The following is a 115,343-nucleotide window of genomic DNA, read 5'->3' on the forward strand; positions in this document are numbered from 1 at the left end:
ACATACACATTTTGAGCATTAGCACTCCGAGACGAAGCCCGAAAGCACAAGCGATAATGATCGCTGGCAGCTCCAGAATTCCGTGCGGCGCGATTGCTTTGAGTACAAATAGCCAGGATTCTTTTTGCGCCGCCACTACGGCCACATAACCGAGAAGCAGCCCGTTCACAACCAAAAAGAATAAAGGGAATACTCCGAAAAATAAGCCCATTGCGATGACCAACAGCGATTTCGACGCATTATTCCAGAAGATAAGCCAAAATAGCGACCACTTCTGATTCGGTTGCTCTGCTATAGTTTCTGTAATCCGCTTCAATGCTTCCAACTGCGTATTAATAAAGGCTTGAAATTGTTCTGAATACAAAGCACCCATTAACATCCCTGCCAAAAACACCAGAGCGGAAGCTATAAAATAATGCTTCATTGATTTTATTTGTTCCACGGCATGTTTCCATTTCATCTGCGATCCCTCCTCCATTTTAAGCATAAGTTAATGGTACGAGCATAGATTGTTACTAAACACTTAATAAACAAGCCTTTCCGATCGAGATGGGCAAAGGAGGCCAAGCATGTGAATTATTTTTATGTCATCAACGGCAAAAAGCTGAAACAGGCGCTCATCATCACCGTAGCTATCCTGTTCGCCGCTGGAATCATTTATTCGGAAAGAGAAAATGTTACCGTGTTTTCACCAGACAAACCATCCGCCGTCTATAGCGTTGCTACTGACAAAAAAATCATTGCGCTCACCTTCGACATCAGTTGGGGGGAGAAACGTACCGAACCCATTCTCAAAGTTCTTGAAGATAAAGGAATCAAGAACGCCACCTTCTTCCTATCTTCTCCTTGGAGCAAGGAGCATCCGGAAATTGTCGATAAAATTGTTAAAGGCGGTTGGGAAATCGGCAGTCACGGCCATAAACACGTGAATTACAGCAGCTTGAATGATGAAGAAATCCGCGTACAAATTCGAACCGCCCACCAAATTTTAAATGAAGTAACCGGTTCCTCGCCGCATTTGATCCGTATGCCCAATGGTGATTTCGATAAACGTGTACTTCGAATTGCAAATGAATTACATTATTCGATTATTCAATGGGATACCGATTCCATGGATTGGAAAAATCCGGGAGTGAATAACATCATCAACCGTGTTGTGACTAAGGCCCATCCGGGTGATATCGTATTGCTCCATGCCAGCGATTCTTCCAAGCAAACCCATGAAGCCCTTCCGGAGATTATCGACAAGCTTCGTGAAAAGGGATACGAATTTGTCTCGGTCAGTCAGCTCATGAAAATAGCTCAAGTCGAGAACAAGCCTCCCGTCGAGGATACCCTTTTGAAACAAATTCAATAAAACATAAGAGCCGTTACAGCGGCTCTTTATTTGTTGTTCCGAGCACTTTGGGTAGAATTAAAATTTGCCAGGTATTGCACGCAAACAGCGGGACCAACATAAATATAGTGGATGCCGGGTTGTCCAAACGAAGCGACGGAATCGCTTCGATCGCTGTGACCGCGATCATAAAAAACAACGTGGGGGTCCATGCGTTCTGATTAGTGAGCTTGACCTTCCACCAAGATACAATGAACGAGGCGATCGTCAAAATGACTGGGAGCACCAAATATCCAGCCCATGCCGTTTGCCCATCGCTTCCCGAATAACGTAAATACACTAAATCGAACAACACAATGACAATAATAATGACTTGAAGCATATCCCAAATCCACTTACGACGAAACATCCCCATAAACAAGAAGCGAAGAATCAGATATGCAAAAAAGCCCATTTGGCTCAGAACGCTGATCGTGGCGCCACCAAGAAGCATGGTTAACATGCTGAACCCGATTTCTTTGCCGCCAAGTGCCACTTGCTGGTCCGAAAACTGCAGAATAAGCCCGGTAACGACCGCAGTTATCGCCCCAATGAACAGTGTGGTCCAAAACAGGTAAAACCATTTTCTTATTGTCACAACCGCTAACCTCCAAATATGTCATTTCAACAGTTAATTGTACCAACCTTCACAATAAAAAGCTAACGACAATTGTGTTAAACCCGTCATTCAATACAAATACTATGCTCAAAATGACATGAAGGGAGCCCTGAATGATGATCACGCTATGGATTCGTTTAGCACCCGTTCTTCTGATCGTCGGCTTCTTAACCGCTTGCGGTTCCGATACTCAAGCTTCATCCGGCAATGGTGGCGGCAACTATAAGGATACCAAATCCATGGTTCTCGACATACTGAAGACGGAAGACGGTCGGAAGGCCATCCAAGAGGCTACAATTCATGAAAACAGCAAGCTTCAATTGCTTTCTGCCGGAGATACGCAGCAGCTGCAATTGGCTGTAAAGGATGTACTTGTCGATACACAGAGCAACCAGTTTCTGCAAAAAATGATTACTGATCCGAAGTTTGCCGGGCAGTTTGCTAAAGCCATCGAAAAAGATACAAAACAATTGCAAAAAGACTTGATGAAGGACCCTGAATACCAAAAACAAATGATGGATGCCATGAAAAGTCCTGATTTTGAAAAAATGCTACTTGAAACGATGAAAGGCACACCCTATCGAGCCCAAATGAAAGCCGTCATTCAAGAATCACTTCAAAGTCCATTATTTCGTCTGGAAATGATGGACTTGATGAAAAAGGTGCTGCAGGAAGAGTCTACTCCTAAGGAACAATCTTCGGGTGGCGGTGGCGGTGGCGGTGGCGGTGGCGGAGGCCAGGGCGGTAGTCAAGGAGGCGGCGGGAATCAACAGGGTGGCCAGTAAGGCGGCTAAAAAGAAAACAAGACAGGTTTTTAAGCCTGTCTTGTTCCCTCTAACTGGAGAATCACTTGCTCCGCCATATCTTTGTATATTTGTCCGGTCTCGGTATCTGCTTTATAGACCGATGGCGAGTAGTCCGGCTCAGCTACATGATTATCCGGTACACCAAGCGGAATTTGGGCCAGAAGGCTTGTATGAAGCTCCTCCGCAAGTTTCCCTCCGCCTCCCCGGCCAAATACGTAGTCCTTGTTTCCACATTTGCCGCAAGTATAATACGACATATTCTCGACAACACCGAGAATTTCGTGATTGGTGTGAATGGCCATGGCTCCTGCTCTGGCTGCTACGAATGCTGCTGTGGCATGCGGTGTGGTAACGATGATTTCTTTGCTTTGGGGAATCATCTGATGAACATCAAGAGCAACGTCTCCCGTGCCTGGCGGCAAGTCAAGAAGAATATAATCCAACTCTCCCCACTCTACTTCGCTGAAAAAGTTCTTAAGCATTTTACCAAGCATCGGTCCTCGCCAAATCACGGGCGTATTCTCTTCTACGAAGAAGCCCATCGAAATGACTTTCACACCAAAACGCTCTACAGGAGCAATACGGTTCTCGGCAGCCTGGGGCCGTTCCTCGATTCCCATCATGTCCGGAATACTAAAGCCATAAATGTCGGCATCCACCAAGCCTACCTTCTTGCCTAGTCTTGCTAACGCAACTGCCAAGTTCACGGTAACCGTTGATTTTCCGACGCCGCCTTTGCCACTAGCAATGGCAATAAATTTAACGCCAGATTGCGGGTCCAATACGTTCAGGGATGCTTTGGCAGCATTCGGAGCCTCAGCTTGCGCCCCAGCGGTACTGCCTGTCTCCTGAACCTTGCGTAACGCTTCGCTGCGGTCATAATCGGATAGAGGTCGCAAACGGAGGTGCACCTGCTCCGCGCCGGCCTTCTTGAACGCTTCCATAATCTCCTGCTGCACGCGTTCCTTATATTCTTCACTCTCTTTGGAAAGCAGGACCGTAGCGGATACATGAGCTTCCTTGATCATCACATCACGAACGAAATTCAATTCGGCTAAACTTATGCCGTATTCAGGATCCCTTAACTGACTTACCGAAGCCAGCAACTGTTCTTTGGTTAACACATCGTCACCTCAGCCGTTAGTTGTTATGTACGCTGGTGCTTATTATACCATAAAATTAACTCGATCCCACCTTTTCCCCCGAATAGTAGCGAAGTATACCCTGATAGATTGAAGTTGCTACTTTTTTCTGATACGACGGATCTCTTAGCAATGCCGCTTCCCCTGGATTAGACAAGAACCCGACCTCCACCAAAGCGCTCGGCATTTTGAGTGTTTTCAACAGATAAATTTCTTTATCCGCTTGCTTGGCCACCCGGTCCGTATTCTTCAAGTTTCTCTTCATTTCGTCTTGAATTAGCGCGGCCAGTGAAACATTGTCCGCATGATTCGGATAATAGAACGTTTGCGCGCCGGACCACTTGGCAGATGGTATGCTATTTAAGTGAATACTTAAAAATAAATCTGTCTTTGATTGTGATATGAATTCTGCCCTTTTCAACAGATCCTCTGTCTTACGGCGGCTGTAGCCTTTGGTCGACGGGTCTGCCAAATCCCTGTCATCCTCACGTGTCATCACCACCAGTGCCCCCGCCTGCTGAAGATAATCCCGCAAATACTTTGTGATGGCCAGATTTACGTCCTTTTCATCCAATCCGTCTTTGCTCCGGGCTCCTCCATCCGGCCCCCCATGACCTGCATCCAAAGCTATGATTTTCCCTGAAAGAGGCATTGTCCAATAGGTCCATGTTTTGGTCGAAGGGAGCTCATAAGTGAGCATGAACAGCATAAGAGCGACCAGCAGGGCGGACATGACAATTTTAATGCCGCTGTGCATCGTCAGCCAGATAACGACCCTCTTTCTTCTTCGGAACATGAAAAATCCACCTCGCATCCCATAGACTCACTTTCATCTTATGGGACGAGGTGGATAATTAGACCAGCTGCTTATACCTGATATTCAGGCTCCTTCATACCTTCTATGAGCACTTCCGCCACTTCCGGACGCGTGAACTGCGGAGGCGGGCATTGACCTTCCCGCAGCAGCGCGCGCACTTTTGTTCCCGATAAGTGAAGGTGATCTTCTTTACCATGAGGGCAAGTTTTGCTTGAAGCCATGTTGCCGCACTTGGTGCAGAAAAAGCTATGTTCAAAAAACAAAGGCGTAATTCCGATCTCTTCAGCCGTAAAGTTACTGAAGATTTCCTGTGCTTCATAAGTACCGTAATAATCCCCTACACCTGCATGATCGCGTCCAACGATGAAATGCGTGCACCCGTAGTTTTTACGCACCATCGCATGGAAAATGGCTTCACGAGGTCCTGCATAACGCATAGCGGCAGGAAACACACCCAAGAACGCACGATCCTTTGGATAATAGTTTTCAAGCAATACGAGGTAGCTGCGCATCCGTACGTCAGCGGAAATATCATCGGATTTGGTTTCCCCAACGAGAGGATTCAAGAACAGTGCATCCACGATTTCCATTGCACTTTTTTGGATATATTCGTGAGCACGGTGAACCGGATTACGTGTTTGAAATCCGACCACCGTCTTCCACCCCTTATCCGAAAAGATTTTACGAGTCTCAGCCGGGTCAAAATAAAACTCCTCGAATTTCTCCGGCTTCGGTCGGTTCAGTACTTGCACTGGGCCGCCGACATACGTTGCAGGCTTCGAATACAGCTTTTGCACACCCGGATGCTCAGTATCATCCGTTTTGAAAACTTTGACGGCCTCATGCTTCTGGTCCACTTTATACATGCTTTCCACTTGGATAATGCCATAAATGACGCCATCCTTCTCACCCACAAGCGCAACCTCTTGTCCTGGCTCCAGATCCTCAGTCACTTCGTCTTGTACACCAAGCGTAATCGGAATGCTCCATACTGTTCCGTCGGCGAGCCGCATCCGTTCCACGACGGATTGATAATCTTGCTCGCCCATAAATCCCGTCAATGGGGAAAAAGCTCCCACGGCGATCAGATCTAAATCTGAAATGGCCCATGCATTGATTCTTAATGGGTACAAGCCTTTGGCATGCTCCAGCAGCCTGTCTCTTTGCTCTCCTTCTACGAGACGGTTAATTAACATACCGCCATGTGGTCGAATGGTTTCTCCCATCACTTACGTTCCTCCTATGATCCGTATGATCTATATTATTTATGCAGACCGCATTCCGTCTTCTCAAAGCCCGCCCAACGACCTGCTCTAGGGTCTTCCCCATTTGCTACCGGACGTGTGCAGTGCTCGCATCCGATACTAGGATAGTTTTGATCATGAAGCGGATTATAAATAATATTGTTATTTCTAATATAATTCCATACATCCTCGGATGTCCAGCTTGCAAGCGGATTGAATTTTACCAAACCGAACTTCACATCATACTCTACTTTTTTAGCGTTGGCACGTGTAGGAGCTTGGTCACGGCGAATCCCCGTAATCCACGCATCATAGTTTTTAAGTATATCGGTGAGTGGATCCACTTTCCGAATATTACAGCATTGGGTCGGTTCACTCTTCCATAGCTCTTCACCGAATTTCTGGGCCTGCTCTTCAAGCGTAAGTTTAGGAAGCACTTGTACGAACTCTACGCCATAATGCTGCTGCAGACGGTCACGGGTTTCATACGTTTCTTTAAAATGTACATTCGTATCGAGATAGAAAATGTCCGTTTTCGGGCTAACCTTCTGGAGCAGGTCGACAAGTACTACATCTTCCGGCCCGAAACTACAGGCAAGCGTAATATTAGGGAATCTTTCTACCGCCCAGGCAATAAGTTCCTCAGGACTTTTATGCTCAAAGTCATCCGCAGCTTGACTAATCAAAGCTTCTTTTTCAAACAAATTCATGATATAAGTGCCTCCTAAAGTTTAATTCCGAGTAAGTTAATGCGTTTTATTGTATTTGTTTTTTATTATAACTCTTCACAACTTTTTGTCAATTTAAATTTTTCTTTTATATGGGCATTTATCATATTTTATTAACGAACAGCCTAATCGGTGAAAAGAAATTTGAGCACCCTCAAAGTTTTAAGTAAAATGAAAAGAGAATTCGATATGGGGAGGTTTGATATGTCTTGGTTCATGCTGAAGGTACGCAAAATCTTAATTTCACGTATATTTATTTTGGCCCGTTTAGAGCCAAGGCAAAGAAACACGCTTGAATCACTGCTGCTATCCTTTACGAGATATGTGTTAGTTATTATCGCATTTCTCATGTGTCTGAGTAATGTAGGGTTAGATGTAGGCCCCATTATTGCTGGCGCAGGGGTCAGCGGATTAGCTGTAGGCTTCGGTGCACAAAAACTTGTGAAGGATTTGATCACCGGATTTTTCATTATTTTCGAGGATCAATTCTCTGTTGGAGATTATGTAACGATTAACAACGGTCAAATCAACGGTACGATTGTAAGTGTTGGGCTAAGAGCCACAAAAATACGTATTTGGGCACAGCATGTGGTTGTCATTCAAAATTCGGAAATACGCATCAGTCAGAATTATAACCGCGAGCGCATGCGGGCCATTGTAAACATCACAGTGCCATATGAGACGGACATAGCGGATATCGAAAAAGGTAGTCCATGCCGTTTCATCACGCCTCATTGCAGCGATGCCACAAATGTTTTTGTTAGACGATAAAGGCCAGGCGGTCGAGCCGCCTCAGTTATATGGCATTACCGATCTAGAGATTAATGCCCTAGGGGCCAAATATACCGTTACCAGCTTGGTTAAGGACGATCATTACTGGACTGGACGGCCTGCAATGAAATTCGCAAGGCTCTTATCAGTGAGTTAAAGATTAGGAATCCATATCTCTTACCCTCGTCACGTGGAACGCAAGGACTGGGATTTTGAGCCTGCACAAACCAGGGCCTCAAGCAATTGACAAGTATTAATATAAAAAAACCTCCCCCGTTTTATCGGAGAGGTTTTTTGATCAAAGCAATAATTAACGTTTCGAGAATTGAGGAGCGCGACGAGCGGCTTTCAAGCCGTATTTCTTACGCTCTTTCATCCGTGGGTCACGAGTAAGGAAACCGGCTTTTTTCAAAGTGCCACGGTATTCCGGGTCAACTTTGAGGAGTGCACGGGAAATACCGTGACGAATGGCTCCGGCTTGTCCGGAAATACCGCCGCCGTGTGCCAAGACCAATACATCATATTTTGACAATGTATCAGTGAGGTTCAATGGTTGTTTGACGATCAACTTCAGCGTTTCTAAACCGAAGTATTCGTCCAACCCACGCTTATTAATAATGATGCGGCCTTCGCCCGGTACCAAGCGAACACGTGCTACCGAATGCTTACGACGACCGGTGCCATAATATTGTACTTGTGCCACAAGACAGTCCTCCCTTTATTAACCGCGAAGTTCCCAAACTTCAGGTTGTTGTGCTTGATGCGGATGCTCCGAACCTGCATATACTTTAAGCTTTAGCTTGATACGATTGCCCAGACGGTTCTTCGGAAGCATACCATGAATGGCCGATTCCAACACACGCTCCGGCTTGTTCTTCAGCATTTCTCCTGCGGAAGTTACTTTCAAACCGCCAGGATGCAAGGAGTGACGATAGTACATTTTGTTCTGCAGCTTCTTACCAGTCAGAACGATTTTCTCAGCATTGATGATTACGACGAAATCGCCGGTATCAACATGCGGAGTGAATTGAGGCTTATGCTTGCCGCGCAGGATACTTGCCGCTTCACTGGCCAGACGTCCAAGCGTCTTGTCAGTAGCGTCGATAATGTACCATTTGCGTTCTACTTCATTTGGCTTCGCCATATATGTGGTACGCATGTAAATGTTCCTCCTAAATCTATCTTCATCACAGTCATTTAACAATCATTCATATGTTCAATAGTCAAATGGTCGTTTGCAAGACCCGGGGCCGTGGGGTAGCCAGTCATGAAACACCACTTAATATAGTACTACATATTCATGCAGTAATCAATAGTGTTTCGGCTTTTCCCCATAAAAAACTTTCCACAGCATCAATCCGTGCGGCATGGCCGTCGGTCCTGCCATAGAACGGTCTTTAGCCTCCAAAATGCTACGCATCTCAGAGCTTTGGCGCTTTCCTTCGCCGATTTGAATCAGGGTGCCTGTTATAATGCGTACCATATTGTATAAAAAACCGTTGCCGGTTATATAAATATGCATAGCGAAAGATTGCAGGTCCTCATCCACCGGTTCACATTCGATCCAAGCGTCATATATGTTCCTGATATGGCTTGGAGCCACTGACCTAGTTGAACAAAAGGATGTGAAATCATGTTCCCCTATCAGCTGATTCAAACCTGCTCGCATCGCTTCTACATTGAGGGACGTCGGGTGGTGAACCTCGAAGTGACGCTTGAACGTATCGATATACCTGCCGCAGCGTATCGTATACCGGTATGTCTTTTGCTTAGCCGATCGCCTGGCATGAAAACCGTCAGCCACCTGCATTGCATCCCAAACAATGATATCTCGAGGGAGCCAGGAATTTATCGCAAGGCACCAGCGTTCTATGGGTATACAGGAACTCGTATAAAAATTAACTACTTGACCCCGTGCATGAACCCCTGCATCCGTCCGGCCTGATGATGTTAGTTTAATTTCTTCCCCGGTCAATTTCAATATGGCATGCTCTAAATGATCCTGAACCGTTTTTTTCTCCGGCTGCGTTTGAAATCCGTTGTATGCAGTACCGTCATAGCTGATCGTTATGCAGATATTTCTCACGGCGCGCCCCCCGTGCGTATGTCCATTCGCGCTTCTTGACTACAAAAAAAAGGGTTTCATCAGAATCCTAAGATCCCGTCCACCCTTTCCCATTCTTTTTCTCTTAAACTCGGTCTACAAGTTCCAAATAAACCATTGGTGCTGCATCGCCGCGGCGAGGACCCAGCTTCAAAATCCGGGTGTATCCGCCTTGACGTTCTGCGTAGCGAGGAGCCAAGTCCGAGAAAAGTTTCTGAATGGCATCTTGATTTTCATTCGCTGCTTCACGGCGAACGAAAGAAGCTACTTGACGACGTGCATGCAGATCTCCGCGTTTAGCCAAAGTGATCAACTTTTCTGCGATTGAACGAAGTTCTTTCGCTTTCGCTTCCGTCGTTTGAATACGTTCATGTATGAATAAATCGGTTACCAGGTCACGAAATAAAGCTTTACGCGAACTGGAATCACGACCCAACTTTTGGTATGCTGCCATGTGTGCAACCTCCTTCTGTTCAATTAATAAACGATACGCATGCTTAAAGTTTAATCTTCCATACGGAGGCCAAGACCCAGCTCTTCCAGCTTCTCTTGGACTTCCTCTAAAGATTTACGACCCAAGTTGCGGACCTTCATCATATCTTCTTCCGTTTTCGTAATCAATTCCTGCACCGTATTGATGCCGGCACGCTTCAGGCAGTTGTAAGAGCGGACGGAGAGATCCAGTTCCTCGATAGTCATCTCGAGAACCTTCTCCTTCTTGTCCTCTTCCTTCTCGACCATAATTTCAGCATCTTTAGCTTCATCAGTTAGACCGACAAACAGCATCAAATGCTCGGTTAAGATTTTAGCACCCAAGCTTACGGCTTCTTCAGGTCGGATACTACCATCGGACCAGACTTCGAGGGTTAGTTTATCATAGTTGGTGACTTGACCGACGCGAGTGTTTTCCACGCTGTAATTGACACGAGTTATCGGAGTGTAGATCGAATCAATCGGAATTACGCCGATCAGTTGGTCTTCGCGCTTGTTTTTGTCCGCCGCTACATATCCTCGGCCGCGGTTCGCATGAATTCTCATATGAAGCCGGGCATCGGAGGACAGCGTAGCAATGTGCAGATCCGGATTCAGGATTTCCACATCGCTATCGCCGCGAATATCGCCAGCCACAACAGCACCTTCACCTTCGGCATCGATCTCAAGAACCTTCTCTTCGTCGGAATGAATCTTCAACGATAGCCCCTTAAGGTTAAGGATAATCTCCGTAACATCTTCCATGACACCCGGAACTGTAGAGAACTCGTGCAGCACCCCGTCGATTTGCACGGACGACACAGAGGCGCCCGGCAAAGACGAAAGCAGGATTCTGCGCAGAGAGTTACCCAGCGTAGTTCCGTATCCTCTTTCCAAAGGCTCTACGACAAACTTGCCGTAGGTGCCGTCTTCGCTCGAATGTACGGTTTCTATTTTCGGCTTTTCGATTTCGATCATTGGTTAACCCTCCTTCAAACGTCGTTTCCCTCTGGATAACTTAAGACGTATAAGACGCGCAGTATGCCTATCCAAATAGTATTCACAACTTTTGGATAAATATACCACCATGACTTAGCGATCCTGAATTAGACACGACGGCGTTTCGGAGGACGGCAACCGTTATGAGGGATCGGAGTAACGTCTTTAATCAGGTTGACTTCGAGCCCAGCGGCTTGAAGCGAACGAATCGCTGCTTCACGACCTGCGCCCGGTCCTTTAACCATAACCTCAACGGCCTTCATCCCATGCTCCATAGCGGCTTTCGCAGCGGACTCAGCAGCCATTTGAGCGGCAAACGGAGTGCTTTTACGAGAACCTTTAAAGCCAAGGTTACCAGCGCTCGCCCAAGAAATTGCGTTTCCGTGCGGATCCGTGATGGTGACGATGGTATTGTTAAACGTGGAGCGGATATGTGCCACTCCGGAGTCGATATTTTTCCGATCACGACGTTTAGTACGAACAACTTTTTTAGGTTTAGCCATTTACGAGTTACCTCCTTTACTATTTTTTCTTATTAGCTACCGTACGACGAGGACCTTTACGCGTACGAGCATTTGTTTTAGTACGTTGACCGCGAACTGGCAAGCCGCGGCGATGACGAACGCCACGATAGCATCCGATCTCGATGAGACGCTTAATGTTCAATGCGATTTCGCGACGCAGGTCGCCTTCCACTTTCAGCGTTTTGTCGATCACTTCACGGATTTTGCTTACTTCATCCTCCGTCAGATCGCGAACGCGAGTGTCTGCATTGATTCCGGTTTGAGCAACAATTTTCTGAGCGGTATTGCTACCGATACCGAAAATGTAAGTCAAAGCGATGATTACCCGTTTGTCACGTGGTAAGTCTACACCAGCAATACGTGCCATTTACACCTGCACCTCCTTAGCCTTGTTTTTGTTTGTGTTTCGGATTTTCACAGATTACCATAACGTTCCCTTTGCGGCGAATGACTTTGCATTTTTCGCAAATCGGCTTGACCGATGGTCTAACCTTCATGGTGGTTACCTCCTAAGAGTTTTTCGTGAGAAAAACTTTCTTCGTAAGCATTACTGATTTTTTCAAGAGAAAAGCTTACTTCATTAGCGTACATTTATTTAAAACGATAGGTTATACGGCCTCTGGTCAAATCATAGGGCGAAAGTTCAACTGTCACTTTATCACCAGGCAGGATCCGGATAAAGTGCATTCTGATTTTTCCCGATACATGAGCAAGTATCTTATGACCGTTCTCCAGTTCCACTTTAAACATTGCATTCGGAAGAGGTTCAATCACTGTACCTTCAACTTCAATCACATCTTCTTTGGCCACAGTCATTCTCCTTTCTCTAGCGCTTGTGCAGATAAATTGTCCACATAGCTGTGGAGTGCAAATCGCAATTTGCCATTCGTAACACGACCGGTCTCCCGCAGACTATCAGCTACTTCAGAACTGACCGCTGGCAAGAGCTCGAGATGAATGATATTTTTCTTTTTGGGTTCATCGAATTTCCGTTTGCCGCCGTCCACAATCCACACGTATCGTTGGTCTACGACGCCGATAATGACGGCATACTTCCCGGAATCTCGTCCCCGATTCACCCTTACGATTTGTCCGATTTCAGGCATATTCGATGTTTCCATCGTGTATCCTACGTACCGGGAAGCGTCAAAATCTCGTAACCGTCCGGCGTAATCGCTATGGTATGCTCAAAGTGAGCGCACAGTTTGCCATCCACTGTGACGACCGTCCAATCGTCTTCCAAGGTCCGAACATATCGTTCCCCTACATTAACCATTGGTTCGATCGCGAGTACCATGCCGGGTTTGAGCCTTGGGCCGTGACCGGCTGGACCGTAATTCGGAATTTGAGGCTCCTCGTGGAGTTCGGTTCCAATTCCATGTCCTACATACTCTCGGACAACCGAAAAACCTTCATTCTCAATACACTTCTGAATGGCGTTAGAAATCGTGTACAGCCGGACATCCGGTTTAGCTTCAGCAATGCCTGCGAACAGCGACCTTTCGGTCACCTCCAAAAGCTTCCTTGCCGTATCAGAAATCGTTCCGACACCGTAAGTCCAAGCGGAATCCCCATGGTATCCCTTATACTGCGCACCGATATCAATACTAATTATGTCGCCATCCTTCAGCTTTCTTTGACCGGGTATGCCGTGAACCAATTCATCGTTGACCGAAGCGCAGATACTTCCAGGAAAACCATTGTACCCTTTAAAAGACGGAATTGCACCCTGACTACGAATATAGTCTTCTGCGATTTGATCGAGCTCTTTGGTTGTAATATCGGGCTGAATGGCTTTTTGAAGCATTCGATGGGTGTCGGCTACAATACGGCCGGCCTCCCGCATCAATTCCAATTCAGCGGCAGACTTACAAATGATCATTACGCTTGCCCTCGCAATAGTGAACTGATTTGTGCAGTAACTGTATTTATCTCTTGCTCACCGTTAACCTCACGCAATATTCCCTTGTTACGATAGTACTCCAAAAGCGGAGTGGTTTTATTGATATATTCGTCCAAACGAGTCCCTACTTTTTCTTCGTTGTCATCCGAACGTTGATACAACTCACCAGAACATTTGTCGCAAGTACTCTCACGCACAGGGGGGTTGAACAAGATATGATACGTAGCACCACAAGATTTACAGATTCTACGTCCCGTTAAACGGGCAAGCAATAAATCTCGATCCACTTTTAGGTTAATCACGTGCTCAATGCTTTTACCCAGCGAAGCAGCTATTCCGTCAAGCGCCTCCGCTTGGGAGATGGTCCGCGGAAAACCGTCAAGCAGAAATCCTTTACTGCAATCCGGCAACCCAAGTCTTTCACGAACAATCCCGATCGTAATCTCATCCGGGACGAGCAATCCTTGATCAACATATTTTTTCGCTTCAACTCCAAGAGGCGTCTCCTGCTTCATCGCCAGCCTGAAAGCATCCCCCGTCGAAATATGCGGGATTTGAAACTCGTCAACGATTCGTTCCGCCTGAGTACCTTTACCTGCACCAGGAGGTCCCATAAAGATGATGTTCATCACGACTTCCTCCCCTACTCGCATCATTCGATGCTAACAGCACAATAGGTGCCGATAGCTAAAGAAGTCAGCTATCAGTACCTATTCACTATTTGTTAATAAAACCTTTGTAGTGGCGTTTGATTAACTGGCTTTCGATTTGCTTCATCGTTTCCAATCCTACACCGATGACGATCAGCAAGGATGTGCCGCCAATCTGTACGGATTGAGGCAAACCAGCCAAAGCACCGAAGATGATTGGAAGAATAGAAATGGCAGCCAGAAATAGCGCGCCGGACAAGGTGATTCTAGTCATTACCCGCGTAAGATAAGTTGAAGTCGTTTTTCCTGGTCGAATTCCCGGAATGTAGCCGCCGTTCTTCTTCATTTGGTCCGCCATTTGCACAGGGTTAATCTGTACAAAGGTGTAGAAGTAGGTGAATCCGATAATTAGCAAAACATACAAGACCATCCCAAGCGGATGTGTATAACTCATATTCGTGATGATCCAATCGGCAACCGCATTGCCTCTCCAGAAGCTCGCGATTGTCGGAGGGAACACCAAGAGCGAAAGTGCGAAGATAACCGGAATGACACCCGCCGCGTTAACCTTGAGCGGAATATGCGTCGATTGACCTCCGAACATTTTGCGGCCGACCACTCGCTTAGCGTATTGAACGGGGATTTTACGAACGCCCTGTTGGACGAAAATCACTCCGGCAATCAACGCGATAATCACGAGCGCAATAATCACGATCTTCACAATGTTAAGGAAGAGCGCGCCGCCAGCATCAGCAAATTGCGTTTGATAAATTTGCTGAATACCTGTCGGAATTGCAGCCACGATGCCTGCGAAGATGATAATGGAAATACCATTTCCAATGCCATTCTCGGTGATTTGTTCCCCTAACCACATCAGAAAAGCAGTGCCCGCCGTGAGAACGATGGCAATCAAAGCATAGGTCGCAAATGTCGGTTCGATAACCAATCCGGTATACAGACGATTAAACCCAATTGCAAGTCCGAATGCTTGAATGATGCCTAGAAAGATTGTCCCGTAACGGGTAATCTGTCCTAACTTCTTTCGGCCTGCTTCTCCTTCTTTCGCCCATTGCGTGAATGTCGGTATAACATCCATGGAGAGCAGCTGCACGATGATCGATGCCGTGATATAAGGCATAATCCCCATCGCAAAGATGGAGAACTGGAACAACGCGCCGCCAGAGAAAGTGTTAAGCAAGCTGAAAACGCCGCCTTGGCTGGCATGATCTTGAAGCTTCAGTATGTCTGTGTTGATGTTAGGTACCGGAATAAAAGCACCAATTCTGTAGACGATCAGCACCAATAAGGTGAAGATAATACGTTTCCGCAGATCCTCTACTTTCATAATATTGGATATGGTACGAAACATTAAATCACCTCGGTTTGACCGCCTGCAGCCTGAATTTTTTCTACCGCAGATTGGGAGAATTTATTGGCCTTAACGTTCAATTTAACCGTGATTTCACCATTACCCAAAATTTTGATGCCGTCTCTTGGGTTTTTCACGATGCCGGACTCCAGTAAAGCTTCCGGTGTAACTTCCGTACCCGCTGCGAACTTGTTCAAATCCTCTACGTTGACAACAGCAAATTCCTTGCGGAATTGGTTGTTAAATCCACGTTTTGGCAAGCGACGATAAAGCGGATTTTGACCGCCTTCAAATCCCGGACGAACACCGCCGCCGGAACGCGCATTTTGACCTTTGTGACCGCGAGTTGATGTTTTCCCCATACCGCTACCCACACCGCGACCTACGCGCTTGCGGGAACTGCGAGAACCGGGAGCAGAAGTAAGCTCATGCAATTTCATCGTTTGCACCTCCTCTAGCTATATGGTAAGCTATTACGCTTCGATTTCTTTAACTTCTACCAAGTGATTTACTTGGTTAACCATACCGCGAATCGCGGCATTGTCTGCTTGTGTTACGGTTTGATGCAGCTTACGGAGTCCAAGAGCCGTAACTGTACGACGTTGTGTCTCAGGACGACCGATCAGACTGCGCTTGAGGGTAATTTGCAATTGCTTAGCCATGGTATCCCCTCCTAACCTAAGAGTTCTTCAACGGTTTTACCGCGAAGCTTAGCCACGTCTTCCGCACGCTTAAGGCGCTCTAAGCCTTCCAGGGTAGCGTTGACCATGTTAATGGAGTTCGAAGATCCGAGGGACTTCGTCAAGATGTCACCTACACCAGCCAATTCGAGTACCGCACGAACTGGGCCGCCCGCGATCACTCCTGTACCTTGGGAAGCAGGCTTAAGCAGAACTCTACCTGCGCCGAAGTGTCCGGTCACCAGATGAGGAATAGTAGTTCCAACGATAGGAACGTGAATCAGGTTTTTCTTAGCATCTTCAATACCTTTGCGAATCGCATCAGGTACCTCGGAAGCTTTACCGATTCCAGCGCCTACCCAACCTTTGCCGTCGCCTACAACCACGAGTGCGCTAAAGCTGAAACGGCGACCGCCCTTTACTACTTTTGCAACACGGTTAATCTGAACGACTTTTTCAGTCAGCTCTAAAGTATTGGGATCAATACGCAAGTCCTTTACCTCCTTATGTGTAAATTTAAATTAGAATTCAAGACCTGCTTCGCGAGCAGCATCTGCGAGTGCTTTGACACGACCATGATACAAGTAACCGCCGCGGTCGAAAACCACTTGTACGACACCAGCTTTCTTGGCGCGTTCCGCGATTAGTGCTCCAACTTTTGTAGCAGCTCCGATGTTGCCACCGTTGCCGATGCCCTCTTTCAGTTCCTTGTCTTGCGTGGAAGCGGAAGCGATCGTTACGCCTTTAACGTCGTCGATCAGTTGGGCATACATATGCTTGGAGGAACGGAAAATGTTGAGACGTGGACGCTCAGTCGTTCCTTGAATTTTCTTACGAACGCGAAGATGTCTTTTCAAACGCGCTTTATTTTTATCGCTTTTGGTAATCATTCTTGAGTCACTCCTTTCGAGTTGGATCAGAAGCCTTAGTTGTCGTGTTTAGTCACGCAACCTTACTTCTTCTTACCGGCTTTACCTTCTTTACGAAGAATACGCTCGCCTTCGTACTTGATACCTTTACCTTTATACGGCTCAGGTTCACGAACGGAACGAACTTTAGCGGCAGTTGCGCCTACCAGCTCTTTATCGATTCCTTTGACGATGATCTTCGTGTTCGAAGGAACTTCGAATTCAATGCCGTTTTCTGGCTCGATTTCTACCGGATGCGAGTAACCAACGTTCAAGACCAGCTTGTTGCCGGACTTGTTCGCACGGTAACCTACGCCAACCAAGTCGAGATTTTTAACAAATCCGTCCGTTACTCCGCTCACCATGTTTTGTACAACACTGCGTGTCGTACCATGAAGAGAACGGTGCAATTTATTATCTGAAGGGCGTTCTACCGTAAGGACATTGTCCTCAACGCTGATCTTCATATCTCTGTGCAGATCACGACTCAAAGTGCCTTTAGGGCCCTTTACCGTAATCAATGTGTTATCAATAGTCACGTTTACTCCGCTTGGGATCGTGATCGGTTTGCGACCAATACGGGACATGTTTTGCACCTCCGTTCATTCAAAATCAATATTACCAAACGTAGCAGATAACTTCTCCGCCAGCTTTGGATTGACGAGCTTCCTTGTCCGTCATCACACCTTTGGATGTGGACAGGATTGCGATTCCCAGACCGCCTAGAACGCGAGGCACCTCTTGGCTTTTCGCGTAAACGCGCAAGCCAGGCTTACTGATTCTTTTCAGACCAGTGATGACGCGCTCGTTGTTAGCGCCGTATTTCAAGAATACGCGGATGATACCTTGCTTGCTGTCTTCGATATATTCAGCGTCACGAATGAAGCCTTCCTTCTTGAGGATCTCAGCGATTTCTCTTTTGACCTTCGAAGCCGGAATTTCCACAGTCTCATGACGAACGACGTTAGCGTTGCGAATACGTGTAAGCATATCTGCAATTGGATCGGACATAACCATGTGTTGTAAACCTCCTTCCCGAAACTATGAGTTTTACCAGCTTGCTTTCTTCACGCCAGGGATCTGGCCTTTGTATGCCAATTCGCGGAAGCAAATTCTGCAAATTTTAAATTTCCGAAGCACGGAATGCGGACGACCGCAGCGTTCACAGCGCGTATAGGCCTGCACCTTAAATTTAGGAGGACGCTGCTGCTTGACCTTCATCGAAGTTTTTGCCACTTCAGTTTACACCTCCTGGGTTTTTCCCATGGGAACCGGCACTTTGGTGCCTGTCCCGATTATTTGGAGAACGGCATGCCTAATTGCGTCAACAATTCACGGGACTCTTCATCCGTTTTCGCTGTTGTTACAATTACGATATCCATACCGCGGACTTTGTCCACTTTATCGTATTCTACTTCTGGGAAAATCAACTGCTCTTTCAAACCAAGCGTATAGTTACCGCGGCCGTCAAATGCTTTGGTAGATACGCCGCGGAAGTCGCGCACGCGCGGAAGAGCAACGTTAAACAATTTGTCCAAGAAGTGATACATACGCTCGCCACGGAGCGTTACTTTTGCACCGATCGGCATATTTTCACGCAGTTTAAAGCCTGCGATCGATTTTTTTGCTTTTGTGATAACCGGTTTTTGACCGGAGATCAATTGAAGATCTTGAACTGCAGTATCGAGCACTTTAGAGTTGGAAACCGCCTCGCCAACGCCCATGTTAATAACTACTTTCTCAATCTTAGGCACCTGCATTACCGTTGTGTAATTGAATTTTTGCATCAAAGCAGGAGTAATTTCGTTAAGAAAACGATCCTTCATTCTTGCAGCCATGAATCCGAGTACCTCCTTTCTTGCCAGATATTAATCGATAATCTCGCCGGATTTTTTCGCAACGCGAACTTTTTTACCGTTATCAAGCACTTTGTAGCCAACACGTGTAGGCTCGCCCGTCTTTGGATCAACCAGCATCACATTGGATACGTGAATCGGAGCTTCCTGATTAAGGATACCTCCTTGCGGGTTTTGTTGCGATGGCTTGGCATGCTTCTTGATCATGTTCACACCTTCGATCAACACGCGATTTTCGCGAGGAAAAGCTGCGATTACGCGACCCGTCTTCCCTTTATCCTTACCGCTAATAACGAATACTTTATCTTCTTTTTTAACGTGAAGTTTATTGTTATGGGACTCGAGTTTCTTCGGTTGTTTTGGCATTGTGTTTCCACCTCCTACAGGTTTCCGTTAGAAAACCACTTCGTAAGCATCCTAATTGAATGTTGAGTAACGAATTAGATAACTTCTGGAGCCAGAGAAACGATCTTCATGAAGTCTCTGTCACGAAGTTCACGAGCTACTGGTCCAAAGATACGAGTACCACGTGGGCTCTTATCTTCTTTTACGACAACCGCTGCATTCTCGTCAAAGCTGATGTAGGATCCGTCCTTACGGCGCGCACCGCGTCTCGTACGTACAACTACAGCTTTAACCACATCACCCTTTTTGACAACGCCACCTGGTGTTGCTTCTTTTACGGAGCATACAATCAGATCACCGATGTTAGCGGTGCGACGACCGGTACCACCCAACACGCGGATACACATTAACGATTTTGCACCAGAGTTGTCAGCTACTTTCAAACGAGTAAATGGTTGAATCATTGTGTATTTCCTCCTTCCGGAATTGATGCCAAATGCTTATATTAAACGATAACCGCTTTTACGACCACTTTGATCAATCTCCAGCGCTTGTCTTTGGAGAGCGGACGGGTTTCCATGATTTCAACAACGTCACCGATTTGAGCTTCATTGTTTTCGTCATGAGCTTTGAACTTCTTAGTGTATTTAATCCGCTTGTGGTAGAGGTTGTGTTTCTTATAAGTTTCAACGGCGACAACGATGGTTTTGTCCATTTTGTCGCTGACGACTTTACCCTGCTGCGTTTTACGCTCGTTGCGTTCAGCCATTTTAAAATCCTCCTCTCTCATTCATTAACTAGTGATTCCCAATTCTCTTTCACGCAAAACCGTCTTTGCCCGGGCAATCTCTTTGCGGACTTTTTGAATTTGTACGGGATTTTCCAGTTGACCTGTAGCTAGTTGAAAACGGAGGTTAAAGAGTTGCTCTTTAAATCCGGAAATTTTTTGTTCGATTTCAGCAGTGGTTAAGTTGCGAAATTCACTAGCTTTCATTTGCTTCACCACCCAGTTCTTCTCTTTTCACAAACTTCGTCTTGATTGGCAGCTTGTGAGAGGCGAGACGCATAGCTTCACGGGCGATTTCTTCGCTTACGCCGGCAAGTTCAAACATAACCTTACCTGGTTTAACGACAGCAACCCATTTTTCTACGTTACCTTTACCGCTACCCATCCGGACTTCAAGCGGCTTTTGCGTAATTGGTTTGGCAGGAAAAATCTTGATCCAAACTTTACCGCCACGCTTAATGTAACGGGTCATGGCAATACGTGCAGCTTCGATTTGACGGTTGGTTACCCAAGCCGGCTCCATCGCCTGCAAACCATATTCACCAAAATGCACTTCATCTCCGCCTTTTGCACGGCCGCGCATGTTGCCGCGGTGCTCTTTGCGGTGTTTTACACGTTTAGGAACTAACATGATTAGTTGCCTCCTTCCGTAGCAGCCTTTTTCTTAGCCGTTGGAAGAACTTCGCCACGATAAACCCATACTTTAACGCCGATTCGACCGTAAGTGGTGTGAGCTTCTGCCGTACCATAATCGATATCCGCACGCAATGTATGAAGAGGAACAGTACCCTCGCTGTACCCTTCCGTTCTGGCGATTTCCGCTCCGCCTAAACGACCGCTAACCGATGTTTTGATTCCTTTTGCTCCGGCTCTCATCGATCTTTGAATCGCTTGTTTCAATGCACGACGAAACGATACACGACGCTCCAGTTGTTGTGCAATGCTTTCAGCTACAAGAATCGCATCCAGATCCGAATTTTTCACTTCGGAGATGTTGATATGAACTTTCTTGCCGTTGGTCAGTTTGGTCAGGTAGCCGCGGATAACCTCGACTTCCGATCCGCCTTTACCGATAACCATACCAGGCTTAGCTGTATGGATGGTTACGTTCACGCGGTTTGCCGCACGCTCGATTTCAATGCGGGATACAGCGGAATCTTTCAGCTTTGTTTTCAAATATTCGCGGATTTTTACGTCCTCCATTAGCAAATCGCCGAAATCTTTACCAGCGTACCACTTGGATTCCCAGTCGCGAATAATACCAATTCTAAGTCCTACCGGGTTTACTTTCTGACCCACACGTTATCCCTCCTTATTTCTCAGATACCACTAATGTAATGTGGCTGGTACGTTTATTGATGCGGCTCGCACGACCCATAGCGCGAGGACGGAATCTCTTCAAAGTTGGCCCCTGATTCACATAAGCTTGCTCAACAACCAGGCTGTTTACATCCAAAGAGTAGTTATGTTCTGCATTGGCAATAGCCGAGTTCAACAGCTTCTCAACGATCGGGGAAGCGGACTTTGGCGTATGACGCAGAATTGCGATCGCTTCGCCTACCTTCTTACCGCGGATCAAATCTACAACTAATTTAACTTTGCGGGGAGCAACACGAACATATTTTGCATTGGCTTTAGCTTGTTGCATGGAAGTACCTCCTTTCATTCACAACTAAATCTAGTTCACGTTCATTTATTAGCGCTTGCCCGTTTTCTTATCGTCACCTGCGTGACCTTTGTAAGTACGGGTTGGAGCAAATTCACCAAGCTTATGTCCGACCATATCTTCAGTTACATATACTGGAACATGCTTTTTGCCGTCATATACAGCAAAGGTGTGGCCGATGAATTGCGGGAAAATTGTGGAACGGCGGGACCAAGTTTTGATTACTTGTCTTTTAACACCCTCACCACTTAAAGCTTCCACTTTCTTCAAAAGATAGCCATCAACAAATGGACCTTTTTTCAAACTGCGACCCATGCTTCATTCCTCCCTTCTTTAACCGAACAGAAAATCGAATTATTTCGTGCGGCGACGAATAATATATTGATTGGAAGCCTTGTTCTTCTTCCGTGTTTTGTATCCAAGTGTAGGCTTGCCCCAAGGAGACATAGGGGATTTGCGGCCAATCGGAGAACGACCTTCACCACCACCGTGCGGGTGATCATTCGGGTTCATAACGGAACCGCGAACTTCTGGTCTTTGACCCAACCAACGGGAACGTCCGGCTTTACCGATTTTCACGAGTTCGTGATCTTCGTTACCAACGGATCCGACAGTTGCGCGGCAAACTTTCAGGATTCTTCTCATTTCGCCCGAGGACAAACGAACGATAACATATTGTTCTTCCTTACCAAGAAGCTGTGCTTCTGTACCTGCTGCACGAACCAATTGGCCACCTTTGCCAGGCTTCAATTCGATGTTGTGAATCACAGTACCTACAGGGATGTTCTCCATCGGTAAAGCATTACCGATTTTGATGTCCGCTGTTGGACCGGATACGATTTGATCGCCTACTTTAAGGCCTTTAGGAGCGAGGATGTAACGCTTCTCGCCATCCACATAATGGATCAACGCAATGTTAGCGGAACGATTTGGATCATACTCGATTGTAGCAACGCTACCTGGTATTCCATCTTTATTCCGTTTGAAATCGATAATCCGGTATTTACGCTTATGTCCGCCACCTTGATGACGAACCGTAATTTTACCTTGATTGTTACGTCCCGCTTTTTTGCTCAAAGGAGCCAAAAGCGATTTCTCCGGAGTCGATGTTGTGATTTCTTCAAACGTAGAAACCGACATCGCACGTCTCGCAGGGGACGTTGGTTTATATTTTTTGATTGGCACGTGGATTCCTCCTTACTTTAAGAATTGATCTTATACCGTTTCGAAGAATTCCAGCTCTTTGCTGTCTGCGCTGAGTGTCACGATCGCTTTTTTCCATTCGGAAGTGTATCCGGAATAGCGGCCGTAGCGTTTTGGCTTCGCTGGCATTCTGAGCGTATTTACATTCGACACTTTCACTTTGAAAATTTGTTCGATCGCTTGCTTGATTTCCGTTTTGTTCGAACGGAGATCTACCTCGAACACGTATTTCTTATCAGCCATCATTTCGCTGGTACGTTCAGTAATGATCGGGCTTTTAATAATATCGCGAGGGTTCTTCATTACGCAAACACCTCCTCTACCTTTTGCACCGCGTCCTTCGTAATGATCAGCTTGTCGTAGACCATAACATCAAGCACGTTGATTCCTTCAGCCGCTACAAATTTAACGCCTGGAATATTACGCGCGGACAATGCTACGTTCTCGTCATAGGAAGCCGTCACAACCAAAGCCTTACGATCTACTTTAAGGTTATTCAAGATTGAAGCAAATTCTTTCGTTTTGGGCTGTGCCAATTGCAATTGATCCAGCACGATAATTTCGCTCGCCTTCACCTTGGAAGACAACGCGGATTTAATCGCCAAACGACGAACTTTCTTAGGCAGCTTGTAAGAATAGCTGCGTGGTGTCGGCCCGAATACGATACCGCCGCCTTTCCATTGTGGAGAGCGGATGCTACCTTGACGCGCACGGCCTGTACCTTTTTGTTTCCACGGCTTACGACCACCGCCGCGAACTTCGGAACGACCTTTAGTTTTATGAGTTCCTGCACGAAGGGATGCACGCTGCATCAATACCGCTTCATTCAATACATGAACGTGCGGCTCGATTCCGAACACACTGTCGGCCAATTCCACTTCGCCCACTTGTGAACCACTAACGTTATACACTGCTACTTTTGGCATTTGTTATCCTCCTTTCCCGCTTTCTTACTTCTTCACCGAAGATTTCACGGTAACGTAGCTGTTTCTAGGACCCGGAATGGAGCCTTTAATCAGAAGAACGTTCCGTTCTAGATCAACCTTAACCACTTCAAGCTTTTGAAGTGTAACCGTCTCTGCACCCATGTGACCCGGAAGCTTCTTACCTTTTGGAACACGGTTAGCTTGGATCGAACCCATGGAACCTGGACCACGATGATAACGCGAACCGTGAGCCATTGGACCTCTGGACTGGTTATGTCTTTTGATAACGCCTTGGAAACCTTTACCCTTGGATGTGCCTGTTACGTCAACGAATTCGCCCTCTGTGAACAAGTCAGCCTTGATCTCTTGGCCAACTTCATACTCAGAAATTTGTACATTGCGAAATTCTTTAACGTAGCGCTTAGGTGTTGCGCCTGCTTTCTTTGCATGGCCCAACTCAGGTTTGTTTGCATTCTTTTCTTTCTTATCGGCAAAACCGATTTGGATAGCTTCGTAGCCGTCATTCTCAGCATCCTTCTTTTGCAACACTGTGCAAGGACCTGCTTCAATTACGGTAACTGGAATAACCAATCCTTCAGGAGTAAATACTTGAGTCATCCCAAGTTTTTTACCTAAGATACCTTTAGTCATCGTTGACACCTCTTTTCCTCTTTAGCCTTTTTGTTTGTTTATCCACATGTGTATATTACAGTTTGATTTCGATATCCACGCCGGACGGCAGATCCAAACGCATCAAAGCATCAACAGTTTGCGGCGTTGGATTCACGATATCGATCAAACGTTTGTGCGTACGCATCTCGAATTGCTCGCGAGAATCTTTGTACTTGTGAACCGCACGAAGAATCGTGATGATTTGCTTCTCTGTCGGAAGCGGAATCGGACCAGACACTCCTGCACCGGAACGCTTTGCGGTATCCACGATTTTCTCGGCGGATTGATCCAGAACTCTGTGATCATAAGCCTTCAAACGAATACGAATCTTTTGCTTTGCCATAGTATTCCCTCCTTCTTTCGCCCAATTTAGTATCGGACATACTCCGTGAAAATCTCCTGACGCCGCCCCTATGGCAAAGGGGCCGGGTGTGTCAGCAACCTCTCACTTCATCGCAACGTCACAGACCAACGTTCACTATTATATTAAATATCTTAATGAAAAGCAAGCAAAAAAAATGGTAAATGCCTAAAAATTTAAAACCCTTCATCCATATAGATGAAGGGCTGTATCGGAACAGTACAAAATGCTTTGGCCTTGCTTCGGAACAGTACGAAAATCTATAGGATTCGGATCACCGAATTACTTGCTGATTGTTGCAACGGCACCAGCACCAACTGTACGGCCGCCTTCACGAATCGCGAAACGAGTTCCTTCTTCGATAGCGATTGGCGAGATCAGTTCTACAGTAACGCTGATGTTGTCACCAGGCATAACCATCTCGGAACCTTCTGGAAGGTTGATGATACCCGTAACGTCCGTTGTACGGAAGTAGAACTGTGGACGGTAACCAGTGAAGAAAGGCTTATGACGTCCGCCCTCTTCTTTAGTCAAAACGTAGATTTGGGCGGTAAAGTTCACGTGAGGCTTAACGGAACCCGGCTTCGCCAAAACTTGTCCACGCTCGATATCTTTACGATCTACACCACGAAGCAGTGCGCCGACGTTGTCACCAGCTTGAGCGGAATCCAGAAGCTTACGGAACATTTCTACGCCCGTAACAACGGATTTGCGAGTTTCTTCAGCCAGACCGATGATTTCGATCTCATCGCCGACTTTAATCACGCCACGCTCTACACGGCCTGTAGCAACGGTACCACGACCAGTGATCGTGAACACGTCCTCTACCGGCATCAAGAAAGGCTTGTCAGTGTCGCGCTCAGGCGTTGGGATGTAAGCGTCGATTTGCTCGAACAACTCAACAATTTTATCAGCCCAAGGACCATCCGGGTTAGCCAAAGCTTCACGAGCTGCGCCGCGGATGATTGGAGTGTCGTCGCCTGGGAATTCATATTCGTTCAACAGGTCACGAACTTCCATTTCAACCAGTTCAAGAAGCTCTTCGTCTTCAACCATGTCGCATTTGTTTAAAAATACAACGATGTAAGGTACGCCTACTTGACGGGACAACAGGATGTGCTCGCGAGTTTGCGGCATAGGACCGTCTGCTGCGGATACAACCAGGATCGCGCCGTCCATTTGTGCAGCACCAGTGATCATGTTTTTAACATAGTCAGCGTGGCCTGGGCAGTCAACGTGTGCGTAGTGACGGTTAGGAGTTTCATATTCAACGTGTGCAGTGGAGATTGTGATACCACGCTCGCGCTCTTCTGGAGCTTTGTCGATTTGGTCGAAAGCTACTGCAGCACCGCCGTATTTTTTGGACAATACTGTAGTGATTGCCGCAGTCAGGGTTGTTTTACCATGGTCAACGTGACCGATTGTACCAATGTTAACGTGCGGTTTATTACGCTCGAATTTTGCTTTTGCCATGAGTGGATAGCCTCCTTAAATAATATAATTATATTAAGCGCCTTTATTCTTTGCAACGATTTCTTCTGCAATCGACTTAGGCACTTCTTCATAGTGCGAGATTTCCATCGAGTACACGCCCCGGCCTTGCGTACGGGAACGAAGTGTCGTGGAATAACCGAACATTTCGGAGAGAGGTACTTTAGCACGGATGATTTGCGCACCGAAGCGAGCATCCATACCTTCGATTCTACCGCGACGGGAGTTCAGGTCGCCCATAACGTCGCCCATGTACTCTTCCGGAACGGTAACTTCTACCTTCATGATCGGCTCAAGCAAAGCCGGGCGGCATTTCTCAGCAGCAGCTTTGAGTGCCATGGAACCAGCAATTTTAAACGCCATCTCACTGGAGTCGACATCGTGGTAAGAACCATCCACTACCGTAGCTTTGATATCCACAAGCGGGTAGCCTGCATATACGCCGTTCTTCATGGACTCTTCGATACCAGCTTGGATCGGAGCGATGTATTCTCTAGGAATAGCACCACCGACGACCTTAGTTTCGAACTGGAATCCCGTTCCCGGCTCCAGTGGTTGGAACTCGACCCAACAATGACCATATTGACCACGGCCACCAGATTGGCGAACAAACTTTCCTTCAACTTTAGCCGCTTGACGGAAAGTTTCACGGTAAGCAACCTGTGGTTTACCCACATTGGTTTCTACCTTGAACTCGCGAACCATACGGTCAACGATGATCTCAAGATGAAGCTCACCCATACCGGAGATGATCGTTTGGCCAGTTTCTTCGTCCGTATGCGCACGGAAAGTCGGATCTTCTTCAGACAATTTGGCCAATGCAATACCCATTTTGTCTTGGTCAGCTTTTGTTTTTGGTTCAACAGCCAACTGAATAACCGGCTCAGGGAAGTTCATGGATTCAAGAACAACCGGATTCTTCTCATCACACAACGTATCACCTGTAATGGTGTCCTTCAAGCCTACGGCAGCTGCAATATCACCAGCATAAACTACGCTGATCTCTTGGCGGGTGTTCGCATGCATTTGAAGAATACGGCCGATCCGCTCACGCTTGCCTTTCGATCCGTTCAATACATACGATCCAGAGTTCAGAACACCGGAGTACACACGGAAGAACGTCAACTTACCTACAAACGGGTCAGTCATGATTTTGAAAGCCAAAGCGGCGAAAGGTTCCTCGTCAGAAGACTTACGAATTACTTCGGATCCATCTTCGAGCGTACCTTTGATGTCCGGTACGTCAATTGGAGACGGCAGGTAGTCAATAACGGCATCCAGCATCAACTGTACACCCTTATTACGGTAAGAAGATCCGCAGATAACCGGGAAGATTTTAACGGCAACAACCCCTTTACGAAGCGCGCCTTTAATTTCTTCAATCGTCAACTCTTCGCCTTCCAGGTATTTCATCATGAGATCTTCGTCAAGTTCCGCAACTTTCTCTACAAGCTCAAGGCGAAGTTCTTCCACCTTGTCCTTGTATTCATCAGGGATTTCAACTTCCTCAGGATCTTTACCCAGATCGTCCTTGTAGATATAAGCTTTACGCTCAACCAGGTCGATCGCGCCTTTGAAATCATTCTCAGCACCAATCGGCAATTGAATAGCAACTGCGTTTGCGCCAAGCTTATCACGCATCGATTGAATAACTTGTAGGAAATCCGCACCGATGATATCCATTTTATTAACATAAGCAATCCGTGGAACGCCATAACGGTCCGCTTGTCTCCAAACCGTTTCTGACTGTGGCTCAACGCCTTCTTTAGCGCTAAATACGCCTACTGCTCCGTCCAATACGCGCAGGGAACGTTCGACTTCTACTGTGAAGTCAACGTGTCCCGGGGTGTCGATAATATTGATGCGGTGACCTTTCCATTGAGCGGTTGTAGCAGCGGAAGTAATTGTGATTCCGCGCTCTTGCTCCTGCTCCATCCAGTCCATCGTAGCAGCACCCTCGTGAACTTCACCGATTTTGTGCACGCGGCCAGTGTAGAACAGGATACGTTCCGTCGTGGTAGTCTTACCGGCATCAATATGCGCCATAATCCCGATGTTACGCGTATCTTTTAAGGAGAACTCTCTAGCCATCAGGTTGTCTCCTTCCTATGAAAAGGAATTTAATTTTACCAACGATAGTGTGCGAACGCTTTGTTGGCTTCTGCCATTTTGTGCGTATCTTCGCGTTTTTTCACGGATGCGCCTGTGTTGTTGCTGGCATCAATGATTTCTTGAGCCAATCTTTCTTCCATCGTTTTCTCACCGCGCAGGCGGGAATAGTTCACGAGCCAACGAAGACCTAAAGTCGTGCGGCGATCAGGTCTAACTTCTATCGGCACTTGATAGTTGGCACCCCCAACACGGCGAGCTTTAACTTCAAGAACTGGCATAATGTTTTTGATCGCTTGTTCGAACACTTCCATAGGTTCCTTACCTGTACGATCTTGAATCAGATTGAAAGCATTATAAAGGATAGTTTGAGCTGTTCCTCTTTTACCATCAATCATGATACGGTTGATCAAACGGGTAACGAGCTTGCTGTTATAAATCGGATCTGGCAATACGTCTCTGCGAGTAACTGGACCTTTACGAGGCATAGTTATCCCCCTTTCTTCTAAAATCATTCAATTTAAAAAGCTATATTACTTTTTCTCTTTCGGGCGTTTTGCGCCGTACTTAGAACGTGCTTGTTTACGGTTAGCTACACCGGAAGTATCAAGTGCACCACGAACGATGTGGTAACGAACCCCTGGAAGGTCTTTAACACGACCACCGCGAATCAGAACTACGCTGTGCTCTTGCAAGTTGTGTCCGATACCTGGGATGTAAGCAGTAACCTCAACACGGTTCGTCAAACGAACACGCGCGTATTTACGAAGAGCTGAGTTCGGTTTCTTCGGAGTCATCGTACCTACACGAGTGCAGACACCACGCTTTTGAGGGGAGCTCAGATCCGTCGCTTCTCTTTTCAAGGCATTGAATCCTCTTTGAAGAGCTGGGGATTTGGATTTTACAACTTTTGCTTCGCGTCCTTTACGAACGAGCTGGTTAATTGTTGGCATATTGGCCACCTCCTTTAATATGAATGGTTCTTACTTTTCAAGCCCACAGATCCAGGCGAATCGTAAATGAACAAAGGAAAAGTTCTTGCCTTAGATTCTCAGACAAAAACGTCACTACATTATTCATTCACCACCGCAGCCACGGCTGCGCCCACTTCGATTCCACACGCTTTACCTAACATGGTCATGGAGTCCACGTATGTCACTTTAACCCCCATTATCTTGCAGAGGTTAACTATTTTTATCGTAATTCGCGGATCTGCATCTCTTGCTACGAAAACTTCGGTGGCAATGCCCGTCTCCACCATCTTCGTCGCTTGCTTCGTACCGATAATTAGCTTTGCTGCCTGTTTCACTTTATCATAAGACATAGATCATATCCTCCAAAAGGACAGGTAACTAGGCTTATAAAATGGCACACTTTGATATATTAGCACTTCGGTTGTGCCATGTCAAGAATGAACGCTTGCCTTCAAAAAGATTTTTCAATCCAATTTTTGAAGACAAGCGCCGTATCTTCTTCGTTACTCTACGGTTACTGCTTCTGCTTCAGTTAATTCTTCATCCAGCGGCTCCGCATTCGGATCTGTAATCCGAATATTGCGGTATCTAGCCATCCCCGTACCGGCAGGAATCAACTTGCCGATGATAACATTTTCCTTCAAGCCGAGCAATTGGTCTACTTTCCCTTTAATCGCCGCATCGGTAAGAACACGAGTCGTTTCTTGGAACGATGCTGCAGATAGGAAGGAATCTGTTTCGAGCGATGCTTTGGTAATACCCAGTAGCACCGGCTTCGCAACGGCAGGTTCTTCGTTCGCGAAAAGCGCCACCTTATTTGCTTCTTCATATTCATGAATGTCGACAAAAGAGCCCGGCAGCAATGTCGTATTTCCGGCATCAATGATACGAATTTTACGCAGCATTTGGCGGATCATGACTTCAACGTGCTTATCGTTGATTTCCACCCCTTGGTTCCGGTATACGCGCTGAACTTCCTGAAGAATATAGTTTTGCACACCGCGGATCCCTTTGATGCGGAGCATTTCCTTCGGATCGATAGATCCGTCCGTCAGCTCATCGCCGGCTTCCACACTCTGATTTACAGTCACACGAATACGTGAACCGTAAGGTACCGAGTACACCTTGGATTCAGCTTCACCTTGAACCTCGATCTCGCGACGGTCTTTGGCTTCACGAATCTCTTTAATCGTACCGTCGATTTCGGATATCATCGCTTGGCCCTTCGGATTACGAGCTTCGAAAAGCTCCTGAATCCGCGGCAAACCTTGCGTGATATCGTCTCCCGCAACGCCCCCGGTATGGAACGTACGCATGGTCAGCTGTGTTCCTGGTTCACCGATGGATTGAGCAGCGATGATACCTACGGCTTCGCCGATTTCTACGTGCTGACCTGTCGCCAGGTTACGGCCATAGCATTTTTTGCAGACGCCGTGTCTGGAGCGGCAGCTGAGAACGGAACGGATTTGTACCTTTTCAATCTCAGCTCCGATAATTTGGTCGGCAATCGTTGCTTCAATCAGCTCGTTGCGGTGGATAATAACTTCACCGGTTTGCGGATGGCGAATCGTTTCGAAGGAGTACCGGCCTTCAATACGGTCGTACAGATCCTCAATGACTTCTTTACCGTCTTGAATTCTGCTGACAAGGAAACCTTTATCCGTACCGCAATCTTCATCACGAACAATGACATCCTGAGCTACGTCTACGAGACGACGGGTCAAGTAACCAGAGTCCGCCGTACGAAGGGCTGTATCCGCCAAACCTTTCCGTGCACCGTGGGTGGAAATAAAATACTCCAATACGGTCAAACCTTCACGGAAATTGGACTTAATCGGAAGCTCGATAATTTTACCGGATGGGTTAGCCATCAGCCCCCGCATACCGCCAAGCTGAGTAATCTGCGATTTGTTACCCCGTGCTTTGGATTCAACCATCATATTGATGGAATTATATTTATCAAGCGACTTCATCAGAATGTCGGTAATTTCATCCTTGGCTTTACTCCAAATTGCGATAACACGGTCGTACCGCTCGTCATCTGTAATCAAGCCGCGGCGATATTGATTTGTAACTACGCGCACTTTTTCATCCGATTCTCTAAGAATTTCATCCTTCTCCAGCGGAACCGTCACGTCTGCTACTGCAATCGTGATACCGGCACGCGTAGAGTAAGTAAATCCAAGCTGCTTGATATTATCAAGCGTGATCGAAGTTTGTGTCGTATGGTAACGACGGAAGCATTCTGCAATGATGGTGCCGAGATAATCTTTTCCGACGGCTTTCGTTTCAGGCAGCTCATCCATCTGCTTGCGGATATCCCCGCCTTTATCAAAGACGAAATAAGCATTTGAAGGTCCGTTCAGCAAATTCGCCTTTGTCGCTTCATTGATATACGGGAAGTCCTTCGGATAGATTTCATTGAAAATAATTTTGCCGACCGTTGTAACCAGCATCGCTTCTTGCTGTTCAGGCGTAAAGCTTGTTTTGTTGAGAGCCTTAGCCGGAATCGCCACGCGCGCATGCAAGGATGCATTACCACGGTGGTAGAGCGATACAGCTTCCGCTACGGAACGAAGAATCGTACCAGAGCCCTTCGACTCCTTGTTCTCCGTTGTCAAATAGAAGCTTCCCAGAACCATATCCTGCGATGGTGTAACAACCGGTTTGCCGTCCTTAGGGTTAAGAATGTTGCCAGAAGCCAACATCAGAACGCGGGCTTCAGCCTGAGCTTCTGCAGATAACGGAACGTGTACGGCCATCTGGTCTCCGTCAAAGTCGGCGTTATATGCCGTACAGACGAGCGGATGCAGTTTGATGGCACGGCCTTCGACCAGAATCGGTTCAAACGCCTGAATACCAAGACGATGAAGCGTGGGGGCACGGTTCAGAAGCACCGGGTGTTCCTTGATGACTTCCTCTAGTACATCCCATACTTCCGGACTAACGCGCTCTACCTTGCGCTTTGCACTCTTGATGTTATGCGCAAGACCTTTATTCACCAGCTCTTTCATAACGAAAGGCTTAAACAATTCTAGTGCCATTTCTTTCGGAAGTCCGCACTGATACATCTTCAGACTCGGCCCTACGACGATAACGGAACGACCAGAGTAGTCCACCCGCTTACCCAGCAGGTTTTGACGGAATCGCCCTTGTTTACCTTTAAGCATATGGCTAAGGGACTTCAGCGGGCGGTTGCCCGGCCCCGTTACGGGACGGCCGCGGCGCCCGTTATCGATCAACGCGTCGACAGCTTCTTGAAGCATACGCTTCTCGTTCTGCACGATAATATCAGGAGCGCCCAAATCAAGCAGGCGTTTCAGACGATTGTTACGGTTGATTACCCGACGATACAAGTCATTCAAATCGGAAGTAGCAAAGCGTCCACCGTCGAGCTGGACCATCGGACGGAGCTCCGGAGGAATAACCGGCAGCACGTCCAGTACCATCCATCCCGGAAAGTTTTTGGAGTTACGGAAAGCTTCCATAACCTCGAGACGTTTGATCGCACGATTACGGCGCTGGCCTTGGGCGGTTTTCAGCTCTTCTTTTAGCATATCGACTTCTTTTTCGATCTCGATATCTTGAAGAAGCTTCTTTACCGCTTCAGCACCCATTCCGGCTTGGAACGCATAGCCGTATTTTTCGCGATAACTGCGGTATTCCTTCTCGGACAGCAGCTGTTTTTTCTCCAACGGCGTATCTCCTGGATCCGTCACTACGTATGATGCAAAGTAGATGATCTCTTCCAGGGATCGAGGGGACATATCGAGTGCAAGACCCATACGGCTCGGAATCCCTTTGAAATACCAGATGTGCGAAACAGGTGCTGCCAATTCGATGTGACCCATGCGCTCGCGGCGCACTTTCTGACGGGTTACTTCGACACCGCAGCGGTCGCAGACGACGCCTTTGTAACGAACCCGCTTATATTTACCGCAATGACATTCCCAATCCTTGGTAGGTCCAAAAATTTTCTCGCAGAACAAGCCTTCTTTTTCAGGTTTCAGCGTCCTGTAGTTGATCGTCTCCGGCTTTTTAACTTCGCCTCTCGACCATGAACGGATTTTGTCGGGGGAAGCCAATCCGATTTTCATGAATTCAAAATTGTTAACGTCGATCAAGGAGCATCCCTCCTCCATGTTGGTGTGGGAAAAACTATATCGGAAGCATCCGTTGTAAGAACATGCCGTCTGTGCAGATCATACACCCATGGCTTACGCCAGGAACAAAATATTACTCGACTCCCATTTCCGCGCCTTCAAGGTTCAGGTTGAGTTTATCACTCGTAACCTCATCCTCATCGTCCGTTTCCTTCATCTCAATCTCTTCTTCGTTCTCAGACAAGATTTTCACATCCATACCCAAGCTTTGAAGCTCTTTGATCAAGACCTTGAAGGACTCTGGTACCCCAGGCTCCGGAACGTTCTCGCCCTTCACAATCGATTCATACGTTTTGACGCGGCCTACAACGTCATCGGATTTCACGGTCAAAATTTCCTGCAGTGTGTATGCAGCGCCATATGCTTCGAGCGCCCATACCTCCATCTCACCGAAACGCTGTCCACCGAACTGAGCTTTACCACCCAGAGGCTGCTGCGTAACAAGGGAGTATGGTCCCGTCGAACGTGCATGGATTTTATCGTCAACCATGTGCGCCAGCTTGATCATATACATGACGCCTACCGTCACTTCACGCTCAAACTCGTCACCGGTTCTTCCATCGTACAAGATCGTCTTACCGTTGCGCTGCATTCCGGCTTCTTCCATCGTATCGAACACATCATATTCACGGGCACCGTCGAATACCGGCGAAGCCGTATGAATACCGAGATACTTGGCAGCCATACCTAAATGAACTTCCAACACCTGTCCGATATTCATTCGGGAAGGAACGCCCAGCGGGTTCAGTACAACCTCAACAGGCGTGCCGTCCGGCATGAACGGCATGTCCTCTTCCGGTAAAATCCGGGCAATAACCCCTTTGTTACCGTGACGACCAGCCATTTTATCGCCTTCGGAAATTTTCCGCTTTTGTGCGATATAGACGCGCACCAGCTGGTTTACGCCAGGAGGCAGTTCGTCGCCGTTCTCACGGGTGAACACTTTTACGTCGACTACGATACCGTCCGTACCGTGTGGAACGCGCAGTGATGTGTCACGCACCTCACGAGCCTTTTCACCGAAGATCGCATGCAGCAAACGTTCTTCCGCCGTCAGCTCCGTAACCCCTTTTGGTGTTACTTTACCAACCAGAATATCGCCTGCGGCAATCTCCGCACCGACGCGGATAATTCCACGCTCGTCAAGATTCTTTAATGCATCTTCGCCAACGTTCGGAATATCTCGCGTGATTTCCTCAGGTCCAAGCTTGGTATCCCGCGCTTCGGACTCATATTCTTCAATGTGAATGGAAGTATATACGTCTTCCTTCACTAGTTTTTCACTGAGCAAAATCGCATCCTCGTAGTTATAGCCTTCCCACGTCATAAATGCGACCACAACGTTCCGACCAAGCGCAAGCTCACCCATCTCCGTCGACGGACCATCAGCCAAGATATCTCCTACGCGAACTTGTTCACCTTTATGGCAAATCGGACGCTGGTTGATACATGTACCTTGGTTAGAACGTAAAAATTTGTGCAATTTATGTTTAACAATGTCTCCGTTCACCAGTCGGCCGTCCACAACCTCTTGACGACGTACCCAGATCTCGTTAGCCGACACCCTTTCTACCACGCCATTCACCTTGGAAACGATACAAACACCCGAATCCTTAGCCGATTTGTGCTCCATCCCCGTACCGACAAGAGGCGATTTAGGGATAAGAAGCGGAACGGCTTGACGTTGCATGTTGGAACCCATGAGAGCACGGTTGGAGTCGTCGTTTTCCAAGAACGGAATCAGCGCTGTCGCTACCGATACTACTTGCTTTGGAGAAACGTCCATGTAGTCGACACGGTCTTTGGGCAGTGTCAAAATATCGTCTTTGTAACGGACAATGACGGAATCATTCGCAAATTTACCTTCTTCAGTCAACTCGGCGTTCGCTTGGGCAACGACGTAATTATCTTCTTCATCGGCCGTCAAATACGAAATTTCATCCGTTACGACACCATTGTTCGGATCAACTCGGCGATACGGAGCTTCAATAAAGCCGAACTCATTCACACGCGCGAACGTGGATAAGGAGTTGATCAGACCGATGTTCGGTCCTTCCGGGGTCTCAATCGGACACATCCGCCCATAGTGGGAGTGATGCACGTCCCGTACTTCAAAGCCCGCGCGTTCACGCGTCAAACCACCAGGTCCGAGAGCGGACAGACGGCGTTTATGCGTCAGCTCGGCAAGCGGATTCGTCTGGTCCATAAACTGCGACAGCTGGGAGCTTCCAAAGAACTCCTTGATCGAAGCGATGACCGGACGAATGTTGATCAATTGCTGAGGCGTGATCGTATTGACGTCTTGAATCGACATACGCTCGCGAACCACGCGCTCCATCCGAGACAACCCGATACGGAACTGGTTTTGCAGGAGCTCTCCCACGGAACGCAAACGACGGTTACCCAAGTGGTCGATATCATCTGTGCTTCCAATCCCATGCAGCAAGTTAATGAAATAGTTGATCGATGCAATGATATCAGCTGGCGTAATATTTTTAACCGTTTTTTCAATTTTTCCGTTAGCAATAACTTTAACGACTTTCCCATCTTCAATAGGGGAATAGACGCTAATGTGCTGCATCGGAATCTTATCCATCTCGATCACGCCATTAACGACCGTATACTCTTTAAATCCGACATTTTCTTCCAAGTAAGGAATGATCGTGTCGAGCAAGCGCCGGTCAAGCTGCTGTCCTGCTTCTGCTATAATTTCGCCTGTTTCCGGATCAGCCAGCGTTTCGGCCAGACGTTGATTAAACAGACGGTTTTTGATATGAAGCTTTTTATTGATTTTATAGCGACCTACATTGGCAAGGTCGTAACGCTTCGGATCGAAGAATCTTGCCACCAACAAGCTTCTTGCATTATCCAGCGTCGGCGGCTCGCCCGGACGAAGACGCTCGTAAATTTCAATCAAGGCCTTGTCCGTCGAATCGGTATTATCCTTGTCCAACGTGTTGCGGATGTACTCATCGTCACCCAGCAAGTCTATGATTTCCGCGTCGGTACCGAAACCAAGCGCGCGAAGCAGCACAGTTACAGGGATTTTTCTTGTGCGGTCAATACGCACATAGATAATATCCTTCGCATCCGTCTCAAGCTCGAGCCAAGCGCCGCGGTTCGGAATAACGGTAGCGGTATAAGCTTTTTTACCGTTCTTATCGACTTTCGTGCTAAAATAGACGCTCGGGGAACGAACCAGCTGGCTGACGATAACCCGTTCAGCGCCGTTGATAATAAAAGTGCCCGTCTCAGTCATCAGCGGAAAATCGCCCATAAAGACTTCCTGTTCTTTGACTTCTCCGGTTTCTTTATTAATCAAACGAACTTTCACACGAAGCGGTGCAGCGAAGGTGACGTCGCGTTCCTTGGATTCATCCATCGAATACTTGGGCTCGCCCAAGCTGTAGTCGATGAATTCCAACACCAAATTCCCCGTAAAATCTTGGATCGGGGAAATATCTTGAAACATTTCACGCAATCCTTCATCCAAAAACCACTGATATGATTTTTGTTGGATTTCAATCAGGTTTGGAACCTCCAATACCTCATGAATCCGCGCGTATGACCTGCGTTTACGTCGACCTAATTGAACAAGATGTCCCGCCAACTTAGATTCACCCCTTATGTCTACTCAATAGAACAAAATAAAAGCCTCTTTGGGAAGCCTTCTCGAGTAAATACTGCGCGAAGTTAAACTTCTTAAGGAAGCTTGTTATCACGATTCACGAATCGCACAACGATAGGTGACTTTTCTCCATGTTACCATAATTTTCTTCATACCTTGTAGGGTTTACCTAAAATTTAAACATTATACGTCAAATGAGAAAACCTTATTCATCCCTGAATGAAAAAATTATCTTGACATTTTAGTTAACTAAAGAGAAACGTCCCACCCATAATACTGACATTTTATTATGATATCACATCACAAAATTCAAGTCAACATTTTTTCCATTGCAAAAATTACTTTGTTGCTTTAAGGATCCAATAACCCTTATCCCTCTCCACCTCTTCCACACGAGCAAAGAGAGATTCCAGCTTGCCATATGCAGATGGAGCGCCCTGCTTCTTCTGAATCACGACCCAGAGGGATCCACCCGGAGTCAGCACTTCATGTGCTTGTTCGAGAATACGGTGTACCGTCTCTTTACCGGCTCGGATGGGAGGATTGGTCAGAACCACATCAAACGTCCGCCCCTTCACCTCCGAAAGCAAATCGCTCTGCAGTATTTCCACATTGCCTATGTTGTTCCGATTGGCATTTTGTCTCGCCAGCTCCACAGCCCGCTCATTAATATCCACCATGGTGACGCTCCCCTTATGTGCGAGCACCGCAGCCGACAGCCCGATCGGCCCATATCCACATCCCACATCAAGAACCCGGGCATCAACCGGAAACGCCATTGTTTCCACAAGCAGCCTCGATCCGTAATCAACCCCCTTTTTTGAGAACACCCCGGCATCCGTCATAAACACAAACCTGCGTCCGCGAATCATCTCTTCAATGCTATGCAGATCATGTTCAACGCTGGGCTTCCGGGAATAGTAATGCTCCGACACGGCCAATCTCCTCCTTTTAATGACTTGAAAAGGAAAACCCCTTGCAGAGGCGATCCTCTTCAAGGGGTGCGTAAGCATTAAATTACTTCACTTCTACGGAAGCGCCTGCTTCTTCCAACTTAGCTTTGAGGGCTTCTGCTTCTTCTTTAGCAATTTTCTCTTTCAACGCTTTTGGTGCGCCGTCTACGAGGTCTTTTGCTTCTTTCAAGCCAAGGCCTGTGATTTCACGAACGACTTTGATAACGTTGATTTTGGACGCGCCTGCGCTTGTCAGGATAACGTCGAATTCGGATTGCTCTTGTGCTTCTGCTGCGCCGCCGCCAGCTACTACTGCTACTGGAGCTGCTGCTGTTACGCCAAACTCTTCTTCGATTGCTTTAACCAAGTCGTTCAGTTCCAATACAGTCATGCCTTTGATAGCTTCCAAAATTTGCTCTTTGCTCATGGTTTAAACCTCCATTTATGATTAGATCTAATTTTTTAAAAAAATTAAGCTTCTTGCGCGCCAGCTTCTTGCTTCTCGGACACAGCTTTAACCGCAAGGGCGAAGTTGCGAACAGGAGCTTGAAGCACGCTGAGCAACATGGACAGAAGACCTTCTCTGGAAGGCAGTTCCGCCAGCGCTTTAATTTGGTTGTAATCAACCACTTTACCTTCAACAACGCCTGCTTTAATATTCAGCTTATCGTTCTTCTTAGCGAAGTCCGCCAAAATTTTGGCCGGAGTCACGATATCTTCTTTACTGAATGCGATCGCTGTAGGACCAGTCAGATACTCATTCAATTCGGACAATTCTGCAGTTGCAGTAGCACGGCGTACCAATGTATTTTTCAATACTTGGAATTCCACACCAGCTTCACGCAGTTGTTTGCGAAGCTCCGTTACTTGAGCTACGTTCAAACCGCGGTAGTCCGCAACGATTGCGCAAGAGCTTTCTTTCAGCTTATCAGCTACAACAGTAACCTGCTGTGCTTTTTGCTCGATAATTTTTACGTTTGCCATTTTTGCACCTCCTATAAGTTTTCGTCAGAAAACTGCTTCGTAAGCATCTGCTGAGCTTCCTGAAGGAAAGCTTACATCGTAAGCAATCACTAGGTTTTCGTTAGAAAACTGCTTCGCAAGCAAACTTAACACGTAAACAAATTCCGCCCGAGGCTTTCATTCCAATTCGCCGTCGTCTGCAAAGGCCATTCGTTCGCATAAATGCGAAAATGCCTTCGCAGACAAGGCGAAGGCATGATGATTTTCATATATTCTTGAGCTGAACAGCGAAAGAATATCGAACTTATATCACAACACCTCGGCAGGAAATTAAGCTCATTGAACGAGCACCTGCTGTCTACGGTAAGCATATTCGTTTGTTAACCTAAAATAGATTAGCATGGATGATTTCAAAAGTCAAATACCAAGCTATTCCTATCTTAGGGCTGCTGCATTCACACGAGCGCTCGGACCCATTGTCGAGGATACTGCAACGTTCTTCAGGTATACCCCTTTAGCTGCTGCCGGCTTCGCTCTGTTAAGCGCATCGATCAAAGCTTTGAAGTTTTCAGCAAGCTTTTCGGCTTCGAAAGAAACTTTCCCGATCGGCGCGTGAATTTGTCCGGCTTTATCCAGACGGTATTCGATTTTACCAGCCTTGATCTCTTGAACGGCTTTTGTCACGTCGAACGTAACAGTACCCGCCTTCGGATTCGGCATCAAACCTTTACCACCCAAGATACGACCGAGCTTACCCACTTCGCTCATCATGTCCGGCGTAGCTACGCAGACATCGAAGTCGAACCAGCCTTGCTGGATCTTATTGATCATGTCTTGATCGCCTACGAAATCGGCTCCTGCCGCTTCCGCTTCTTTGGCTTTTTCACCTTTGGCGAATACAAGTACGCGTTTTGTTTTGCCTGTGCCGTGAGGCAGTACAACCACACCACGAACGGCTTGATCTTGTTTTCTCGGGTCTACACCCAAACGCACAGCCACTTCAACGGTTTCGTCGAATTTGGCACGCGCCGTCTTTTTCACGAGTTCGATCGCTTCGAGCGCCTCGTAGAAAGCTTCGGCGTCGATTTGCTTGGCAACTTCCAAGTATTTCTTACCGTGTTTAGCCACTGTCTTGTCCTCCTATGTGGTATTAGCGGAATATCCTCCCACTTGGTGGCCCTCCGGTATTCCGGGGAGCCTATTGCATGGAATTAGTCTACGATTGTGACACCCATGCTGCGAGCAGTACCTTCGACCATACGCATAGCAGTCTCAACGGATGCCGCATTCAGGTCAGGCATTTTTTGCTCGGCAATTTCGCGAACTGTCGAACGCTTAACAGTCGCAACCTTCTTCTTGTTCGGTTCGCCGGATCCTTTTTCGATCCCTGCAGCTACACGCAGTAATACGGCAGCCGGAGGCGTTTTGGTAACGAACGTGAAAGAACGATCTTCGAATACCGTAATTTCAACCGGAATGATGAGACCCGCTTGGTCAGCTGTACGAGCATTAAACTCTTTACAGAAAGCCATGATGTTAACACCAGCTTGACCAAGAGCAGGACCGATCGGCGGAGCCGGATTCGCTTTTCCTGCAGGAACCTGCAATTTCACCATTTTGATAACCTTTTTTGCCATTGTGCACACCTCCTCGTCTGTAATATGACAGACTCACTTCCAACTACAGCTTTTCCACCTGGTTGTAGTCAAGCTCCAACGGCGTCTCTCTGCCGAACATGTTGACATGAACCTTCAGCTTGCTTTTGTCGATCAGAATTTCTTCTACGGATCCGACGAAATTGGCAAAAGGTCCAACTTTCACGCGAACCGTCTCTTTGAGCTCGAAGTCGATCTTCGGCTTCGGCTCTTCCATACCCATGTGCTTAAGAATCGCATCCACTTCATCAGGAAGCAGTGCCGTCGGTTTCGAACCCGAACCGGTCGATCCAACAAACCCGGTAACTCCGGGTGTGTTGCGCACGACATACCACGAATCATCCGTCTGGATCATCTCCACAAGGACATAACCGGGATACACTTTACGCATGACCGTCTTCTTCTTACCGTCCTTATTCACAAGCTCTTCTTCCATGGGAACGAGCACGCGAAAAATTTTGTCCTTCATATCCATGGATTCGACGCGTTTTTCTAGATTTGCCTTCACCTTGTTTTCATACCCTGAATAGGTATGTACGACGTACCATCTTTTTTCCATTTCCATAGTGCCACCCACCAGCCCAGATTATTGAAACACGAGGCGAAGCAGCTCTGAAATTCCCAGGTCCAGAACGTAGAAGTACACCGTCACTAAGGTGACCGTAAATAATACGACCAGCGTGTAGCTAATCAACTCTTTACGGCTAGGCCATTTTACTTTTTTCAGTTCGGACCAACTGTCCGTAAAAAAAGAAAATGTGTTGCCGAATCCCTGCTTCATTTTAGCCAAAAAGGACACAACTACACCTCCAAAAACTAGCGAGTTTCGCGATGAGCTGTTTGTTCATTGCAAAACTTGCAATATTTCTTCAACTCCATGCGGTCAGGATGGTTGCGCTTATTTTTGGTGGATGTATAGTTTCTTTGCTTGCAGTTTGTGCACGCTAAAGTGATGATCACCCGCATGATGTACACCTCCTACGGACCAGCCTCAAAATTTGCGGCCTTAAACGATCAGCAAAAAAAACGCCTTTCAACTAAGGCCACCAAAACACTTTATCACACAGCCATGCTTGTGTCAAGGATAAGTGATTAACAAGGCTGCAGCCCCCGTCCAAATCCATTATTGACCAAGCCAAAGGCTCCTAAACGAATCTCGAATCTTTTTATATCAACGAAGCTCTTGCCATTGGAGAACATTTGTTCTATAATGAGCGTATAAAAAAGCACCCCGCTCGTAAGCATAAGGCGCTTTACATTTTACGCATCGCGAACTTCCAAATACCTTTCCAGCTTGCGTTTCACCCGTTGAAGCGCATTGTCAATTGACTTGACGTGACGGTCAAGATCAACAGCAATCTCCTGATAGGAGCGTCCGTCCAAATACAACATCAGCACTCTGCGTTCAAGATCACTCAATATCTCGCCCATCTTATCCTCAAGTCCACTGAACTCCTCCTGATTGATGATGAGCTCCTCCGGATCCGATACCCTGGAGCCACAGATCACATCAAGCAGCGTCCGGTCGGAATCTTCATCATAAATAGGCTTATCCAGCGAAACGTAAGAATTCAGAGGAATGTGCTTTTGCCGCGTGGCGGTTTTAATCGCAGTAATGATTTGGCGGGTTATGCACAGTTCAGCAAAAGCTTTAAAGGAGGCAAGCTTATCCCCACGGAAATCGCGGATCGCTTTATATAGACCGATCATGCCTTCTTGCACGATATCTTCCCTGTCAGCGCCAATCAAAAAATAAGAACGTGCTTTGGCGCGGACGAAGTTTTTATACTTGTTGATCAAGTACTCCAGTGCATCGCTATTTCCATCTCGGACCGCTTCGACAAGATCTTCGTCTGCCTTGAGGTCGTATTCGTCCATTCTCAACTCTTTGAAGTCGACACTCACTGCAATCCCTCCGGCCCAACGCTTGAAAGATAGGAATAGTATACATTATGTAATCTATTAACGTCAACCGGGTTCCCACTAGAAAAACCAGCATTTGCTAGATTCGCAGTGCACGCTACCGCCCTCTTCGCCACTTTTCGAACATGGCCCGAACATCGTCGCTAAGCCGCTTGTCGAAGGTATTCCGCCGCCCCGCGGCCTCGTTTTCAATCTTACGCCGGATCTCCACACGCGCCTGTCGCAGCTTCACGAGAAGCTCGCTTGCCGGTACACGGAAAGCACCCTTACCAAAAATAACATGCTGCTCTGTCATATCTGAAGTGGCCACATATACTTGCTTGCGCCGGCCGATATGCGCCGTAACCAATCGCTCGATCAGTTCATCCGCCGTTTCCTTCTCTTTGGTGTAGTAAATCGCAAGCTTATTTTGCACATATTTACCACCAAGTCCCGGAACATAATAAGCGTCAAATACAACGATCACTTTCATGCCCGAGAACGATTGATATTCCCCCATCATCTCAATTAGCCGATCCCGCGCTTCTTCCAGCTTGATTTCTTTTAGCGCCCGAAGCTCAGGCCAGTCACCGATAATGTTGTATCCGTCTACGATTAAAGTTTCCTGTATCATTAAGCTTCGCCCCGCTGGAAGCGCGCTAGCGGGCAGCCGTCCGCTGCCGTACGACTTCATACATGAAGACCGACGCGGCTACGGAGGCATTAAGCGAGTTAATTTGCCCGACCATTGGCAGCTTAAGCAAAAAATCGCACTTTTCCTTAATCAATCGACCAACGCCTTTGCCTTCATTACCAATCACAATGGCAAGCGGCAGGGCCAAATTCGTCTGGTACACCGGCTGCTCAGCACCGACATCTGCACCGGCAACCCATACTCCGCGCTCCTTTAACAGCTCGATGGTCTGGGCCAAGTTCGTCACACGCGCAACCGGCACATACTCTACGGCGCCGGCAGATGTCTTCGACACCGTGGCCGTCAATCCTACCGAACGTCTTTTCGGGATAATGACCCCATGCACACCGGTACAATCCGCTGTACGCAGAATCGAACCTAGGTTGTGCGGGTCTTCTATTTCATCAAGCAGGAGCAAGAACGGCATCTCTCCGCGTTCCTCAGCCCTTGCTAGTAAATCCTCAACCTCTGCGTAAGCGTACGCCGCCACTTGAGCGACGATTCCTTGATGCTGCAGGCCGTCAGCCATTTGATCCAGCTTCCGCTTGTCGGCGAACTGAACAATGACCCCATTCTGCTTCGCTTCTGCAATAATCGGCTGAATGAGCTGCTTTTGTGCCTGCTCGGCAATCCAAATCTTATTGATGGTTCGCCCGGAACGCAGTGCTTCCAGAACCGAGTGCTTTCCCCCGATAAACTCTTCTTCCATGCTCAAGCGCCCCCTTTCTTTCTTCGAATGTTATTTATCCCGCTCCAACGATAGCATCATCAAATAGTGAAGTCGCTCCCATTGCTGCGTGTAATACAAAAAGCCGATCAAACACTCAAAAGCGGTGCTGTGCCGATATTCCAGCACATCCGCATTCTTCGCCGTCGTCCCCGACTTGGCATTGCGCCCCCGTTTGACGACATCCAGTTCCTCCTCAGTCAAATACGGCAGCCAGCGCTGCAGTGATTTGGCCTGCGATTTGGCCGAAACATATTGGGTAGCCATCCGATGTAAGTAGTTTGGCTTATGGTTTGTTTGCGCAACCACATACTGCCGTACGAACACCTCATAGACAGCGTCTCCCATATAGGCCAGTACGAGCGGATGAAGCTGGCTCGTTTCACGGGCGGGCGGGAAAGAAAATAAATTGGTTTTGATCTCCTGATCCAACAGTCCGTCCCATTCCATAAGCTCGTCCTACTTTCGTCGCCAGCGGATACCTTGAGCCGTATCTTCGAGCAGAATTCCCCGCTCTGTCAGCAAATCCCGAATTTCATCGGCCCGAGCCCAGTTTTTGGATTTTCGTGCTTCAGTTCTTTCTGCTATGAGCCGATCCACTTCTTCATCCAGTAATTCCCCAGCTTCAGGAGCCAGTATACCCAGTACACCGTCCATCGCTGCAAACTGCTGCACGAACAGTTCCAAGGAACCAGAAGTCACCCGCTCCGAGTTCAAGTAAGTATTCGCCGCACTGACAAGCTCGAACACCGCCGTAATGGCATCCGGAGTATTGAAATCATCGTTCATCTTCGCTTCGAATTGCTCCTTCGCCGTATGGACCGCGTGAGCTACCGCATCCTCCGCTTCCCCTGCTTCGGCCGACTGCAGTCTGTGCTTCAAGGCCCCAATACAGTTGTCCACGCGGGCTAAACTGCCTTTCGCTTGCTGTACCGCGTCCTCGCTGAAATTAAGCGGATTACGGTAATGGCCGGACAGCATAAAATAGCGGATGACCTGGCCCGGCATCTCCTTTAGCAGTTGATGCACTTGAACGCCGTTGCCAAGCGATTTGGACATTTTTTCGTTATTGATATTCACAAATCCATTGTGCATCCAATAATTCACCATTCGATGACCGGTTAATCCCTCAGACTGGGCAATTTCACATTCATGATGCGGAAAAGCAAGATCCTGCCCGCCACCATGGATATCAATCGTTTCGCCCAAATATTTACGAACCAGCGCCGAGCATTCGATGTGCCATCCCGGACGGCCGTCACCCCACGGGCTCGACCAACTGATTTCACCCGGCTTGGCCGCCTTCCAAAGCACGAAGTCCTGCGGATTCTCCTTGCGCTCATCCACATCTACACGAATGCCGTACTGCAGCTCCTCCAAGTTCTGGTGAGAAAGCTTGCCGTACTCGGCGAATTTGGACGTTCGGAAATAAACGTCTCCTCCCGCTGAGTAAGCATAATCTTTGGCTACCAGCCCCGAAATAAACTCAATAATTTCCGTCATGTTTTCCGTTACGCGAGGATGCAACGTCGCCTCGCGAACGCCTAATCCCGTCGTATCCTCGTAATATTTCTGCACGAACAGGTCAGCCACCTCCGGAACGGTGGTGCCCATCTCTGCAGCCTTCTTGATCAACTTGTCGTCCACGTCGGTAAAATTAACAATAAAACTCACTTCATAGCCGACCGATTCCAAATAACGACGAACCACATCAAAGAAAATAACCGGTCTGGCATTCCCGATGTGAATATAATCGTATACGGTCGGACCGCACACATACATTTTTACTTTACCCGATTCGAGCGGTATAAAATCTTCTTTCGTACGGGTCATCGTGTTATAGATTTTAAGCGACATCGTCAATCTTTTCCTCCGATCTTAGTTTTCACTGCTTCTCTGTTCTCCGCCGCCTTCAACTCGTCCAGCTGCTGCTGAAGCTGCTTGAACATATCGACCACCGGATCCGGCAGCTTGTCATGCTCCAGCCGGCCCACGCGAACGCCGTCCCGCTTAACGATACGGCCAGGAATGCCCACTACCGTGCTGTTCGGCGGCACTTCACTCAGCACCACCGCATTCGATCCGATACGGGAGTTGTCTCCTACAGTGAAGGAGCCGAGCACTTTGGCTCCGGCCGAAATGACCACATTATTGCCAAGAGTCGGATGGCGTTTCCCCCGTTCCTTTCCCGTCCCCCCCAGCGTGACTCCGTGATAAAGCAGTACGTCATCGCCGATTTCACAGGTTTCCCCAATCACGACTCCCATCCCGTGATCGATAAAAAATCTCCGCCCAATGACCGCACCAGGATGAATCTCAATCCCTGTCATAAACCGGCTGATTTGAGAAATCACTCGGGCTAACGTATACCAGCGCTGCTTATAAAACCAATGGGCGACGCGATGCGCCCAGAGTGCATGCAAACCGGCATAAGTAAACACGACTTCGAACCAGCCCCTGGCTGCGGGGTCGTTCTCAAAGATCGTATTGATGTCTTCCTTCATCCGTTTGAACATATCGTTTCCCCGCTTTCACTTTACCTTGTAGCAGAGCGAAAGAACGCTGCGCAAAAACGCCTCCGCAGCCGATTTGGCTGCAGAGGCGTTCGAATGTCGCGGTTCCACTCTGCTTGGATAAGCATAAACCCCAGTTCCCGATAACCATCATCGGCCAGGAGGCTTACCCGTCTTATATCGTTCGTATCGTGAACGTCACGGTAAAGGCTACCCTGCCGCTGCAGCCGGAGCGCTAGCAGGCAGATCGTCTTTACGGCTCCCGGGTGCACTTCCGAATAAAGAGGATTGGACAATTCGCAGCCGGCGTGCTTGCACACCGATTGTCCTCTCTGAGAATCCCGCTTTTTCCGTACTTTCCCGTTCGTCGCCACTAGGTATATGTTGAAGCAGCATCAATGATCCATTTAGTATATCGAAAAATCGAAAGGTTTACAATAACTTCTTGATCCGGCGGATGACCGTTTCTTTGCCCAACAAATGCAAGGTCATATTCAAGTCGGGCCCATGCATCTGACCCGTCAAGGCCACACGTACCGTCATAAAAAGCGGTTTTCCCTTATATCCGGTTTCCGTTTGGACGGCCTTCAGCATCGCCTTCAGCGCATCCACATGAAACTCCGCTGCCTGCTCCACCTGAGTTAAGAAGCTGCGCAACACAAGGGGCGCATGCTCTTCCGCAAGCATCGCTTTAGCCTCTTCATCATAGCTGACGTCCTCACGGAAGAACAGCTCCGACAAGTCAACAATTTCAGCGGCATAACGCAGCTGCTCCTGATAAAGTCCGACCAAAGAGTGCGCCCACTGCTCCTGTTCACCCGTCAGCTCCTGCGGCAGTTTGCCGGCTTTTTGCAGTAGGGGCAAAGCGAGTCCTACAATCCGCTCGGTGTCTGCCTTTTTGATGTAGACGTTGTTCATCCAATTGAGCTTATCCATATCGAATACTGCAGGACTCTTGGACAACCGGTCAAGGTCGAATCCTGCAATCAGCTCTTCCTTCGTGAAGATCTCTTCTTCTCCTTTCGGAGACCAGCCCAGAAGCGCGATGAAGTTCATCACCGCTTCCGGCAAATAGCCGAGCTCTTTATACTGCTCGATGAACTGGATGATGGACTCGTCCCGTTTGCTCATCTTTTTGCGGTCTTGGTTGAGAATCAGCGCCAGATGCGCGAATTCCGGCACAGGAAGGCCGAGCGCTTCATACATCATGATCTGCCGCGGCGTATTGGTCAGGTGCTCCTCTCCGCGAATAACGAGGGTGATACCCATAAGGTGGTCATCAAGAATAACCGCGAAGTTGTACGTTGGGATGCCATCCGGACGGACAATAATAAAGTCACCGATGCCGTTCGTATCGAATTCGACGCGCTCGCGAATCCGGTCATCGAAGGCAATCGCCTTGTTCTCGGGCACACGGAAGCGGATTGAAGGCTTGCGTCCTTCTGCCGTATAGGCCTCAGCCTGCTCTGGCGTCAGTTGACGGCACTTCCCCGAATACATCGGCATCTGGCTGGCCGCCTCCTGCTTCGCCCGCTCCTCCTCCAGCTCCGCCTCCGAGCAGTAACAGGGATAAGCGTTCCCTTGCTCCAGAAGTTGATCGATGAACGGCTGATACAAACCCAGCCGCTCAGTCTGCCGATACGGACCGTGCGGACCTCCGACATCCACACTCTCATCCCAGTCCACGCCAAGCCACTTCAAACCGTTCAGTTGGCTGTCAACTCCCGTTTCCACATGACGGGTTTGGTCCGTATCCTCAAACCGGATCACGAACTGGCCACCCTGCTTACGGGCGATCAAATAATTAAACAGCGCCGTACGCGCTCCCCCGATATGTAAATGCCCTGTCGGACTCGGCGCATACCTTACACGAAACTGTGACATACTTTATTCTCCTCCCCTGCTCTGCAGACGTTCCTCTAAGCCGAATGAGCCCTGCGAGCCGATCCATCCGTCAAAATAATATCTGTTATGATAGCACACCTTGGACAAGACAAACAACCGCTTGTGCCGCGATCCCTTCCCCGCGTCCCGTAAATCCGAGCTGCTCGGTCGTCGTCGCTTTTACATTCACTTGGCTCGTCTCCGCTTCAAGCGCCTCAGCGATTCGCTGCACCATCGCCGGAATGTACGGAGCCATCTTCGGTCTTTGCGCAATGATCGTGCAATCCACGTTCCCCAAGCGATACCCTGCTTCCTTCGCCATTCTCCAAACGTCTACCAGCAGCTTGTAGCTATCCGCATCCTTAAAAGCGGCATCCGTATCCGGATAATGCTTACCGATATCGCCAAACCCAAGGGCTCCCAGAATGGCGTCGCTCAGCGCATGCAGCAGCACGTCCGCGTCCGAATGTCCCAGCAGTCCCTTTTCGTACGGAATATCCACTCCGCCGATGATGCACTTGCGCCCTTCCACCAACTGGTGTACATCGAAGCCTTGTCCTACTCGAATCATCATTTCTTCTCTCCCCTGACATTGCGAATAATCCACTCCGCCCAAGGCAAATCCTCGGGAGTCGTGATTTTAATATTGTAGTAGTCGGCTTCCACCACCGACACACGGATCCCCATCCGCTCCACCAACATGGCATCGTCTGTCCCTATAAACCCTTCTTGCCGGGCGCGTTCATGCGCCTCCAGCAGAACGGAAAGACGAAAAGCCTGCGGGGTTTGAATCGCCCACAAGCTGCTCCGGTCAGGAGTGGATTGGATCACGCCTGTGCCGTCCACGACTTTGATCGTGTCCTTCACGGGCACGGCAAGCACCGCCGCTTCCGTCTTCATCGCTTGATGCAGACAGGCGGTAAGGTGCTCAACTGCCGCGAACGGTCTAACACCATCATGCACCATGACCCAATCGACAGTCCCGTTCAAAGCCAGCAAGCCTTGATAAACGGAATCCTGCCGTTCTTTCCCACCCTGTAAAATATGGTCCACTTTGCCCAGCCCGTATTCCTTGACATATTGACTGCAGCGCTGCACATCGTCCGCTCCGGTAACGAGCGCGATGCTATTCACCGCATCGAAGCGTTCAAACAGCTCCAGCGTATGTACGAGAACCGGTTTATCGTTTAATAGCAAATACTGTTTGCTTTCTTTCGTACCCATCCGCGAGCCCTTGCCCGCAGCCACGACTACTACTCCAAGTCTGATCGTCAACTTGTCCACCTGCCACAATATATCGGCTTCGAGGCCAACCTGCCGCGAAAGCCCCAGCTTCCGGCAGAAGATATAGCTCCCGTTTAGCGCATCTACACTATCATACCGCTTTAGAGCGCTTTTTCCAATAGCTTGGGCTTAGCAAAAATCATTCGACCCGCCGAAGTTTGCAGTACGCTCGTGACCAGAACATCCAGCGTCGTGCCGATAAAGTCACGCCCGCCTTCCACCACAATCATCGTGCCGTCATCCAAATAAGCAACGCCTTGACCGTGCTCCTTGCCATCCTTGATCACCTGAACGAGAATCTCTTCGCCCGGCAGTACGACAGGCTTTACCGCATTGGCCAAATCATTAATATTCAGAACCGATACTCCCTGCAATTCGCACACTTTGTTCAGGTTGAAGTCATTTGTAATGACCTTGCCTTGAAGCACCTTTGCAAGCTTGACCAGCTTGCTGTCCACCTCGGAAATCTCATCAAAATCTCCTTCGTAAATCAGCACCTTCACGTCGAGCTCCTTCTGAATCTTGTTCAAAATATCCAGACCCCGGCGCCCACGGTTTCTTTTCAGCAGATCGGATGAATCAGCAATATGCTGCAGCTCCTCCAGCACGAATTCCGGAATGACCAGCGTGCCTTCAATAAACCCCGTCTTGCAAATATCCGCAATCCGGCCGTCGATAATGACGCTCGTGTCCAAAATTTTATGCTCCTCAAAGCCTTTGACCTCACCATGAGCGCCGCGCCTCCGATCCGAACGCCGCTGATCGATTGCCGCAAACAGCTCTTCTTTCTTCAAGATGCCAATTCGGTATCCTGCATACGAAAGAGCTGCAATACACACCATGTGCACAAGTGGATTAAATAGTCCTGCACGCTCCAGCGGATTCAACAGGGCAGATGAGACCAACAGTCCCATGACCATACCTGCCGCTCCGGCAAGCATATCCGCTACCGGCATATTCGACGCGCGTTCTTCTCCCTGAACCATTACCTTGAGCAGTGAGCCTAGCGTCCATGAGCTGATTGAATAAAAGACCAGCGCGCCAAGCGCAAACATCCATGCCCCTTGCCCGTTTACTTCTTTGATCCCTGTTACCGTACCTATGACTTCAAATAATGGTTTACCTATCGTATCACTCCACTGTAATCCTAGCGTACCGCCAATAACTGCCAACAGAAGCTGGAACCATTTTTTCATCATAGACTTCACCTCCATCAAAATCTAGTACAACCATCTAGTACAACCTCCGAACAATGTCTTCTCAAAGCGGCAATCTCGCTCATTTCCACTTTTGCATGATGCTGTGGAGCGACATTGCCCCTTACGTTACAATTATGAACCAAAAGTTTCCCGCCTAATCCTGCCACACAAAAAAAACAAAAAAGCATTTATTTTCCATAAGGAAAACAAATGCTTTTCATTTTCTCGAGTATCACTTTAAATTGTGGTTGTTTTGGATTCCGGTTCATCCATCGTTTTCGTCTTCTTTTTCTTCAAGCGGAGGAAAACAAAAAGGCGATCAACGTTTTTTTTTAGCCCATACAGCGCGTAAAGAAGCAAAGGTACAAAAATCATCTTGGACAGCGTCCCTGGGAACTGGATCGCAATGACAACAGCGACGATAACCACAATCGGAGTAACCCAGATCGCCGCTTTCGGAATGCCCACTTTCTTGAAATTCGGGTACTTCACCGTACTGACCATCAAATAGGACAGAAGCAGCGTAGACAGAACAAGCACAACCGTGCTCAATTCATTATGAAACAGAGCTAGAGTACAAAGGACACCGCCGGCCGCCGGAATCGGCAGACCGATAAAGTAGCCTGGCGTACCGGCAACTACATTAAAGCGAGCCAAGCGGAGCGCTCCGCAAATAGGAAAAATAGCGGTAATAATCCACGCGCTAGGCGCATTCATCTCCGTAAATGCCATGACATACATAATGAACGCCGGTGCCACCCCAAACGAAATGACATCAGAAAGCGAATCGAGTTCTTTGCCGAATTCGCTTTGAACATTGAGCGCACGGGCCACCCGTCCGTCCAGACCGTCGAGCAGCATGGCTACAAGCACCATAATAGCAGCCAGCTCCGGTTTATTGTTAAATACCATTATGATCGAAATGATACCTAGAAATAAGTTCCCTACAGTAAACAAATTCGGGAGGGATTTCGTTATCATGATTAGTCCACCTCTGGTTATACTGTACCCTAATCTTGCCCATCTTAAACTAATTCATTATATTAAGGTACCCTATGATTGTATGCAAGTTAGATATGTCTGTCAATGAGGACTTGATCCTGAATTCGTTTCAGCCCTTCTTTTATTGTTCGGGCTCTCACTTCTCCAATGCCGTCTACTTCATCCAATTCTTCGATGGTAGCCATCATCAGATGAGGGAGCTGCTCGAAACGCTCGATGAGATTATGAATAATGACCGACGGCAGTCTTGGGATTTTGTTCAACACCCGATAGCCCCGGGGCGATACGTTTTCCTCCGCACTGTTCGTTGCATGCGGGAAGCCAAGCACTCGGGCGATATGAGAATGGTCAAGCATCTCATCTGTTGCCAGCCGTTTGAGCGAGCTCATGACTTCTTTGGCCTTCTCATCACTAGGATCCCTGACGTAATCTTTTACCAACAAGAAGGATTCGTATTCCGTATTTCCGACCAATTCATGCAACTGCATGCTAATCAGACGGCCTTCATTCCCCAGTTCGTTAATGTATCGATTAATTTCCGTTTTAATGCGCAGCACCATCTCGACACGTTGAATGACTCCAGTTACATCGTGAAGCGTAACGAGCTCTTCAAATTCGGAAGCACCAAGATTCGTCAAGTCTTGGTCAAGAACAGACTTATATTTTTCTAATGTTTGAATCGCCTGGTTCGCCTTCGTCAAAATAACTCCAATATCCTTCAAGGCATAGCGCAAATTTCCTTGATACAGCGTAATCACGTTTCGCCGCTGCGAGATCGACACCACAAGCTTGGAAGTCTGCTTCGCGACGCGCTCCGCCGTACGGTGACGGATACCCGTCTCGATGGATGGTATGGACGAGTCCGGGATCAATTGAGTATTGGCATATAGAATGCGCTTCACATCCTCACTGAGGATAATGGCGCCGTCCATTTTGGCTAGCTCATACAAATAGTTTGGTGAAAAGTCGCAGTTGATGGAAAATCCTCCGTCCACAATCTCCATCACTTCCGGACTGTATCCTACGACGATCAGACCTCCTGTTTTGGCGCGCAGCACATTCTCGAGCCCCTCTCGAAATGGGGTTCCTGGCGCGACCAACTGCAGCAGCTGGCTCATCACGTCGCGTTTCGCTTCTTCCTTGCTCAAAGGTGTCCCTCCTGACGGTTAAACTAAAGCTGCTGAAAGCGCTTCGGCTACAGTATTCACGCCGATGATTTCAATCCCTGCGGGCGGCGTCCAACCCTTCAGGCTCTTGTGCGGGAGGATGATCCGCTTGAAGCCGAGCTTCTGCGCTTCACGCACCCGCTGATCTACACGGGCAACGCCGCGCACCTCACCGGTTAGGCCTACCTCTCCGAAGACAACGTCGAACGGCTGTGTAGGCTGATCGCGGAAGCTTGAGGCGATGCTGACCGCAACAGCCAGATCTACCGCAGGTTCATCCAGCTTTACTCCGCCTGCGATGTTGAGGTAAGCGTCCTGGTTTAGCAGGAACATCCCCATCCGTTTCTCCAGCACGGCAATGATCAGTGAAAGCCTGTTATGATCAAATCCGGTTGCCATCCTCCGCGGAGAAGGGAAATTCGTAGCCGATACGAGCGCCTAAAGCTCCACCAGGACCGGCCTAGTTCCCTCCATGCTTGCAACCACCGTTGAACCGGATACCCCCATCGAACGCTCCGACAAGAACAGCTCCGACGGATTGCTTACTTCGACTAATCCGCTTTCCCGCATTTCAAAAATACCAGTCTCTTCGTCGAACCGAATCGATTCTTTACGGCACGCAGCAGTGGGTACGAATGATGGCGCTCCCCATCGAAATAGAGCACACAATCCACCATATGCTCAAGAAGGCGCGGCCCTGCAATCGCTCCCTCTTTAGTAACATGGCCAACAAGGACGGTTGCAATACCTCTCCTTTGGCGATGCACATGAAATGCCCTGTGCACTCCCTTACTTGCGGTACGCTGCCGGGTGCCGATGCTACCGCGGGATGATACACCGTCTGAATCGAATCAATGACGACAAAATCCGGCTCCATCTCATCGATGGCTGCTTCGATACGCTCTGCGTTCCCTCACTCAGCACAAACAGCAGGGGGGAAACGGCCTTCAGCCGGTCAGCCCTAAGCTTTGTCTGCCTGACCGATTCCTCTCCGGAAATATATAATACTTTGAGCTGCTGCTCCGTCAACGCATGAGAGGCTTGAAGCAGAAGCGTTGACTTACCGATGCCAGGATCACCGCCAACCAAGATAAGGGAGCCCGGTACTACGCCCCCCCAACACACGGTTCAGCTCCCGGTTATCTGTGACAATGCGTTCTTCCTGACTGCTTTCTATGTTTATGATAGAAACTGCTTTTTCTTTCTTATTGGAAAAAGATGTGTGAAGTACCCGGATTTTTCCGGAAGTCTCCACTTCTTCTACAAATGTATTCCAAGCCCCGCAGCCAGGACACTTACCGAATTCATTTCGGCGTTTCGTAGCCGCACTGCTGACAAAAAAACTTTGTTTTCGTTTTGGCCATTGTTTCTCCCTATTCTGCTTCAAGTACTTCATATCAAAGTTTACCATGATGCATCATCATTGAAAACCCTCCCACCCGATTCCGTACAAATAAAAAATCCGGCCAGTGGTATTATCCCCTTTAAGTAGACACTCAATAAAAACCGTCATGTTATCATGAGGAACGATTGAAATACTTGGAGGGGATTTCTTTATGGCTAAAAAAGGGCAGATCTTTCAGACGTATACAGAAGAATTTAAGTTAGCTGCGGTTACATATATGGAAGGATCTTCGAGCTACAAGGCGGTAGCAGACCTAATGAAAATACGTAAATTGTTCACAGTTAAAGGTGTGGGTAAAGAAGTGGAGAAACGGAGACAGCTTTGATGAGTGTAAAGGCGTCAGTAATCCGTTAAAGGGCGTCTTCGTACATCCTTCGCTAGCATAGAGGAAGAGCGGGACGATCTGAGAGCGCAGGTAGACTACCTAAAAAAGCGGTATCCAAATCTGGTAAAGGAGGCCATGTCGAGCAGCAAGATCACTACCAACTAATCGAAGATTTACGTAGCATACACGGTGTTACCCTCCTCATACATATCGCGGGTATACCTCGAGCCATCTATTACAAATGGCGAAAAACACGCTCGTTGCGCGTAGAAAAACGAGCACGAGACCACGAGTTTCATGCTACGCATCCATATTTCGGATACCCTCGCATGATGAACGCCTTGTGGGGAGCAGGATACCGTGTGATAACCACAAGAAAATATGGCGATTGATGAGGGAACTATCCATACAATCCAACATTCGGAAGAAACGACAACGTTTCAGTTACAAGCCTTCCGTCATTTATCCGAACCGATTACAGCGTCAGTTCCATGCCATAGGTCCTCAGCAGAAGTTGGCCACCGACATCACGTATATCTCAGATGGCACACGTTTCTATTACCTGTCCGCCATTCAGGACTTGTTTAACAATGAGATTGTAGCTTGGCAATTATCCGAACGAAACGATGTGCAGCTCGTGCTGGATACGTTGGAGAAGTAGACAAGAAAAAGAGACGTTTATGGGGCCGTGCTCCATTCGGATCAGGGCTTCCAGTACACGTCTCAGGCGTACAACAAATGATTAGAAGCATTCAGCGTTAAAGGCAGCCACTCTCGCAAAGCAACCCGCCTGGATAACGCATGCATCGAATCCTTCTTCTCGCATCTCAAAACAGAGAAGTTGTATCTCCAACAGTTTAAGTCAGAATCCGAAATACATCAAGCCATTGAAGATTATATTTACTTTTATAACTATCAGCGATTTCAAGCTAAACTCAAACAGCGCGCACCGATTGAGTATCGGCACGCGCTGGCAGCATAGCTTTTTTCGAATGTCTACTTGACAGGGGTATGATCAAGCAGCCGGATTTTTTATTTTATGCTTGAGAAGCAACGCCTTGATTGCGCTCTACAATCAGCTCGCCGTCCTTTTCATCGATGGTAAGCATATCGCCTTTGGTAATGTTCCCGCGAAGCAATTCTTCGGATAAACGGTCTTCAATATGTTTTTGAATTGCCCTGCGAAGAGGTCTTGCTCCGAACGCCGGATCATAGCCCTCTTTGGCCAGAAACGCTTTGGCCGAATCGGTCAATATGAAATCCACTTCCTGCTCTTTCAGACGTTTACGCAATTCTTCGGCCATCAACGATACGATTTCGCCGATATGCTTTTCGTCCAGCGAGTGGAATACGATGATTTCGTCGATCCGGTTCAAGAACTCCGGACGGAAGCTCTTCTTCAGCTCACCCATCACTTTGTCCTTCATGTTACTGTAATCTCTACCCGCATCTTGTGTCGCGGTAAAGCCCAGCGTCGAGTTCTTCTTAATCAAATCGGCCCCGACGTTAGAGGTCATGATAATCAGCGTGTTGCGGAAGTCGACGGTACGTCCTTTGGAATCCGTTAAACGGCCGTCCTCCAGCACCTGAAGCAAAATATTGAATACTTCCGGATGCGCCTTCTCAATTTCATCTAAGAGGACGACAGAGTATGGCTTACGGCGTACTTTCTCTGTAAGCTGTCCGCCTTCTTCGTATCCGACATATCCTGGAGGCGCTCCGACCAACCGGGAAGTCGAGTGTTTTTCCATGTACTCGGACATATCAATCCGAATAACTGAGTTTTCGTCGCCGAACAGCGATCCAGCCAACGCGCGGGCCAATTCGGTTTTACCGACCCCTGTAGGTCCGAGAAAAATAAAGGAGCCCATTGGACGCTTTGGATCCTTTAGCCCTGCCCGTGCACGACGGATCGCCCGGCTTACGGCTTTCACCGCTTCATCTTGTCCGATCACCCGATCGTGCAAAATGGATTCCATTTTGAGCAGCCGCTCGGTTTCTTCCTCTGCCAGCTTCACAACCGGAATGCCGGTCCAGCTCGCCACCACCTGAGCAATATCTTCAGGCGTCACCTCGGAGTCAGTGCGACCTTGCTTTTCTTTCCACTCGTTCTTCGTTAAATCGAGCTCTTCTCTCATTTTCTGTTCTGTATCCCGAAGCGCGGCAGCTTTCTCGAACTCCTGGCTCTGTACAGCTGCATCCTTCTCCTTACGGATGTCATCCAAACGGCTTTCCAGCTTCTTCAAATCCGGCGGTACCGTATATGAGCGAAGCCTTACTTTGGAGCTTGCTTCATCAATTAGGTCGATTGCCTTATCCGGTAGGAAGCGATCTGTGATGTAACGATCGGATAGCTTCACGGCTTGCTCAATCGCTTCGTCTGTAATTTTCACGCGATGGTGCGCTTCATAGCGGTCACGCAGCCCGTGAAGGATTTGAATAGCCTCTTCCGGAGAAGGCTGGTCTACCGTAATCGGCTGGAAGCGTCGTTCCAATGCCGCATCCTTCTCGATATATTTACGATATTCGTCCAGCGTCGTCGCTCCGATACACTGCAGCTCGCCGCGAGCCAGCGCTGGCTTCAGGATATTGGAGGCATCGATCGCGCCTTCCGCTCCACCTGCGCCAATGAGCGTGTGCAGTTCGTCAATGAACAGAATGATATTTCCTGCTTGACGAATTTCGTCCATAATCTTCTTCAAACGGTCTTCAAATTCACCGCGGTATTTCGTGCCAGCTACCACTGATCCCATATCCAGGGTCATTACGCGTTTGTCGCGTAGTGTTTCCGGAATTTCATTCGCCACGATTTTTTGAGCCAGGCCTTCCGCAATCGCAGTTTTACCAACACCCGGTTCACCAATGAGCACCGGATTGTTCTTCGTTCTTCGGCTGAGCACCTGAATCACGCGCTCGATTTCTTTGCTGCGGCCAATGACCGGATCGAGGTTTCCTTCTTTCGCATAGGCGGTCAAATCACGCGCCAGACCGTCCAGGGTCGGTGTATTTACATTAGCGGGGCTACCATGGTTCGGCGAGACCACCTCGCTGCTGCCAAGCAATTGAAGCACTTGTTGACGGGCTTTGTTCAAGCTTACGCCCAAATTGCCCAGCACACGTGCCGCAACACCTTCGCCTTCACGTATCAATCCGAGCAGGATATGCTCCGTTCCGACGTACGTATGCCCGAGCTTCCGCGCTTCATCCATGGACAGCTCAATGACCTTTTTAGCTCGAGGAGTATAAGCGATATTGGTAGGCTGCTCTTGTCCTCTACCGATCAGTGATTCGACTTCGTCTTGAATTTTCTCCAAACCGAGCCCCAAAGCGATCAGGGCTTTGGCGGCAATGCCTTCGCCTTCACGAATCAATCCGAGCAAAATATGCTCTGTACCAATATTATTATGACCCAAACGAACGGCTTCTTCTTGGGCCAAAGACAGCACTTTCTGCGCACGTTCCGTAAATCTGCCAAACATCATGTATAACACCTCCAAAAATTAGTAAGAATAGGATACTTTCTAGGTTAGCCGACTCCAGACTCATCCGATTGAGATATTTTGTCTCTCATCAGTTGAGCCCTTCTTATGTCTCTTTCTTCAGGCGTTAGCTTTTCTCCTGCTGACTGCTGTAAAAAACCCGGTTGGGTCATCACCAAAAGCTCATTGAGCACATGAGGTGACACATTCTTGATAAACTCCAAATCAATTCCGAGCCTCACATCCGACAGACGCTGTGCCGCTTCTTTGGAATCCATAATAGCTGCGTATGATAGTATACCGTAAGAACGGCTGACACGGTCCAAAATTTTAGCCTTCGTTTCATACACTAGCTTCTGTCTGGCCGCCCGCTCGTGCTCGATAATCTGCCTTACTACGCTGTAAAGATTATCAATGATTTCATCCTCCGACTGTCCAAGCGTAATCTGGTTGGATATTTGGAACAGGTTACCGAGCGCCTCGCTGCCTTCACCATACAGACCCCGAACCGCCAATCCTACCTGTGTGATAGCCGACAAAATTCGATTGATCTGCTGTGTAAGCACCAGCGCCGGAAGGTGGATCATCACCGATGCGCGAATACCCGTTCCGACATTCGTCGGGCAGCTCGTCATGTATCCTCTTTTCTCATCAAAAGCGTAGTTCAGCTGGACTTCGAACGCATCGTCGATTTCGCTGGCCAATTCCCACGCTTCTTTAATTTGAAAACCGGGGCACAAGCATTGTATTCGCAGATGATCTTCTTCATTCACCATGATGCTGATTGCTTCATTATCACTTAAAATGACTGCACCGTTCCGAGACTCGTTGGCCAAGGCCGGACTGATCAAATGTTTCTCGACCAGCACCCGTTTCTCCAACTCATTCAGTTCCGAAAGCGGCAACAGCGTAAACTTGCTGATCGTATCCAGTTCATCTTTATCAAGTACCTGCGATACTTGATCCAATACCTCTTTGGACTGTTGGTTCGTCGCCAACATAGGAAAAGGGTAGGCCCGTAAATTTCGGGCAATGCGAATTCTACTGCTAATCACGATATCGGAATCAGGTCCTTCCCCCCTCATCCACTCGCTTAGCGCATGCTGTGTAAATCGGCTAGCTTCTGTCATAAGCATTCCCCCTTACAGCCCATATTGAACTCAGCCTTCGGCTACTTTTTTCTCTAGCTCGCGAATCTGGTCCCGAAGCTTGGCCGCTTGTTCGAATTCTTCATTTTCAATGGACACCAGCAGTTCTTTCTTTAATTGATCTATTTCACGTTTATCTTTAATTAACCCACCAGAACGTTTAGGAACCTTACCGGTGTGCATTATGTTTCCATGAACTCTTTTGAAAAGGGGGTCCAATTTCTCGCCAAAATGTTTATAACATTCGCTGCAGCCGAATCGTCCCACTTTACTGAATTGAGTGTAGGTAAGCCCGCAATGCTCGCAGCGGCTAGGTTGAACTTTGTTCGCCAGCGTACTGTGCGCTGATGGTTCGAAATCGAGTAATCCGCTTAGCAGGTTGTGAATAGAGAAGCCGTTCGGTGTTCCCGGTATCAGCTCTCCCTTTTCTCTGGCGCATGACTCACAAATATGAAATTCTGTCTTCTCACCATTTAATATTTTAGTAAAATGGAGAGTTGCCTGCTTCTTACCACATTCTTGACATATCATCCGGTTCCCTCCTTCATTTGCTTAGCAAGGAGATCAGCATGGCTTTAAGAAGCTTCGCCCGAATTTCGTCGCGAAGCGGGAGTTTCAAAGTCAGAACCTCTCTAGCCATAGCTGCCTTCATTATGGCCGCTTCCCTTGCGGTGATGAAGCCGCCCTCCTCAAGCTGGTACAGCAGTCCTTCCGAAGCGGATTGATCCATATGCGAGCTAATCGTTCGAAATATATGGTCAAGCACTGGCCCATGAGAATGCAGTTCAATCTTCTGAATTCGAATGTAGCCGCCGCCACCTCGCTTACTTTCGACAATATACCCTTTTTCCAAGGTAAACCGAGTGCTGATGACATAGTTGATTTGTGATGGAACACAGTTAAATTGATCCGCAAGATCATTTCGCTGGATTTCAATCACACCGCCCGGGCTCTGCTGCAAAACCTGCTTCAGATACTGTTCGATAATTTCTGAAACATTGCGCATCGTTTTGTCCTCCAAAGGCAGAAGTAAAGCCATTTTTATGCCTGTTGTACCATTACATGAAGCCGAAAGCCGTAAGTTGACTTTGACTTTCTTTGACTTTAGAAACATTATATCAGATTTATACAATAATGCAACACCCGCACAGCCTTCAGAGCCTGTCGATTTCTAAGGTGCATCTTGATTACATATTAACGGCAGAACAAGTTGGATCTTATGTTTATTATGTATTCTTTCCCGTGGATTATGTCTTTTTACAAAAAGAGCATCCTCTTTTGATCCGAATATAAAATGGTTCAGAGCATCCTTTAACATGTACATATTTTTTTGAATTTTCTAAAAAATATACTGTGCAATCGCAATTTTTTATCATATAATGAATAATACCGAAAGCGTTTTCAAATACTAGGAAAATGACGGAGGTGCTTGTTATGATGAATGAAACGAAATACAGAAAACAAGCTATGCAAATTTGGGAAGCCACTCGCGAAGAGACCAAACAAAACCTTCATGCTGATTTAAAAGAACCATTAGCCCGGTTATATCGTTTAAAAAAGAATATGATACAGACCATCTCATTGCTGCTGACCAACAAACGCCATCAATCAAAATAAGCCCTTCGCGGCTTATTTTTTATAATAAAAAGTGTACGCTTATCTACATCATTTTCAATTCCATGTATGCAATGCAAAAGAGCCTCCCGGATACTAATCCGAAGAAGCTCTTGGTTTGCTTGGCGACGTCCTACTCTCCCAGGACCCTGCGGTCCAAGTACCATTGGCGCTGGAAGGCTTAACGTTCGTGTTCGGTATGGGTACGCGTGGTTCCCTTCCGCCATCATCACCAAACATATTCAGGTTTGCGCCCTGAAAACTGGATCGAAACAAAGCATGCTGAAGTTCATGTATTTGGATAAGCCCTCGACCGATTAGTATTCGTCAGCTCCACACGTTGCCGCGCTTCCACCCCGAACCTATCAACCTCGTCGTCTACAAGGGGTCTTACTAATTGGGAAATCTCATCTTGAGGGGGGCTTCACGCTTAGATGCTTTCAGCGCTTATCCCTTCCGTACTTAGCTATCCAGCCGTGCCTCTGGCGAGACAACTGGTACACCAGCGGTACGTCCATCCCGGTCCTCTCGTACTAAGGACAGCTCCTCTCAAATTTCCTACGCCCACGACAGATAGGGACCGAACTGTCTCACGACGTTCTGAACCCAGCTCGCGTACCGCTTTAATGGGCGAACAGCCCAACCCTTGGGACCTACTTCAGCCCCAGGATGCGATGAGCCGACATCGAGGTGCCAAACCTCCCCGTCGATGTGGACTCTTGGGGGAGATAAGCCTGTTATCCCCAGGGTAGCTTTTATCCGTTGAGCGATGGCCCTTCCATGCGGTACCACCGGATCACTAAGCCCGACTTTCGTCCCTGCTCGACCTGTTTGTCTCGCAGTCAAGCTCCCTTATGCCTTTGCACTCTTCGAATGATTTCCAACCATTCTGAGGGAACCTTAGGGCGCCTCCGTTACTCTTTAGGAGGCGACCGCCCCAGTCAAACTGCCCACCTGACACTGTCCCCATACCGGATCACGGTACCAGGTTAGAACTCCGATACGATCAGGGTGGTATCCCAACGTCGCCTCCACACAAGCTGGCGCTCATGCTTCTCAGGCTCCCACCTATCCTGTACAGATCGTACCAAAGTCCAATATCAAGCTGCAGTAAAGCTCCATGGGGTCTTTCCGTCTTGTCGCGGGTAACCTGCATCTTCACAGGTATTAAAATTTCACCGGATCTCTCGTCGAGACAGCGCCCAAGTCGTTACGCCATTCGTGCGGGTCAGAATTTACCTGACAAGGAATTTCGCTACCTTAGGACCGTTATAGTTACGGCCGCCGTTTACTGGGGCTTCGGTTCACAGCTTCGGATTGCTCCTAACCGCTCCCCTTAACCTTCCAGCACCGGGCAGGCGTCAGCCCGTATACTTCGCCTTGCGGCTTCGCACAGACCTGTGTTTTTGCTAAACAGTCGCTTGGGCCTTTTCACTGCGGCCCCCTCGGGCTATTCACCCTACCGAGGCACCCCTTCTCCCGAAGTTACGGGGTCATTTTGCCGAGTTCCTTAACGAGAGTTCTTCCGCGCGCCTTAGCATGCTCTGCTCGCCTACCTGTGTCGGTTTGCGGTACGGGCACCTTCTCCCTGGCTAGAGGCTTTTCTTGGCAGCCTGAACTCATGACCTTCGGTACTGTAATTTTCCCTCCCCATCACAGCTTAGCCTTAATGATGTGCGGATTTGCCTACACATCAGCCTTACTGCTTGGACGAGCATCCATCAGCTCGCGTCACTATCCTTCTGCGTCACCCCATTGCTCATAACGGTTCACGGTGGTACAGGAATTTCAACCTGTTGTCCTTCGACTACGCCTTTCGGCCTCGCCTTAGGTCCCGACTAACCCTGAGTGGACGAACCTTCCTCAGGAACCCTTAGGCTTTCGGCGGATCAGATTCTCACTGATCTTTTCGTTACTCATACCGGCATTCTCACTTGTAACCAGTCCACCAGTCCTCACGATCTAGCTTCAACCCGATTACAACGCTCCCCTACCCCATGACGTCATAGACGTCTAGTCATAGCTTCGGTGGTGTGTTTAGCCCCGTTACATTTTCGGCGCAGAGTCACTCGACCAGTGAGCTATTACGCACTCTTTAAATGGTGGCTGCTTCTAAGCCAACATCCTGGTTGTCTGTGCAACTCCACATCCTTTCCCACTTAACACACACTTGGGGACCTTAGCTGATGATCTGGGCTGTTTCCCTCTTGACAATGGATCTTAGCACTCACTGTCTGACTCCCGGGATAACGTCTGTGGCATTCAGAGTTTGACTGGACTTGGTAACCCTTGGCGGGCCCCGCACCCAATCAGTGCTTTACCTCCACGACGCATCTCCCGAGGCTAGCCCTAAAGCTATTTCGGGGAGAACCAGCTATCTCCGAGTTCGATTGGAATTTCTCCGCTACCCCCACCTCATCCCCGAATTTTTCAACATTCGTGGGTTCGGGCCTCCAGTGCGTGTTACCGCACCTTCACCCTGGACAGGGGTAGATCACACGGTTTCGGGTCTACGTCCACGTACTCAAGCGCCCTATTCAGACTCGCTTTCGCTGCGGCTACGGCTTCTCACCTTAACCTCGCACGGGAACGTAACTCGCCGGTTCATTCTACAAAAGGCACGCCATCACCCATTAACGGGCTCTGACTTCTTGTAAGCACACGGTTTCAGGTTCTTTTTCACTCCGCTCCCGCGGTTCTTTTCACCTTTCCCTCACGGTACTGCTTCACTATCGGTCACCAGGGAGTATTTAGCCTTGGCAGATGGTCCTGCCGGATTCCCACGAGGTTTCACGTGTCTCGCGGTACTCGGGATCCGTCTAGGGTTTTCGCAGAATTTCAGCTACAGGGCTTTTACCTTCTTTGGCCGGCCTTTCCAGACCGCTTCACTTACTCTGCTCAACCCACATTGACGTCCCACAACCCCAGAAAGCAAGCTTCCTGGTTTGGGCTAATCCGCTTTCGCTCGCCGCTACTGACGGAATCACTTTTGTTTTCTTTTCCTGAGGGTACTTAGATGTTTCAGTTCCCCTCGTATGCCTCCAATGCAGCTATGTATTCACTGCATGGTACATGCGAATTACCACATGCGGGTTCCCCCATTCGGACATCCCCGGATCAAAGCCTGCTTACGGCTCCCCGAGGCATTTCGTCGTTCGCCACGTCCTTCTTCGGCTCCTGGTGCCTAGGCATCCTCCGTGTGCTCTTTATAGCTTAACCAATGCTTTGACATGAAGTCTTAGCGTAGTTATAGATCAAAGATCTAAGGATGATTCAGCATTGTTACTTTGTTTCGATATCCAGTTTTCAAGGAACAAACTTTGTTTATTCGCTACCGTTTCACCGGCAGGAACGATATCTTAGCATGTTCGCCGCGGCCGATGCAAGCATCAGCTTTTGACATTTTTGCCAAGACCGAAAGGCATTGCGCCTTTCAAAACTGACAACGAGTGAGTGTGATACAGCTTTCGCTGCAGATTTGTCCGTCGCCCTACAGACGACATGGACTCCATAGAAAGGAGGTGATCCAGCCGCACCTTCCGATACGGCTACCTTGTTACGACTTCACCCCAATCATCTACCCCACCTTCGGCGGCTGGCTCCCTTGCGGGTTACCCCACCGACTTCGGGTGTTGTAAACTCTCGTGGTGTGACGGGCGGTGTGTACAAGACCCGGGAACGTATTCACCGCGGCATGCTGATCCGCGATTACTAGCAATTCCGACTTCATGCAGGCGAGTTGCAGCCTGCAATCCGAACTGAGACCGGCTTATAAAGATTCGCTCCACCTCGCGGTTTCGCTTCTCGTTGTACCGGCCATTGTAGTACGTGTGTAGCCCAGGTCATAAGGGGCATGATGATTTGACGTCATCCCCACCTTCCTCCGGTTTGTCACCGGCAGTCAACTTAGAGTGCCCAACTGAATGCTGGCAACTAAGTTCAAGGGTTGCGCTCGTTGCGGGACTTAACCCAACATCTCACGACACGAGCTGACGACAACCATGCACCACCTGTCTCCTCTGTCCCGAAGGCCTACGATATCTCTACCGTATTCAGAGGGATGTCAAGACCTGGTAAGGTTCTTCGCGTTGCTTCGAATTAAACCACATACTCCACTGCTTGTGCGGGTCCCCGTCAATTCCTTTGAGTTTCACTCTTGCGAGCGTACTCCCCAGGCGGAGTGCTTATTGTGTTTACTTCGGCACCGAGGAATCGAATCCCCGACACCTAGCACTCATCGTTTACGGCGTGGACTACCAGGGTATCTAATCCTGTTTGCTCCCCACGCTTTCGCGCCTCAGCGTCAGTTACAGTCCAGAAAGCCGCCTTCGCCACTGGTGTTCCTCCACATCTCTACGCATTTCACCGCTACACGTGGAATTCCGCTTTCCTCTCCTGCACTCAAGCCACCCAGTTTTCGGTGCGAACCGGGGTTGAGCCCCGGGCTTAAACACCAAACTTAAGTAGCCGCCTGCGCGCGCTTTACGCCCAATAATTCCGGACAACGCTTGCCCCCTACGTATTACCGCGGCTGCTGGCACGTAGTTAGCCGGGGCTTTCTTCTCAAGTACCGTCACCCTCAGAGCAGTTACTCTCCGAGGCGTTCTTCCTTGGCAACAGAGCTTTACGATCCGAAAACCTTCATCACTCACGCGGCGTTGCTCCGTCAGACTTGCGTCCATTGCGGAAGATTCCCTACTGCTGCCTCCCGTAGGAGTCTGGGCCGTGTCTCAGTCCCAGTGTGGCCGATCACCCTCTCAGGTCGGCTACGCATCGTCGCCTTGGTGAGCCATTACCTCACCAACTAGCTAATGCGCCGCAGGCCCATCTGTAAGCCACAGCTTGCGCCGTGTTTCTTGATCTCCCCATGCGGAGAAACCAGCTATTCGGTCTTAGCTACCGTTTCCGGTAGTTATCCCGATCTTACAGGCAGGTTGCCTACGTGTTACTCACCCGTCCGCCGCTAACTTATCCCGAAGGATAAATCCGCTCGACTTGCATGTATTAGGCACGCCGCCAGCGTTCGTCCTGAGCCAGGATCAAACTCTCCATTAAGAAAAGCTGATTGAAAAGCTCATTGCAATGCTGGCGAGAATCAATTGATTCTCTATTTAATGCACTCACTCGTTGTTCAGTTTTCAAAGGGCAATTCTTCATCGTTTTTCGACTTCGTTTTCTCATTCCCGCCAAAAGCGACTTGATTAATATATCATATCAACCTAGTTAAATGCAAGCATTATTTTTCAATCATTTTTTTGCTTGCTGTCTTTCTTTCTTTTAACGAACATCTGCCGCAAAAGCGACAAGAAGTAATATAACAAATTGCAGAATACAATGCAACTGGTATATTTACCCACAAAAAAAGTATGCCCTGCAGCTTAGCTGCAAAGGCATACTCTTGATTCCTTTATTCGCCCTGACGCTCACGCATCAATGGGAAAAGCAGTACATCGCGAATGGATGGGGCATTGGTCAGCAGCATAACCAAACGATCGATACCGATGCCGAGGCCACCTGTTGGCGGCATACCATATTCCAGGGCGCGAACGAAATCTTCGTCCATCTCATGCGCTTCGTCATTACCTTGCTCCCGCTCCACCAGCTGCGCTTCAAAACGTTCGCGCTGATCGATCGGGTCGTTCAACTCGGTGAATGCATTCGCGTGCTCGCGCGCAACAATAAACAGCTCAAAGCGGTCGGTAAACCTCGGATCCTGATCATTCTTCTTTGCCAGCGGCGAGATCGCTACCGGATGGCCGGTAATAAACGTAGGCTGAATTAATGTTTGCTCGACGAACGTCTCAAAGAACTGATTCACGATATGGCCATAGGTCATCATCGGCTCCACAGGTACCTTGTGCTCTTTTGCAAGCCTATGAGCTTCTTCATCACTGATATCAGCGCTAAAATCAACGCCGACTACTTCTTTAATCGCATCCACCATAGAGACGCGGCGCCAAGGCGGGGACAAATCGATTTCTTGGCCTTGGTACGTAATTTGGGTCGTGCCGAGAACTTCCTGCGCAATATGGGCAATCATTTCTTCGGTGAGCTTCATGATATCGTGATAATCGGCGTAAGCCTCATACAGCTCGATCATAGTGAACTCCGGGTTATGCCGCGTGGAGATACCTTCATTACGGTAAACGCGCCCGATCTCATACACTTTCTCCAAGCCGCCTACGATCAATCGCTTCAAATGAAGTTCAATCGCAATCCTCATGTAGAGCTGCATGTCCAGTGCATTATGGTGCGTAATGAACGGCCGTGCCGCCGCGCCGCCGGCAATAGCGTGCAAGGTTGGTGTTTCCACTTCCAAATACCCGAGGGAATCCAGATAACGGCGCATCGATTGAATAATTTTGGAACGCGCAATAAACGTTTGCTGAACGTCCTGATTCATAATCAGATCGACGTAACGTTGACGGTAGCGAAGCTCGACATCCTTCAGGCCGTGGTATTTTTCCGGGAGGGGCAGGAGTGACTTAGAGAGCACCTCCAATGATTTTGCTTTAATAGACAGCTCCCCGGTCTTGGTCTTGAATACCGTACCGCGAATGCCAATCAAATCACCGATATCGAGTAAATCATATGCACGATATTTCGTTTCACCAACCGTATCAGCCCGAACATAAATTTGAATTTTTCCCGTAATATCCTGCAAATGCGCAAAACCTGCTTTACCCATCTCCCGCTTCTGCATGATCCGTCCGGCAATGCTCACTTCAGCGGAAAGCGCTTCAAGCTCTTCCTTCGTCTTTTCCTCATAAGCTTTAAGAATTTCGCCCGCATGATGCGTTCTTTCGTACTTTTGTCCGAACGGGTCGATTCCCATGCCGCGCAGCTCGTCCAATTTATTGCGTCGAATTTGCAGCAACTCGTTCAATTCCAATTCCACAGTCATGTTTCCAACTCCTTGATTCATAAAATAAACGTGTACACCCATTCTATAGGAAAAAAAGCTTCCCACGGAAGCTTTTTTTATCCCAATTACTTCTTAATGTCTACGATTTCATATTGTATGACACCTGCAGGTACGTTAACGTCGACAACAGATCCTTTGCGCTTGCCAAGAATGGCTTTGCCAACCGGACTTTCATTGGATATTTTATTCTGGAAAGGGTCCGATTCCGCTGTACCTACAATGGAATACTCCACAATGTCTCCGAATTCGAGATCCTTCAGAATAACGATGGAACCCACATTTACCGTTTCGGTATCGACTTCGTCATTGTTAATGATCCGCGCATTGCGCAGCATTTTCTCCAAAGTAATGACCCGGCCTTCTACGAAAGCCTGCTCATTCTTGGCATCCTCATATTCGGAATTTTCACTGATATCACCATAACCGATTGCCACTTTAATCCGTTCAGCCACCTCGCGGCGCTTGACCGATTTCAAATGTTCCAGTTCTTCCTCAAGCTTTTTCAAACCTTCCTGCGTGAGAATGACTTCTTTTTCGGCCATGCTACTTATCTCCCGTCGTGTGAAAGATTTTCATAATTCGAGCTCCATCGAGTATGAATTCACTAATAATTACTATATGAACGCGCTGACGCTTCATGTCCTTGATGCCCTGCGCTAATCAATTATTGACTGATTATATTTCAAGCCTAACCAAATGTCAATGTACGCCAAACATCCCGTTATCGTCCATTTTCCTTCGGTTTAATGGACCGTAGCAGCACGGTCTTCCAATGATTCGACATAATCATTCAATAGCTGCACCATCGCTTCCCGCTTCGTCTGCTCCATAATGGCATCCTTGATTCGGGCTCCGCCATGAAGACCTTTAAGATACCAAGCCAGATGCTTACGCATTTCTTTGACGGCCACGGATTCTCCCTTTAAAGCGGTTAAACGATCCAAATGCAGAATGGCAATACGAATTTTCTCCTGCGGGCTAGGTTCATCAGGAAGTTCCCCATGGGTCAGATACTGGATCGTACGGTACAGCATCCAGGGATTACCCAAAGCAGCCCGGCCGATCATGACGCCGTCCACACCGGTGTGATCCAGCATTCGCTTGGCATCCTCCGGGGTAAAAACATCCCCGTTCCCGATGACGGGAATCGATACGGCCTCTTTCACCTCTTTGATGATATCCCAGTTGGCGTGACCCGTATACATCTGCACGCGGGTCCGGCCATGTACGGACACCGCTGCGCCTCCACCGTTCTCTACAGCCTTGGCATTCTGCACGGCATAAACATGATCGTCATCCCAACCGATGCGCATTTTCACCGTGAGCGGTTTGCTGACCGCCTTCGATACGGTGGATACCATTTGCTCGATTTTACCGGGATCCAGCAACCATCGTGCCCCTGCGTCACACTTGGTGATTTTAGGAACAGGGCAGCCCATATTGATATCAATAATATCCGCGTTCGTGTTCTGATCGACATATTTCGCAGCTTCCACCAGCGTTTCGGTATCTCCACCGAAAATTTGCAGGCTGAGCGGCTTTTCCCGTTCATCCACGTAAAGCATCTCCAACGTGCGGTGATTGCCGTGCAGGATCGCCTTATCGCTCACCATTTCGGCACATACGAGGCCGGTGCCGAATTCCTTGGCGATTAAGCGAAACGCAGGGTTGCACACCCCCGCCATAGGAGCCAAAACCACTTTGTTTGGTGCGGTTACATTACCTATTGTTAGCATGAGTCTATCTCCTTTCCGGTTGGATTAAGAATAATACGTTTTTACGCCCGCAGAGGAAGACAGCTCTTCCGGTTCGATGCTGAGCGCATCAGATATTTTGCGAATCATTTTTAGATCGGCCTTACGGGTTCCGCGTTCGATGGAGCCGAGTACGGCAATCGATACATCGAGCTTCTGCGCCAATTCGGTCTGCGTAAACCCTTTTAATTTGCGAAAAGCGCGGATGCGCTGCGCTAATGCGTTCTTTTCCACAATCTGACGCCTTCCTTTCCTTCCATCCGCTCAAGCTGCTTGCTCCATTGTTCCACCTGTATCGGATCCCGAAGCGACATCACTTCAATTAGCGGCACAAGCACAAAGGCACGTTCCATCATACGCGGATGCGGCAGGATCAAATCAGGACTGTCTTGCGACCGCTCTCCGAACAGCAGCAAATCCAAATCAATCGTTCGAGGTCCCCATCGAATATCCCGCTTGCGGTTTAATCGCAGCTCAATGTCCAGCATTCGTTCGAACAATCGTTCGGGATCAAGCGTCGTGCTAACTTCCACTACCTGGTTCAAAAATTGGGCTTGGTCCACATACCCGACCGGATCAGTCTCATATAATCCCGATTCCCCGGTTACCCGTACTTCTGCAGATTCCTGCAAAAACCGCACCGCATCCCGTAAATAGCGCTCCCGGTCTCCCATGTTGGAGCCCAGACCGATGTATGCGAATGCAGAAGACCCGGATGTACCTTCATTGCGTGAGTTCATAGAATGGAAGCCCGCTTTCTGTGAATTTCAACCGTCACACCGTCAAAAACAATCGCAAAAGGCGGGTGAGGCTTCACCACACGAACGGTAATTTCATTTATATTAGTATAAGTTTGCAGAAGTTCAGATGCAATATCTTCGGCAAGCGCCTCGATCAACTTGAACGTCTTCTGCTCGACAATTCGTTTGATTAATTCGTATATTTCGGCATAATTCACTGTATCCTCGAGCCGATCAGAGCGCCCGGCTTGATCGAGCGGAAAGTAAAGCTCGGTATCTACATAAAAGCGCTGACCCAACTTGTTTTCTTCAGGAAAGACACCGTGGTTTCCGAAAAAGGACATCCCTTTTAACATCATTTTGTCTGCCATTACCCGTGCCTCCTCTTATGCCGTCATGCGAAGCCCATCGTCCTTTAGCGCTGACGGAGGATCGCATCGGTCATCTCCGCCACCCGCTTCATGGCTTTTACGTCGTGGACCCTCATGATGCGGCAACCCTGAGCAATGCCAAGCGCAACCGTAGCTGCCGTACCCTCGATGACGTCGTCCGGGGGAAGGTTCAGCGTATGACGTATCATGCTTTTGCGGGAGGTTCCGAGCAGTACCGGATACCCTAAAGCTGCAATCCGGTCCAGGTGGTTCATCAGCTGCAGGTTTTGTTCAAGCGATTTGGCAAATCCGATGCCCGGGTCCAAAATAATTTGTTCATCACGGATTCCTGCCGCATGCGCTCTTTCGACCGTCAGCTGCAGGTCTTCCAAGACGTCTTGGATAAAGTTAGCATACTCCGCTTCAGTGCGATTATGCATCAGGACGATCGGACACCCGTATCGGACGGACACTTCAGCCATCGCAGCATCCCTTTGCAGGCCCCAAATATCGTTGATGAGGTTGGCCCCCGCTTCCAAAGCTTGTCTCGCTGTTTCCGCTTTATAGGTATCAACGGAAATCGGTGCCGTGATGCCCGCTTGTCTCAACACTTCAATTACCGGGATCACACGCCGCAGCTCCTCTTCCAAAGGTACAGGCGCAAACCCGGGCCGAGTGGACTCCCCGCCGATATCGAGGATGTCCGCGCCTTCCTGCAGCATAAGCTCCGCACGAGCAACCGCTGAGGCCGGATCAATGTAGCGCCCGCCATCGGAGAACGAGTCGGGAGTGACGTTCAGTATTCCCATAATCAATGTACGATCGTTCAGTTGGCTGCAGATGCTCCCCAACTGAAGCTCATCATTATTACGCACGATCATTCCTCCTTGCCGCCGCTGCTCTATAAGCCTGAAGCAATCGCATTGTCGTTGGCCCTACCGATCCGGAGCCTATACGTTGGGCCTTGCCGGTTTCATCGAACAATGTCGTGATGGGAACGAGCTCCTGTATGGAATTCGTTACGAAAACCTCATCGGCTTCAAGCAGATCGTCCCAGTCGTATAGGCCTTCCGACACGTTCAATCCTTCGCTTTCCGCTGCAGAGATAACATACCTTCTCGTGACCCCGGGCAACAGTCCGGTTTCCACTGCAGGTGTGTACATCGACCCTTGACGTAGGAAAAATACATTACTCACAATGCCTTCGCACAGATGGCCCCCCGCATCCAGAAATAATCCTTCTGCCCCGGCAGCCCAAGGGTAGCGTTTCATTTCTTTTTTGGCCAGAATGTTGTTCATATAATGTAGCGACTTTAACCTGACCGTTCCTTCCGGCGTACTGCGGCGCAGCTTGAGAAGCTGCAGCGCTTTCCCTTCACGATAGACGACAGAATCCATTGGAGGCAGAGACTTCACATAAAGCACTTCGACCGGCTTCTCATAGGAACCCGCCGGCAAACCTAGCACATTAACCCCGGCCGTAACCGTCAATCGAAAATAAGCATCGTGGAGACGGTTCAATTCCAACAGACGGCCAATCCTCCGCTTCAATGCCTCCAGATCCGGCTGGCAGACCATGTCGAGTTCCCTGCAACCGGACGCCAAACGCTCCAAGTGCCATTCCAGCAAAAAAGGTTGCCCCCCGTACGTTCGAAATGTTTCAAACAAACCCATCCCGTAAAGAAAGCCATGGTCGTATACGGAGACCACAGCCTGGTTTTCCTCTATGCAATTGCCGTTCACATCGATAATCACGCTTGACCCACTGCCGTTTCTTTCAGAAAGTTCCGGAGCATTTGGTGCCCGTGATCCGTAACAATCGATTCCGGATGGAATTGTACCCCTTCAATCCGGTATTCTTTATGACGAAGCCCCATAATTTCGCCTTCCGCCGTGTGAGCGCTGATTTCCAGGCAGTCCGGAAGCGTCTCTTTCTTGACAATTAATGAATGATACCGGGTCGCGGTAAAAGGGGACGGTAGGCCTTGGAATACACCTTTTCCATCATGATATATGGCCGAGGTCTTGCCGTGCATTAGCCGTTCCGCGCGAATAACATCTCCGCCGAACACTTGTCCGATCGATTGGTGGCCGAGGCAAACACCCAATATAGGAATTGTTCCTTTGAAATGCTCGATCAGACTAAGACTGATCCCCGCTTCATTCGGTGTGCATGGCCCCGGGGAAATGAGAATATGATCCGGCTTCAACGCCTCAATGCCCGCAAGATCGATCTCGTCGTTGCGGCGCACTTCCACCTGTCCCCCCAGCTCACCTAAGTATTGAACCAGATTGTACGTAAACGAATCGTAATTATCGATTACCAATATCATGGATTTTCCCTCCCGTGGTACAATGGTTTCCGTTCGCTGTATTGAATCGCCTTCCACATGGCTTTAGCTTTATTGATAGATTCCGTGTACTCTTTCTCCGGAACAGAGTCGATCACGATCCCTGCACCGGCCTGTACATAACCTACGCCCCCCGCTGCAACCAATGTTCGTATAACAATATTAAATTCCATATCCCCGTTATAGTCAATCCAGCCGATCGAACCGGTATACGGGCCTCGCCGAACGGGCTCGAGCTCTTCTATGATTTCCATTGTACGGATTTTCGGAGCGCCCGTAATCGTTCCTCCTGGGAAGGTCGCAGCAATGACATCATAAGCATCCCGCCCCGCCGCCAGCTGCCCTTCTACTTGAGATACGATGTGCATGACATGGGAGTAATATTCGATGACCATAAAATCTTTGACCCGTACAGTGCCGTAAGTGGAAATGCGTCCCACATCGTTGCGCTCCAAGTCGACCAGCATAATATGTTCTGCCCGTTCCTTCTCATTGTGGATCAGCTCATCGGCGAGCCTGCGATCCTCTTCCGGGGTAGCCCCCCTCGGGCGGGTTCCCGCTATAGGACGGGTACGGACCGCTCCCCGCTCCAGCTGTACCAGCAGCTCCGGCGAGCCGGAAACGAGGTGAAAATCGCCGAAACGGAGCATACCCATGTAGGGAGAGGGATTCACAAGCCGAAGCCATTCGTAGATCTCCTCCGGCGGTGCTTCCAGCGCTTTGTGCTGACGTACCGATAAATTGACTTGGAAAACGTCCCCCGCCCCGATATAATCACGAATTTGGCGAACAGCTTGGATATAATCTTCTCTCGGAAAGTCAGTCCTAAGTCCGGGAATGGCGTCGACATCCACCTGAAGGTCGTCCTCTTCCATTATACGACGCTGCTCGTCCAATCTTTGCAGCATCTCAGGATCGGAGTTTGCAGAAATAATCCGGTCCCAAATGCGCTTCATTCCCTCCACAGCTTCCCCCGCTTCGAGATAGCGTCTTCGAAGCCACGAGTCTTCTCCATTTTGTTCCGCTGGACAAAATATGTTTACAGAGCAGTACAGCAGCTGATCCTCATGATCGATGACCCAGAGCTCGTCCACCCGCATGAAGGCGTAATCAGGCACAGGCAAATCCGCTTTGGCACGAACCGGCAAACGCTCAATCGTGCGGATAACATCGTATCCCCAAAAACCAAGACAGCCGCCTACCCATTTGGGGGCTCCTTCCACAACCGGCGAGCGAAAAGGTTCCATCCATCGCTTTACGAGCTCCAGTGGAGCACCGTGCCAGCGCGATTGGGTACCATCTTCCCCGGTGACGGTTGCCGTCTCATCCGAACCCTCAATAAAAGATGCCGACTTCAGACCGAAGAAGCTGTACCTGCCCCCTTTGCCGCTCTCCAGCACGAAGGATTCCCGCCCCGCTTGTTCCCAGGCACTAGCCCAGGACAAAGGCCTTGTTTCACTCAAGGGAAAGCTCTTAACATAAGGAAGCACGGAGTGGCTGCCTGCCCACTGCTGCCACTGCTCATATGAAGTCAATATCATGGCCATCCGCCCCCCCCCCTAAAAATCGCTTCTCAATAAAGATATTGGGATTAGTATACTTGAAAACGAGAATAAAAAAAAGCCTGCTCAGCCGAGCCGAGCAGGCTTATGATTCCTTGATTAGTCTTCGAATTGATACAACGGTGTGGACAGATAGCGTTCGCCGTTACTCGGAATGACCGCTACGACACGCTTACCTGCGCCAAGCTCCTTCGCCACCTTCAGTGCGGCGAAAATCGCTGCGCCGGAGGAAATACCTCCCAAGATGCCCTCTTCCTTCGCCACACGGCGGGACGTTTCGAACGCTTCTTCGTTCTCAACAGTGATAACTCCGTCGTACACGTTCGTATTCAAAATGTCCGGTACGAAGCCTGCGCCGATGCCTTGAATTTTATGCGGACCCGGTTTACCTCCGGACAATACAGGAGAAGCCGATGGCTCAATTGCGTAGACCTTAACGTTCGGGAAGTTCTCCTTCAACACGCTGCCGGCGCCTGTGATCGTTCCGCCCGTTCCGATTCCTGAGATAAAGGCGTCAAGCTTGCCATCGTGGGATTTGATCGCTTCCACGATTTCCGGACCCGTCGTTTCGCGGTGAACTTTTACGTTCGCCTGGTTCTTAAATTGCTGCGGCATGAAGTAGCCAGGGTTCTCGGCCACAATATCTTCTGCACGCTTAATCGCGCCCTTCATTCCTTCCGCTCCCGGTGTCAGCACCAACTGCGCACCGTAAGCGCGAAGCAGGTTGCGTCGCTCCATGGACATGGTTTCCGGCATTACCAGAATCGCTTTGTATCCTTTAGCCGCAGCGACCATGGCCAGACCGATTCCCGTGTTGCCGCTTGTTGGCTCCACAATCGTATCACCCGGTTTAATGCGTCCCTCTTGTTCTGCCACGTTAATCATGCTGATGGCGATCCGGTCTTTTACACTCGCCCCCGGGTTTTGGAACTCGAGCTTTACATAAACCTCTGCGCTGCCTTCCGGTACGACACGGTTCAATTTTACAAGCGGCGTATCCCCAATTAATTCAGTCACATTTTGTACTAGTCTGGCCATTCCGTTATCCTCCTCAAGTTCGTATCAAAATATCCGAGTATTTTGCTAGGTATTATAAATTTATCTTATCAACCCTTAAGGAGGTTGTCAATACACATTTTCCCACGTCAATCTTTTTAGAAAGATTCCCTAAGCGTTACATTCCATTTCTTTCGAAGCCTCTCCAGCGCGTCATTCAATGGCGGCGCTTCGCGCAAAGCAAGCTCCTTGCGAACCTGCTCACGCAGAACTTCCGGGCTGCCCTTTGACTGCTCCTTCCGTTCCGCAACCCGAACAATCACATACCGCCCATCAGCCTCCATCGGCTTGCTGACTTCTCCTGGTTTGAGAGAGATGGCTGCTTCCATTACCGCCGGATGAATGAACGGATCATCATCTTCGAGCCATCCGAGGTCTCCACCGCTATCACGCGTAGCATCGTCAAGCGAACGTTCCTTGGCTACTTGAGCAAAATCCTCTCCCCTAGCCAAGTCGTCAAGCGCTCTCTGAGCCTGCTCCCGGTTCGCTGCCACAATATGCTGCAGCCGAAGCTGAACACGGGGCTCGAACTCTTCTTGGTGAGCACCCATATATGCTGAAACCTCTTGATCGGTAATGATAATTCCCTGAATCGTAATTTTGTCGCCCAGCAATTTGTGGTACACATCGTTCTTCAAAGCTTCAGGGGTAAACCCTAGCTGCTCTCTCATCAATTCGTAGAACTGGCTCTCACTGTCATAGCCCTGCTGCATTCGTTTCAGTTCCTGCTGAACCTCACTTTCGCTCACCAGAATTCCTTGAGTCTCAGCCTCTATACGAATAACTTCCTGATCTATCATATGGTCCAGCTGCTGGTGTCCATGCTTTTGAAGCAGCTGCTTCTTTACATCTCCAAGCGTGATGTTCTTGGTTCCGACAGTAGCAACAATGCGCGCCTCTCCGTCATCCTGAGATTGGTCCGAATGTTTGTCTGGATCGGGTTGTTGTAAGGTATGGGCCGTCAGTGCGGAGGAGAGGATAACAACTGCGATCAGCAATACAACAATCAATCCCCATAAAACCTTCACGTTTCGCATATCCTATCCCCTCATATGGTGGCTCTCTATATCTTCGGACAGAGCGCCTCCGCCCGATGCTTCTCATGGCCTACAAGGTCTGAATCAGGACCTTCAAGTCATCCCCGCTGAAATGATACTTCTCATTGCAAAAATGGCACACTACTTCCCCTTGACCTTCCTCTTTGAGCATCTCCTCCAGCTCCCCGCGTCCCATACTGATCAGGGTTTGCTCGACGCGTTCGCGAGAGCATTTGCACTGGAAGCGGACATCGTCTAAGCGTTCAAGCACTTTGGCTCCAGGGAGCAAGGTTTCCATAATGGATTCCAGTGAATCACCCCGATCGAGCAGCGTAGTGATGGGAGGCAGCGTACTGAGCTCTTTCTCGATCTGTGCAATTTCCTCATCTTGAAGCCCAGGAAGCAGCTGGATGATGAACCCTCCAGCCGTTTTTACTGAATAATCAACGTCAACGAGTACCCCCAAAGCAACGGCCGAAGGAGTCTGCTCCGACTTAACAAAATAATAAGTAAAATCCTCGGCCAGCTCCCCGGAGATAATCGGTACGCTCCCCCGGTAAGGTTCCTTCAAGCCAAGATCTTTCGTTATATACAAAAAGCCTTCGGTGCCGACAGCGCCGGCCACATCCAGCTTGCCAATGGCATTCAGCGGCAAATCCACCGCGGGGTTATCTACGTATCCCCGCACTTCCCCTTTAGCATTGGCATCAGCCACGATCTGGCCGACAGGCCCGCCACCTTTCACTTGTACCGTCAGCTTCTCTTCACCCTTCAGCATGATACCCATCATAAGAGCTGCCGTTACCGTGCGTCCCAGAGCTGCCGTTGCAGTCGGTGTTGTGAGATGCCTGCGCCGGAGCTCTTCTACAATTCCAGTCGTTTTCACAGCAAATATCCGCACTTTGCCTTCATACGCCGTTGCTCTGATCAAATAATCCTGCATGATGCCGCTCCTTCTCTATTTACCGAAATATGGCTTTGCAGCACTACACTTTATCCAATATTCCGTTCATAAATAATTTGCAATCCCTGCAGTGTAAGCAGCGGATTGACCAGTTCAATGGTACGCGATTCGCTTGATATTAACTCCGCTAAACCGCCTGTCGCAATAACCTTCGGCTCGGAGCCAAATTCTTGTTTGATTCGGTCCACGATGCCATCCACCTGCCCGGCAAAGCCGTAAATGATGCCCGCCTGCATGGAAGCGATGGTATTGCGTCCAACCACGCTTTTCGGTTTCGTTAGCTCAATGCGGGGCAGCTTGGCCGCGCGTTGGTATAAAGCTTCCGTCGATATGCCGATCCCGGGCGCTACCGCACCTCCGATGTACTGTCCGCCTTCATCGATATAATCGAAGGTAGTGGCCGTTCCGAAATCGACTACGATACAAGGAGAACCATACAGCTCGATAGCTGCCACGGCATTTACAATCCGGTCCGCTCCGACTTCCTTCGGATTCTCGTAGCGGATATTCAGACCCGTTTTGATTCCAGGCCCTACAATCAGAGGCGTTTTCTTTAAGTATTTTAAACATAAATGCTCAAGCACAAACATAAGTGGAGGTACGACCGAAGAAATGATGATCCCTTCTACCTGCTCCAGGCGAATATCCGCATGGCGGAATAAATTCACCATCATCATGCCGTATTCGTCCGTGGTGGCCGACCGGTTCGTGCTCAGCCGCCAGTGGTGCAGCAGTTGCTTTCCCTCGTAAATGCCGAGTACTATATTGGTGTTGCCCACGTCCACCACCAGAATCATGCACGGTCCTCCTTTTTCCCCTTCTGTTCATTCAAATCCAAGCTGATGTCGAGCGACTGAACAGAGTATGTCAGTCTGCCCACTGCGATAACGTCAACGCCGGTTTCAGCGACGGTACGCACGTTCTCGAGCGAGACGTTGCCCGATGCTTCTACAATGATATGCGGGGCCTTGCTTTTAATGCGCTGTACCGCTTCCTTCATTTGTTCCGGCGGCATATTGTCCAGCATGATGATATCGGGTCCTGCTCCCAAAGCTTCATCCAGCTGTGCGAAGTTTTCCACTTCGAGTTCAATCTTCATTGTGTGAGGAATGTTGGCTCGAGCAGATTGAATCGCCTTCGTGATGCCTCCGGCACCCTTGATATGATTGTCCTTGATCATAACAGCGTCATATAAACCGAAGCGATGGTTATGCCCTCCGCCGACACGAACGGCGTATTTCTCCAGCATACGGTGGCCCGGAGTCGTTTTTCGCGTATCGACCAACCGCGAGGACCGTCCCTCCAGCCGCTCGACAAATTGGCTTGTCCGAGTAGCAATACCCGACATCCGCTGCAGCAAATTCAGCGCCAACCGCTCTCCAAGCAGGATGCTCTGGGTCCTGCCGCTGACTTCCGCAATAATCGTTCCTTTCGTTACAACGTCACCATCGCTCGCCTTAGCTTCAAACAGAAGCAGAGGGTCGACCAGGGCAAAAACCGCCTTCGCGACGGGAAGGCCTGCCACAACTCCGTTATCCTTCATATGGATAATCCCTTTGGACTTCGAATCGAAAGGGATCGTTGTCATCGTCGTCACATCGCCCATGCCGATGTCTTCTTCCAGCCACCGCTTTAAGCTTTCATTCAATACGGTTTGATTCAACTCAAACATCATCGCTTCTCCCTTCCTTAATACCGTTCACCCGGCTGAACACCGTATGCTTGCGCCATACCAGGTCGTCTCTTTCCGGGAAATCTTCTCTGTAGTGTCCCCCGCGGCTTTCCTCCCTAATCAATGCTGCCTGAGTGGTCAGAAGTCCGCAAATGAGGAGATTGGCGAATTCGTACTCTTCCCGCTTGGACAAGCAATTGTCCAAAAAAGACAGGTGACGCCTAAGCTCTTCATATCCTTTTGTCAATCCCTTAGCATGCCGCTTTAGCCCCGCGTAACGAAGCATCAGCTTCTGCAACTTAAGCTTTTTCTCGACTACCGGCTGAATGGAGTTGTCTTTTGAACGCTGCTCCTCCCGTATATACGGTACCGCTTCCACCGGAGGTAGCTTTTCGATCCGTTCCACAATCCGCCGACCGAAAACAATCGCTTCGGATAGAGAGTTGCTGGCGAGCCGGTTGCCTCCGTGAACGCCGGTGGAGGACACTTCCCCGCATGCGAATAAGCGCTGCACCGTGGTTTCTCCGTATAAATCCGTCTCTACTCCGCCCATCATATAATGCGCTGCCGGAGCAACCGGAATCCAGTCGGAAGACAAATCGAGCCCGTAATTTAAGCAGAATTCATAGATCGTAGGGAAACGGTTCTTCACCGACTCATGCGATTCATGGGTAAAATCGATATAAACGAACGTCGATTTCGTCTGCTCCATCTCGCTGACAATGGCGCGTGCAACGATATCCCGAGAAGCAAGCTCCAATTGGGGATCATACCGCTCCATAAAACGCTCTCCTTTGATGTTACGGAGCACGGCACCCTCACCCCTTACGGCCTCTGAGATCAGAAACCTAGGGGCCCCCGGGTAGCATAATGCTGTAGGATGGAACTGTACAAACTCTACATCGCGTATATCTGCCCCTGCACGGTACGCGATAGCGATTCCGTCGCCCGTGGCAATCTCTGGGTTCGTCGTGTAACGAAACAACTGCCCCGCGCCGCCTGTGCACAGGATAGTCGCTTTGGCGCGCACAAACACCCTCTGCCCATCCGGTTTTTGCACCAAAGCGCCGTAACATACGCCGTCCTCGGTGATCAAGTCGACAACGAAATGGTCATCCCATAGCTCTATGTTCTTTTCCTGCTTCGTCTTCTCCGAAAGTGCACGTACAATCTCCGCTCCGGTCGCATCGCCCTGGGCATGCAGAATACGCCGCTGGCTGTGGGCCCCTTCCTTAGTTAACGCATAACGGCCGTCCTCCATATCGAATTCGGTACCCATACGGATCAAATCCGTTACACCTGCCGGACCTTCATGAACAAGAACATCCACCGCCGCTGAAGAGCACAGCCCTGCACCGGCAATAAGCGTATCCTGCCGATGGTAAGCAGGAGAATCCTCGTCCGATATGACGGCTGCAATGCCACCCTGAGCGTAACGAGTATTGCTGTCTAGCAGTGATTTTTTCGTCGCCATGATCACTTTATGCTTCTCGGATACCTTCAGAGCGGTAAAAAGACCGGCGATTCCCGCGCCGATCACAATGACATCTGTATATACATGAGGCAGCTTCTCTAGATCAAAATTAACCAAATACCGAGGTATCATTAGCTTCCGACCCCACCCGTCCAAGAAGAGAAGTAGCGCATGCTACTTGACCTGCAACATGCGCTCCAAGGATGCTCTGGCCTCATCGGCCACGTGCTGTGGCACATAGATTTGGGGACTGTTCGTCTCCAAACACTTGACCACCTTTTTCAAATTGTTCACTTTCATATTAGGACAAACCAAATATTTCGTGGCAAAATGGAACGTCTTGTCCGGACTGTCAAGTCGCAGCTGGTAGCCGGTTCCATCTTCCGTACCCACGATAAACTCTTGGCAATCCGATTCTTTACAGTATTTAATAATACCCGTAGTACTCCCTACAAAATCGCCAAGCTTCACAACTTCCGGACGGCATTCAGGGTGAACCACGAATTGCGCATTCGGATACTGGGCTTTCATTTCCTCTACATCTTTGACGGTCAACATGTCATGAGTGTTGCAGTAACCTTCCCAGATAATCATCTTTTTGTCGGTGAATTTGGAAACGTAATCACCTAAGTTTTTATCGGGAACCCAAATGATTTCATCCGAATCGACCGAGTTGATAACCTTGATCGCATTCGCAGATGTACAGCAAATATCGGTCTCCGCCTTGATCTCAGCCGATGTGTTGATATACGCAACGACCTTGGCATTCGGATGCTTGCGCTTCAACTCCCGAAGACCATCCACATTGACCATATCTGCCATAGGACAACCGGCTCTTTCATCCGGAATGATCACGGTTTTGTTCGGAGCCAGAATTTTCGCGCTTTCCCCCATAAAGTGAACACCGCAAAAAACGATGACATCGGCATCCGTTGATGCCGCTTTTTGCGCCAATAAGAAGGAGTCCCCCCGAAAATCAGCTACTTCTTGAATTTCGTCACGTTGATAATAATGAGCAAGAATTATAGCATTACGCTCTTTTTTTAGTTGGGCGATTCGTTCCTTCAGCTCTCGCTGTTGCTCCGCCTTTCGCTCCAATGCTAATGCTTCCATGACGCACCATCCTTTTCTGTGCACCCGCAGCCGACTCGGAAACTCATTTCATCAGCTGAAACGGTCTGGTGAAATTGTTCACAAAGCTTATAAAGATTTACACCTAATTTACACAACTGATAAGGCTATGTCAATCTTTAAATAGCTACAAAAAGGTCGGAAAAATCGTATTTATACGACGTCTCTACAACCATACCCAGCCTCAAGTCAAGTTTCGCTCGCAGCAGGCCTTTTAACCTCTCCGGAAAAGAAAAAAACCGATGCCGTTACCAGCACCGGTTATATCATATTTCTCTCTATTTATCTTTATCTTCCTCTTCGTTTTTGGAATATATTTTATCCAAATCCGATTTATTCTCTGTGCTTTCCTGCGATGGCTGGCCTTGGATGTTCACTTTCACTTCCTCGGACTTAGGTTCAGATAAACTTTCCTTTTCCAAAGGCGGCAGCGAACCCTTCTCGAGCAGCTCCTTGATTTGATCCTTCTCGAGGGTTTCTCTCTCGATCAAGGTTTCCGCAACAAGACGAACCTGGTCTTTATATTGGGTCAAGGTTTCTTTAGCCCGTTCGTAGCAAGCACGAATCATGGATTGCATCTCTTGGTCGATTTCGTAAGCAATGGCATCACTATAATTCTGCTCATGCCCGAAATCGCGGCCCAAGAACACCTGACCTTGTGCTGTGCCGAACTGCATCGGCCCTAGCTTATCGCTCATCCCGAATTCCATAATCATGCGGCGTATAATGCCAGTAGCCCGTTGGAAGTCGCTGTATGCGCCGGTCCCGATTTCTCCAATGAACAGTTCCTCGGATACACGGCCTGCAAGAAGTCCGGTAACTTTATCGAGCAGCTCGGACTTCGTCTGCATCATTTTGTCTTCGCCTTCCTTCGGCAGCATCATGACGTAACCGCCTGCGCGACCGCGCGGAATGATCGTAACTTTATGCACCACATCGGCGTTCTCAACATGGAGACCAACGATCGTATGGCCTGCCTCGTGGTAAGCAACCATCTTTTTCTCGCGATCGCTGATAATCCGACTTTTCTTCTGAGTCCCGACGATCACGCGGTCGAAGGCCTCTTCGATTTCAGACATCGAGATGTCCTTGCGGTTGCGGCGGGCTGCAATCAGCGCGGCCTCATTCAGCAAATTCTCAAGATCCGCACCTGTGAATCCGGTCGTATAGCGGGACAATTGCTCCAGCTTGACGTCTTTGTTCAGCGGTTTGTTGCGGGCATGCACCTTAAGAACCGCTTCACGGCCCTTCACATCTGGACGATCTACTGTAATCTGTCGGTCAAAACGGCCTGGACGAAGCAATGCTGGATCAAGAATATCCGGGCGGTTCGTCGCGGCAACGATAATAATCCCTTCGTTCGCGCCAAATCCGTCCATCTCCACCAGGAGCTGATTGAGCGTCTGCTCGCGTTCGTCATGTCCGCCACCCAAACCGGCACCGCGCTGACGACCTACAGCATCGATCTCATCTATAAAAATAATACAAGGGGCGTTCTTTTTCGCATTTTCAAACAAATCGCGTACACGAGATGCACCGACACCGACGAACATTTCGACGAAATCGGAACCGCTGATGCTAAAGAACGGTACACCGGCTTCACCGGCCACAGCTCTGGCGAGCAACGTTTTCCCCGTACCCGGAGGCCCGTTTAACAGAACCCCTTTCGGAATGCGAGCACCCACCGCCGCAAATTTGCGGGGATCCTTCAAAAACTCCACAACTTCAACTAACTCTTGCTTCTCTTCATCGGCTCCGGCGACGTCCTCGAAGGTGACACGTTTCTTCTCTTCATTATAGAGCCTTGCTTTGCTCTTTCCGAAGTTCATCACCTTACCACCGCCACCCTGGGCCTGATTCAGTAAGAAGAAGAACAGGATGAAGATGATCACAAACGGGATGATGGAGGTGAGGAAACTAATCCAGACATTGTCCCCTTCCATTCTCTCGATGTAAATATTCCCCGGGGGAATGTCGCTGGATTCAATCAAACGGAAAATTTGCGGGTCATACGGCGCACGGGATTCGAAATTTTTATTTTCCGACGTTTGTGCTGTTTTATATGTCCCTCGAACTAAATACGTTTGAGCATCGTACTTGACGATGATCGATTCGACATTCTTTTCCTCTAAGGTTTGTCGGAGCTGATCGTAGCTAATGATATCCTGCTGATCATTCTGCGTGCTGATAAAATGAACGATTCCGACGGTAACCAAAAAAATGAGCAGATAAAAGCCTGTATTGCGAATAATGCGATTCATTCCCTACCTCCTCTCAGGCAAACGGCAACTTTGTATATTGTACCACAGCAGGTCTTGGCATCTCAAGAAATGCTAATGGGAGTACACTTCCGGTTTCAAAACGCCTACATACGGCAAATTGCGGTACTTCTCACCGTAATCCAGACCATAACCAACCACGAACTCATCCGGAATGACGTAGCCTTTATAGTCTGCGTCCAAATCCACAGTCCTACGCGCCGGCTTATCAAATAAAGCAGCTATAGTAATGGATTGGGCATTGCGTCTTTCGAGTACATCGATCAGATAGCTTAAAGTCAACCCGCTATCGATAATATCCTCAACGATTAGCACGTGACGGCCTTCTACGGAGATGTCGAGATCCTTGATGATTTTGACGACACCCGAAGATTTGGTTGAGACGCCATAGCTGGACACCGCCATGAAATCAATTTCCAGCGGAATCGAAATCTGTTTCACCAGGTCGGCCATAAAAATGAAGGCACCCTTAAGAACGCAGATCACAAGAGGATTGCGTCCCTCAAAATCGCGGCTGATGAGTTCGCCCATTTCCTTCACTTTGTCTTGAATTTGCTGCTCGGAGTATAGTACTTCCTGTACGTCGTTTTGCAAAAGAGATCCTCCTACTTTATTTAGATGAAATCCATGTCAAGCTTCATATGTACCCTACGTTTCGTTCCATTGCCTGTTACGGCAAGCCCTGACCGCCGGACTCCGGGAAGCCATAAAATGTGACCTTCTGCATCCGTAAGAATCGGGATTTTTTCCCTCAGGCTCATCGGAATTTTGCTGTCGATGAACATATCCTTTACTTTTTTCGACCCGTTTAGTCCAAGCGGCCGCATTCGATCTCCGGGGTGACGGCTTCGAAAAATAATAGGGAAGACCAGTTCATCCGCATCGAAGCAAGCTGAATACGGACCTCCCATCTCCGGCTTTTCCGTTGTCCCGTTAAGCCATCGAAGATCCACTCGAACCCCCGTCTCGGGAATCAGCAGCTCCGGCTGGTTCTCCTTGACCTCATAGACATAGGGTGAGGGTGATAACACCATCGTATGTACAGCGATTTGATCATATTCCCTGCTGATCGTAATGTTCTGTCCGATCACCCGCCTAAAATTAGTCGGCTGCTTACTAAGCACGGCCATCCGAATCTGCTCGATTTTGAGGAAATCAATCGAATCGGAAGCGGAAGCAAGATAACTTAATATTAGTTTAATCAATCGCCTTTGTAAAGCAACATGTACCCCGCCAAACCACGCTGCGCTCCAGGCCCAGGAATCGCTTTTCCGGCTTACATGACGCTCACAAAGCCGCCGGGCTTCCACTTCCAAATAATCATCCTCTCCCGCCATCATTTCGGCCAATCGATTCAAAGCGGAAGGAAGCTGGTCATTGTACCGAGAAAGAAAAGGCAGCACATCCAATCGCACTTGATTGCGAAAATATTTCGTTTGGAGATTACTGCTGTCCGTACAGTAGGTTAAGCCGTGTGCGGAGCAATAGTGCAGAAGCTCTGATTTGTATATACGTAACATAGGACGAATAAGTTCCACATCATTTTTTTCTCTTCGTTTGACCGGGATACCCGCCAGCCCTGAAGGACCCGTTCCACGCAGTAGTCGCATCATGACCGTTTCCGCTTGATCATCCGCGTGATGCGCGAGCGCGATGCGTCTGGCCTGATGGCGCAACGCCGTATCCAGCAAAAAGGCATAGCGTTTGTCTCTTGCGGCAACCTGTGTGCTAAGCCCGGTTTCTTCTATATAGCGCGGCACATCAATGAAGACTGATTCCAAAGGAAGGCCAAGCCGATGCGCCAGCTCGCTCACCAGCTCCGCCTCGCGTTCGGATTCAGCGCCCCGAAATCCGTGATTTACATGAGCGACGGTCAGCCTCCAGCCATAACAATCGGACAACGCAAACAGGAGGTGAAGCAGCGCTACGGAATCGGGTCCCCCCGACACCGCCACGACGACCCCGTCCCCCGGTTCTATCAGCTTTTCGTCTCGTATGCACCGCTCTACCTTCGTAGCTAATGTTTGTGCCGTCTCCATCCCATGTCCCTCTCGCTTCCCCAATGGCCCGTTTCTTCTTTATTACCCACTTCCGTACGAGTTGCCCCTACTGCCAAACCAAATAAACGGTCGTTCCGAATAGAATTAATGAGGCGGCAAAGCATAACTTAATCCAATCGCCCTTGACCGGCTTTTTACGTACCTTCTGGTCCCCCAGACTGCGGGCCCGCCAATCGGCCAGCATCTGCTTCGAGCTCTCGTACCGCCCTGTAAGCGCCTTGCGGAGCATGGGAGCTGCCGGTGCCAGCTGTGGACGCTCCTTCAGCAGCTCAAACAGCCATTCTACGCTTCGGTTTTGTGGCAAGATTGAGATCGCGCCTTGAAACTTCCGTTCCCGATCGGTCACTTGAAGCAGCAGCACCGCAAAGGAAAACAAATCATAGCCTTCATCCGCCGTTCGCGACCCGGCGTTCCAAAACCCGCGGTCATATACCTCCGTAAACTGTTTAACGGCCCGCCCTTTGGACGTCACCCCTCCGAAGTCGATCAGTTCCACTTCGCCGTATCCTGTAATGATCATATTCTCGGCTTTCAGGTCCCCGAACACAAAGCCGCTTGCGTGGAGCTCCGACAGCTTGCGCAGTAAATTCAGGCCGATCAGAGGAATCCAATCCGTTCCGCATTGCTTGATAAATTCAGTGAGAGATTTTCCTTTTATATAACGCATCACACAGAAAGGGTAATCGATGCCCTCTCGTGAAAAATCATCCGCTTCAACGAGCATATCCTGGAAAGAAGTCGACGATTTAGATAACGCCTTGAGCGCGTTGACTTCCGATTGGTGATCCACTGGATCGAATCCTACTTTGAGCGCATACAATTGCTTGCGCCGGCTCACCAGAAACACTTTGCCGTTCTCCCCTTCGCCAAGCAGACGCTCAACACGGTATTGATTCTTGTTCCACTTGCCACGGATCCTGGTTTCCACAGGTATTGCAAGCTCAAACGACGTAGTCACTGAGTATCCCTTCCTCGCTTGGTTTCACGGTCCCACTTTTCTTGGAAAGGCCGACCGCTGCATCAGTCGCTCTCCCCTTGTTATCATCGGCATTCCCATTCATAAATTGAACCACTTTCAGCAAAGCAGGACCTGTGGGCGTCGTTCCCTTCATGTTTAATTTATAGAACAACCGATTCAGATTTGCAAGCTCGTTTGTCCAATCGAGGTCCATCACGATTTCCTGGTCGCCGGATACGTTTCCTGGAAAATGGAAGACCGATATTAAGCTTTCGCCCATTCGTGACTGCAAGCTGAGCTGCAGATCAACTATAGCCTCTTTCACCGCTTGAAGCTTTGGCTTCATGCTAGCGCTTGTGTCAATCAATAAGGCCACCTTCAAGCTCGCTGTCTCCGTCAAATCTTCGATAACCCGTACCACCTCGGACCGATGCTCCGGCGGCAGCGCTTCAATCTTGGAATGCCCCAAAATGCTGCGAAGCTCCTGACCTACGACTTGCTGAATGGTCTGAGTGACCGTCTTGCGTGTCATCATCTGCACTGTTGGAGACAGCTGCGAAGGCTGAACCACACGGCTCATCCCTCCGCCCGCCGCAGCGATTTCGCCAATCTCGGCTTCCGCCGAATCATCGGTCTCACCAGCATGCAGCACGCCGACCACATGAACGACAATGCCTTCCGCCTTGGCATGCGCCGCCGCTATGACCGGACTGATCCCAACGTTGGAACACCCGTCCGTGACGAGAATAATTTGCTTCATAATTCCGTCCTCCCTTCTATCTATTACCTATCTTTTCCAGTAGGGAGATTTCTAAACTTTGAATGACACAAAAAAAAGGGGGACGCCTGATCATCAGTACAGCCACCGGCCATACCTGAAGAGCAGAGGATCCCCAGTTGAAAGGATTAACTAACCGTCTTCGGTCGCTCGACACGCTGCATCCCCGGCCAGCGGAAGGTGGCCCATTCCGGTTGGAATTTTTCCACGCGCGCTACGACCACTGTCATATCATCGTAGATTTCCCCCTGGTGATACCTCACCACCCGCTCGAGCAAAATATCCGCAAAGTCCTGCGGACTGTCCGCTTCAATCTCGGAGATCACCCGCTTCATCCACATTTCTTTGTTGACGGCATGACCCGGCGCATCGTAGATGCCGTCCGTCATCATGATCAAGATGTCCCCATGCTTCAGGGGGACGCTCACGAGATCAATATCGATATCGTCCACAATCCCTACGGGCAAATTGTTCGCCGTCACCGGAATGACGTCATTCCCCCTTTTAATAAAGCTTGGCGTAGAACCGATCTTCATAAACGTCGTATTCGCGCTGTACTGATCAATCAGGGCCACATCCACAGTGGCAAACACTTCGTCCGACGAGCGAAGCATCAGAATCGAATTGAGAGATTTGATCGCCAGCTTCTCGTCCATGCCGGATTGCAGCAGCTGCTGCAAAATCGAAAGCGCCGTGCTGCTTTCCGCGCGCGCCCGCTCTCCGTTGCCCATGCCGTCGCTAAGCGCCACCGCAAATTTGCCGTTGCCCAGCTCCACCGTGCTGAAGCTGTCTCCGGATAACAAATCGCCGCCCTTGGCTGCCCCGGCGATCCCCGTTTCCACCTCGTATTCCTTCGCGGATCCGAACAATACCGTGCTGTATCCCTCTTTTCTTTCGAGCATCTGCTCGTTTTTCACTGCAATGTTTTCACCCAGAATATCGGAAAGCAGTGGGGCAATAATTTTACGGCACTCATCATATCCTTTCGTATATTGATGGATGATCTCAATTTCCACGTTCCCTTCATCCAGACTGATGACATCAATGCTGTGAATGGACAAGCCCAACTCCTCCAAAGCGCTGCGAATCTGCTCCTCCTGCATGAAGAGCTCTTGGCCTTCCCGCTTAATTTCCTTCGCCAGATCTTCCATTACCTGAGAGACGCCGGACAACTGCTCCGCGACAAGCTGACGGCTGTCGATGATTTGCTTTTTCCAATGCTGATCATTCTTGTATTTACCATACTGCTGCTTCATCACCTCCAGCACCTGATCCGGCTTGATGCACTGCTTCTTCCATTCCGGCAGCAAATCTTTGCGTGTCATGTTCTCGCGCAATTCTACTTCTGTCATCATATCCGTTATAAATTTATACGTTTGATAAAATTTATCATCCCAGCACTGCTGCCGTTTCCAGCACGAAGCACATGTTTTTTCCGCCACGGAATTCATGAAGTGCCCGACCTCTTCCTCCCTGCGCAGCGGCTGTGCATCCACCGTAATTTGCTTGAAGCTGCGCGATAGCTGACGGAATACTTCGGAGAATTGCTCGACGCGGCTCGCCGTTACGTCGCGAACCCTGCGGGCATAATCTTGCTGCGACTTCAAATTCTCTTGGGTCCCCGGCACATATTTGGCTAGAGTTTGAATCACTCCCTTTGGCGTGAGTAGGAACAGCGCAACCGCAGCAACCGACTCCCAGGTAGAGCTCATCACCTGAGCTTGGTTGCCCAGATAGACAGACAATATAGAGGAGCCCAGCAGCATGCCCAGCGCTACCGCCATCCTGTTGCCTTCTTTGAGCAAGCCGGCCAGCATCCCGGCAAAAGCGAGCAAGCTCATCTGATAAATCGCGCTGGAGCTGGCCAAGCTGAGAATAAGCCCAGAAATGACTCCCACCGACGCCCCGAGAGGCGCTCCCCCTACAAGTGCGAACAACAGGATCAAATACCGTGAAAACACATGCTCTAGTGTCACTGGACCAATCAACCATCCAACCGTCCCCGTCATCACGGACGCCAGCAAAATAATGAGACAAATCACCTCTTCGTTCTTTAAGCTGTAATTTTTGCGTGATAAGGTAAACACCGGTATGGCCTGCAAAAAAATATGAGTCAAAATCAGGCTGAGCGTAGATTCGATACCGATCATCATTAAGGTGTACCAAGAGAGCTCCGCAGAAGCGAGCTGCGAGAACAACTGCACAAAGAATGTGGCCGCAAACACAATGACAGGTGCGTACGAAATGTCTGACTTCTCAAATCGCTCCACTCCTCTTTGAATGAGAAGAAACACAATCATGGAGGCCACAAGATAGCCGGCATGCGCGGGTTCTGTAGAGAACAAACTGCCGGCGGTCAGGAATAGGCCTGACCAGAAAAGCAACTCCCGCCTCAGGAAGTACGTCACTGCGAAGAAGGCGAGGGCAAACGGCGCAAGCTGTTCCAGGATCATAGCCCGACCCAGCAGAAACGCCATCACGAGAAGCAGAATGGACCATTTCTTAGCGACGAGCGATTGAACCAACCGGTTCTCTACAATGACCTTAGAAACAGATTGCCTAATTCGCTGCATACATCCCGACCATACCGTTCCCATTTGAGAAAAAACTTTACGTTTGTGCATATTTTCATTACACCACCCATAAACTATTAGTGGTTCCTAGTATACGGGGTGCTTTGTGGAAAGTTTGTCAGAATGAGTTGGTAGATTCAAAGTTTTTTCCGACAAAAAGGAGCTCGTCCGCGAATCCTGTGAAAGCGCTGTTTTTACTATATTTGTAAGTTGATTTTACGATGAGTTCGGTTAGTCTTCCACACCTGTTCGCCTTTGTGTTCGCCGCGGACAAACACTCTTTGAGTTACAACCTGTCGACATCGGGAAGCAGGGATGGACGATCCGACAAATACAGTACGAATACGCAAAAAAAGATCCGGTCCCACTTCCGAGGGACCGGATCTTTATCTTTATAGCGGCAGAGGGGATCGAACCCCCGACCTTACGGGTATGAACCGTACGCTCTAGCCAGCTGAGCTACGCCGCCGCAACAAGCATGAGTATATAATAGCGGGAAAGGACTTGTCAAGTACCGGTCTCGAGAAGCCTCATCTGAATGTAAAAAAGCCGTTCAGACTTCATCAGTCGAACAGCTTCGATGATCGTTTCCTACTTAGTCTCGACGCGCACCACGACCTCCACGCTTACCCTCGGTGTTCTTCTTAAGGGAAGAAATGCGGTCCTCGCTGTCTTTTAAGAAACGAGCCATTTTATCTTCAAAGGTAGGCTTACCTGCAGGAGGTTTACCACCACGGCCTCCACGATCTCCACGGCCAAAGCCTCCACGGTCTCCACGGCCAGCGCCGGGACCTCCGCGATCTCCTTGCCTTTCGAAACGAGCGGGCCTTGTCGGCGGAGCAGCATCAACCGGACGATCCACCGATTGCTTGATGGATAAACCGATTTTACCGTCTTTGTCGACATTAATCACTTTCACGGTAACGATATCGTTCAGCTTCAGATGATCGTTGACATCCTTGACATAGTTGTCCGCAATCTCCGAGATGTGAACAAGGCCAGTAACCCCCTCGGAAAGCTCAACGAACGCCCCAAAGTGAGTAATGCCTGTTACTTTTCCTTCCAGCTTGCTGCCCACTTCAATTGCCATAAAGTAAACTGTTCCTCCCTCAAATAGTTAGCAGTGCAAAACAATAATGAAGCTAAGCAGATTATAACTTATGGAGAAAATACGGTCAATACAAGGCTTCAGACCATCATTTGCTTGGGTTATTTCTGTGGCGGCTTCGGGGTATAAAATAATGTTTCTCCTTGCTTTACATAGTGCAGCTCTTTACGAATTTTCTGCTCTACGTATTCTGGATCATTGAGCCTTGCGATTTCGCGCTGCAAGCCGTCATTGGTCTGCTGCGACTCCGCCTGTTTTTGTTCTAGAGTGCTTACCTTCTCTTTCCGGTCGCTGATTTTGCCCATCTGGTCCCAAAGGGTGATGCCGGCCCAACTCAAAAAGCAAGCTAGCATCAGCAGCACAAAGCGGCGTCGACGATACGAGCCTTTATTTTGCGGCTCACTATGATTTGCTTTAGAGGTTGCCTGCATGAACCTTGAATCCTCCCAAGTCTCGATAAGAACAAATTCTTATCTGAATCTTTCCAGCCAAGCTGCGACGGTTGTTACGATGCGCTTCATCCATGCGGGAACGGCAATTCGATCGCGAATCCACCGGCCAAGCGGCCTTACCAGCCATAGCAGCAATTTCCACACAGGATAACACAATTGTATCACAGTTTTATAAAGGAAAATAGCCACCGCAAGGAAAAATCCTAAAAAGATCATCAAAAGCCGATAAAATCCAATCATCGGTTTGATAATAAAGAGTTCAATCATACGCTTTCCGATACGTATAGCGGCAAGCACAATACGAATCATAAGCCGTATTACCCAAATCACGCTACGGCTAAACATCAAAAAATAAACGGTAATTCCGATCCCCAGGCCAAGAAAAATAAATGGGCGAACTTCACCCCAGTTGCTCTCATACAGAAGCCTGAACACGATCAGCGTGCCGATGAACCAATACAGGAGATCCAGGACGGCTTTCAGCCAAGAGGGTACTTTCAGCTGGCCAGCAAGCACCCGGTACAGGTCGAAAAGCACTCCCAGCGCGAGCCCTCCTGCAGACATCATGCCCAGCGTCACGAATTGAATCTGCAGTGTCACTTAAACAGCTTACCGAAAAATCCCTTGGTTTTACCCTGGGAGTTTGTATCCACGTATGCCAGCTCATTTACATACCCTTCGATTGCGACCAAGCCTTGCTCAAGACTTAAATTTTTGATATGTAAATTTTGCCCTTTGATCATCAGATACCCGCACTCGGTCTCCAGTAAAAATTCCTCGCTGTCGAAGCTCTCCACATTCAGTACCCCGGATACTTCAAGCAGCTTGCGGTTGAGCATTTTGATTTCCTGGCGCTTCATCTTCCCCGGCATTTCCACCACGCACATCCCCCTCCTCAACGCTTTGAACCACCCAAAGCTTGTTTACTATAAACGTATGGGGGTCGTCCGGGCTTTAGAACTCCGAGGATGAATCTGAGGATATCCGTTCACCATGACCAAAAAGAGACCGAGCATCTGCTCAGTCTCTTTCTATCGAATCATCGGATTAGAACAAAAAATCCGATTCTTTCTTGTTCATCTCTTCCTTCAGCAGTGTGTACATCTTGGCCGCGTCTTCCTTACGGGTTGACTCGGACAACAGTTCCACACGTACGGTTACCAGCTTCTGTCCGAATTGAATGGTCAACTCGTCGCTCACCTTCACCGTGCTGCTCGGTTTGGCTTCCCGTCCGTTGATCCAGACTCGTCCTTGTTCGGACACGTCCTTCGCGACCGTGCGGCGCTTGATCAAACGGGAGAGCTTGAGGAACTTGTCAAGCCTCATTATTACTTCACCGCTTCTTTAAGCTTGTTGCCTGCTTTGAAGGCTGGAACTTTGGATTCAGGGATCGTGATTTCTTGGCCGGTTTGCGGGTTGCGGCCCGTACGTCCGGAGCGTTTACGAGTTTCGAATGTGCCGAAACCAATCAGCTGTACTTTGTCACCATTCGACAAAGCATCTGTTACTTCGCCAAGGAAGCTGTTCAATACAGATTCCACATCTTTTTTAGTCAGGCCGCTTTTTTCAGCGATGTTGTTGATCAAATCGGTTTTGTTCATGAATAAATTTTCCTCCTCTTTGAAATGACGCTAAGCTTATGTATTCTTTGTTTACCTAGGAAATTCCTGCAAGGATGCCTATTTTTTTAGAACTTTTTTTGCTTCCTGCCACAGCGATTCCATCTCTTGCAAATCAGTTTGCTCAAATGACTTACCCTTTAAACGTAAATTCGACTCAATATAGCTGAATCTGTCGAAAAATTTCCGATTGGCGTCCGCCATCGCTTCCTCGGGTTCCACCTTCAGGAATCGGGCCAGATTGACGACGGCAAACAACAGGTCGCCAAGCTCCTCCTGCTGCTCCGCTTTTCCGAATCGTTCGATCGCTTCCTTCACTTCAGCCAGCTCGGATTCGACGATCGGCAGCACCTCGTCCAAGGTACTCCAATCGAAGCCGACCCCGGCGGCTTTTTTCTGAAGCTTGTACGCCTTCATCAGCCCCGGCAACTCACGCGGAACACCGGTCAGCACGGATTGCTCGTTCAGATCTATGCCTTTGCTCCGCTTTTCTTCGTCCTTGATCTGCTGCCAGTTGCTCAGCGCCTCATCCGCATCCTCCGCCTGCTTCGAACCGAACACGTGCGGATGGCGGCGAATCAGCTTTTCATTGAGCTCCCGAATCACATCGAATACGGTAAAGGACCCTGCCTCCGCTTCGATTTGCGAATGCAGCATGATCTGAAGCAGCAAATCGCCCAATTCCTCGCACATATGATCCGGATCGTCGTCATCGATCGTTTCCAACACTTCGTAGGCTTCTTCAATCAGGTTTTTGCGCAGCGACTTGTGCGTTTGCTCGCGGTCCCACGGACACCCTTCCGGGCTTCTCAGAATGTCCACGATTTCGTGCAGACGAGCAAACGTACGGCTGCGAACATCCTCCCGATCGGTTCGCGGCACCCATACCAAGGACAAGTTTCCGTAGCCCTCTACACGGTCCAGCTCATACAAAGGCACTTCATGGACGCGCTCTTCCCCCGTCACGCCGAGCGAATGGCCGACTGTAACGGGATAGTCATCCGGATATAGTTCCATCAACGTCAGCTTCACATCGGATGCTGTATGAACATCATATACTTGCCCGATCAAGGTATGAAGCTGCGGATTCAGGCTGCTGGCTTGAAGCGAGGTGCCGTCAAGCAGCTGGAAGCCCTCAATAGGATCAAAGCCGAGCCTCAGGAAGGCCTGATCTAGAAAACTTTCGCCGCCCATCAAGCCGAGCAGCACACCCTCTGCCGCACAGCGCTCGCGGAGCAGTTGTACGGTCCTTTCGGCAACCATCGGATGGCCGGGAACAGCGTACAACACTTCCCCTGCGCCGACAGCCTGCGCCCGAGCAAGGAGTGTAGAGGCGATCGTTTCGTATACGGTATCGAATTCCGCGCTGGCTTCATATACCGAGTCGAACGTTTCATAAGTCAGTCCGTGGTGATCGAGCATCGAGACCATCGGATGCTCCCTGGTTCGCAAATATAAACCGCCGCTGAGTTCCCCCGCGGATTCAAGCTTTCTCCAAACGCCGAGCGTCAGTTGATTGGGATCCCCGGTTCCGAGGCCGACAACAGTAATTTGTGGTTGCTTAGACATATCGCAAACGCCTCCTTGAGGTTTGATGCGGCGCTCCTTTAGCGGAGCAGCCGGAGTCTGCGCAGCAGCGCAAGGGGCTTGCCCCGAAGCTTGGGCACCTGCTCCAGCTCGGCGGCTGTCACCGCGCCGAGGCGCAGAAGCGCGAGCGCGTAAGCCAGCGCGCCTGCAGCGACGCCGCCGAGCGCGATGATCGTGGCCCTGCCCCGCTCGGGCAGGGCCACGGGCAGCAGCCCGAGCAGCGGCGGAGCGCCGTGCGTCACGGCCAGCAGGCCGAGCGTCATGAAGCCGATGGCCAGCATCGGCTTCATGACGGCGCGGCCGCCCGCGGCCGTGACGCCGGCGGCGCGCAGCGCGTGCGCGAGCGCGAGGCCGCCGGCGAGCGCGTAGGCGGCCACGGCTGCCGCCGCGGCACCGGTGATGCCCAGACGCGGCACAAGCAGCACGTTCGCCGCGACCTTAACACCCGCGGCCAGCAGCAGGTACAACGCCGGCGCACGCACGGCGCCAAGTCCCTGAAGTACGCTGCCGGCAATAATATTCACTGCTGAGAATAGAGCGGTGAACGACAAAATCGCCATCGCCGCAGTACCTTCAGCACTCTTGAAGAACATCACGTTCAGCGGCTCCGCCAGCAGAGCTAGCCCAAACGATGCGGCGAGTCCGATCAGCAAGGTGTACCGCAGCGACAACTCTGCTCTGCTGCGCACCGCCGTTAGATCCCCCCGCTCCCGGGCTTCAGCCATCGCCGGAACGAGCGCTACCGACATCGAAGAAGCGATCATCGCCACCAGCTGTACGAGCGGCAGACCGTGATTATAGAGCCCGAATTGATACAGCGCCCCGGTTTCGTCATAGCCTGAAGACCGAAGCAACCTAGGGAGCGTGAAGGAATCAACTAGCGTCAAGATCGGCACAGCAATAGCGCCGAGGCAGAGCGGAATGGCATAAGCGGTTAACCGTTTCATTAGCGACCAATCCCGCTTCCACTCCCAAGAGCGGGTGGTCATGGGCTTCGCGCTCCCATTAAGCGAATTTCCAGGCATCCCTCGATCCTTTCGCCAATAGTACAGCATGACTGCAAGTCCCGCCATGGCCCCGGTAACCGAACCGAATGTGGCGCCTGCGGCGATCCATTCCGGCCCGAAACCCATACGCATAAGAACAATAAGCAGGATCAGCATCGTACTGACCCTTACAGCTTGTTCCATAACCTGCGACCAAGCCGTCGGAGCCATATGTTGAAAGCCTTGATAATATCCACGCAGACAGGACATCATCGGCACAAACAGCAGCGCAAACGAGACGCTGCGGATCGCCTCGGCGGTCTGCGAGGCTCCGATCCATCTCCCAATCGTATCAGCCCTGAAATACAACAGCAGGAAAAAGCCTACGCCTGTCCCCATCAGAACAACCGAAGCTACACGAAGCACACGGCGTGCCTCCTCATAGCGCCGATCCGCTGCATACTCAGCCACAAATTTGGAAATGACCAGTGGGAACCCGGCTGTAGCCAAGAACAAAATTAAAATATAGAGCGGATATACCGCGTTATAAATGCCAAACACCGCATCACCAGCCAAATTCTGCAGAGGAATTTTCTGCAGGGTTCCGATCAGCTTAGATATAACGGCAGCGGCCCCCAACAAGGCGGCGCCTTTGAGCAGTGTGGAGCCAGTGCGTTCCCTATCGGTGCTCAGCTCCAGATCGAGCGCCTTCCCCCTCCCCTTTCTTCCGATGCTCTCCCTCTCCTTTATGCCGTACCGCCCTTACAGCTCGGTTTAGTGGCCCTCTCAACGCCAACATTATACCGCACTCGCCGTTCTTTTCCAAAAGCAAGCAAAAAAGCTTCCCGATTTCCCTTCAAGAGAATCCATCAGGAAGCTAATCTTTCAGTTGCTTGCGGGTAGACCTTCAGCCGCACATTACTGTTCCATTTGTTTCGCGAGAAAGCCGGCAGCTGTTTCCGCCATTTTGAGCTCCATTTGGCCCATCGTCACATTCTCATCTTTACTGACCAGAATCACCGCTCCGATCGGGTCTCCACCTGCCACAATCGGCGCAATAACATAGGAACTGTATGTTTCGCTTAGATCCTTAGAGATTTCATAAGTTCCGCCGCTGCTTTCCATGGAAGTTTTCCGGTTGTCCATGCATTGCTCCACGAGAACCCCAATCGGCTTGTCCAAATATTCCTTCTTAGAACCGCCGGCCACCGCAATCATGGTGTCACGGTCCGTTATCATTATAATGTGGCCTGTGCTTTCAAATAGCGATTCGGCATACTCTTTAGCAAAATCACCCAGTTCGCCGATCGGAGAGTATTTCTTAAGGATGACTTCTCCGTCACGGTCTACAAATATTTCGAGAGGATCCCCTTCCCGAATGCGCAGCGTACGGCGAATCTCCTTCGGGATGACGACCCTGCCAAGATCGTCTATGCGACGAACGATTCCAGTTGCTTTCATATTTCTAGATGCCTCGCTTTCCTTGAGAGTTAGATACAGACTGGACTCTATTTTATGCCAATGGAGGGAATTGAACTATCCATAGTATTCTTCGATTCCCAAGGGGTTATACATCTGCTTGATCCTTGCGGTCGCCGGTGCATTATGTAAGAATGTGCCGCCGCTGTTTACATTATGTCCAAAAAAATCAAAACAAAACAGGGCACCCTTTCGGGCACCCTGGTAATATATTACTTGCCTGTTTCCGTCTGGGGCGCATCTGTTTTCGGAGCTTCCGCACCCGGCGTTTCGGCCGGTTTAGGCTCCTCCTGCTTAGGCAGATTGTTCGTCTCAATGAGCGTAGGCAGCTCTTTCTCCATAAATTCCTGAACATTGTACTGCGCTAACTCGGAGCGCAATTCCTGCTTAACTTCATCAAACGTCTTCGTTTTTCTGGCTTCAACCTTCATGACATGATAGCCGAATGACGTTTCTACCGGTTCGCTGATTTGGCCGATCGGCAGCTCAGATGCCGCCTTTTTAAATTCAGGGACCCATTGTGTAAGAGGCGCATCGGCATATTGTCCACCGTTGTCTTTAGAGCCCGGATCTTCCGAATATTCCTTCGCCAGCGCAGCAAAATCGCCGCCCTTCACCAGCTTGTCCTGCACTTCCTTCGCCCGCTGCAAAGCCTCTTCCTTCGTACGTGTCTCTTGACCTGTTGCCGGATCACTGGTACCGATCAAAATATGGCTGACCGTGGCGATATCGTATGCACTCTTGTCCTGCGCAAGCTTTTCGTCGTAAGCCGCTTGCAGCTTTGGATCGGCGACCTTATTTTCCTCCGACACGAATACCTGAATGCTCTTCTGCACGAACTCATTCAAATCCTGTTCCGTAACATGGTTATCCGTTAGCAGCTTCTCCATGCCGCCTTCCTGCATACCCATAAACCCTTTAATTTGCTCAAGCTGTTCCTTGGACTGCTTTTCGGCTTGTTCTTTAGCCTTATCGTCCGCACGGGAAGCCAGGACGTTGAACGCGACCAGTTGATTCATCATGTCCTGCTGAAACGCCGGTTCTTCTTTATACTGCGCATACTGCTGATTAAACATCATATTGACGTTTAGAAATTTATTGAATTCCTCACGCGTCACCTTGCCGCCGTCTTTATACGTTACAAGGACTTCACCCGGACTGCCTGCAGGCGCCGCCGTATCGCCTTCCTCTTTCTTGCCGCATCCTGCAGCTACACCAATAATCAATATGAGTGCGCAAAGAGCCAAAAGCCCTTTTTGCAACGGTCTCTTCTTATTTTGCCACATTCTGCAGCTCTCCCTTCGATTTCAAAACACGCTTGTATTGTTCCAAAAACCGTTCCGGCAAATCGATGGATTCCTCAGGCTTTAATCCTTTGCCTTTGAGCTCGATGATGATTTGCTGTCCTCCGATCAGCTTGATCCGATTCTCGAACTCGCCCGATAATTGAGACAGCTTCTTTTCGTCCAGATTGTCGTTCTGGCCAGGATGAAGCCGAAGCTCGTAATCCAGGCCTTTCTGCGAGATCGTCTCGATTGCATACATCGCGCCGTAGACCTTCAGCCGGGCTGCTTTAAGCAGATTAACCACGGCCTGCGGCAAATCGCCGAAACGGTCGACGAGTTCATCCTCCAGCTCCATCGCTTCATCCAAGGTTTGCACAGCCGCCACTTTCTTGTAAATCTCAATTTTCTGCACGCTGTCATAAATATAATCGCCGGGAATATAAGCGTCTAGCTGAATATCAAGCTGCGTAGACCAAACCTTGTCTTCCGTCACGGCTTCGCCGCCCATTTCCTTCTTCCGCTTATTGATCTCTTCACCCAACATCTGGGAATATAAGTCGAAGCCAACGGATGCGATAAAGCCATGCTGCTCGGCACCAAGTAAATTACCGGCCCCACGAATGGAAAGATCCCTCATAGCAATTTTAAACCCTGAACCAAGCTCTGTAAACTCTTTAATCGCTTGCAGACGTTTCTCGGCCACCTCGGTCAGCACTTTATCGCGCTGGTAGGTGAAGTAGGCGTAAGCAATCCGGTTGGAACGCCCGACCCGTCCGCGCAGCTGGTACAGCTGGGACAGCCCCATCTTGTCGGCGTCATGGACAACCAGCGTATTGACATTCGGAATATCAACTCCGGTTTCAATAATGCTCGTGCTGACGAGCACGTCATATTCACCGTCAAGAAAGTCAAGAATCGTTTTCTCCAACTCCTGCTCTGACATTTGGCCGTGAGCCACGGTCACCCTCGCATCGGGCACAAGCATTGATATTTGCTCCGCCGTTTGGGTAATTCCCTGAACGCGATTGAACAAATAATACACTTGGCCTTCGCGTGCAAGCTCCCGTTCGATCGCCTCCCGCACCAGGGACGCGCTGTATTCCACCACATATGTCTGTACGGGGAACCGGTTCTCCGGAGGCGTCTCGATGACGGACAAGTCCCGCACTCCAAGCATGGACATATGGAGCGTGCGCGGAATCGGTGTCGCCGTCAAGGTCAGCACATCCACGTTCGTTTTGAGCCGTTTCAGCTTCTCCTTGTGAGATACACCGAATCGCTGCTCCTCGTCAACGATGAGCAGACCCAAGTCTTTGAACTGGACGTCCTTCGACAACAGCCGGTGAGTACCGATTACGACATCTACCGTACCGTTCTTGATGCCCTTCATCGTCTCCGTCTGTTCCTTCTTGGAACGGAATCGGCTCAATACGTGAATATTAAACGGATAACCTGAGAATCGTTCCCTGAACGTCTCGTAATGCTGTTGAGCTAGAATCGTAGTCGGCACCAGAACCGCGACCTGTTTCCCATCGATCGCAGCCTTGAACGCTGCCCGAATAGCAACCTCCGTCTTGCCGTAGCCGACGTCGCCGCAAAGCAGCCGATCCATCGGCTGAGGCTTCTCCATGTCCTTCTTGATCTCCTGAATCGCGCGGAGCTGATCTGTTGTCTCCTCGTAAGGGAACATCCCTTCGAACTCCTGCTGATAGGCGCTGTCCGGGGTGAATCCGTACCCCGACGTTGCCTGCCGCTCTGCATAGAGCTTGATAAGGTCGTCCGCAATATCCTGCACAGAAGCGCGGGCCTTGCTCTTGACACGGTTCCAGTCGGTCCCGCCCAGCTTATATACCTTGGGCTCTTTGCCTTCCTCGGCCCCTACATACTTCTGAACATGGTCGATTTGGTCAATCGGTACCGACAGCTTATCGCCGCCGGCATACATAATGTGCAAATAATCTTTATGAATGCCGCCTACTTCCAACGTTCCTATACCAACGAATTTTCCGATTCCGTGGTTGACATGAACGACATAATCCCCGACCTTAAGCTCTTGGTAGCTTTTAATTCGCTCGGCGTTCTCAATCTTTTTGTCCACCTTGCGGGCTTTACGCTGCTTCTGGGTGAACATTTCGCCTTCCGTGATGACGACCAAATGAATACTGGGCAGCTCAAAGCCGGTCTGCAGGCTTCCGTCCACGATCTGCGGTTCTTCAATGTTATAATCTGCAAGTACCCTCTTGATGCGTTCTACCCGTTCCGCCCCGCTGGCTATCATCATGACTTGAGCTCCAGATTTTTTCCAACGATCCATTTCACTTTTGAGCAAATTCATCTGGCCATGGAAATTTTGCATCACCCGGCACATGAAATTGACGATGTTCTGCGGCGTCACCTGCTGTACTTGCCGCAGGAAAAGCGACATGTATAGCGTAGGATGAGCTTTACGGTGGAGCAGCGTCTCATACGGCTTGGACAGAACCAGCGCCGGTACGCATTTGCCGTCCTGCAGCGACGAGGTCATCCATTCAGCCTCGTCTTTCTCCAGCTGCTTGGCCGTCTCCAGCAGTCTCGCAGGCTCGTCAACAAGCAGTATTGTATCTTCCGGCATGTAATCCAGCAGCGTTTGCTGTTCCGGAAACAGCAGTGAAATGTATTTGAACATTCCTTGAAAATGCTGTCCTTCCCGAAGCTGCTCAATTTCGTGACCCATGCCTTCCAGCAGCCGGTCCTTGGCCGTACGGTCGGACATTTTGCCGACTTGCTCTTGAAGGAGCTCATATGCGTGCTGCGCCGCTGATTGTAACCGGTTTCGATCAGCTACAATTTCGCGACAAGGTAAAATGGTCAGTTCGTTTACTTTATCAATGGAGCGTTGATCTCCCGCATCGAATGATCGAATGGAATCGATCTCGATATCAAACAGCTCAATTCGATATGGATGAGGCGAAGTGAGAGGATAGAAATCGAGAATCCCTCCGCGGACGCTCATTTCCCCTTTGTTCTCAACCCGTTCCACCCGTTCATAGCCCAAGTCGACCATACGGCTTACCAATTGATCCAGCTCTACGGTCTGGCCTACTTCAATGCGGAATTGCGCTGTAGCAATGGAACCTCGGCCTGGAAGCAAACGCCGCATGCCAGCATAAGGCACGACCACTACCCCGCGGAAATCTCCCGCTAGCCTGGACAGCGCATCCACGCGCTGAGCTAGCATCTCAGGACTCGCGATCGCTGCCTCGGCAGCCAGCAGTTCTTGGGCCGGGAACAACAGCACCCGGTCACTAGGAAGCAGCTCCGCTAAATCCTCGAACATTTTTTGTGCAGAAAACATATTGTGCGTCACGACAAATAAAGGCCGCTCCAGCTCCTCATAAAGCGAAGCGAGCATGACCTGACGCGAAGAACCGGTTAACCCGGCGATTAACTGTTCCCTCATCCCTGTGCGAATACCGGCAACCACGGATTGAAAATCACTATCCGCGGCGAACGCCCGAATTAAAGCCTGCAAAACAGGACACCCCTCTCAACCCCGTAACACTAAAAAGCCTATAGCGCACTCGCTTTAGGCCCGATCCACAACCATAAGGCCGGATAGCCAAGTCGCGAAAAACCCCTATTGCAGAGGATTCGCGAGGAGCGAGAGCTCCGGATTGGCTTCCAGCGCTTCTTTGCAATAATCGCAAACCACCTTAACGGTGACATCCCCATTCGGGTTATACGATATTATATCTCTCCGTTCTTCGGGGGTCAAGAAATGGAAGCCCAGCTGATATTCGTTGACTTCTCCTTGACGAATCTCCCCAATGGACGTTTGGCAATGACGACATATGTATTTAACGGTCATGGTTCCTTCCTCCTCCCCGCTTTGTCTGGCAAAGCGGTTTTCTATAGGCAATCGCCACCGGTTACAAACCGGCAATCCATTGCCATCATACATAGTATGACCAAGATTGGAGGATATTAGCCTTGCCTTACGGCTTGCAGCCTGGAGATTCTAGCTAACCGTTAAATTTCGCCATCGTCTTTTCGAACGCATGCTCCAAAACATATTCCATAGCCTCACAGGTTTTATCCAGCACCTGAGGCATGCTCTGGAATTCTTCTTTACTGAACGGGCTCAGCACGTAATCGGCAATATCCCTGCCCGGTGCCGGACGCGAGATCCCCATCCGGATTCGATTAAACGTCTGAGAACCTAGATGCTGTATGATGGATTTGATCCCATTGTGGCCCCCTGCACTGCCTTGATATCTCAGACGAATATTGCCGAATGGCGTATCCAAATCGTCATATACCACGATCAGATCCTCCGGGGACGCTTTGTAAAAATCCATAAATGCCCGCATCGATTCACCGGACAAATTCATGTAGGTCTGCGGCTTTAAGAGAACCACCTTCTCTCCCGACACATTCCCTTCCCCTAGCAGCCCTTTGCATTTGCTCTGCGAGATCCGGATGCCGTGCTTATCGGCAAACCGGTCCAGCGCCATAAAGCCGATGTTATGCCGCGTCATTTCATACTGCCGCCCCGGGTTGCCGAGGCCTACAAACCATTTCAAGCAAACCCTGCTCCTTTCACACCCTTGCAAGTCACGCCTATGGGTTAATCATACTCCAAAAAGAGCCTCAAGCCAACTTCAAATGAGATGTGTGGATTAACCCCTTCTCTCCGGCATTCCGAACAAAATACAAAAGCGTGCCGACTGTTCATCGACACGCTTCCTCTGTATATACACGGACAGCTTGTCCACCCGCACAAATTACACCGTTTTTTCCGCTTCCTCTTCTTCCTTCTCGAAAGCTCCCTCTACCTTGGCTGCAGGCTCGGTCGTCTCATCCTCCGCCTCTACTTCCTTCTGCGGCAATAGAATGGTTGCCAGCACATCGTTCTCATCGGTTTTGACCTCGACGTCAGCAGGCAGCTTGAGCTCTGATACCAGGATATTCTCGCCAATCTCCAGAGCGGCGATGTCCACCTGTAAGGCGCCTGGGATGCTCTGCGGCAAGCAGCGCACTTCAATCTCATGATTCTGGATTTGCAGAATGCCCCCGGCCTGTACACCTGCAGGGTCTCCGATAAATTCAAGGCGGACCGTCGTGGTAACGGGCTCGTCCATATTGATTTGATGAAAATCTACATGCAGCGGTTGACGACTAAACACATCGCGCTGCACTTCATTGATCATCACAGGCTGTTTACCAAATCCCGGCACATCCATATCGATAATGCCGTTTGGGTTCGTTTTCAGCAGCGAAAACAATTCCTTTTGATCGATGGCAATCGGCGTTTGCGTCACTTTTTTCCCGTAAACGATACCGGGTACTTTTCCTTGAGCACGCATCCGGTTGCGATCACCCTTCGTTCGGCCAGTACGAGCTTCCGCTTTCAACGTTGTTGCCATAGTTAAACCTCCTTCAATTTGGGCATGACCCAAGCTTCTACTAATTTACCCAATTGAAGGAGGTTCGAAACATGAAAAGGGAAATTCGTCCGTTCGTGGAGCCTAATTACAGGCGATCTTTCTTAAGCTGATCTTTCTTGTCCGCAAATTTGGTGCGAAGCTTATCGGCGTACCCTGACTTGTTAACCTGCCGCTCCCTGGCAATCGCCAGGTCACCCGCTCCCACTTCCTCCGTGATCGTAGAGCCAGCAACCACATAAGCGCCTTTACCGATTTTAACGGGAGCGATCAGATTGACGTTGCTGCCAATGAAGGCGTCCTCCTCCACTTCCGTCAGTTGTTTGTTGTAGCCGTCATAATTCACGGTAATGGCGCCGCAGCCAAAGTTTACGTTCCTTCCGATCACCGCATCCCCGATATAGCTCAGATGGGAAACCTTCACGTCATCGGCCAGTTTAGCGTTCTTAATCTCGACGAAGTCGCCGATCTTGACGTTCTTGCCGAGATCCGCACCTGGACGCAAATAAGCGAAAGGTCCAACGGTCGATCCTGCATCGGCCGACGCTTCCTGCAGCACGGAATGTTTGACCTTGACCCCGCTGCCAAGCGTGCTGTCTGTAATATCAGCCTGAGGCCCGATAACGCAGTCCTCCCCAATGACGGTTCTGCCCCTAAGGACCGACCCCGGTAAAATAACGGTATCCGCCCCAATCTGCACATCCGCTTCGATATACGTATGGGCTGGATCAATGATTGTTACACCCGCAAGCATGTGCCTCCGGTTAATGATCTGTCTCATGTCTGCTTCCGCCTGGGACAAAGCCAACCGGTCGTTGACGCCGATTGATTCCCTAATATCGCGCATAATGCAGCCCTCGATTTTATCGCCACTACCAGCCAAAATACCGATCACATCGGTAATGTAATATTCGTTCTGCGCATTGTCGTTTTTCACGGACGCGAGAGCATCGAACAATTTTCGGTTATCGAAGCAATACGTGCCCGTATTGATTTCTTGGACTTCCCTCTGCTCGTCATCGCAATCCTTCTCTTCCACAATGGCTGTCACATGGCCCTGCGTATCGCGAATGATTCGGCCATATCCACGAGGCTCCTCGATTACTGCCGTCAAAATCGTAGCAGCCGCCCCCTTCTCCTGATGGGTGCGAATCATATCCTGCAGCGTCTCTTCAGAAACGAGCGGCGTATCTCCGCAAATGACGATCGTAAGCCCGTCTTTACCTTCAAGCAGCGGTTTGGCCTGCAGTACAGCGTGACCCGTTCCGAGCTGCTTCTCCTGAAGCGCATATTCCACACGATCGCCTAGGTACGCTTGAACCGCTTCGGCCCCGTGGCCTACCACGACGACCGTTCGCGTTGTTTTTATATGTTCCAGTGCGGTGACCACATGACCGACCATAGGCTTCCCGCACACCGGGTGCAGCACTTTATACAGCTTCGATTTCATCCTCTTGCCCTGCCCTGCGGCGAGCACGATCCCCATGATATTCAAGCTCTCCATCTCCTTCGCCCCTAGTTAACCACTCTATGCTAGTATACGGGGCGGGGTCCGCATATTGCAATAATCCCAATATAACCAGCTCCGCAGACAAAAGAAAAAAGAGCCCGCGGGCTCTTTTTAGAACATAAATTTATGCTCCTTCTTCAATCACTTCTTCGTCCGTTGCAGCCCGTTCATATTCTGCTAGCACAGCCGCTTGGATCTTCTCACGGGTGGAAGAGGAAATCGGGTGAGCGATATCTCTGAATTCTCCATCCGGCGTGCGCTTGCTTGGCATAGCGACAAACATGCCGTTGTTACCGTCAATCACACGAATGTCATGCACTACAAATTCGTTATCGATGGTAATGGAAGCAATGGCTTTCATTCTGCCCTCGGAGTTTACCCGACGAAGTCTGACGTCAGTAATTTGCACCTCTAGTTCACCACCTTTTTCCATCTTGTTGACTTGAGGTATAAATTCCACATTTTAGGGCAAATTCCTGCTTCCCATCCGAATTTTTTCTGCAATTTTATAAATATTTTATCTTTTTAAAATTATTCGACATTTATCGCTGCAATCAGTTCAATTTCGACAAAAACATCCTTTGGAAGCCGTGCTACTTCCACGGTTGAACGCGCCGGCTTATGATCTCCGAAATAAGAAGCGTAGATTTCATTGACCTGACCGAATTGATTCATATCTTGGATGAAAACGGTTGCCTTTACAACATCCTGGAAAGACGCCCCCGCCGCCGCAAGCACCGCGTTTAAATTGCGAAACACTTGATGTGTTTGCTCTTCAATGCCCCCTTGAACGAGTTGGCCGTCCACGCCAAGTGGAATCTGGCCCGAAGTAAACAACAGCGATCCGACTTGAATCGCTTGTGAATAAGGACCAATAGCGGCCGGCGCCTGGTCCGTAGAAATCGATTTGATGTTCACCATTTATGTATCACTCCTCGTCATATGTATCGCCTTCGCGAAAATAATTGCCTGGCTCGACCGTGATTTGTTTGGTCTTCGGATCAACAGTGGACAGCTTGGCCAAAGATATGTAGTCCTCCACCAAATGCTCCTCCACTTCACCCGACTCGACAAATACACCGACGCCCTTTACCGTAGCCTTAAACTCCTTCAGCAAATCCATCATGCCATGGATCGTGCCGCCCACCCTCATGAAGTCATCGATAATTAATACCTTTGACTCTTCTTTAAGCGCACGCCGCGATAAAGACATCGTTTGAATCCGCTTGTTTGAACCGGAGACATAGTTAATGCTTACTGCGGAGCCTTCGGTTACTTTATTATCCCGGCGAACGATGACAACCGGCAGATTCAAATACATGGCCGTCGAGTAAGCTAATGGAATCCCTTTGGTTTCCACAGTCATGACTACGTCGATGTCTTTGCCTGCAAAGACCGAAGCGAACATTTTGCCCACTTCGTTTAATATCATCGGCTGTCCCATAATGTCGGACATATATAAATACCCGCCTGGCAGTATTCTTTCCGGCTGCTCAAGCTGCCTGCACAGTTGGTTGATAAATTGCAGGGAATGCGCTCTCGATACTTTCGGGATAAACTTGACCCCACCTGCCGCGCCCGCAAGCGTCAGAAGCTCCCCAAGACCTTCCTCTTCAAACACTTCCTTAATGATAGCCAAATCTTCGCTGATTGAGGATTTGGCGGAATTGTAGCGATCCGCGAATGTCGTCAAAGAAATCAACGTATGGGGGCGAAATAGCAAGTATTGAGTCATTTCAACCAATCTTGCGCTTCTTTTCAATTTTTTCATCGGTGAACCCCCTCCTTACGCCCAATATTAAGATAAAATCCGAATAATATAATGAAAATATAACACTTTTATACGTATTTATTCAAGTTACATCATGAAAATTATAGTGACACCAAAGTGACATAATACGCCTCCGTCAAGTTAATAGTCTTACGGCATACACGTCCTTGCAGAATCCTCTCAGCCCGTTATAGATACGGGGGACCTTCGCCTCTTTCGAAACCAGCCCGAATACGGTCGGACCGCTCCCGGACATCAGCACACCCTCCGCCCCGAGCCTCATCATGACTTCCTTCAACTGCCTTACCTCCGGGTAAAGATCCAGTGTTACCTCCTCCAGAACATTACCGAGCTCGCCGCACAGCTGCTCGAACCGCTTCTCCCGGATGGCTTCAAGCACTCCTGCAGTAGAAGGATGCTTCCGAATGGCGCTTGCCTGGAGCTTGCCGTAAATTTCCGATGTGGATACATTGATCGGAGGCTTGGCCAAAATAACCCAGCACTGCGGCGGCGATTCGATCGGTTCCAGCTTCTCGCCGCGACCCCGAGCAATCGCCGTTCCTCCGGTTACACAAAAAGGCACATCTGAACCGAGCTCTTCCCCAAGCTTCTGCAACTCCTTCATTCCGATTCCAAGCCGCCACAACCGATTCAACCCGCGCAGGGTAGCTGCGGCATCACTGCTTCCCCCTGCCAGTCCGGCGGCCACAGGGATTTTCTTATCCAAATGAATATAGACGCCCTGCCTCACGCCATACCGATCTTTGATGAGGCGAGCGGCTTGAAAAGCAAGATTTTTTTCATCCAGCGGTATGTAGCCTGCTTGACTCGATATGATGATCGTATCGCGCGGCAGCTCCTGCATTTCGATCCGGTCCGCCAGATCGACCATAGTCATGACCATCTCCACTTCATGATAGCCATCCTCGCGCTTATATAGTACATCCAAGGACAAATTGATTTTAGCCGAAGCTTTCTCGAACACCTTCATAGGACACCTTCTTTACACCTGTCTGTCTACAAAAAACACGGGCTTAACGTTCTTCTCCTAATACTATACCAAAAACGCCACAAAAAAAAGCTAAAGCCGCCTCTTGGCCGCTCTAGCTTTTCGTATGCCACAATTACTGTTTGTAGTACGTTGAATACATGGGCGTCGGAGCGGCTGCCTGCGCAGCCCCATACCGCGTCGCAAGCGATACGTTAGACTGCGCAGGCAGCATTCCTCGTACTGGAAGCATCCCCTGCCCAGAAGCCGCCACATGCGTCTGGACCTGAACCGGATTCTGCCTCTGCAACGTCCCCTCAGCAATTTGAATCGCTCGCTTTACCATATTGCCCGCATCCTTCGTTCGTATGCCGCCCCAGCCTTCACGCTGTACGGTTTCGTAGAAGCCGAGATCCTTGGCCAGCTCGTATTTAAACTCATCTGACATGATCCCTCTGCGATTTCTGCGTCCCATAACCTTACCCTCCTTCGATTTCGTTTGAAGTAGTAAGGCCTAGTATGCACCCGTTCAGAGAAATCATGCATTTCATCATGCAACCTTTTAGATGGCGGCATCGTCAATAAATACAAAAGCGAAAGCGGCTGACCGCTTTGGGCAGATCAACCGCTTATGTATTATTGATGTATAGTTATCCGCACTTCTCCATCATCGCTTTGCACCGTTACTTCAACGGATTCTGTCAATATATCTGCGTAACTGTAAGAAACGCGCTTAAAGCTCTGCTGTTCTTGATCCAGCTTTACAATAAACACGGAAGGGTAGGTTTCCTCCAATACACCGGATCGTTCGACTGTCTTGCGGCGACCGCCATTAGCTTTTAACATAATCTTTTGTCCGACATGAGGTTCCAAACTGCGTTTGATCTCCAACAGCGTATTTTTAGCCATTGATCACTACCACCTCTTTCCTTTTCAATTATAACCCATCAAAGGTAGTATGTCAATTTAGGCCGAATATTATATCAATCACACAAACATATTGTCAATGAATTTTTTCCTTTATTTTCGTAGGAAAAGCATCGTACCCTTCTGTTCCCGTTCACATAATTGTCAATTTTAACCCAGCTTGTTTTGATGTTCTAAAACTATTCAAAAAAAGAAAAAGCACCTTCCGGCGCTTAGGTTTGACTTGCGTATTGAATTTTGGGCACGCCCCGTCGATAGTTTCCACGGGATTCAATGCCGCCAAGCCCTTCTAAGCCACTGTGCGTAAGTCCGATTACATCTATGATATTTACAGTATCCCGAATGGGCGTATAAGCTACTTTAGCTGCAATACAGAGCGGGTCAAGCGCATGAATTAACACACGTGCGGGGGAGCTCGCATAATTGGCCCCTGCCTGCAGAAGCGCTTCAAAATGAGATTGACACGCGCCGGCGATAATGGTTAGAGCGTCGAGATTTCTCTCATACTGCCTGGCTACGCGCACCGCATTCACAAAATTATGCGAATTTTTATAACTGCTAAGTGCGGAAATATCTGCCGCGGCCCGATGCTTCAAAATGCCATCATGGCCGGTAATGACTACAATATCCGGCTTGATTTGCGGCAGCAGGCGATACAGAGCATCAGCCATCTGGGCTTCCGTCACGTAATATCCTTCGGCCGGTACCCGAAGCTCTCCATATAGGCCCATGCATTTGCGCAGATAAACCGGATCCCCATCCAAGTGCAGAACTTTACCCGGTACGTCAAAATAAGCCGGGCGCGTTTTGGGGGAGGCCCCCGGGCTTGCTTTTCCTTGCCAGCTATCCCCTTGATACGGGGCTGATGGAGCAAGTGAACCGTTTGTGCGTCTCATGGCATCCATCCATTTCGGACGCATCATACCCGTATATTGAAAAGGATCGAGCTGCGGCATGGATTCCAAATCCGGAAGCGGAGCGTCGGCCAGGAGCCGAAGCTCCACTCCACGGAGCACCGCCTGCTGTTGCCTAATTTCCTGTATTCTGAAAACAATGTCACCACCATACGACTTACGAGTGACCAGGTCTCCCTGTTTCATGGCTGCATCGCCTCCTCGTCTATCGTATGGCGGTCATGGGCAAATGGTGCATATGCTCTGCCCATGCGGCTCAATCATTGGCGCTTAACTGGAGCGTAAAGCACGCGCAAGATTTTGGCTTAGGACTGCGTATTCCTGTATGGACAATGTTTCGCCGCGACGGGAAGGCTCGATGCCTGATTCTTGAAGGATGGCTTCCATCCTGCTTTTCGTCTCTTTGGTGAAATATTTCGCCGCCAGATTGTTATAAATCGTTTTGCGCCGCTGCACGAAGCTGGCTTGAACGACTTCAAAGAAGAAGTCCTCATCCTCGACATCCACAGGCGGCTGCTGTCTTACACTCAACTTAATGACTGCCGAATCCACATTCGGTTGGGGGATAAATACGGTACGCGGAACGATGGTCACGACTTCGGGGATACAGTAATACTGTACGGCAATACTAAGGCTGCCGTAGTCCTTGCCTCCAGGCTTTGCCGCCATCCGGTCGGCCACTTCCTTCTGAATCATGACAACGATATTCTCAAGAGGCAGCTTCTCTTCGAGCAGCTTCATGATGATGGGAGTGGTCACATAGTAAGGAAGATTAGCAACTACACTCACCTGCGATACGCCTTGGAAGTGCTTCTCGAATAACTCTTTCAGATCAACCTTAAGCACATCACCATGTACGACGGCAGTATGAGGATAGGGAGACAACGTCTCTTCGAGCATCGGCAGCAGTCGTTGATCGATCTCGACGGCTACTACACGGCCTGCCATCTTGGCCAACTGCTGCGTCAAGGCGCCGATCCCAGGACCGATTTCCAGCGCCCCCTTGTCGGGCTGCAAATCCGCCGCAGAAACGATTTTGTGCAATATATTGTGATCAATAAGGAAATTTTGACCTAAGCTTTTCTTCAAGGTTAAGCCGTACTTCTGCAGCAGCTCTTTGGTTCGTTTCGGCGAAGCAATATCTTCCGGAGAGGCTTGTCCCGTCCCCGCAGTGTCTGTATACCGGTTTGAACTCATGGCTTTTCACCCTCTTTTTCATCCAGATGCCGCCGCGCCGCCTCAAATTCTTCTTTAGTAATTTGAAACATGCGGCAGCGATGGTAGAACTGCTTTCCGTTACAATATCCGATGCCGAGTCGCTTGCCCATCTCGAGCCTTCTCGCGGCTGCAGCCGGGTTAACGATCAGCCCGGCTTCCATCAGATCGTCCCAGTCTATTTCTGTGCCTTGCGCCATATAATCGGTGCGTACATTCGCAAGCGCCGAACGAATCGCTTCCACCGATGCGTTCTCTACTCCGATATCACCACGGCTGGTGGCCGCCTCCTGTGTTAAGAACGCATGCTTACAGCCCGGCACTTCTTTGACGATGATTTTACGTATCCTCTCACCCGCGTGATCAGGGTCCGTAAAAATGATCACGCCTCTTCGCTCCTGGGCGAGCCGGATACGTTTCAGCACTTCTTTATTGATTGCGGAACCGCCAGTTTCGATCGTTTCCGCTTCAACGGCCCGTTTGATTGCGACCGTATCGTCTTTGCCTTCGACAACAATAATCTCTTTGATCATACTATCCGTTCGAACCCTCTTTCGTAACAAGAGAAAAGAAGAGGGACGTTAACCGTACCTCTTCTTGATCTGTTCTATATATGATGAGTCTGCCCTAATTGCCCGTCCTTAATCAACCGACGGTTTCTTTGGACCGATGACATATACGGTCTTGCCTTGTTTTGTACCGAAGCGTACGGCATAATCATGGCTTTCGAAATAAACGTCGATTTTATTCCCCTTGACTGCACCTCCGGTGTCTTCCGCTCTGCGGAAGCCAAGACCTTCAATGTAAACCCACCAGCCCATCGGAATGACTTTGGGATCAACCGCAATCGTGCGACCTTCCGTTACTCTCGCACCTGATGCCGTGATTCCATACTGCGGATGATCGGGATCCTTGCCTGTTGATGCCGGCCCCGCGCTATAAGCAGTCAGTTTCACGTTATTGAGGACCTGCTTAACGTCGAATTTCACTCCGTTTTTGGTCAACTCTTCCATGGTAGGCGAAGACGAAGATAATACCACTACCGGATTCTTCGTTCCGACCGCAATAATTTTTTGAACACTTTCGGTTTGAATCTTTTCATCGACGATTTGTTCGGATACGAGCACACCGTTTTCAAACACTTTTTCCTTCTTCTTGAGAAGAATGCCTTCTTGTCCTTCTTGAACAATCTGCTCTTTGCCTCTGATCAGCTTCGGTTCGTTCTTCTTCACCGTATCGAAAGCGATCGGCTCTTGAATTTCCTCGACATCTTTCTTAATACGGACTATCTTGACTTCGCTATTTTCATCTATCACCGAATCCAATGCGGGCGTCACTTTATCGAGTTCACTAAGTGTGATTTGTAGATCTGCGAACAGTTGTTCCACCGTTTTCCCTGTCGTATATACGGTCTTTGTTTGTCCGCCGTCTGTCAATTGAACTGGTTTGGCTTTCTCGATAATGATTCGGTCTCCCGATTCCATCGAAGCCTCCAGAGAATGCGACACACGGTCGTGTTCGCCGACAGAGATGCCTTGCTCATCCAGTATGCGCTGCAGAACTGATTCTTTCGTCTGGAACGTTTTTTCCGTTCCGTCTACAACGACCGATACGTTTTTGATTGACGTACCGTAAAACATGATCAACAACATGAAAGTCATAGCGAATAATATGAGTGCAATGATCGATATCATACGCAAGTTTTCATGCTTCCATCGCAATGCGAAGGACAAGCTGGATGATCGTCTTTCATGGGTTTGTTCTGGTGTCACAACTCCCACTTGTTCGGTCCTCCTTAAAGCCCCGCCATCCGAGTGTTATGTTGATTTGATCTGACGCGACTATGGTAAAGTTTTTTCTTCTCCAAATTACCAACGTTACTTCAACGGCCTCAGAACCGCACTTCCCCAAAGCCACCTCCCTTGGATCTCATTGTATGAACTGGCTTGGACATTTATCCCATTTTCGGGGAATGCAAAAAAAGTCAGCGGAGAAGAGGAACCTTCCCGTGACTTTTCTCATTTTCCGAAAATGAAAATAGAAGCCGACGACAATCGTTACCTCTCTCAGAACGCTTACGAGGTTAGCTGACGGATTCGGACTTGAGAGTCGCCCTACTCGGGAGCAGCTATCTGCCCCAAGATTCACCCCTTAAAAAACACCCCATTCATCAAACAGCGTAACGTTTGACGTCCGCGATGCGGTTCCCCCGTTCCCTTACGGAACTCAGCGATGTTGGAAATTTGGCAATCGTATGAAGTTAATATTGAGTGTACGATGCGAAGGCTAGAGTTGTAAAGTATACAAACTTTGTAAAAAAGCTTGGTTTTCACTTGTTTTTCGTTAATTTTCGGAAATTATAGAACAAAAACCATCTTTCTCTTCGGCGGGTACGGTTTTAGTCTTGTTTTCTTCGTTTATCTTGTTTTGGATAAAAAAAGGCATGTCCTCTTTTGTGCGATAATTCACTTTATACCAAAAATTGAAACAGCATTCCTTGAGGTAATCTCAGCCAACTCTTCCAGCGAAATGCCTTTGATTTGGGCAGCCGTTTCGGCTACAAGTCGAACATAAGACGACTCGTTTCGCTTGCCCCGATACGGATGGGGAGCGAGATAAGGAGCGTCCGTTTCAATCAGCAGTCGATCCAACGGAACCTTCTCCAGCACTTCCTTGGGCTGCTTTGCATTCTTAAACGTGACAGGTCCGCCGAAAGAGATATAAAAATTCATATCCAGGCACATTTTCGCCGTTTCCCAGCTTCCGGAATAACAATGCATCACGCCGCCGACCTCAGCCGCCTTCTCCTCCCGCAAGATTTGCACGATGTCGTGATGCGCATCCCGGTTATGGATGACGATCGGCATACCGAGCTTACGAGCAATTCGGATTTGTTCCCGAAACACATGGGCTTGTATATCCCTCGGGGACGTGTCCCAATAATAGTCCAACCCGATTTCCCCAATGGCCACCACCTTGTCATGACTGCAAAGCGATTCGATCCACTCCAAATCCTCCTGCGTCATGTCCTTTGCGTCCGTCGGATGCCAACCAACAGTGGAATATATAAAATCATACTGCTCCGCCAAAGCGATAGAGCTAGGAATGGTCTCCCGATTAAATCCGACATTGATCATTCGACGAATTCCGTTCTCTCTTGCCCTCTCAATCACTTCGTGTCGATCTTCA

127 protein-coding genes, 1 tRNA gene, 3 rRNA genes, 2 pseudogenes, 1 riboswitch and 1 other annotated feature (2 of these 135 only partly in view) are annotated in these 115,343 nt (G+C 49.2%); of the genes and pseudogenes, 7 read left to right on the plus strand and 126 right to left on the minus strand.

From position 1 onward, the window contains the following. A protein-coding gene (locus tag JOE45_RS14375; protein WP_210019578.1) for a stage II sporulation protein M crosses the window boundary here: on the minus strand, positions 1 to 460 show its 5' portion. Its footprint begins 152 nt before the window's first position; the window shows 460 of its 612 coding nt (coding positions 1-460); the start codon lies at positions 458 to 460; its stop codon lies beyond the left edge, outside the window. A gap of 111 nt (positions 461 to 571) precedes the next feature. Here JOE45_RS14375 and pdaB point away from each other — a divergent pair, with 111 nt between their 5' ends. Further along, complete coding sequence (gene pdaB, locus JOE45_RS14380; protein WP_210019577.1) at positions 572 to 1,357, plus strand: polysaccharide deacetylase family sporulation protein PdaB; 786 nt, start codon at positions 572 to 574, stop codon at positions 1,355 to 1,357. A gap of 13 nt (positions 1,358 to 1,370) precedes the next feature. Here pdaB and JOE45_RS14385 read toward each other — a convergent pair whose 3' ends face one another. Beyond that, positions 1,371 to 1,973: a KinB-signaling pathway activation protein gene (locus tag JOE45_RS14385; RefSeq protein ID WP_210019576.1), complete on the minus strand. Its 603-nt coding sequence runs from the start codon at positions 1,971 to 1,973 to the stop codon at positions 1,371 to 1,373. Between the two features lie 134 nt (positions 1,974 to 2,107). On the opposite strand from JOE45_RS14385, the gene gerD reads away from it, so the two are divergent. Beyond that, entirely contained in the window at positions 2,108 to 2,779 is a 672-nt protein-coding gene (gene gerD, locus JOE45_RS14390; protein ID WP_245246986.1) for a spore germination lipoprotein GerD, read from the plus strand. A gap of 29 nt (positions 2,780 to 2,808) precedes the next feature. On the opposite strand, the gene JOE45_RS14395 is transcribed toward gerD, so the two are convergent. From JOE45_RS14395 to JOE45_RS14410, 4 genes are all read right to left on the minus strand, one after another. Continuing rightward, on the minus strand, positions 2,809 to 3,924 hold the full coding sequence (locus JOE45_RS14395; protein WP_210019575.1) for an Mrp/NBP35 family ATP-binding protein: 1,116 nt from the start codon (positions 3,922 to 3,924) through the stop codon (positions 2,809 to 2,811). Positions 3,925 to 3,979: 55 nt separating this feature from the next. Next, complete coding sequence (cwlD, locus tag JOE45_RS14400; protein WP_210019574.1) at positions 3,980 to 4,738, minus strand: N-acetylmuramoyl-L-alanine amidase CwlD; 759 nt, start codon at positions 4,736 to 4,738, stop codon at positions 3,980 to 3,982. Positions 4,739 to 4,809: 71 nt separating this feature from the next. Beyond that, the gene (sat, locus tag JOE45_RS14405) at positions 4,810 to 5,985 is read right to left on the minus strand and encodes a sulfate adenylyltransferase (protein WP_210019573.1); all 1,176 of its coding nucleotides are present in this window, start codon (positions 5,983 to 5,985) and stop codon (positions 4,810 to 4,812) included. Positions 5,986 to 6,020: 35 nt separating this feature from the next. Then, positions 6,021 to 6,713 carry a phosphoadenylyl-sulfate reductase gene (locus JOE45_RS14410; protein WP_210019572.1) on the minus strand — a complete coding sequence of 231 codons (693 nt, stop codon included), beginning with the start codon at positions 6,711 to 6,713 and terminating at the stop codon, positions 6,021 to 6,023. Positions 6,714 to 6,935: 222 nt separating this feature from the next. Between JOE45_RS14410 and JOE45_RS14415 the strand changes: the two genes are divergently transcribed. After that, positions 6,936 to 7,502, plus strand: coding sequence for a mechanosensitive ion channel family protein (locus tag JOE45_RS14415; protein WP_245246996.1), 567 nt, complete (start codon positions 6,936 to 6,938; stop codon positions 7,500 to 7,502). 310 nt (positions 7,503 to 7,812) lie between these two features. On the opposite strand, the gene rpsI is transcribed toward JOE45_RS14415, so the two are convergent. From rpsI to radA, 63 genes and pseudogenes are all read right to left on the minus strand, one after another. Next, on the minus strand, positions 7,813 to 8,205 hold the full coding sequence (gene rpsI, locus JOE45_RS14420) for a 30S ribosomal protein S9 (RefSeq protein WP_210019571.1): 393 nt from the start codon (positions 8,203 to 8,205) through the stop codon (positions 7,813 to 7,815). Positions 8,206 to 8,223: 18 nt separating this feature from the next. After that, positions 8,224 to 8,661 carry a 50S ribosomal protein L13 gene (gene rplM / locus JOE45_RS14425; RefSeq protein ID WP_210019570.1) on the minus strand — a complete coding sequence of 146 codons (438 nt, stop codon included), beginning with the start codon at positions 8,659 to 8,661 and terminating at the stop codon, positions 8,224 to 8,226. Positions 8,662 to 8,811: 150 nt separating this feature from the next. Further along, on the minus strand, positions 8,812 to 9,588 hold the full coding sequence (gene truA / locus JOE45_RS14430; RefSeq protein WP_210019569.1) for a tRNA pseudouridine(38-40) synthase TruA: 777 nt from the start codon (positions 9,586 to 9,588) through the stop codon (positions 8,812 to 8,814). Between the two features lie 103 nt (positions 9,589 to 9,691). Continuing rightward, entirely contained in the window at positions 9,692 to 10,060 is a 369-nt protein-coding gene (rplQ, locus tag JOE45_RS14435) for a 50S ribosomal protein L17 (protein ID WP_210019568.1), read from the minus strand. Between the two features lie 50 nt (positions 10,061 to 10,110). Next, the gene (locus JOE45_RS14440; RefSeq protein WP_210019567.1) at positions 10,111 to 11,055 is read right to left on the minus strand and encodes a DNA-directed RNA polymerase subunit alpha; all 945 of its coding nucleotides are present in this window, start codon (positions 11,053 to 11,055) and stop codon (positions 10,111 to 10,113) included. A gap of 128 nt (positions 11,056 to 11,183) precedes the next feature. Next, positions 11,184 to 11,579 carry a 30S ribosomal protein S11 gene (rpsK, locus tag JOE45_RS14445; protein WP_013921137.1) on the minus strand — a complete coding sequence of 132 codons (396 nt, stop codon included), beginning with the start codon at positions 11,577 to 11,579 and terminating at the stop codon, positions 11,184 to 11,186. A gap of 19 nt (positions 11,580 to 11,598) precedes the next feature. Then, entirely contained in the window at positions 11,599 to 11,967 is a 369-nt protein-coding gene (rpsM, locus tag JOE45_RS14450) for a 30S ribosomal protein S13 (RefSeq protein ID WP_210019566.1), read from the minus strand. A 16-nt stretch (positions 11,968 to 11,983) separates the two neighbouring features. After that, on the minus strand, positions 11,984 to 12,097 hold the full coding sequence (gene rpmJ / locus JOE45_RS14455) for a 50S ribosomal protein L36 (protein WP_003333770.1): 114 nt from the start codon (positions 12,095 to 12,097) through the stop codon (positions 11,984 to 11,986). Positions 12,098 to 12,191: 94 nt separating this feature from the next. Beyond that, positions 12,192 to 12,410: a translation initiation factor IF-1 gene (gene infA / locus JOE45_RS14460; protein WP_009676800.1), complete on the minus strand. Its 219-nt coding sequence runs from the start codon at positions 12,408 to 12,410 to the stop codon at positions 12,192 to 12,194. Positions 12,411 to 12,412: 2 nt separating this feature from the next. Then, on the minus strand, positions 12,413 to 12,721 hold the full coding sequence (locus JOE45_RS14465) for a KOW domain-containing RNA-binding protein (protein WP_210019565.1): 309 nt from the start codon (positions 12,719 to 12,721) through the stop codon (positions 12,413 to 12,415). Positions 12,722 to 12,729: 8 nt separating this feature from the next. Beyond that, positions 12,730 to 13,482 carry a type I methionyl aminopeptidase gene (map, locus tag JOE45_RS14470; protein ID WP_210019564.1) on the minus strand — a complete coding sequence of 251 codons (753 nt, stop codon included), beginning with the start codon at positions 13,480 to 13,482 and terminating at the stop codon, positions 12,730 to 12,732. Beyond that, positions 13,482 to 14,132 carry an adenylate kinase gene (locus JOE45_RS14475; protein ID WP_210019563.1) on the minus strand — a complete coding sequence of 217 codons (651 nt, stop codon included), beginning with the start codon at positions 14,130 to 14,132 and terminating at the stop codon, positions 13,482 to 13,484. The genes map and JOE45_RS14475 overlap by 1 nt, the downstream gene beginning before the upstream one ends. An 88-nt stretch (positions 14,133 to 14,220) precedes the next feature. Further along, complete coding sequence (gene secY, locus JOE45_RS14480) at positions 14,221 to 15,522, minus strand: preprotein translocase subunit SecY (RefSeq protein ID WP_210019562.1); 1,302 nt, start codon at positions 15,520 to 15,522, stop codon at positions 14,221 to 14,223. Further along, positions 15,522 to 15,962, minus strand: a complete 441-nt coding sequence (rplO, locus tag JOE45_RS14485) for a 50S ribosomal protein L15 (RefSeq protein ID WP_210019561.1) — start codon at positions 15,960 to 15,962, stop codon at positions 15,522 to 15,524. The genes secY and rplO overlap by 1 nt, the downstream gene beginning before the upstream one ends. A gap of 33 nt (positions 15,963 to 15,995) precedes the next feature. Next, positions 15,996 to 16,184, minus strand: coding sequence for a 50S ribosomal protein L30 (gene rpmD, locus JOE45_RS14490; protein WP_210019560.1), 189 nt, complete (start codon positions 16,182 to 16,184; stop codon positions 15,996 to 15,998). 11 nt (positions 16,185 to 16,195) lie between these two features. After that, positions 16,196 to 16,693, minus strand: coding sequence for a 30S ribosomal protein S5 (rpsE, locus tag JOE45_RS14495; RefSeq protein WP_210019559.1), 498 nt, complete (start codon positions 16,691 to 16,693; stop codon positions 16,196 to 16,198). A gap of 30 nt (positions 16,694 to 16,723) precedes the next feature. Continuing rightward, entirely contained in the window at positions 16,724 to 17,092 is a 369-nt protein-coding gene (gene rplR, locus JOE45_RS14500) for a 50S ribosomal protein L18 (protein WP_210019558.1), read from the minus strand. A 62-nt stretch (positions 17,093 to 17,154) separates the two neighbouring features. Next, complete coding sequence (gene rplF, locus JOE45_RS14505) at positions 17,155 to 17,697, minus strand: 50S ribosomal protein L6 (RefSeq protein WP_210019557.1); 543 nt, start codon at positions 17,695 to 17,697, stop codon at positions 17,155 to 17,157. Between the two features lie 31 nt (positions 17,698 to 17,728). Next, positions 17,729 to 18,127, minus strand: coding sequence for a 30S ribosomal protein S8 (rpsH, locus tag JOE45_RS14510; protein WP_210019556.1), 399 nt, complete (start codon positions 18,125 to 18,127; stop codon positions 17,729 to 17,731). 33 nt (positions 18,128 to 18,160) lie between these two features. Next, positions 18,161 to 18,346, minus strand: a complete 186-nt coding sequence (locus tag JOE45_RS14515) for a type Z 30S ribosomal protein S14 (protein WP_026326663.1) — start codon at positions 18,344 to 18,346, stop codon at positions 18,161 to 18,163. A 59-nt stretch (positions 18,347 to 18,405) separates the two neighbouring features. Then, positions 18,406 to 18,948, minus strand: a complete 543-nt coding sequence (rplE, locus tag JOE45_RS14520; RefSeq protein WP_210019555.1) for a 50S ribosomal protein L5 — start codon at positions 18,946 to 18,948, stop codon at positions 18,406 to 18,408. 30 nt (positions 18,949 to 18,978) lie between these two features. Then, on the minus strand, positions 18,979 to 19,332 hold the full coding sequence (rplX, locus tag JOE45_RS14525) for a 50S ribosomal protein L24 (RefSeq protein ID WP_210019554.1): 354 nt from the start codon (positions 19,330 to 19,332) through the stop codon (positions 18,979 to 18,981). Between the two features lie 74 nt (positions 19,333 to 19,406). Next, positions 19,407 to 19,775, minus strand: coding sequence for a 50S ribosomal protein L14 (gene rplN / locus JOE45_RS14530; RefSeq protein ID WP_210019553.1), 369 nt, complete (start codon positions 19,773 to 19,775; stop codon positions 19,407 to 19,409). A gap of 41 nt (positions 19,776 to 19,816) precedes the next feature. Next, entirely contained in the window at positions 19,817 to 20,080 is a 264-nt protein-coding gene (rpsQ, locus tag JOE45_RS14535) for a 30S ribosomal protein S17 (RefSeq protein ID WP_210019552.1), read from the minus strand. Positions 20,081 to 20,104: 24 nt separating this feature from the next. Continuing rightward, positions 20,105 to 20,305, minus strand: a complete 201-nt coding sequence (gene rpmC / locus JOE45_RS14540; protein ID WP_210019551.1) for a 50S ribosomal protein L29 — start codon at positions 20,303 to 20,305, stop codon at positions 20,105 to 20,107. After that, positions 20,295 to 20,729, minus strand: a complete 435-nt coding sequence (gene rplP, locus JOE45_RS14545) for a 50S ribosomal protein L16 (RefSeq protein ID WP_210019550.1) — start codon at positions 20,727 to 20,729, stop codon at positions 20,295 to 20,297. Before rplP ends, rpmC begins: the two co-directional genes overlap by 11 nt. 2 nt (positions 20,730 to 20,731) lie before the next feature. Continuing rightward, the gene (gene rpsC / locus JOE45_RS14550) at positions 20,732 to 21,397 is read right to left on the minus strand and encodes a 30S ribosomal protein S3 (RefSeq protein ID WP_210019549.1); all 666 of its coding nucleotides are present in this window, start codon (positions 21,395 to 21,397) and stop codon (positions 20,732 to 20,734) included. Positions 21,398 to 21,410: 13 nt separating this feature from the next. Continuing rightward, complete coding sequence (rplV, locus tag JOE45_RS14555) at positions 21,411 to 21,746, minus strand: 50S ribosomal protein L22 (protein ID WP_210019548.1); 336 nt, start codon at positions 21,744 to 21,746, stop codon at positions 21,411 to 21,413. Between the two features lie 48 nt (positions 21,747 to 21,794). Then, positions 21,795 to 22,079 (minus strand): 30S ribosomal protein S19, encoded by a 285-nt coding sequence (gene rpsS, locus JOE45_RS14560; protein ID WP_210019547.1) that lies wholly within the window; start codon positions 22,077 to 22,079, stop codon positions 21,795 to 21,797. Positions 22,080 to 22,118: 39 nt separating this feature from the next. Beyond that, a complete protein-coding gene (gene rplB, locus JOE45_RS14565) occupies positions 22,119 to 22,949 on the minus strand; it encodes a 50S ribosomal protein L2 (RefSeq protein ID WP_210019546.1) in 831 nt (276 codons plus the stop codon). 30 nt (positions 22,950 to 22,979) lie between these two features. Beyond that, complete coding sequence (gene rplW, locus JOE45_RS14570) at positions 22,980 to 23,270, minus strand: 50S ribosomal protein L23 (protein WP_210019545.1); 291 nt, start codon at positions 23,268 to 23,270, stop codon at positions 22,980 to 22,982. Further along, positions 23,270 to 23,893 (minus strand): 50S ribosomal protein L4, encoded by a 624-nt coding sequence (gene rplD, locus JOE45_RS14575; protein WP_210019544.1) that lies wholly within the window; start codon positions 23,891 to 23,893, stop codon positions 23,270 to 23,272. Before rplD ends, rplW begins: the two co-directional genes overlap by 1 nt. A 24-nt stretch (positions 23,894 to 23,917) precedes the next feature. Further along, on the minus strand, positions 23,918 to 24,544 hold the full coding sequence (rplC, locus tag JOE45_RS14580; RefSeq protein WP_210019543.1) for a 50S ribosomal protein L3: 627 nt from the start codon (positions 24,542 to 24,544) through the stop codon (positions 23,918 to 23,920). A 55-nt stretch (positions 24,545 to 24,599) separates the two neighbouring features. Next, positions 24,600 to 24,908: a 30S ribosomal protein S10 gene (rpsJ, locus tag JOE45_RS14585; RefSeq protein ID WP_013921163.1), complete on the minus strand. Its 309-nt coding sequence runs from the start codon at positions 24,906 to 24,908 to the stop codon at positions 24,600 to 24,602. A 300-nt stretch (positions 24,909 to 25,208) separates the two neighbouring features. Next, the gene (gene tuf, locus JOE45_RS14590) at positions 25,209 to 26,399 is read right to left on the minus strand and encodes an elongation factor Tu (RefSeq protein ID WP_210019542.1); all 1,191 of its coding nucleotides are present in this window, start codon (positions 26,397 to 26,399) and stop codon (positions 25,209 to 25,211) included. Positions 26,400 to 26,432: 33 nt separating this feature from the next. Beyond that, complete coding sequence (gene fusA / locus JOE45_RS14595; RefSeq protein ID WP_210019541.1) at positions 26,433 to 28,508, minus strand: elongation factor G; 2,076 nt, start codon at positions 28,506 to 28,508, stop codon at positions 26,433 to 26,435. Positions 28,509 to 28,543: 35 nt separating this feature from the next. Further along, on the minus strand, positions 28,544 to 29,014 hold the full coding sequence (gene rpsG, locus JOE45_RS14600) for a 30S ribosomal protein S7 (protein ID WP_210019540.1): 471 nt from the start codon (positions 29,012 to 29,014) through the stop codon (positions 28,544 to 28,546). Between the two features lie 45 nt (positions 29,015 to 29,059). After that, complete coding sequence (rpsL, locus tag JOE45_RS14605) at positions 29,060 to 29,479, minus strand: 30S ribosomal protein S12 (protein ID WP_210019539.1); 420 nt, start codon at positions 29,477 to 29,479, stop codon at positions 29,060 to 29,062. Between the two features lie 119 nt (positions 29,480 to 29,598). Beyond that, positions 29,599 to 29,850, minus strand: coding sequence for a ribosomal L7Ae/L30e/S12e/Gadd45 family protein (locus tag JOE45_RS14610; protein WP_210019538.1), 252 nt, complete (start codon positions 29,848 to 29,850; stop codon positions 29,599 to 29,601). Positions 29,851 to 30,003: 153 nt separating this feature from the next. Then, positions 30,004 to 33,624 (minus strand): DNA-directed RNA polymerase subunit beta', encoded by a 3,621-nt coding sequence (rpoC, locus tag JOE45_RS14615; RefSeq protein WP_210019537.1) that lies wholly within the window; start codon positions 33,622 to 33,624, stop codon positions 30,004 to 30,006. 112 nt (positions 33,625 to 33,736) lie between these two features. Beyond that, positions 33,737 to 37,291, minus strand: coding sequence for a DNA-directed RNA polymerase subunit beta (gene rpoB / locus JOE45_RS14620; protein ID WP_210023292.1), 3,555 nt, complete (start codon positions 37,289 to 37,291; stop codon positions 33,737 to 33,739). A gap of 338 nt (positions 37,292 to 37,629) precedes the next feature. Further along, positions 37,630 to 38,226: a class I SAM-dependent methyltransferase gene (locus JOE45_RS14625; RefSeq protein WP_210019536.1), complete on the minus strand. Its 597-nt coding sequence runs from the start codon at positions 38,224 to 38,226 to the stop codon at positions 37,630 to 37,632. An 82-nt stretch (positions 38,227 to 38,308) separates the two neighbouring features. After that, the gene (rplL, locus tag JOE45_RS14630) at positions 38,309 to 38,671 is read right to left on the minus strand and encodes a 50S ribosomal protein L7/L12 (protein WP_210019535.1); all 363 of its coding nucleotides are present in this window, start codon (positions 38,669 to 38,671) and stop codon (positions 38,309 to 38,311) included. A 44-nt stretch (positions 38,672 to 38,715) separates the two neighbouring features. Beyond that, complete coding sequence (rplJ, locus tag JOE45_RS14635) at positions 38,716 to 39,228, minus strand: 50S ribosomal protein L10 (protein ID WP_210019534.1); 513 nt, start codon at positions 39,226 to 39,228, stop codon at positions 38,716 to 38,718. 195 nt (positions 39,229 to 39,423) lie between these two features. Further along, positions 39,424 to 39,589: a sequence feature (ribosomal protein L10 leader region), on the minus strand. A gap of 53 nt (positions 39,590 to 39,642) precedes the next feature. Continuing rightward, a complete protein-coding gene (rplA, locus tag JOE45_RS14640) occupies positions 39,643 to 40,335 on the minus strand; it encodes a 50S ribosomal protein L1 (RefSeq protein ID WP_210019533.1) in 693 nt (230 codons plus the stop codon). Between the two features lie 83 nt (positions 40,336 to 40,418). Continuing rightward, entirely contained in the window at positions 40,419 to 40,844 is a 426-nt protein-coding gene (gene rplK, locus JOE45_RS14645) for a 50S ribosomal protein L11 (protein ID WP_210019532.1), read from the minus strand. A 43-nt stretch (positions 40,845 to 40,887) separates the two neighbouring features. Then, positions 40,888 to 41,421 (minus strand): transcription termination/antitermination protein NusG, encoded by a 534-nt coding sequence (gene nusG / locus JOE45_RS14650; protein ID WP_210019531.1) that lies wholly within the window; start codon positions 41,419 to 41,421, stop codon positions 40,888 to 40,890. 27 nt (positions 41,422 to 41,448) lie between these two features. After that, a complete protein-coding gene (secE, locus tag JOE45_RS14655) occupies positions 41,449 to 41,661 on the minus strand; it encodes a preprotein translocase subunit SecE (RefSeq protein ID WP_210019530.1) in 213 nt (70 codons plus the stop codon). A gap of 17 nt (positions 41,662 to 41,678) precedes the next feature. After that, positions 41,679 to 41,828 (minus strand): 50S ribosomal protein L33, encoded by a 150-nt coding sequence (gene rpmG, locus JOE45_RS14660; RefSeq protein WP_025851018.1) that lies wholly within the window; start codon positions 41,826 to 41,828, stop codon positions 41,679 to 41,681. 294 nt (positions 41,829 to 42,122) lie between these two features. Continuing rightward, positions 42,123 to 42,767 (minus strand): RNA polymerase sporulation sigma factor SigH, encoded by a 645-nt coding sequence (gene sigH, locus JOE45_RS14665; RefSeq protein ID WP_210019529.1) that lies wholly within the window; start codon positions 42,765 to 42,767, stop codon positions 42,123 to 42,125. A 115-nt stretch (positions 42,768 to 42,882) separates the two neighbouring features. Beyond that, positions 42,883 to 43,398: an NYN domain-containing protein gene (locus JOE45_RS14670; protein ID WP_210019528.1), complete on the minus strand. Its 516-nt coding sequence runs from the start codon at positions 43,396 to 43,398 to the stop codon at positions 42,883 to 42,885. A gap of 25 nt (positions 43,399 to 43,423) precedes the next feature. Beyond that, the gene (gene rlmB / locus JOE45_RS14675) at positions 43,424 to 44,167 is read right to left on the minus strand and encodes a 23S rRNA (guanosine(2251)-2'-O)-methyltransferase RlmB (protein WP_210019527.1); all 744 of its coding nucleotides are present in this window, start codon (positions 44,165 to 44,167) and stop codon (positions 43,424 to 43,426) included. 30 nt (positions 44,168 to 44,197) lie between these two features. Next, positions 44,198 to 44,635, minus strand: coding sequence for a Mini-ribonuclease 3 (locus JOE45_RS14680; RefSeq protein ID WP_210019526.1), 438 nt, complete (start codon positions 44,633 to 44,635; stop codon positions 44,198 to 44,200). A 9-nt stretch (positions 44,636 to 44,644) separates the two neighbouring features. After that, complete coding sequence (gene cysS, locus JOE45_RS14685; protein ID WP_210019525.1) at positions 44,645 to 46,042, minus strand: cysteine--tRNA ligase; 1,398 nt, start codon at positions 46,040 to 46,042, stop codon at positions 44,645 to 44,647. 2 nt (positions 46,043 to 46,044) lie between these two features. After that, on the minus strand, positions 46,045 to 46,701 hold the full coding sequence (cysE, locus tag JOE45_RS14690) for a serine O-acetyltransferase (protein ID WP_210019524.1): 657 nt from the start codon (positions 46,699 to 46,701) through the stop codon (positions 46,045 to 46,047). Positions 46,702 to 46,721: 20 nt separating this feature from the next. Beyond that, positions 46,722 to 47,018, minus strand: a complete 297-nt coding sequence (locus JOE45_RS14695) for a hypothetical protein (protein ID WP_210019523.1) — start codon at positions 47,016 to 47,018, stop codon at positions 46,722 to 46,724. A gap of 112 nt (positions 47,019 to 47,130) precedes the next feature. After that, positions 47,131 to 48,582 (minus strand): glutamate--tRNA ligase, encoded by a 1,452-nt coding sequence (gene gltX / locus JOE45_RS14700; protein ID WP_210019522.1) that lies wholly within the window; start codon positions 48,580 to 48,582, stop codon positions 47,131 to 47,133. Between the two features lie 85 nt (positions 48,583 to 48,667). Beyond that, positions 48,668 to 49,153 carry a 2-C-methyl-D-erythritol 2,4-cyclodiphosphate synthase gene (gene ispF / locus JOE45_RS14705; protein WP_210023291.1) on the minus strand — a complete coding sequence of 162 codons (486 nt, stop codon included), beginning with the start codon at positions 49,151 to 49,153 and terminating at the stop codon, positions 48,668 to 48,670. Continuing rightward, positions 49,153 to 49,857 carry a 2-C-methyl-D-erythritol 4-phosphate cytidylyltransferase gene (gene ispD, locus JOE45_RS14710; protein WP_210019521.1) on the minus strand — a complete coding sequence of 235 codons (705 nt, stop codon included), beginning with the start codon at positions 49,855 to 49,857 and terminating at the stop codon, positions 49,153 to 49,155. Before ispD ends, ispF begins: the two co-directional genes overlap by 1 nt. A 110-nt stretch (positions 49,858 to 49,967) precedes the next feature. Next, positions 49,968 to 51,065, minus strand: coding sequence for a PIN/TRAM domain-containing protein (locus tag JOE45_RS14715; protein ID WP_210019520.1), 1,098 nt, complete (start codon positions 51,063 to 51,065; stop codon positions 49,968 to 49,970). Between the two features lie 237 nt (positions 51,066 to 51,302). Continuing rightward, positions 51,303 to 52,046 (minus strand): CDP-diacylglycerol--serine O-phosphatidyltransferase, encoded by a 744-nt coding sequence (gene pssA / locus JOE45_RS14720; RefSeq protein ID WP_210019519.1) that lies wholly within the window; start codon positions 52,044 to 52,046, stop codon positions 51,303 to 51,305. A gap of 89 nt (positions 52,047 to 52,135) precedes the next feature. Further along, positions 52,136 to 53,215 (minus strand): DNA integrity scanning diadenylate cyclase DisA, encoded by a 1,080-nt coding sequence (gene disA / locus JOE45_RS14725; RefSeq protein WP_280873782.1) that lies wholly within the window; start codon positions 53,213 to 53,215, stop codon positions 52,136 to 52,138. Positions 53,216 to 53,233: 18 nt separating this feature from the next. Further along, positions 53,234 to 54,597, minus strand: a pseudogene (gene radA, locus JOE45_RS14730) (DNA repair protein RadA). Positions 54,598 to 54,789: 192 nt separating this feature from the next. Between radA and JOE45_RS14735 the strand changes: the two are divergent. The 3 genes from JOE45_RS14735 to JOE45_RS24250 all read left to right on the plus strand — a co-directional run bounded on the left by JOE45_RS14735 (position 54,790) and on the right by JOE45_RS24250 (position 55,945). After that, positions 54,790 to 54,963, plus strand: coding sequence for a hypothetical protein (locus JOE45_RS14735; RefSeq protein WP_210019518.1), 174 nt, complete (start codon positions 54,790 to 54,792; stop codon positions 54,961 to 54,963). Positions 54,964 to 55,354: 391 nt separating this feature from the next. Then, entirely contained in the window at positions 55,355 to 55,624 is a 270-nt protein-coding gene (locus JOE45_RS14740; RefSeq protein ID WP_348632601.1) for a DDE-type integrase/transposase/recombinase, read from the plus strand. A 144-nt stretch (positions 55,625 to 55,768) separates the two neighbouring features. Beyond that, on the plus strand, positions 55,769 to 55,945 hold the full coding sequence (locus tag JOE45_RS24250) for an IS3 family transposase (protein WP_461479730.1): 177 nt from the start codon (positions 55,769 to 55,771) through the stop codon (positions 55,943 to 55,945). Positions 55,946 to 56,000: 55 nt separating this feature from the next. Here JOE45_RS24250 and clpC read toward each other — a convergent pair whose 3' ends face one another. Genes clpC through JOE45_RS14765 form a run of 4 tightly spaced genes read right to left on the minus strand, consistent with a single transcriptional unit; the run spans position 56,001 to position 60,596 of the window. After that, on the minus strand, positions 56,001 to 58,445 hold the full coding sequence (gene clpC, locus JOE45_RS14750; RefSeq protein ID WP_210019516.1) for an ATP-dependent Clp protease ATP-binding subunit: 2,445 nt from the start codon (positions 58,443 to 58,445) through the stop codon (positions 56,001 to 56,003). A gap of 44 nt (positions 58,446 to 58,489) precedes the next feature. Continuing rightward, positions 58,490 to 59,572, minus strand: coding sequence for a protein-arginine kinase McsB (mcsB, locus tag JOE45_RS14755; RefSeq protein ID WP_210019515.1), 1,083 nt, complete (start codon positions 59,570 to 59,572; stop codon positions 58,490 to 58,492). Between the two features lie 30 nt (positions 59,573 to 59,602). Continuing rightward, positions 59,603 to 60,121, minus strand: coding sequence for a protein-arginine kinase activator protein McsA (gene mcsA / locus JOE45_RS14760; RefSeq protein ID WP_210019514.1), 519 nt, complete (start codon positions 60,119 to 60,121; stop codon positions 59,603 to 59,605). 13 nt (positions 60,122 to 60,134) lie between these two features. Then, positions 60,135 to 60,596: a CtsR family transcriptional regulator gene (locus tag JOE45_RS14765; protein ID WP_210019513.1), complete on the minus strand. Its 462-nt coding sequence runs from the start codon at positions 60,594 to 60,596 to the stop codon at positions 60,135 to 60,137. Positions 60,597 to 61,024: 428 nt separating this feature from the next. Here JOE45_RS14765 and JOE45_RS14770 point away from each other — a divergent pair, with 428 nt between their 5' ends. Beyond that, complete coding sequence (locus JOE45_RS14770) at positions 61,025 to 61,207, plus strand: hypothetical protein (protein ID WP_210019512.1); 183 nt, start codon at positions 61,025 to 61,027, stop codon at positions 61,205 to 61,207. Positions 61,208 to 61,324: 117 nt separating this feature from the next. Here the strand turns inward: JOE45_RS14770 and rrf are convergent. From rrf to JOE45_RS15035, 53 genes and pseudogenes are all read right to left on the minus strand, one after another. After that, positions 61,325 to 61,441 (minus strand): 5S ribosomal RNA (gene rrf / locus JOE45_RS14775). A 60-nt stretch (positions 61,442 to 61,501) separates the two neighbouring features. Further along, positions 61,502 to 64,423 (minus strand): 23S ribosomal RNA (locus JOE45_RS14780). Between the two features lie 295 nt (positions 64,424 to 64,718). Next, positions 64,719 to 66,259, minus strand: a 16S ribosomal RNA gene (locus JOE45_RS14785). Together the 16S, 23S and 5S rRNA genes form the textbook arrangement of a ribosomal RNA operon. Before the next feature lie 352 nt (positions 66,260 to 66,611). Beyond that, positions 66,612 to 68,108 carry a lysine--tRNA ligase gene (gene lysS, locus JOE45_RS14790; protein ID WP_210019511.1) on the minus strand — a complete coding sequence of 499 codons (1,497 nt, stop codon included), beginning with the start codon at positions 68,106 to 68,108 and terminating at the stop codon, positions 66,612 to 66,614. An 86-nt stretch (positions 68,109 to 68,194) separates the two neighbouring features. After that, a complete protein-coding gene (greA, locus tag JOE45_RS14795) occupies positions 68,195 to 68,671 on the minus strand; it encodes a transcription elongation factor GreA (protein ID WP_210019510.1) in 477 nt (158 codons plus the stop codon). A 201-nt stretch (positions 68,672 to 68,872) separates the two neighbouring features. After that, complete coding sequence (gene dusB, locus JOE45_RS14800; protein ID WP_210019509.1) at positions 68,873 to 69,865, minus strand: tRNA dihydrouridine synthase DusB; 993 nt, start codon at positions 69,863 to 69,865, stop codon at positions 68,873 to 68,875. Between the two features lie 24 nt (positions 69,866 to 69,889). After that, on the minus strand, positions 69,890 to 70,117 hold the full coding sequence (locus JOE45_RS14805) for a helix-turn-helix domain-containing protein (protein ID WP_210019508.1): 228 nt from the start codon (positions 70,115 to 70,117) through the stop codon (positions 69,890 to 69,892). Then, positions 70,099 to 70,623, minus strand: coding sequence for a 2-amino-4-hydroxy-6-hydroxymethyldihydropteridine diphosphokinase (folK, locus tag JOE45_RS14810; RefSeq protein ID WP_210019507.1), 525 nt, complete (start codon positions 70,621 to 70,623; stop codon positions 70,099 to 70,101). The genes JOE45_RS14805 and folK overlap by 19 nt, the downstream gene beginning before the upstream one ends. Continuing rightward, the gene (folB, locus tag JOE45_RS14815) at positions 70,620 to 70,994 is read right to left on the minus strand and encodes a dihydroneopterin aldolase (RefSeq protein ID WP_210019506.1); all 375 of its coding nucleotides are present in this window, start codon (positions 70,992 to 70,994) and stop codon (positions 70,620 to 70,622) included. Before folB ends, folK begins: the two co-directional genes overlap by 4 nt. A gap of 44 nt (positions 70,995 to 71,038) precedes the next feature. Then, positions 71,039 to 71,803 (minus strand): dihydropteroate synthase, encoded by a 765-nt coding sequence (folP, locus tag JOE45_RS14820; protein WP_245247328.1) that lies wholly within the window; start codon positions 71,801 to 71,803, stop codon positions 71,039 to 71,041. Between the two features lie 58 nt (positions 71,804 to 71,861). Next, a complete protein-coding gene (gene pabC / locus JOE45_RS14825; protein ID WP_210019504.1) occupies positions 71,862 to 72,749 on the minus strand; it encodes an aminodeoxychorismate lyase in 888 nt (295 codons plus the stop codon). Beyond that, on the minus strand, positions 72,746 to 73,327 hold the full coding sequence (gene pabA, locus JOE45_RS14830; RefSeq protein WP_210019503.1) for an aminodeoxychorismate/anthranilate synthase component II: 582 nt from the start codon (positions 73,325 to 73,327) through the stop codon (positions 72,746 to 72,748). The genes pabC and pabA overlap by 4 nt, the downstream gene beginning before the upstream one ends. Next, a complete protein-coding gene (locus tag JOE45_RS14835) occupies positions 73,324 to 74,886 on the minus strand; it encodes an anthranilate synthase component I family protein (protein WP_210023288.1) in 1,563 nt (520 codons plus the stop codon). Before JOE45_RS14835 ends, pabA begins: the two co-directional genes overlap by 4 nt. Before the next feature lie 120 nt (positions 74,887 to 75,006). Further along, positions 75,007 to 75,945, minus strand: coding sequence for a cysteine synthase A (gene cysK / locus JOE45_RS14840; protein ID WP_210019502.1), 939 nt, complete (start codon positions 75,943 to 75,945; stop codon positions 75,007 to 75,009). A 116-nt stretch (positions 75,946 to 76,061) separates the two neighbouring features. Then, positions 76,062 to 77,000, minus strand: coding sequence for a peptidyl-prolyl cis-trans isomerase (locus JOE45_RS14845; RefSeq protein ID WP_210019501.1), 939 nt, complete (start codon positions 76,998 to 77,000; stop codon positions 76,062 to 76,064). A gap of 70 nt (positions 77,001 to 77,070) precedes the next feature. After that, positions 77,071 to 77,943, minus strand: coding sequence for an Hsp33 family molecular chaperone HslO (gene hslO, locus JOE45_RS14850; protein ID WP_210019500.1), 873 nt, complete (start codon positions 77,941 to 77,943; stop codon positions 77,071 to 77,073). Between the two features lie 50 nt (positions 77,944 to 77,993). Then, entirely contained in the window at positions 77,994 to 78,761 is a 768-nt protein-coding gene (locus JOE45_RS14855; protein ID WP_210019499.1) for a type III pantothenate kinase, read from the minus strand. Further along, the gene (gene nadC, locus JOE45_RS14860; RefSeq protein WP_461479732.1) at positions 78,758 to 79,639 is read right to left on the minus strand and encodes a carboxylating nicotinate-nucleotide diphosphorylase; all 882 of its coding nucleotides are present in this window, start codon (positions 79,637 to 79,639) and stop codon (positions 78,758 to 78,760) included. Before nadC ends, JOE45_RS14855 begins: the two co-directional genes overlap by 4 nt. After that, positions 79,629 to 81,242 (minus strand): L-aspartate oxidase, encoded by a 1,614-nt coding sequence (gene nadB, locus JOE45_RS14865; RefSeq protein ID WP_210019498.1) that lies wholly within the window; start codon positions 81,240 to 81,242, stop codon positions 79,629 to 79,631. Before nadB ends, nadC begins: the two co-directional genes overlap by 11 nt. A 42-nt stretch (positions 81,243 to 81,284) precedes the next feature. Continuing rightward, the gene (nadA, locus tag JOE45_RS14870; RefSeq protein WP_210019497.1) at positions 81,285 to 82,223 is read right to left on the minus strand and encodes a quinolinate synthase NadA; all 939 of its coding nucleotides are present in this window, start codon (positions 82,221 to 82,223) and stop codon (positions 81,285 to 81,287) included. Between the two features lie 296 nt (positions 82,224 to 82,519). Then, the gene (ftsH, locus tag JOE45_RS14875) at positions 82,520 to 84,502 is read right to left on the minus strand and encodes an ATP-dependent zinc metalloprotease FtsH (protein WP_210019496.1); all 1,983 of its coding nucleotides are present in this window, start codon (positions 84,500 to 84,502) and stop codon (positions 82,520 to 82,522) included. Between the two features lie 72 nt (positions 84,503 to 84,574). Beyond that, the gene (hpt, locus tag JOE45_RS14880) at positions 84,575 to 85,114 is read right to left on the minus strand and encodes a hypoxanthine phosphoribosyltransferase (RefSeq protein ID WP_210019495.1); all 540 of its coding nucleotides are present in this window, start codon (positions 85,112 to 85,114) and stop codon (positions 84,575 to 84,577) included. Between the two features lie 20 nt (positions 85,115 to 85,134). Further along, the gene (tilS, locus tag JOE45_RS14885) at positions 85,135 to 86,559 is read right to left on the minus strand and encodes a tRNA lysidine(34) synthetase TilS (protein WP_210019494.1); all 1,425 of its coding nucleotides are present in this window, start codon (positions 86,557 to 86,559) and stop codon (positions 85,135 to 85,137) included. A 67-nt stretch (positions 86,560 to 86,626) separates the two neighbouring features. Next, entirely contained in the window at positions 86,627 to 87,538 is a 912-nt protein-coding gene (locus tag JOE45_RS14890; protein ID WP_210019493.1) for a serine/threonine protein kinase, read from the minus strand. Further along, positions 87,522 to 88,301 (minus strand): vWA domain-containing protein, encoded by a 780-nt coding sequence (locus tag JOE45_RS14895; RefSeq protein WP_481856105.1) that lies wholly within the window; start codon positions 88,299 to 88,301, stop codon positions 87,522 to 87,524. The genes JOE45_RS14890 and JOE45_RS14895 overlap by 17 nt, the downstream gene beginning before the upstream one ends. A gap of 143 nt (positions 88,302 to 88,444) precedes the next feature. Further along, positions 88,445 to 90,940, minus strand: coding sequence for a stage II sporulation protein E (spoIIE, locus tag JOE45_RS14900; RefSeq protein ID WP_210019491.1), 2,496 nt, complete (start codon positions 90,938 to 90,940; stop codon positions 88,445 to 88,447). Between the two features lie 344 nt (positions 90,941 to 91,284). Further along, a tRNA-Met gene (locus JOE45_RS14905) sits at positions 91,285 to 91,358 on the minus strand. 126 nt (positions 91,359 to 91,484) lie between these two features. Then, the gene (locus JOE45_RS14910) at positions 91,485 to 91,979 is read right to left on the minus strand and encodes a S1 domain-containing RNA-binding protein (RefSeq protein WP_210019490.1); all 495 of its coding nucleotides are present in this window, start codon (positions 91,977 to 91,979) and stop codon (positions 91,485 to 91,487) included. Positions 91,980 to 92,098: 119 nt separating this feature from the next. Then, the gene (locus tag JOE45_RS14915) at positions 92,099 to 92,428 is read right to left on the minus strand and encodes an FtsB family cell division protein (protein WP_210019489.1); all 330 of its coding nucleotides are present in this window, start codon (positions 92,426 to 92,428) and stop codon (positions 92,099 to 92,101) included. Positions 92,429 to 92,467: 39 nt separating this feature from the next. Beyond that, complete coding sequence (yabQ, locus tag JOE45_RS14920) at positions 92,468 to 93,049, minus strand: spore cortex biosynthesis protein YabQ (protein WP_210019488.1); 582 nt, start codon at positions 93,047 to 93,049, stop codon at positions 92,468 to 92,470. Continuing rightward, positions 93,046 to 93,321: a sporulation protein YabP gene (gene yabP, locus JOE45_RS14925; protein WP_245247331.1), complete on the minus strand. Its 276-nt coding sequence runs from the start codon at positions 93,319 to 93,321 to the stop codon at positions 93,046 to 93,048. The genes yabQ and yabP overlap by 4 nt, the downstream gene beginning before the upstream one ends. Before the next feature lie 175 nt (positions 93,322 to 93,496). Next, positions 93,497 to 93,775, minus strand: a complete 279-nt coding sequence (locus tag JOE45_RS14930) for an RNA-binding S4 domain-containing protein (protein ID WP_210019486.1) — start codon at positions 93,773 to 93,775, stop codon at positions 93,497 to 93,499. Positions 93,776 to 93,777: 2 nt separating this feature from the next. Further along, positions 93,778 to 94,050, minus strand: coding sequence for an HU family DNA-binding protein (locus tag JOE45_RS14935; RefSeq protein ID WP_210019485.1), 273 nt, complete (start codon positions 94,048 to 94,050; stop codon positions 93,778 to 93,780). 78 nt (positions 94,051 to 94,128) lie between these two features. Beyond that, a complete protein-coding gene (gene yabN / locus JOE45_RS14940) occupies positions 94,129 to 95,637 on the minus strand; it encodes a bifunctional methyltransferase/pyrophosphohydrolase YabN (protein WP_210019484.1) in 1,509 nt (502 codons plus the stop codon). Between the two features lie 38 nt (positions 95,638 to 95,675). Continuing rightward, positions 95,676 to 97,391 (minus strand): polysaccharide biosynthesis protein, encoded by a 1,716-nt coding sequence (locus JOE45_RS14945; protein ID WP_348632602.1) that lies wholly within the window; start codon positions 97,389 to 97,391, stop codon positions 95,676 to 95,678. Between the two features lie 168 nt (positions 97,392 to 97,559). After that, positions 97,560 to 98,102, minus strand: coding sequence for a stage V sporulation protein T (gene spoVT, locus JOE45_RS14950; RefSeq protein ID WP_210019483.1), 543 nt, complete (start codon positions 98,100 to 98,102; stop codon positions 97,560 to 97,562). A 230-nt stretch (positions 98,103 to 98,332) separates the two neighbouring features. After that, positions 98,333 to 99,406 carry a peptidylprolyl isomerase gene (locus JOE45_RS14955; RefSeq protein ID WP_210019482.1) on the minus strand — a complete coding sequence of 358 codons (1,074 nt, stop codon included), beginning with the start codon at positions 99,404 to 99,406 and terminating at the stop codon, positions 98,333 to 98,335. Beyond that, a complete protein-coding gene (mfd, locus tag JOE45_RS14960) occupies positions 99,393 to 102,917 on the minus strand; it encodes a transcription-repair coupling factor (protein ID WP_210019481.1) in 3,525 nt (1,174 codons plus the stop codon). Before mfd ends, JOE45_RS14955 begins: the two co-directional genes overlap by 14 nt. Before the next feature lie 105 nt (positions 102,918 to 103,022). Beyond that, positions 103,023 to 103,253, minus strand: coding sequence for an anti-sigma-F factor Fin (fin, locus tag JOE45_RS14965; RefSeq protein ID WP_210019480.1), 231 nt, complete (start codon positions 103,251 to 103,253; stop codon positions 103,023 to 103,025). Positions 103,254 to 103,407: 154 nt separating this feature from the next. Then, positions 103,408 to 103,968: an aminoacyl-tRNA hydrolase gene (gene pth, locus JOE45_RS14970; RefSeq protein ID WP_210019479.1), complete on the minus strand. Its 561-nt coding sequence runs from the start codon at positions 103,966 to 103,968 to the stop codon at positions 103,408 to 103,410. Positions 103,969 to 104,169: 201 nt separating this feature from the next. Next, the gene (locus JOE45_RS14975; protein ID WP_210019478.1) at positions 104,170 to 104,811 is read right to left on the minus strand and encodes a 50S ribosomal protein L25; all 642 of its coding nucleotides are present in this window, start codon (positions 104,809 to 104,811) and stop codon (positions 104,170 to 104,172) included. A gap of 106 nt (positions 104,812 to 104,917) precedes the next feature. Next, positions 104,918 to 106,324 (minus strand): bifunctional UDP-N-acetylglucosamine diphosphorylase/glucosamine-1-phosphate N-acetyltransferase GlmU, encoded by a 1,407-nt coding sequence (gene glmU, locus JOE45_RS14980; protein WP_280874970.1) that lies wholly within the window; start codon positions 106,322 to 106,324, stop codon positions 104,918 to 104,920. 139 nt (positions 106,325 to 106,463) lie between these two features. Continuing rightward, positions 106,464 to 106,748 (minus strand): septation regulator SpoVG, encoded by a 285-nt coding sequence (gene spoVG / locus JOE45_RS14985; RefSeq protein WP_210019477.1) that lies wholly within the window; start codon positions 106,746 to 106,748, stop codon positions 106,464 to 106,466. A gap of 122 nt (positions 106,749 to 106,870) precedes the next feature. Next, a complete protein-coding gene (locus JOE45_RS14990; RefSeq protein ID WP_210019476.1) occupies positions 106,871 to 107,260 on the minus strand; it encodes a RidA family protein in 390 nt (129 codons plus the stop codon). A gap of 7 nt (positions 107,261 to 107,267) precedes the next feature. Then, complete coding sequence (purR, locus tag JOE45_RS14995) at positions 107,268 to 108,110, minus strand: pur operon repressor (RefSeq protein WP_210019475.1); 843 nt, start codon at positions 108,108 to 108,110, stop codon at positions 107,268 to 107,270. A 136-nt stretch (positions 108,111 to 108,246) separates the two neighbouring features. Beyond that, positions 108,247 to 109,101 (minus strand): 4-(cytidine 5'-diphospho)-2-C-methyl-D-erythritol kinase, encoded by an 855-nt coding sequence (gene ispE / locus JOE45_RS15000; RefSeq protein ID WP_210019474.1) that lies wholly within the window; start codon positions 109,099 to 109,101, stop codon positions 108,247 to 108,249. A gap of 292 nt (positions 109,102 to 109,393) precedes the next feature. Further along, a pseudogene (locus JOE45_RS15005) lies at positions 109,394 to 109,573 on the minus strand (small, acid-soluble spore protein, alpha/beta type); the annotation flags it as partial. 161 nt (positions 109,574 to 109,734) lie between these two features. Continuing rightward, positions 109,735 to 110,007: a biofilm formation stimulator Veg gene (gene veg, locus JOE45_RS15010; RefSeq protein ID WP_210019473.1), complete on the minus strand. Its 273-nt coding sequence runs from the start codon at positions 110,005 to 110,007 to the stop codon at positions 109,735 to 109,737. Positions 110,008 to 110,237: 230 nt separating this feature from the next. Then, entirely contained in the window at positions 110,238 to 111,125 is an 888-nt protein-coding gene (gene yabG / locus JOE45_RS15015) for a sporulation peptidase YabG (RefSeq protein WP_210019472.1), read from the minus strand. Positions 111,126 to 111,209: 84 nt separating this feature from the next. Next, entirely contained in the window at positions 111,210 to 112,136 is a 927-nt protein-coding gene (gene rsmA, locus JOE45_RS15020; protein WP_210019471.1) for a 16S rRNA (adenine(1518)-N(6)/adenine(1519)-N(6))-dimethyltransferase RsmA, read from the minus strand. Next, complete coding sequence (gene rnmV, locus JOE45_RS15025) at positions 112,133 to 112,687, minus strand: ribonuclease M5 (RefSeq protein WP_210019470.1); 555 nt, start codon at positions 112,685 to 112,687, stop codon at positions 112,133 to 112,135. The genes rsmA and rnmV overlap by 4 nt, the downstream gene beginning before the upstream one ends. A gap of 108 nt (positions 112,688 to 112,795) precedes the next feature. After that, the gene (locus JOE45_RS15030) at positions 112,796 to 113,935 is read right to left on the minus strand and encodes a 3D domain-containing protein (RefSeq protein WP_210019469.1); all 1,140 of its coding nucleotides are present in this window, start codon (positions 113,933 to 113,935) and stop codon (positions 112,796 to 112,798) included. Between the two features lie 275 nt (positions 113,936 to 114,210). After that, positions 114,211 to 114,396, minus strand: a riboswitch (cyclic di-AMP (ydaO/yuaA leader). Between the two features lie 223 nt (positions 114,397 to 114,619). Then, positions 114,620 to 115,343 carry the 3' portion of a TatD family hydrolase gene (locus tag JOE45_RS15035; protein ID WP_210019468.1) on the minus strand. The gene runs 44 nt beyond the window's last position, so 724 of the gene's 768 nt are visible here — the last part of the coding sequence; its start codon lies beyond the right edge, outside the window — the gene reads right to left on this strand; it ends in the stop codon at positions 114,620 to 114,622.

Origin of the sequence: Paenibacillus sp. PvR098 (assembly GCF_017833255.1) — a bacterium.
In the GTDB taxonomy this organism is placed as follows: domain Bacteria; phylum Bacillota; class Bacilli; order Paenibacillales; family NBRC-103111; genus Paenibacillus_G.

Coding starts and splice junctions, on each gene's coding strand:
- gerD (WP_245246986.1), top strand. CDS start 2,108: ATGATGATCACGCTATGGATTCGTTTAGCACCCGTTCTTCTGATCGTC.
- cwlD (WP_210019574.1), bottom strand. CDS start 4,738: ATGTTCCGAAGAAGAAAGAGGGTCGTTATCTGGCTGACGATGCACAGC.
- sat (WP_210019573.1), bottom strand. CDS start 5,985: ATGGGAGAAACCATTCGACCACATGGCGGTATGTTAATTAACCGTCTC.
- JOE45_RS14410 (WP_210019572.1), bottom strand. CDS start 6,713: ATGAATTTGTTTGAAAAAGAAGCTTTGATTAGTCAAGCTGCGGATGAC.
- JOE45_RS14415 (WP_245246996.1), top strand. CDS start 6,936: ATGTCTTGGTTCATGCTGAAGGTACGCAAAATCTTAATTTCACGTATA.
- rplM (WP_210019570.1), bottom strand. CDS start 8,661: ATGCGTACCACATATATGGCGAAGCCAAATGAAGTAGAACGCAAATGG.
- rplQ (WP_210019568.1), bottom strand. CDS start 10,060: ATGGCAGCATACCAAAAGTTGGGTCGTGATTCCAGTTCGCGTAAAGCT.
- JOE45_RS14440 (WP_210019567.1), bottom strand. CDS start 11,055: ATGATCGAAATCGAAAAGCCGAAAATAGAAACCGTACATTCGAGCGAA.
- rpsK (WP_013921137.1), bottom strand. CDS start 11,579: ATGGCTAAACCTAAAAAAGTTGTTCGTACTAAACGTCGTGATCGGAAA.
- rpsM (WP_210019566.1), bottom strand. CDS start 11,967: ATGGCACGTATTGCTGGTGTAGACTTACCACGTGACAAACGGGTAATC.
- rpmJ (WP_003333770.1), bottom strand. CDS start 12,097: ATGAAGGTTAGACCATCGGTCAAGCCGATTTGCGAAAAATGCAAAGTC.
- JOE45_RS14465 (WP_210019565.1), bottom strand. CDS start 12,721: ATGGAAACATCGAATATGCCTGAAATCGGACAAATCGTAAGGGTGAAT.
- map (WP_210019564.1), bottom strand. CDS start 13,482: ATGATCATTTGTAAGTCTGCCGCTGAATTGGAATTGATGCGGGAGGCC.
- JOE45_RS14475 (WP_210019563.1), bottom strand. CDS start 14,132: ATGAACATCATCTTTATGGGACCTCCTGGTGCAGGTAAAGGTACTCAG.
- secY (WP_210019562.1), bottom strand. CDS start 15,522: ATGTTTCGTACCATATCCAATATTATGAAAGTAGAGGATCTGCGGAAA.
- rplO (WP_210019561.1), bottom strand. CDS start 15,962: ATGAAATTGCATGAGCTTACTTCTGCTCCCGGTTCTCGCAGTTCCCGC.
- rpmD (WP_210019560.1), bottom strand. CDS start 16,184: ATGGCTAAGCAATTGCAAATTACCCTCAAGCGCAGTCTGATCGGTCGT.
- rplR (WP_210019558.1), bottom strand. CDS start 17,092: ATGATTACCAAAAGCGATAAAAATAAAGCGCGTTTGAAAAGACATCTT.
- rplF (WP_210019557.1), bottom strand. CDS start 17,697: ATGTCCCGTATTGGTCGCAAACCGATCACGATCCCAAGCGGAGTAAAC.
- rpsH (WP_210019556.1), bottom strand. CDS start 18,127: ATGGTTATGTCCGATCCAATTGCAGATATGCTTACACGTATTCGCAAC.
- rplE (WP_210019555.1), bottom strand. CDS start 18,948: ATGGCTGCAAGAATGAAGGATCGTTTTCTTAACGAAATTACTCCTGCT.
- rplX (WP_210019554.1), bottom strand. CDS start 19,332: ATGCCAAAACAACCGAAGAAACTCGAGTCCCATAACAATAAACTTCAC.
- rplN (WP_210019553.1), bottom strand. CDS start 19,775: ATGATTCAACCATTTACTCGTTTGAAAGTAGCTGACAACTCTGGTGCA.
- rpsQ (WP_210019552.1), bottom strand. CDS start 20,080: ATGGCTGAACGCAACGAGCGTAAAACGCAGCAGGGTAAAGTCGTCAGC.
- rpmC (WP_210019551.1), bottom strand. CDS start 20,305: ATGAAAGCTAGTGAATTTCGCAACTTAACCACTGCTGAAATCGAACAA.
- rplP (WP_210019550.1), bottom strand. CDS start 20,729: ATGTTAGTTCCTAAACGTGTAAAACACCGCAAAGAGCACCGCGGCAAC.
- rplV (WP_210019548.1), bottom strand. CDS start 21,746: ATGCAACAAGCTAAAGCCAATGCAAAATATGTTCGTGTTGCTCCCCGC.
- rpsS (WP_210019547.1), bottom strand. CDS start 22,079: ATGGGTCGCAGTTTGAAAAAAGGTCCATTTGTTGATGGCTATCTTTTG.
- rplW (WP_210019545.1), bottom strand. CDS start 23,270: ATGAAGAACCCTCGCGATATTATTAAAAGCCCGATCATTACTGAACGT.
- rplD (WP_210019544.1), bottom strand. CDS start 23,893: ATGCCAAAAGTAGCAGTGTATAACGTTAGTGGTTCACAAGTGGGCGAA.
- rplC (WP_210019543.1), bottom strand. CDS start 24,544: ATGACTAAAGGTATCTTAGGTAAAAAACTTGGGATGACTCAAGTATTT.
- rpsJ (WP_013921163.1), bottom strand. CDS start 24,908: ATGGCAAAGCAAAAGATTCGTATTCGTTTGAAGGCTTATGATCACAGA.
- tuf (WP_210019542.1), bottom strand. CDS start 26,399: ATGGCAAAAGCAAAATTCGAGCGTAATAAACCGCACGTTAACATTGGT.
- fusA (WP_210019541.1), bottom strand. CDS start 28,508: ATGGCTAGAGAGTTCTCCTTAAAAGATACGCGTAACATCGGGATTATG.
- rpsG (WP_210019540.1), bottom strand. CDS start 29,014: ATGCCTCGTAAAGGTCCAGTTACTCGCAGAGACGTATTGCCAGATCCG.
- rpsL (WP_210019539.1), bottom strand. CDS start 29,479: ATGCCAACAATTAACCAGCTCGTTCGTAAAGGACGCGAAGCAAAAGTT.
- JOE45_RS14610 (WP_210019538.1), bottom strand. CDS start 29,850: ATGTCTTATGATAAAGTGAAACAGGCAGCAAAGCTAATTATCGGTACG.
- rplL (WP_210019535.1), bottom strand. CDS start 38,671: ATGAGCAAAGAGCAAATTTTGGAAGCTATCAAAGGCATGACTGTATTG.
- rplJ (WP_210019534.1), bottom strand. CDS start 39,228: ATGGCAAACGTAAAAATTATCGAGCAAAAAGCACAGCAGGTTACTGTT.
- rplK (WP_210019532.1), bottom strand. CDS start 40,844: ATGGCAAAAAAGGTTATCAAAATGGTGAAATTGCAGGTTCCTGCAGGA.
- nusG (WP_210019531.1), bottom strand. CDS start 41,421: ATGGAAAAAAGATGGTACGTCGTACATACCTATTCAGGGTATGAAAAC.
- rpmG (WP_025851018.1), bottom strand. CDS start 41,828: ATGCGGGTGATCATCACTTTAGCGTGCACAAACTGCAAGCAAAGAAAC.
- JOE45_RS14670 (WP_210019528.1), bottom strand. CDS start 43,398: ATGATACAGGAAACTTTAATCGTAGACGGATACAACATTATCGGTGAC.
- rlmB (WP_210019527.1), bottom strand. CDS start 44,167: ATGGAAGAAGAGTTTATCGGGGGAAAGCACTCGGTTCTGGAAGCACTG.
- JOE45_RS14680 (WP_210019526.1), bottom strand. CDS start 44,635: ATGGAATGGGACGGACTGTTGGATCAGGAGATCAAAACCAATTTATTT.
- cysS (WP_210019525.1), bottom strand. CDS start 46,042: ATGTCGCTTAAAATCTATAACACGATGACCCGTACGAAAGAAGATTTT.
- cysE (WP_210019524.1), bottom strand. CDS start 46,701: ATGTTCAAACGGATGAAGGAAGACATCAATACGATCTTTGAGAACGAC.
- gltX (WP_210019522.1), bottom strand. CDS start 48,582: ATGTCACAGTTTCGTGTAAGGTATGCGCCGAGTCCGACAGGGCATTTA.
- ispF (WP_210023291.1), bottom strand. CDS start 49,153: ATGATTCGAGTAGGACAAGGCTTCGATGTACACCAGTTGGTGGAAGGG.
- JOE45_RS14715 (WP_210019520.1), bottom strand. CDS start 51,065: ATGATGAAAAAATGGTTCCAGCTTCTGTTGGCAGTTATTGGCGGTACG.
- pssA (WP_210019519.1), bottom strand. CDS start 52,046: ATGATAACGAAATCCCTCCCGAATTTGTTTACTGTAGGGAACTTATTT.
- JOE45_RS14735 (WP_210019518.1), top strand. CDS start 54,790: ATGGCTAAAAAAGGGCAGATCTTTCAGACGTATACAGAAGAATTTAAG.
- JOE45_RS14740 (WP_348632601.1), top strand. CDS start 55,355: ATGAGGGAACTATCCATACAATCCAACATTCGGAAGAAACGACAACGT.
- clpC (WP_210019516.1), bottom strand. CDS start 58,445: ATGATGTTTGGCAGATTTACGGAACGTGCGCAGAAAGTGCTGTCTTTG.
- mcsB (WP_210019515.1), bottom strand. CDS start 59,572: ATGACAGAAGCTAGCCGATTTACACAGCATGCGCTAAGCGAGTGGATG.
- mcsA (WP_210019514.1), bottom strand. CDS start 60,121: ATGATATGTCAAGAATGTGGTAAGAAGCAGGCAACTCTCCATTTTACT.
- JOE45_RS14765 (WP_210019513.1), bottom strand. CDS start 60,596: ATGCGCAATGTTTCAGAAATTATCGAACAGTATCTGAAGCAGGTTTTG.
- JOE45_RS14770 (WP_210019512.1), top strand. CDS start 61,025: ATGATGAATGAAACGAAATACAGAAAACAAGCTATGCAAATTTGGGAA.
- lysS (WP_210019511.1), bottom strand. CDS start 68,108: ATGACTGTGGAATTGGAATTGAACGAGTTGCTGCAAATTCGACGCAAT.
- greA (WP_210019510.1), bottom strand. CDS start 68,671: ATGGCCGAAAAAGAAGTCATTCTCACGCAGGAAGGTTTGAAAAAGCTT.
- dusB (WP_210019509.1), bottom strand. CDS start 69,865: ATGCTAACAATAGGTAATGTAACCGCACCAAACAAAGTGGTTTTGGCT.
- folK (WP_210019507.1), bottom strand. CDS start 70,623: ATGAACTCACGCAATGAAGGTACATCCGGGTCTTCTGCATTCGCATAC.
- folB (WP_210019506.1), bottom strand. CDS start 70,994: ATGGCAGACAAAATGATGTTAAAAGGGATGTCCTTTTTCGGAAACCAC.
- folP (WP_245247328.1), bottom strand. CDS start 71,803: ATGGGAATACTGAACGTCACTCCCGACTCGTTCTCCGATGGCGGGCGC.
- pabA (WP_210019503.1), bottom strand. CDS start 73,327: ATGATATTGGTAATCGATAATTACGATTCGTTTACGTACAATCTGGTT.
- JOE45_RS14835 (WP_210023288.1), bottom strand. CDS start 74,886: ATGATATTGACTTCATATGAGCAGTGGCAGCAGTGGGCAGGCAGCCAC.
- cysK (WP_210019502.1), bottom strand. CDS start 75,945: ATGGCCAGACTAGTACAAAATGTGACTGAATTAATTGGGGATACGCCG.
- JOE45_RS14845 (WP_210019501.1), bottom strand. CDS start 77,000: ATGCGAAACGTGAAGGTTTTATGGGGATTGATTGTTGTATTGCTGATC.
- hslO (WP_210019500.1), bottom strand. CDS start 77,943: ATGCAGGATTATTTGATCAGAGCAACGGCGTATGAAGGCAAAGTGCGG.
- JOE45_RS14855 (WP_210019499.1), bottom strand. CDS start 78,761: ATGATTCTGGTGGTGGACGTGGGCAACACCAATATAGTACTCGGCATT.
- nadC (WP_461479732.1), bottom strand. CDS start 79,639: ATGATGTTTGAGTTGAATCAAACCGTATTGAATGAAAGCTTAAAGCGG.
- nadB (WP_210019498.1), bottom strand. CDS start 81,242: ATGATACCTCGGTATTTGGTTAATTTTGATCTAGAGAAGCTGCCTCAT.
- nadA (WP_210019497.1), bottom strand. CDS start 82,223: ATGGAAGCATTAGCATTGGAGCGAAAGGCGGAGCAACAGCGAGAGCTG.
- ftsH (WP_210019496.1), bottom strand. CDS start 84,502: ATGAATCGCATTATTCGCAATACAGGCTTTTATCTGCTCATTTTTTTG.
- tilS (WP_210019494.1), bottom strand. CDS start 86,559: ATGGAGACGGCACAAACATTAGCTACGAAGGTAGAGCGGTGCATACGA.
- spoIIE (WP_210019491.1), bottom strand. CDS start 90,940: ATGCACAAACGTAAAGTTTTTTCTCAAATGGGAACGGTATGGTCGGGA.
- JOE45_RS14910 (WP_210019490.1), bottom strand. CDS start 91,979: ATGGCAATTGAAGTGGGCAGCAAGCTGGAAGGAAAAGTAACAGGCATT.
- JOE45_RS14915 (WP_210019489.1), bottom strand. CDS start 92,428: ATGCAGGCAACCTCTAAAGCAAATCATAGTGAGCCGCAAAATAAAGGC.
- yabP (WP_245247331.1), bottom strand. CDS start 93,321: ATGCCGGGGAAGATGAAGCGCCAGGAAATCAAAATGCTCAACCGCAAG.
- JOE45_RS14930 (WP_210019486.1), bottom strand. CDS start 93,775: ATGAGGCTTGACAAGTTCCTCAAGCTCTCCCGTTTGATCAAGCGCCGC.
- JOE45_RS14935 (WP_210019485.1), bottom strand. CDS start 94,050: ATGAACAAAACCGATTTGATCAACAACATCGCTGAAAAAAGCGGCCTG.
- yabN (WP_210019484.1), bottom strand. CDS start 95,637: ATGTCTAAGCAACCACAAATTACTGTTGTCGGCCTCGGAACCGGGGAT.
- spoVT (WP_210019483.1), bottom strand. CDS start 98,102: ATGAAAGCAACTGGAATCGTTCGTCGCATAGACGATCTTGGCAGGGTC.
- JOE45_RS14955 (WP_210019482.1), bottom strand. CDS start 99,406: ATGTGGCAAAATAAGAAGAGACCGTTGCAAAAAGGGCTTTTGGCTCTT.
- fin (WP_210019480.1), bottom strand. CDS start 103,253: ATGACCGTTAAATACATATGTCGTCATTGCCAAACGTCCATTGGGGAG.
- JOE45_RS14975 (WP_210019478.1), bottom strand. CDS start 104,811: ATGGCAACAACGTTGAAAGCGGAAGCTCGTACTGGCCGAACGAAGGGT.
- JOE45_RS14990 (WP_210019476.1), bottom strand. CDS start 107,260: ATGGTGAACATCAAATCGATTTCTACGGACCAGGCGCCGGCCGCTATT.
- purR (WP_210019475.1), bottom strand. CDS start 108,110: ATGAAAAAATTGAAAAGAAGCGCAAGATTGGTTGAAATGACTCAATAC.
- ispE (WP_210019474.1), bottom strand. CDS start 109,101: ATGAAGGTGTTCGAGAAAGCTTCGGCTAAAATCAATTTGTCCTTGGAT.
- veg (WP_210019473.1), bottom strand. CDS start 110,007: ATGGCTAAAAATACGCTGTTGGAGATCAAACGCAGTTTGGAACCTCAT.
- yabG (WP_210019472.1), bottom strand. CDS start 111,125: ATGAAACAGGGAGACCTGGTCACTCGTAAGTCGTATGGTGGTGACATT.
- rsmA (WP_210019471.1), bottom strand. CDS start 112,136: ATGAGTTCAAACCGGTATACAGACACTGCGGGGACGGGACAAGCCTCT.
- rnmV (WP_210019470.1), bottom strand. CDS start 112,687: ATGATCAAAGAGATTATTGTTGTCGAAGGCAAAGACGATACGGTCGCA.